We start from the raw sequence: 110678 nt of genomic DNA, 5'->3' as shown, positions 1-110678 counted from the left end.
AGGTGGTAGCCGCGCGTCACCGCGCCGGCCAGCGGTCCCGACAGCGGCACGTGGAACGGGTTGGCCGCCCCCTGCACGCCGCCGAGGTCGACGGCGAAGCCGCGGTCGTGGTGCTCGTAGGGGCGCCGTTCGCCGAGGCCGTGGTGCGCGGCCACGTTGCGCGCCGCCGTCTTGCCCTGCCGCCAGGCGTGCTGGGCGGTCATGGGCGTGAACTCCCCCGGCTTGGTGAGGTCGGGCACCGCCGCGGCGTCGCCGCAGGCGAAGACCTCCGGGTGGCCGGGCACGTTCAGGTAGCGGTCGACGACCAGCCGGCCGCGTTCGGTGGGCAGGCCCATGTCGGCGACGAGCGGGTCGGGCCGGACGCCGACGCACCAGATCAGGCTGCGGGTGTCGACGCTCTCGCCGTCGTCGAGCAGCACCCCGCCGCGCCTCGCCTCCTTCACCGAGGTGCCGGTGCGGACGTCGACGCCACGGCGGCGCAGCACCGCGTCGGCGGTGCGGGAGAGCCGTTCGTCCAGCTCGGGCAGCACCCGGGGCGCGATGTCGAGCAGCATCCAGCGGGGCGTGACCCGCCGGCCGCGGGTGCGGCGGGTGACGGCGTCGGCGAACAGCGTGCCGTGCGCGGCCACCTCCGTGCCCGTGTAGCCGGCGCCGACCACGACGAACGTGGAACGGGCCCGCCGCTCGTCCTCGTCCTCGGTGTGCGCGGCCAGCTCCAGCTGCCGCACGATGTGGTCCCGCAGGTACAGGGCCTCCGGCAGGCCGCGGAAGCCGCGGGCGTGCTCGGCGATACCGGGGATGGGCAGCAGCCGGCTGACGCTGCCGACGCAGAGGATCAGCGTGTCGTAGCCGAGGTCTGCGGTGTTGCCCTCGGGGTCCGTGTAGTGGACGCGTCGCGCGTCGAGGTCGACGCCGTCCGCCTCGCCAAGGACCAGGCGGGCCTGCGGCAGCGTTCCGGTCAGCGAGACGGTGACCCGGCGCGGCTCCAGGATGCCGGCGGCGACCTGCGGCAGCAGCGGCAGGTAGAGAAAGTAGTCGGTGGGATTGAGCAGCACGATCTCGGCGTGCTTGCGCACCGTTCGGGACAGGGACCTGGCGGCCTGGTACCCGGCGAATCCCGCTCCCACGATCACGATCCGGGACCGGCTCATGCGCCACCTCCTTGGGACAGGTACTCGGACACAACGAGGTGCTGCGAGTACCCGCCGCGGGGCGTCTGATGCGCTCAGCGGCCGGGGGCGAGGCGGGCGAGTCCGGCCTCGATGCCGTGTCCCTTGGTGCGCACGACGTCCCGGGCGAGATCGGCGAGCTTGCTGTTGGTGCGCTGGGACTGGCGGCGCAGCACGTCGAAGGCGGTGTCCGCGTCGCAGCCGAGCACGTGCATGAGGATGCCGCACGCCTGGTCGATGACGGGGCGCGAGCGCATCGCGTTGTCGAGCTGGTCGACCTCGGCGAGGGCGCTTTCGTAGGCGCGGTCCCGGGCGAAGGCGCGCGTGGCGAAGTCGCCGATGAGGGAGGCGATGGTGTGGGTCCTGGCGTCCATGAGGCCGGGGCGGAAACCGCAGACGGTGACGGTGACGGTGAGGTCGTGGTGCCGGAACGGCAGGGTGGCGCTGGACCGGACGCCCGCCTGGAGGGCGACGGCGCGGTAGTCGGGCCAGCGCCGCTCGGCCAGCAGGTCACCGGCCGCGGCGGGCTCGCCCGAGCGCACCGCGGCGGGGATGGGGCCAACGCCCGACTCGAACTGCACGCTGATCAGGGGCGCGAGGTCGGGGTGGGTGACGGCGGCGGGGGCCTCCTGGCCGCCGTCGACCCCCGCGGTCGCCGCCGCGCCGCAGGCACCGGGCGCGCACTGGACGGCCTCCTCCGCGAGTCTGGTCAGCGCGCGGGCGGAGACGTCCGTCGGCTGACCTGGCGGGGCGGGTGCGCGTGACAGGGACATAGCCGTCGCCTGCCCCGGGACATCTCACAGAAACGGTGCAGGGTTCGATAATCAGACTGGAATACGGTTACTGTGCCGCCATGGCCCAAGCCGAGGATTACGGCGCCGAGCTGAGCGACTTCCGCAAGCGGGTCGCCGAGCTGCGCGCGACGCGCGCCCTGCCGGACGGCGCGCGGCCGGCCACCCTGGACGCCGCCCTCTTCGAACTGCAATACGTGTCCGATGTCCTGTGGCCGCGCCACGAGCAACTGGTCGCCGCCCAGCGGCAGACCGCGCGGCCCGCCGACCCCAAGGAGCTGCAATTGCTTCGTGCGGTCTTCCAGCGGTTGCCGCTGCCGGTCCTGCTGCTCGACGGGGACAGCGTGGTCAACCGACTGAACTTTGCCGCCAGTCAACTGTTCGGTTTGCGCGCCGGTTATGCGGCGGGCCGGTCGATCACCGCCTCCTTCAATCACGAGGGCCGCGCCGCCTTCCGCGGGCAGGTCGCGGCCGTCGCCCGGCACGAGGGCAGCCGGAGCCTCGCGGTGGAGCTGATGCACGGCCTCTCCGGCGAGACGGAACGCCCCGGCCGGCTGTGGGTCACGCTGACCGCCGTCCGCCCGCCGGGGCACCGGCGTACGGCCGTGCTCGCCGTGTGCCAGCCGTTGGCCGGGCCGGCCGGACGGCCACCGGCGCCCGTCTCCCCCGCCGTGCCCGCCCAGCGTCCGGACCCGGCCGAGGTCAGCAGCCAGGTGGCCCTGATGGACCTGCTGGACGATATGACCGCCGCACTGCTCGACGAGGGCCGCCACGGCGCCTCGCCGCTGGAACGGGCTGCCCGGGTGCTGCACGGCCGCTTCGCGGACTGGGTGATCGCCGACCGGGCCGAGCCGGGCGGCGGGCCGCTGCGCCGGGCCGCCGTGCTCGCGCCCGAGGAGGCCCCGGACGGCGGCGGCGCCGCGGCGATCGCCGCGCAGGACCCGTCGGACGCACCGCTGATACTCGAGGCGGCCAGGGCGGGCGCCTCGGCCCTTCAGATCCGGCCGGAGGACATGTTCGCACTCGGCGAGAGCGGCGACGGGCTGCCGGTGCTCGCGCTCACCGAGACCGCGTCGCTGCTGTGCGTTCCGCTGCGCCTGCCCTCGGGGGCGGTCCTCGGTGTGCTCACTCTGCTGAGGGCGGCCGGTCGCCCGGCGTTCGAGCTTGCCGAGGCGAGCGCGATGGAGCGGATGTCGCGGCATATCGCGCTGGCTCTGCGCGCCGCTTGATCGCATACGGCAGCGCTCCCCACAGCGCGCCACACAGCAGGAGCGCGCCGCAGGCGGTGACGACGCCCTCGGCCCGGCCGAGAACCACGTCCACGACCAGCAGCAGGGCCCCGGTCAGGGCGAGGGCCAGCACGCCGAGCCCGACGGTGGCGAGAACCGAGGAGACCTCGACGATCTGGCGCTTCGCGCCGCGCCGGAACAGCCGCCGGTGCAGGGCGGCGGGCGCCGTGAACAGAACGGTCGCGGTCATCGCCAGCAGCAGCGTGCAGATGTAGGTACCGCGCTGGAAGCCGTCGAGGTCGTCGAAACGTTCGCTGAACGCCAGGGTCAGCAGAAACGCGAACAGGATCTGCACACCGGTCTGCGTGACCCGAAGCTCCTGGAGCAGCTCGACGAAGTTGCGGTCGTCGCGCTCCGGCGGCGTCTCGTTCCGCGGCCTGGCTCTCGGCATGGCGTCATCCTGCACTGCCTGCCTCCACCTCTTCACGCAGGCGCGTGCAGGTGCGGTTCAGCAGCCGGGAGACGTGCATCTGCGACACGCCGATGTGCTCGGCGATGCGGCTCTGCGTCATGCCGCGGAAGAACCGCAGGTAGAGGATCTGCCGCTCGCGCTCGGGCAGCGCCCGCAGCCGCCCGCGCAGCGACTCGCGGTCCACGACGCGGTCGTAGCCGGGCTCGGTGCGGCCGAGGGTGTCGATCAGCGCGTAGCCGCCCTCGGGGGCGCCGGACAGCTCGGCGTCCAGGGACAGGACCGCGAAGCTGTGCAGCGCTTCGAGGCCGGCCTTGGCCTCGTCCTTCGTCATGTTGGCGTGCCGGGCGATCTCCGCGGCGTCGGGGCGGCGGCCGTCGAGGGTGTGGCTCAGCTCCTGGCTCGCGACCCGGACCCGGTTGCGCAACTCCTGCACGCGGCGCGGCACGTGCATGCTCCACAGATGGTCGCGGAAGTGCCGCTTGATCTCGCCGACGATGGTGGGCACCGCGTAGCTCTCGAAGGCGGTGCCCAGGTCCGGGTCGTAGCGCCGCACGGCCTTGACCAGGCCGAGGCGGGCGACCTGCTCCAGGTCCTCCAGGTTTTCCCCGCGGTTGCGGTACTGCCGCGCGAGGCGGGCCGCCATCGGCATCCAGGCGCGGACGATCTCGTTCCGCAGGCTGTCGCGCTCCGGGCCGCACTCCATGGTGGCGAGCCTGCGGAAGGCGGCGGCGGTGTCGGGGGCGTCGTGGTGCGAGTGCCGGCGGCGGGACCTGGTGGGGACGTGTGTGGCGGGCATCGGTATCGCTCCCTCTCCGGTGGACTTCTGGTCACCGCGGGAGCGAACGGACCACTGGCCGCACGCGTGGGGCGGCGAAAGCCGCTCCCGCGGGCGTGCCTGCAGTCCGAAGCACACAGGTCGCATGCCCGGCCGTCCCTGGCGCAAACGGGGAAGGCCGGCCCGCCTCGTTCTGCCGGGGAACAGCCCAGGAACAGGGCGTCCTCGCGGTGGCACACGCGTCCCACACACAACTTCTCTTGCGCGACCCCTGTACGCGGGGGGCGTGGAGGGGACAGGTTCTTACCGAGGCGTCCGCGGTGTGGCGGACGCTCGTGACCTGGGAGGTGGATCGTGACAGCCAGGACCGACGTGGAGAAGGCGCTGCTTGGGCACGCGACGTACCGCAGTCTCGGAGAGCAGCGGCTCACACCCGCCGAAGAAAAATTCGAACGGGCCCGCAGAACCTCGGGTTTGTGGCTCGCGCCGCTGGTGGCGGCGATCTTCCTCGCGCTGCCGCTCGACATGGCGCCGAGTCAGCAGACGCTCGCGGGCATCCTGCTCGGCGTCGTGGTGCTGTGGGTGACCGAGCCGGTGCCGATCCCGGTGGGCGGGCTGATCGGCGTGGGCGCCATCGTGCTGTTCGGGGTGGTGCCCGCGGACGACGCGCTGGCGCCCTTCGGCTCCACCACGATCTTCACGTTCATCGGCGCGTTCATCCTCGCGCAGGCGATGCTCAAACACGGTCTCGCCCGCCGCTTCGCGTTCCGAATTCTGGCACTTCCCGGGGTGGGCCGGTCGACGTTCGGCGTGATCACCGCCTTCGGCGCGATCACCTGTGTGCTGTCCGCGTTCGTGTCCAACACCGCGACCGTGGCGATGCTGCTGCCGACGGCGCTCGGCATCCTGACGGTCATCGCCAAACTGCTCCAGGACCGCGGCCTCGTGGCGGAGGACTTCGACCCGACGCGGCTGCGGGTCGGCGCGGCGCTGGTGCTGATGCTGGCGTACGGCGCGTCCGTGGGCGGCCTGCTCACGCCGGTCGGCTCGCCGCCGAACCTGATCGGCCGGGGCCTGATCGAGGAGACGACGGGCGAACGGATCTCGTTCGCCCAGTGGATGGGCATGGCACTGCCGATCTGTGCGCTGATGTTCGTCGTACTCGCCGTCGTCCTGCTGCTGCTGAACAAGCCGGAGATCCGGCGCATCGACGGGGTCGAGGAGTACGTCGCGCAGCAGCGCAGCGAGCTGGGCCCGCTGTCGCGGGCGGAGTGGAACACGCTGATCGCGTTCGGCATCACCGTGGTGCTGTGGATCACGCCCGGCGTGATCGCGCTGGTCGCGGGCACCGACTCCTCGGTGTACGAGACGATCAGCGGCCGTCTGGACGAGGGCATCGTGGCGGTGCTCGGCGCCGCGCTGCTGTTCCTGCTGCCGACGCACTGGGGGCGCCGGGAGGCCACGCTGAACTGGTCGGACGCGGCCCGCATCGACTGGGGCACGATCCTGCTGTTCGGCACCGGCATCATCTTCGGCTCGCTGCTGGCGTCGACCGGTCTCGCGGAGACGATCGGCACCGAGGCGAACGACTGGCTGGGCCTGTCCAGCGTCTTCGCGATCACGGCCTTCGCGGTGGTGCTGGCCATTCTGGTGTCGGAGACCACGAGCAATACGGCATCCGCGGCGGTGGTGGTGCCGATCATCCTGCCCATCGCGGTGGCGGCGGACGTCGATCCGTTCGTCCCGGCGCTCGCGGCGACGTTCGCGGCCTCGTTCGGCTTCATGCTGCCGGTGTCGACCCCGCAGAACGCCATCGCCTACGGCTCGGGCGTGGTGCCGATCACCACGATGATCAGGTCCGGTTTCGGATTCGACATCCTGGGTGCCGTGGTGATCATCCTGGGCCTGCCGCTGATGGTGGAGCTGGTCGGCGTCGGCTAGCGACCGGGGCCGCCAGGGGGCGGGAGCGGCGCGGGGGGAGCCGGACCCGGCCGCGCCCGCCCCCTCAATCCTCCCCGTACACCACGTGCTTGACCTGCGTGTACGCCTCTAATCCGGCCTGCGCGGCGCCGCCGTCCCGCGGGTGCTCGTTGACGCCGACACAGCCCGCCCTGATTCCGCGCACGGTGCGGCGCGCCCGGCCCAGGTCGCGGGTCCACACCGAGGCGGCGGGCCCCGCGGGCACGTCGTTGGCCAGCAGGACCGCCTCCTCCTCGGCGTCGAAGGGCAGCACGGCCAGCACGGGGCCCGGCACCGCCGCGCGGGCGATCTCGCTGTCCGCGGCGGCGCCGGTCACCAGCGTGGGCCGGTAGTAGGCGCCGGCGGCGAGGCCGCCGCCCGGCGCGGAGCCGCCGGTGACGATCCGGGCGTGGCGGCGGGCCCGCTCGACCAGCGCGGCGACCCGGTGCCGGCGGCTGAAGGACGCGAGCGGACCCAGCTCGGTGGCCTCGTCCCCCGGCGGCCCGATGCGGACGGCGGCGAACCGTTCGGCGACACCGGCGACGAAGTCCGCCAGCAGCGAGCGGTGCACCAGGGCGCGGGTGGCAGCCGAGCCGTCCTGCCCGCTGTTGAGCAGCCCGGCGGCCACCGCGCCCGGCACCGCGGCGGCGAGGTCGGCGTCCTCGTGCACGACGAAGGGCGCCGCCCCGCCCGGTTCGAGGCGGAGGTGCGGCAGCCCGCCCGCGGCGCCCGCCGCCACCTCCCGCGCGGCCGCGCGGGAGCCGGTGAACGCCACCGCGGCCACCTCGGGATGCCGCACCAGGGACGCGCCCGCGACGCGACCGCTGCCGGTGACGACGTTGACCACCCCGTCGGGCAGCCCGGCCTCCGTCAGCAGCCGCGCCAGCAGCAGGGCGGTCAGCGGCGCCGCGGCCGGGGGCTTGACGACCACCGCGTTGCCCGCGGCGACGGCGGGCAGGACCACGGCCGCGGCCGTCCGCAGCGGGTGGCTGCGCGGCGCCAGGCACGCCACCACGCCGACCGGCTCGCGCCTGGCGGTTCCGCCCGCGCCGCCGGCCGCCTGCCGGGCGGCGGCGGCGCTCAGCGCGGCGGCGCCCAGGGCGGCCGGAACGTCCCACCGGCGGCTGAGCCCGATCGGCTTGCCCGTCTGGCGGGTCTCCGCCCGCCCGAACTCCTCGGCGCGGTCCTCCAGCAGGGCGGCGGCCCGGGCCAGGACCGCGGCCCTGGCCGCCGGGGCGGTGTCCGCCCAGGCGGGGAACGCACCCGCCGCCGCGGCCACCGCCCGGTCCACGTCGGCGGGCCCCGCGGCCTCGGCCGTTCGAAGGACCTCGCCGGTCGAGGGGTCGACGACGGCGGCGGTCTCCCCCGCGGTGCCCGTGCTCAGGGCTCCGCCGATGTACTGATGCATGCAAGGCCGATCGTTGGTCCCGGGACTCCGTGAAGGGCTACGGACGGAAACGGTAGGGGCTGGGTGCGCCGCTTCTCCAGCCGGGAGCCCGGATCGCCGCGGAGCCGGCCGGCGGTAAAGGTAGGGGGAGGGAACACGGCAGCGCCGCCGCGCGGGGCGAGCCGCACGCAGGACGAGGTGGAGGAACGCCATGGACGCCCGGCAGCTGGAGTACTTCCTCGCGGTCGTCGAGCACGGCGGGTTCAGCCGGGCCGCGGCGGCCCTGCACATCGCCCAGCCCTCACTCTCCCAGGCGATCGCGGGCCTGGAGGCCGATCTGGGTCTGCCCCTCTTCCACCGGGTCGGCCGCGGCGTGGTGCTCAGCGAGGCGGGCGCGGAACTGCTGGAGCCGAGCCGCCAGGTGCTGCGCGATCTGGCGGCGGTGCGGGACACCGCGGCGGCCCTTTCCGGCCTGGCCCGGGGCACCGTGGAGGTCGCCACCATGCCCTCGCCCGGCGTGGAGCCGCTGGCCACGCTGATCCGCCGGTGCGCGGAACGCCACCCGGATCTGACGGTGAGCGCCCGGGCCGCGTTCACCCCGGAGGACGTGGTGCGGATGGTGCGGACCGGTGCCTGTGAGCTGGGCCTGCTCGGCTCGGACGGGCCGGTCACCGCCGCCGGCCTCGACGTACTGCGCGTGGAGGAGCAGCCGTTCGTGGTCGTGGCGGCGCCGGGCGGCGCGTTCCTCGACGGCCGCCCCGTCGCCCCCGGTGATCTGGCGGGGCACCGGCTCGTGGCCTCGCGCCCCGGCAGCCTCATGCGCCGCATCGTCGACGACATCGTGGCGGGCACCGAGGCGACGATCGCCACCGTCGTCGACCACCGCACCTCGCTGCTGCCCCTGGTGCTATCCGGCACCGGCATCGCCGTGCTGCCCGCGGCCTGGGCGGCGCTGGCGCGCAGTTGCGGCGCGGCCGTCGCGCCCATCGAGCCCACCGCGCACCTGCGGATCGCGCTGATCGGCCGCAAGGGCCATCTCACGCCGGCCGCCCGCGCGTTCCGGCAGCTCGCGGAGGAGTACGCGGCCAGGCCCACCCGCCGTCCGCGGGCCCCGCGTTGAGCCCGGCGGCCGCGGGGGCGACCGCCGGGCGGTGACGGCCCGCGCCGCTCCGGGGAGACGACGGTGCGGACCGGGGCGCGGTCCGACCGGAACGCGCTTGTGGTGCGGGTACCCACGCGCCGCGCGTCAAGTCCACAAGGGGCGCGAGGAGATGACTGTGCGCCCGCCGAATAAAGCGCATTGGGCAATGCGCTACTCTGCCGACGGGGAAGCCCGGAAGCACGACGAGGGGCGCATATGGGCAGGGCGAAGCAGGCCGCGGGCACCGGCGGCAGGAGGCGGATCACGCAGGCCGACGTGGCCCGGCACGCAGGGGTGTCCACCGGCATCGTGTCCTCCGTGGTGAACGGCCGCGACTACGGCTCGATCCGCGTCAGCGAGGCGACCAGGGACCGGGTGTGGCGGTCGGTGCGGGATCTCGGCTACGTGCCGAACATCGCGGCGAGGAACCTGGCCCGCGGCAGCAACCGGCTGATCGGGGTGTTCGCCTACCGCCCGCTGCTGACGGCCGCGGACGGTGACCCGGGCCGCGCGTTCCTCGCCGGCATCGAGGAGGAGGCCGGGCGCGCCGGATACAACCTGCTGCTCTTCACCGCCGCGCAGGATGCCGCCGCCGGCCGTTCCGTCTACGCGGACGGGGTCAACAGCCTGCAGCTCGCGGACGGTTCCGTGCTGATCACCACGGAGGCGCCCGGCCGCGAGGCGGAAGCGAACGAAGCGGACGCAGGCGAAGCCGAAGCGGGCGAGGCGGACGCGGGCGAGGCGGACGCGGGCGAAGCGGACGCAGGCGAAGCCGAAGCGGGCGAGGCGGACGCGGGCGAGGCGGACGCGGGCGAAGCGGACGCGGGCGAGGCGCGGGCCGCCGCGGAGACCGCCGCGCTCGCCGCGGAGGAGTACCCGTTCGTCCTGGTCGGCGACGCCTTGGCGGCGGACCCCGCGCTCTCCTGCGCCGGCGCGGACCACGCCGGCGCGACCGCCGACGCGGTCCGCGCCCTCGCCGCGCGCGGTCACCGCCGCATCGCCCTGGTGCGGCACGGGCACCCGGGACGCGTGTCCGGCCTGCGGGGCGCCGGGTTCCGGCAGGCGCGCGCCGCGCTCGGGCTCACCGCGGCGGAGGCGCCCGTCGTGGCCCTCGGCGGCGGAACGGGGGACGGCGCGGCGGACCGCGGCCTCCAGGACGCCGCCGGCCTCGCGGCCTGGGCGGCGGCGGGCGGTGCCACGGCGCTGCTGGCCGAGGAGCCCGCGACGGCGGCGGGGCTGCGCGGGGCGGCGGGCTCGGGCGCCTTCGCGGTGGTGGACCTCGGCGGCGGGCGTGCGCCCGGGCTGCCCGCCGTGGACGTACCGCGCCACGAGTTGGGCCGCGAGGCCGTCCGGCTGCTGCTGCGCCTGCTGGACCGGACCGGCGGCGGGCCGCTGCGCAGCACGCTGAGCTGCACCCTGCGCGGCGCGGACGCCCTCGCCCCGCCGCCCGGCGCGGCCTGACCTGCGCCGGGCGGCGGGCGGCGGGCGGCGGGCGGGGCTCAGCCGGCGCCGAGCAGCGGCGCGGACGGGTCCCAGCCGAGCGGTAGCGGCTCGGGCGCGGTGACGGCGACACCGTCCGGCGCGGGGACGCCCAGGTCGCGGACGTCACGGTGCTCCGCGGCGTCCGTGATCGCGGCCATGACCTTCAGCACGTGCAGGCCCAGGGCGCCGGACGCGCGGTGCGGTTCGCCGAACCGCAGCGCCCGCGCCATCTCCAGCACGCCGAGGCCGCGGCCGGCCGTCGCGCCGTCCACCGGCAGCTCGCGCCACTCGTCCTCGCCGTTCGCGAGCAGCCGCAGCGGCCCGCGGAACGTGTTCGGATCGGGCACGGCGAGCGTGCCCTCGCTGCCGGTGACCTCGAACTGGATGCGCCGCAGCGAGGAGTCGAAACTGAAGACGCTGTGCGCGGCGGGCCCGGAGGCGAAGTCGAGCAGCGCGCCGACGTGCGTGGGCACGTCCACGGGGAACGTCTCCCCCGCTTTCGGCCCGGAACCGGTCGTCCTGCGGGCGCGCCCCTTGCCCGCGGTCGCCGTCACCCGGGAAACCGGCCCGAGGAGCGCCACCAGCGCGGTGAGGTAGTAGGGGCCGATGTCGAACAGCGGGCCCGCGCCCGGCTGGTAGAAGAAGGCGGGGTCCGGGTGCCAGGACTCGGGCCCGAGGCTCAGCAACGCCGTCGAGGCCGCGACCGGTGTGCCGATGGTGCCCGCGCGCACGGCGCGCACCGCCGACTGGATACCGGCGCCGAGGAACGTGTCGGGCGCGTTCCCGACGAGCAGACCGCGTTCCGCGGCCTCGGAGAGCAGCTTCTCGCCCGCCGTCGGCACGGTGGCCAGCGGCTTCTCGCCGTAGACGTGCTTGCCCGCGCGCAGCGCCGCCGTCGCGACCTCCGCGTGGGCGGCCGGAACGGTCAGGTTGACGACGATCTCCACCTCGGGCAGGGCGAGCACCGTGTCGAGGTCGCCCGCCACGGGCACGCCGTGCTCGCGCGCCGCCGCGGCGGCGCGATCGGTGTCCAGGTCCGCGACGCCGAGCACGCGCACGTCGGGGAAGGAGCCGAGCGTGCGCAGGTACTCGCCGCTGATGACGCCCGCGCCGACGACGGCGACACCGACGGGGCCGGTGCTCATACCGCCTCCAGCTGGGCCAGGTAGCCGCGGCTGTCGGCGAGCGCGTCGAAGAAGTCGGTGGCGCAGGTGTCGAGTTCGACGATGCGCAGCGCATCGGGCGCCGCGGCCAGCAGCTCAGGAACGGGCATGGCGCCCGCGCCGACCGCCAGGTGAGGTTCGTCCCGGTCGATGGGTCCGTCCTTGATGTGCAGCGCCCCCACCCGGTCGCCGAGGCGGCGCAGCAGGGCGGGCACGTCGGCGCCGCCGACGGCCGCCCAGTAGGTGTCGATCTCCAGCACGATGCCGGGCGCGAGCTGGTCGGCGAGCAGCTCGATCGCGTGCCGCCCGTCGATGACCGGCTCGATCTCCCACCAGTGGTTGTGGTAGCCCAGCCGGATGCCGCGGGCCGCGGCCCGCTCGGCGAGGCCGTTGAGCAGGGCCGCGGTACGTGCCAGGCCGTCGCGGGTGGTGAACTCCTCGGCGGGGATGCCGGCGGGCACGATGGCCAGGTCGGTGCCGAGCGTTTCGATGGCGTCGAGGACCGGCTCGGGGTCACCCTTCACCAACTGCCCGGCGTGGATGGCGATGACGCGCAGGCCCAGGCCATCGGCGACGCGCCGGAAGCCCTCGGGGTCGGCGGTCGGGTCGAAGGGCTCCACGGCGGTGAACCCGATGTCGGCGATCCGGCGGAGCGCCGCGTCCCTGTCGGCGGCAAGTGCGTCACGGACCGTGTAGAGCTGAACGCCCAAGGGTGGTGCCATGCTTGTGCTGCCTTCCAAGATGTCCTGTCGTGCGGGCCACAGAGAAGATAATGCGCTTTATTGGGACTGGCAACAGCCTTGGAACGCCCTTCCCTCACGGCGTGAACTTCAAGCCTGCCGCGCGACGGGCGAGGGAGCTCCCGAGCCTCCGGTACCGTTTTCCGAAAAGCTTCCAGGTCGAGTCCGGAAGTTTTCGGCGCTTGTAGCCGATCAGGCATCAGCCTCCTTGCACGTCAGGGCAGTTCGGAAGCGCGCGCCTGAAATCCGGACGCGGGCACGGCAGGCATCCATACGGTGCCGAAAGCGCCAACTACCGGAAGGCATACCGCTTTTCCGCTGCTCAGTGGCGGTGCGCGGCGCAAGGACCGCCCGGCTCGTTCCCCAACTGAGCAGGTCACCAGGGCAGCAAGGCCACCGGGACACCGCGGCACCCATCCGAGAATTACCGGAAAGAAGCGTTGACGACCCCTCAGCCGCGGCGCATACTCCCCAGCGATCGTTGCCGATCGCCGGGCCCTCGCGGGCACTGAGCCACGGCGGCAGGTCATCACATCCGGGCGGTGCGTCCGCACAGCCAGGTCCCTGGGAAAAGGGGTTGCAATGAACAGTCAGTCCTCGCGCGAACACAGCGGACACAGACCCTCGGTCTGGCGAGTGCGCGCCCGGCGCGCGCTCGCGGCCTGTGCGGTGGGCGTCATGGCCGCGGGCGGGCTCGTGGCGCTGTCCGGCACGGCACACGCCGCCAGCACCCTGGGCGAAGCGGCGGCCGAGCGCGGCCGGTACTTCGGCACCGCGGTCGCGGCCAACCACCTCGGCGAGTCCGACTACACCGGCACGCTCAACCGCGAGTTCAACAGCGTCACCCCCGAGAACGAGATGAAGTGGGACGCCCTCGAACCCTCCCGCGGCAACTTCACCTTCGGCAACGCCGACCGCATCGTCGACCACGCGCAGAGCCGGGGCATGGACGTCCGCGGCCACACCCTGGTCTGGCACTCCCAGCTGCCCGGCTGGGTGAGCGGGCTCGGCACCAACGACCTGCGCTCGGCCATGAACAACCACATCACGCGGGTGATGCAGCACTGGAGCGGCGAGATCCACTCCTGGGACGTCGTCAACGAGGCGTTCCAGGACGGCAACAGCGGCGCCCGGCGGTCCTCCCCGTTCCAGGACCGGCTGGGCAACGGCTTCATCGAGGAGGCGTTCCGCACCGCAAGGGCCGCCGACCCGAACGCCAAGCTCTGCTACAACGACTACAACACGGACGGCATCAACGCGAAGAGCAACGCGGTCTACAACATGGTCCGGGACTTCACGCAGCGCGGGGTGCCGATCGACTGCGTGGGCTTCCAGTCGCACTTCAACGCCCAGTCACCGGTGCCCTCCGACTTCCAGCAGAACCTCCAGCGCTTCGCCGATCTCGGCGTCGACGTGCAGATCACCGAACTGGACATCGAGGGCTCCGGCACCGCGCAGGCCAACAACTACCGCAACGTCGTGAACGCCTGCCTCGCCGTCTCCCGCTGCACCGGCATCACGGTGTGGGGCGTGACCGACAAGTACTCCTGGCGCAGCGGCGGCACCCCGCTGCTCTTCGACGGCAACTACAACAAGAAGCCCGCGTACGACGCGGTCCTGACGGCGCTCGGCGGCTCCGGCGGGGAGGACCCGGGCCCGGGGCCCGGCCCCGGGGCCTGTTCGGTGACGTACGAGCAGACCGACCGCTGGGGTGACCGCTTCAACGGCAGGGTCACGGTGCGGGCGGGCAGTTCGGCGATCAGCACCTGGTCGGTGAACGTCACGGTGCGGTCCCCGCAGAAGATCTCCGCGACCTGGAACGGCAGTCCGACCTGGGATTCCAGCGGCAACGTGATGACGATGCGGCCAAGCGGCAACGGCAGCGTCCAGGCCGGCGGGTCGACGAGCTTCGGCTTCACGGTCATGGCGAACGGGGAGTGGTCGCCCCCGGCACTCGGCTCCTGCACGGCCGGCTGACCTCCCCCAGACTTCTCCCCCGGACTTCTCCCCCGGACTTCTCCCCCAGACTTCTCCCCCAGACTTCGTCTGGGAGGTGCCCCCAAGGAGGTGCCCCCAAGGAGGTGCCCCCAAGGAGGTGCCCCCAGGGAGGTGCCCCGAGGGAGGTGCCCCCAGCCCCTGGCCGCGGGCCGGGCCGGACCGCCGCGGTCCGGGCCGGTCCGCTCCGTCCGACAGGATCGACCGGACGGGGCTCTAGGATGCCGGGCATGGTGGACGAGACGGATCTGCGCCATCTGCGGCGCTGTGTGGAGCTTGCGGCCGAGGCGCTGGCGGCCGGGGACGAGCCGTTCGGCTCGGTGCTCGTCGATGGGGACGGAGCCGTGCTGGGCGAGGATCACAACCGGGTGGCCTCGGGAGACCGCACGCGGCACCCGGAATTCGCGCTGGCGCGCTGGTCGGCCGCCCACCTCACGCCCGCGGAGCGGGCGGCGGCCACCGTGTACACCTCGGGAGAGCACTGCCCGATGTGCGCCGCGGCCCACGGCTGGGTCGGGCTCGGCCGCATCGTCTACGCCGCCTCGTCCGAGCAACTGACCACGTGGCTACGGGAGTTCGGAGTGCCAGCCGCTCCGGTGGCACCGCTCGCGATCGGCGAGGTGGTGCCCGGGGCGCGAGTGGCGGGGCCGGTGCCGGCGCTGGCGGACGAAGTGCGGGCGCTGCACCGACGCTTTCACTCGGGCTCCTGAGCGGGCGCCCGCCGCAATTTCCGCGCCGCCGCAACGAACGGCAATTCTTCCTACCACCGTACGATTAACTCTTCCGGAGTATCTTCGGCTTTTATTCTCTACTCGACAATAGTGTGGGTATAACCGAAAGGCGTATCCAGCGCAGGCGCGGCCGGTTTCGCGAGTGCACCGCGGAAAAGCGCGAAGGACGGTCGCCGCCACCGCCCCTCCGAGTGCCTATAATTCGGGAGGCACCGTGGCCACACCGACAGACTCACGCACCTCATTACTCGCCTTTTTCGGCGATCCACTCAATCCCGGAGTCAGGACCAGGGTTTTTGTTTACTGGCCGACCGGCAGCCGGGGGCAGACCGCGGAATTCCGATGTGCTGCCTGTCCCGGCGGAGAAGATCAGACGTACCCACTGACCGCGGTGGACGACCGCTTCTGGTCGGGCGACTTCGACGTACGCGCGGACGCCCCACTGGCCGACGCCGTGCTCCGGGTCACCGCGCATCTCGACTCGGGGGACCAGACCGAGTGCGTGCCCATCACGATCAAAGCACCCCACTGCCTCATTCCAGGACCGCCGGGGCCGCCGGGACCCTGCGGTCCGCCGGGGCCGCCAGGGCCCTGCGGCCCGCAGGGCCCGCCCGGCGCGAACGGCCCCTGCGGGCCTCCCGGACTGCCGGGCCCGTGCGGCCCGCCGGGCTGCGAGGGTCCGGAAGGCGCCCCGGGGCCCGCGGGCCCGCCAGGGCCCGAGGGGCAGCGGGGGCCGCAGGGCGCGCGCGGCGTTCAGGGTGACCCCGGCCCCTGCGGTCCGCGCGGCCCCGAGGGGCCCGACGGCGCGTCGGGACCCGAGGGCCCCGAGGGGCCGCCGGGGCGCAACGGCAAGGACGGCAAACACGGCTGCGACGGCAGGGACGGGCAGGACGGCGTCGACGGCGTCGACGGCCGGGACGGACAGGACGGCGCACCCGGACAGGACGGGAGGGACGGCAAGGACGGTCCGGCGGGACCGCGCGGACTCCAGGGCCCCAGGGGCGACCTGGGTCCGCCGGGCGCGCGTGGGCCCCGCGGCCCCAAGGGCGACCCGGGGCCGCCCCCCGACCGTGACTGCCTGCGCAGGATGATCCTGGAGGTCCTGCGCGAGTTCGGCTTCTGCGCCGTGCCCGACTGAAGAGGCCACGCCGGTCCGGCCGCACCGGCCGGATCGGCGTACCACCCCGCGCACGGGCGCTCGCGCCATCAGATGAACGCGCCCCGCCCCTCCGACCGCGCGTTCGCCGCGTTCGCCGCGTTCGCCGCGTTCGCCGTATGCGGATTCCTCTGCGGTTCACCCGGCGACGCATCGTCGATCTGTCGCTGTCTTTCCCTTCATTCCGCGCCGGGGCGCAAATCCGTATGTGCGCCGGATGCGGAACTCGCGGAGGCGCACATTCCCGAAACAGTCCGCCGGGGAGGCGGAGGTCGCCCTAGAACTTTCGGGACCGACCGACTCGTTGCCATTCGATGTCGAGTGGACCGATATCGGCAGCGCTCCCCCGGGCTGTCAGACGGTCTGCACGGTCTGGTAGGCGGACAGCAGCCGGTGCGCCGTGGCGGCGGGCCCGTCCACGACCACCGCCGCGTCCCGGGTGCATCCCTGCGCGGACTCCCGCCCGAGGTCGATCGCGAAGTCGTCGACCGTTCCGACCACCACATCGGCCCGGTAGGCCGCGGCCCGCGCGTCCGCGGAGTCCTTCGCGGACAGCCGGCGGACGACGGTTCCCTCGGACTCCCCCAGCATCGCCAGTTGCTCGGCGTGCACCCGGGCGCTGCCCTCCTCGTGGGTGATCAGGTGCAGGTGCGGGTGCTCCTGGCGCAGGAGCTTGAGGGCCAACCACCGCATGACGATCCGATTGTGCTCTTCACGCTGTGCTCTGCTCCGGAACATCCCGCTCGCCACCACCGTCCACTGGGCCGGACCGGCACGGTAACGGCCCCGTCCGCGAGGGGTCCCGACCGCCGCGGCGGTGCGGGCTCAGGGCCCGGTGACGGGGTGCCCCAGCCGGTCCAGCCGGTCAAGACCGTCAAGACCGTCGAACTGCGCGGCCTGGATGCCGTACAGCTCCCGGAAGCGCCCGCCGGGGCGCGCCAGCAGCTCCTGCGGACTGCCGGACTCGACGAGCCTGCCGTGGTGCAGGACGTGCACGAGGTCGGCGTGCCGCACCGAGGCCATGCGGTGGGTGATCAGGATGACGGTCTGTCCGGCGTCGGCCAGATCGCGGATCTGGTCGAACACCCGCTGCTCCTCCTTGGCGTCGAGGGCGGCCGTCGGCTCGTCGACGATCAGGACGGGCGCGTCGCGGTAGTGGGCGCGGGCGATGCCGAGCCGCTGCCACTGGCCGCCGCTGAGCTGGTGGCCGCCCTGGTAGCCGCGGGCCAGGAGGGTGTCCCAGCCGCTGGGCAGCGAGTCGACGACGGTGTCCGCACCGGCGTTGCGGGCCGCGTCCGCGAGCCGGTCCTCCTCGATGGGGGCGGAGGGCGCGCCGATCGCGATGTTGACGCGCGCGGTGAACCGCCAGCGGTTGAAATCCTGCGCGACCATCGCGATCCGCTCGAACACCTGGTGCCGGTCGGCCAGCGTGGTCGGCACGCCGCCCCAGCAGACGCGGCCTGACTCCGGAAGGTAGAGCCCCGCGAGCAGCTTGACCAGGGTGCTCTTGCCCGACCCGTTCTCCCCGACCAGGGCGGTGATGCGGCCGGCGGGAACGGTGAGGGTGACGTCGGTGAGCGCGGGCTCTCCTTCGGTGCCCGGGTAGCGGAACGTCACATTCTCGAAGGTGATCCGGCCGGGGCGCAGCGGGACCGGGGCGCCGCCGGTGGGGATGGCCCAGTCGGCGGCCCGCGCGCAGAGCAGGTCCAGATCGGCGACGAACAGGCTCTCGTCGTAGAGATTGTTGATGGAGCGGACCATTCCGCCGAGGCTGGCGGACCCGGTGCGGATGGCGAGGACGGCGGTCCCGGCCACGGACATGGCCATCACCCCCGTCCATACCAGGGAGCCGAGCGCCAGATACGTGGCGGCACCGGCCAGGCCCGTCCAGACCGAGGCCCAGAGACCGGTGCGGGCGTCGAGCCGGGCCAGCCGCGTCTGCTCGGCCTCGGAGCTGGCCGACATGTTGCGGAAGTGCTTCAGCAGGAACGGGCCGACCTGGTGGACCCGGATCTCGGCCGCGGTCTCGGTGGCGGTCAGCTCACTGCTCAGCACGCGCCCGGCGCGGGCGTGCTGCACCCACGTGCGGAAGGAGCGGTAGCGGCGGCGGGTGGTGACCAGGGTGCTCCACATGCTGGGCACCGTCATCAGGGCGAGCAGCGGCAGCAGCACCGGGTGCAGCACGGTCAGGACGCCGGCCGCGGCGACGAGCGAGAGCAGCGCGTTGACGACGCTGATGCAGTAGTCGATCATGCGGCGTGCCGAAGTGGCCCCGTACTGGGCGGTGTCCAGCAGCCGGTGGAACTGGTCGTCCTCGATCGCGGCCAGCTCCACGCGGGAGGCGCGGGCCAGGTAGCGCTCGGTCGCGACGCGCTCCACCTTCGGCTCCAGGCGTCCGGAACCGTAGGTGGAGGCGGCGCGCAGCAGGGCGGCGACCAGTGCGGTGACCGCGACCACGGCGAGGGCGGGCAGCGCCTCGCGCAGCCGCCCGGCCGGGTCGCCGCCGGCGAGCAGCGCGGCCAGCACGGTGTTGACCGCGACCAGGCCCACGGCCTGCGCGGCGCCGCGGCCGATCTCGGCCGCGGCGACCAGGCGCAGCGCGCGCCGGTCCGCCTGGTCGGCCAGGCGGATGGTGGTCCGGATCAGCCGTGGCAGCGTGGCGACCATCGACCACAGGCTGAGCCGGGTGAAGGCGCCGTCGTGGCTGCTCCACCCCGTGTCGTACAGCAACGGGCCGCCGAACAGCAGCTGTTCCGAGTCGGAAATACCGTGCGCGGGCCGCTCGGCCCCCGGCTCCTTGTTCTTCACGCCCACCCCTCGTCTCCCGCGCTCCCGCAGGGCACCCATCAGAGCGCAATCGGGCGACTACGGACAGCGCCCCCCGCGGGTTTTCGGACAAACTGCCGTCGGGGGTTTGGCGGCCCGCTTCGTATGGAGGCGCAGGTGTTCGAGAAGGGCCGGTCGTCGGCGGGACACGCCGCACCGGCCCCGCCCGCCGACCCACGGCGCACGTCGCGGACTTCGCCGAACGTGTCCTGATAACGCCGGGCAGAAACGATGCGCCATGCGGCTCGCCTTCCCCACCGGGGTGAACCCGCCGAGCCGCGCGTTGACGGCCGGGCGTTCAGGCGCCGTCCGCCGCGAGCCCGTCGTACAGGTCCGGCCTGCGGTCGCGCAGGAACGGGCGGGTGCGGCGGGTGCGTGCCGCGTGCTCCGGGTCGATCTCGGCGAGCACCACCTCCTCGCCGTCCTGCCCCGCCTCGGCCAGGATCTCGCCGTCCGGGCCGTAGATCGCGCTGGTCCCGAAGTACCGCTTGACGCCCTCCTGCCCCGTGCGGTTGGCGCACACGACGTACAGGCCGTTGAACACGGCCTGGGCCCGCAGCTCCAGTTGGAAGACCTCCCGCATCGGGGCGCTCGCGGAGGCCACCGGAACGCACATGAGGCTCGCGCCGCCGAGCGCGACCAGCCGCCCCAGCTCGGGGAAGTGCCGCTCGTAGCAGATGATGGTGCCCAGGGCGACGTCCTCGGTGCGGGTCACCACCGGAGGGCTGCCGCCCGGCCGGAAGTAGTACTTCTCGGGGAAGCCGTTGGAGAACGGCAGGTGCGACTTGCGGTAGACGGCGGCGAGTTCGCCGTTGACGAAGGTGCAGGCGGTGTTGTGGTGGACGCCCGGCACGTCCGCGGCCTCGAAGACCGAGGAGACCACGGTGATGCCGTACTCGGCCGACACCTCGCGTGCCACGGCGTTGGAGGGGCCTTCGAGCGGTTCGGCGTGCGCGAAGTACTCCGGATCGGGCTCGGGCTGGACGAACGGGACGGCGTACAGCTCGGGGAGCAGCACGACGCGGGCGCCGCGCCGGGCGGCCTCGGTGAGCAGGGCGCGGGCGCGGCGCCGGTTGGCCGCCGCGTCGGGGCCCGCGGTGAGCTGGACGGCGGCGGCCTTCACGACGCCGCTCCGGTCAGGCTGCGCAGGGTGCGTTCCTTGTCCCCCAGGGTGGAGATGACGGGGCAGCGCACGCCCGCTTCGCGGTAGGCCAGCAGCTTCTCGTAGGCGTCCTTGGTGGTGCCGCAGGCGGTGACGCGCTGCACCAGCGAGTTGGGCACGTGCACCATGGCGCGGCGGACGTCGCCCGGGGTGGCGGGCCAGCGGGCGGTGGCCTGGATGCGTTCGACCAGCTCGGGCTCGACGCCGCAGTGCTCGGCGATGTGCGGCTGCTGCATGAGGTAGAGCGTCAGGAACGCCTTGCAGGCGTCGATGGCCTCCTGCGGATCGTCGTCGTTGACGCTGCACGCGACGATCTGCGTGATGTCGATGCCTTCGGCGCCGTCGGTGCGGCGGGCGACGCCCTCGGCGATCCGGGCGCGGGCCATGTCCATGTAGTCGGGCGGCAGCAGGAAGTCCAGGTGCACGCCGTCGCAGATCTCGCCCGCCAGCCGCAGCATCTTGGGGCCGACGGCGCCGAGGTAGACGGGCATGGGGACCGGCTTGTTCTCCCGGTACATGCTGTCGAAGCGCACCCCGCGCATCTGCACGAACTCACCTTCGTGCTCGACGACTTCGTTGCGGAAGAAGGTGCGGAGCACGCCGATGTACTCGCGCATGGCGGCCAGCGGGCGCACCAGGGGCTCGCCGACCTTGGTGGCCAGCGGCTCCCACCAGGCGCCGATGCCGAGGATGATCCGGCCCGGGGCGACCTCGTCGAGGGTCTTGAACGTGACGGCCATCAGGGCGGCGTTCCGGCTCTTGTTGTTGACGACGCCGGTGCCGATGCGGATGTCGCGGGTGCGGGAGGCGATGATCGCGGCGGGCACGATGCCGTCCCGGGCGAGCCGGCCTTCGGCGACCCAGACGGATTCGAAGCCGTGCCGGTCGGCGTACTCGGCCTGCCAGTAGGTCTGTTCGAGGCTGAGCCGCTCCCCGACGTGGATGCCGAGGGGGATGTCCATTCAGGTGCTCCTTGCGGTGGTGGTGCGGTGCAGGTACCGGCCGCGGCCCGGACGGCCGAGCAGGGTGCCCTCGGAGACGACGAGGTCGCCGCGGGACAGGACGTGCACGGCCCGGCCGGTGACCTCCATGCCCTCGTAGAGGCTGTAGTCGGGCCGGGAGTGGGCGGTGTCCGCGGACAGCACGTGGTGCGCGTCCGGGTCCCAGACGACGAGGTCGGCGTCGGCGCCGGCGGCGATGGTGCCCTTGCGGGGGTGGAGCCCGAAGAGCTTGGCCGGCCGGGTGGCGGTGATCTCCACGAAGCGGCTCAACGCGAGCCGCCCAGCGGCCACCCCGTGGTGGTACAGGAGGGCCAGCCGCTCCTCGACGCCGGGCACCCCGTTCGGCGTGCCGGGGAACCACCCGGGCTCGCGCAGCTTCTGCGGCGGCAGGTCGGGCGGCTGGCCGAGGCAGAACCCGGCGTGGTCGGTGCCGACGGTGGACAGGCCGCCGGCCGCGAGGTGCGTCCACAGGGCGTCCTGGTTGGCGCGTTCGCGGATCGGCGGGGAGCAGATCCAGCCCGCGGCGCGTTCGCCGAGCCCCGCGTAGTCCTCGTACGCGGCGACGAGGTACTGCGGGCAGGTCTCGCCCCAGGCGGGCCGGCCGGCGGCGCGGGCGCGGGCCAGTTCGTCCGCGGCGCGCGCGCTGGAGACGTGGACCACGAACAGCGGGCTGCCCGCGGCCTCGGCGAGGGTGAGTGCGCGGTGCACGGCCTCGGCCTCGGCGGCGTGCGGGTGGGCGGCGTGGTGGTGGTGCTCGGCGACGTGGCCCGCGTCGACCAGGCGCCGGGTCTCGTGGGCGACGAGGTGCCCGTTCTCGGCGTGGACCATGGGCAGCGCGCCGTGTTCGGCGGCCAGCGTCATGTCCGCCAGCAGCTGGGCGTCGTCGACCATCTGCGTGCCGGGGTAGGCCATGAAGAACTTCCAGCTGCTGACGCCCTCGTCGAGCAGCCGCAGCAGGTCGTCCTTGATCTCCGGCTGCTGGTCGCGGGGCGGCACGATGGCGTGCAGCCCGAAGTCGACGACGCAGCGGGCGCGGGCGTCCTCGCGCCGCCGGAGGAACGTTTCGTACAGGGTGCGATCCGGCTCCTTCTTCACGAAGTCGATGACGGTGGTGGTGCCGCCGTGGGCGGCGGCGACCGTGCCGGAGGTGAAGTCGTCGGCGGTGCGGGTGGTGAAGCCGTCGATGGGATATTCGAGATGGGTGTGGGCGTCGACGCCGCCGGGCAGCAGCAGCGCGCCGCCCGCGTCGATGGTGTCGTCGGCCGCCCAGTCGGCACCGTCGCCGACGGCGGCGACGATGCCGTCGCGGATCAGGACGTCCGCGCGGAAGACGGCCTCCGCGGTGACGACGGTGCCGCCGCGGACGAGGGTGGTGCGCGTGGCGGGGTGGGGCATGGGCGGGCCTCCCGTTCAGGCCGCGTAGTGGGTGTCGGCGATGCCGAGCACCTCGTCGAGGACGGACAGCGCCAGGTCGATCTCGTCCGCGGTGACGACGAGCGGCGGGGTCAGCCGCAGTACGGAGGAGAACGAGCTGAGGTACAGGCCGCGTTCGAGGGCGGCGGAGATCAGTTCGGCCATGGGCCGGTTGGCCTCGCCCTTGGCGTTGAACGGGACCAGCGGCTCGCGGGTGTCGCGGTCGCGGACCAGCTCGATGCCGTGGAACAGGCCGCGCCCGCGGTGGTCGCCGAGGCTGGGGTGGCGGGCGGCCAGCTCGGCGAGCCCGGCGCCGAGCTGCTCGCCACGCTCGCGGGCGTTCTCCACCAGGTTCTCCTCCCGCATGATGCGCACGGAGGCGACGCCGGTGGCGCAGGCCAGGGGGTGGCCGGAGTAGGTGAGGCCGCCCCAGAACATGTGGTCCTGGAGCCAGTCGGCGACCCGGCCGCCGACGGTCATGGCGCCGAGCGGCACGTATCCGGAGTTGAGGCCCTTGGCGGTGGTGAGGATGTCGGGCGCGACGTCCCAGTGGTCGCAGGCGAACCACGCGCCGGTGCGCCCGAATCCGGCCATCACCTCGTCGAGGATCAGCAGGATGCCGTGCCGGTCGCACACCTCGCGGATCGAGGCGAGGTAGCCGTCCGGCGGATAGATCAGGCCGTTGGTGCCGGTGACGGTCTCCAGGACGACGGCGGCGACGGTGGCGGGGCCCTCGTACTGGAGGATCTCCTCCAGGTGCGGCCCGCCGGTGCACACGGGGCACGGGTCGGGGTGGCCGGCCGGGCAGCGGTAGGTGTAGGGGTCGAACATGCGGACCACCCCGGGCGTGCCTGGCTCGGCGGCCCAGCGGCGCGGGTCGCCGGTGAGGGAGATCGCGCCGGCCGTCGCTCCGTGGTAGGAGCGGTAGCGGGCGACGATCTTGGGACGCCCTGTGACGTGCCTGGCGAGCCGGACCGCGTTCTCGTTGGCGGCGGCGCCGCCGGTGGTGAAGAACGTCATGCCGAGGTCGCCCGGGGTCAGTTCGGCCATCAGCTCGGCGAGTTCGGCGCGGGACTGCTCGGCGAAGCCGGGGCCTATGTAGCACAGCCGGTCGGCCTGTTCCTTGATGGCGGCGATCAGCCCGGGGTGCTGGTGGCCGAGGTTGAGGTTGACCAGCTGGGACTGGAAGTCGAGGTAGCGCCTGCCGTCGTGGTCCCAGAACCAGGAGCCGCTGCCGCCCGCGACCGGCCGGGCGTGGACGTTGCCCTGGACGGACCAGGAGTGGATGACGTGGGCCCGGTCGGCGGCGGCGATCCGCTCCGCGGTCCAGTCCTCGCGTGCGGGCGCGGTCATGCCGCGGCCGTCTCGGAGCCGAAGGGGGCGAGTCTGGCCAGCGGGCGGCCCGCGTTGGCGGCGAGGCAGGCCACGACGATCTCGCGGGGGCGGGGCGCGTCGGGCACGACGAGGGTGACGGTCTGGTGGTGCGAGCGCGTCTTGGCGTTGAGCTTGTGCTTGAGCGGCACGTCGAGCGGCGCGCCGGTCAGGCCCGTCTTCTCCCCGGCGGGCAGCAGTTCGGTGCCGCCGCAGGCCCGGCGGAACGGGTCGCCGAAGCGGAGGTTGTGGATCAGCGCGGAGCCGTGTTCCAGCTCGCCTTCGATGCCGACGAGGGCGGCCTTGCCGTACGCCTCGACCTCCTCACCGAGCAGGTCGACGCAGGGCGGGCCGACGAGCGTGCCGAGTTCTTCGCCGACCTCGTTGGCGAGGGTGACCAGGTCCTCGACGTAGCCGGGCGGGTAGGGGTTGTCGAAGACGGCGGCGACGATGGCCACGCGGTGGACGCGGGGCAGCGCGCGGCCGGCCTCCATGCGGGTTTCCTCGACATGACGCACGATCTTGCGAACGGCGAGTGTCACGGTCGGCTCCTTCTGTGCGGTGCTGGGCGTGCGGGTGCTGCGGGTACTGCGGGTGCTGCGGGTGCTTCTTATGGTTCGGAGGTTTGTTGCGGTGCGGGTGGGGCGTTCGGGGGCGGGCACGTCCGGTACGCCTCGGGGCGGCGGTCGTGCAGCGGGCGGTTGAACGGGTTGGTGCGGCGGGCCTCGCGGGTGCCGACGGGGTCGACGTGGGCGTGGATCAGGGCCTCGGTGTCCCGGGGCGCTGGCCCCGCGAGCGGGCGGCCGGTGTGGTCGGTGACGATGCTGGAGCCGATGAACCGCTGTCCGCGTTCGACGCCGGTGCGGCTGGCCGCGGCGATGTACAGCTGGTTGCTGTGGGCGCCGGTGACGCACAGCAGGTTGGCCATCGGGGGCCCCGGCACCTGGTCGGGAACGGGCACCCAGTCGCTGACCGCGCAGACCAGATCGGCCCCGGCCAGGGCCAGGCTGCGCAGGCTCTCGGGGAACCACGCGTCGTAGCAGATCAGCAGCCCGATGCGGCCGAGCGGGGTGTCGGCGACGGGAAAGCCGAGGTCGCCGGGGGCGTACAGCTCGCGTTCCGCGTTCCACAGGTGGACCTTGCGGTAGGTGAGGGCGCGCCCGGCGGGGCCGACCAGGACGGCGCTGTTGAACACGCGCCCGTCCGGGGCCCGTTCGACGACGCCGCCCGCGATCCACAGGCCGAGGCGCGCGGCGAGCCGGTGCCAGGCGGTCACGGCGGGGCCACCGTCGAGCGGCTCGGCGTACGCGGCGGCCTCGGCCGCGTCGCGGAAGACGTAGCCGCTGGTCACGGCCTCCGGCAGCACCACAAGGCGCGCGCCCGCGTCCGCGGCGGCGCGGATCGCGTCGCAGGTGCGGGCGATATTGCCCGCGGTATCGCCGAGTACGGGGTCGAGCTGGGCGCAGGCCACCCGGTACCCGGTGCCGCCCGCGGGCGGCGTCACGGGGCACCCGCCAGGTCGGTGGCGCTGAGCAGCCGGCCGATCTCGTCGGCGGCGGCCCGCACCCGGGCGATGAGGGCCGGCAGGCGTTCGGGGGTGAAGCGGAACGTCGGGCCGCCGACCCACACCGCGTACGGCACGCGGCCCGCGACGCGGACCGGCGCCGCGACCGAGGCCGCGCCGGGCGCTATCTCGTCGGCGGTGTGGGCGTAGCCGGCGTCCCGCACCTCCCGGAGCGTGGCCAGGAAGCCGGGCAGGAACGCGGTGCCGCCGGGCGCGCTGCGCTCCAGTTCGGGTCCGTAGGTGTCGGTGACGGCCCGCGGTTCGAGGGCGGCGAGGAGCACCTTGCCGGTGGAGGTGCACCACACGGGCTGGGTGCGGGGCACGGCGCGGGTGGTCTGGCCGATGAGGTGGGGGCCCGCGGCCTGGGTGACGACCTGGACGTGCGGCGGGAGCAGCACGTCGAACCCGGCCGTCTCCTCGGCCTCCGCGGCGAGTTCGGTGACGACGGCGCGCATCCGCGGATAGCTGCCGTTCTCGTCGAGGAGGCCGCCGACGACGGAGAGCAGGCCGAGGGAGACCTGGTAGCGGCGGGTGACGGGGTCGAGGGACACCCAGTTCTCCTGCTCCAGCACCGAAAGCACGCGGTAGCACGTGGACTTGGGCAGCCCGGCGGCGCGGGCCACGCTGCTCAGCCCGACGCCGCCCGGGTGGGCCGCGACGGCGCGCAGCACCGTGATGGTGCGGCGTACCAGTCCTTGTTCCGTCATGTCCGTGTCCCTCGCCTCGATTTGTCCTGCTGGTCGCGTGCCCCGTGCCCGGCGACCCGCGCCGCTACCTGCCGCCCGGGGTGACGGTGATCCGTTCGGGGTCCCAGGTCTCGCCGGTGGTGTCGGCGCCGGTCTCGCCGAGCAGCGCGAGGGCGTCGCGGGTGAGATCGCCGCGGTGTGCGCTCTCGGGCGGTTCCGACTCAAGCACACCGGCGTCGAGGGCGATCTCGATGGTCTGGTCCCAGGTTTCGGCGTCGAGGGTGCCGATGCCGTTCGCCGCGGGCCAGATCAGCTTGTTGACCTCGTTGAGCATCCAGCGCTGGTGGCCCTCGCCCAGCGCGCTGCCGTGGGCGAGAACGGTGTCGGCGCAGGCGTCGAAGTCATCGCGGCAGGCGATCCAGCCGCGGTAGGTGGCGGCCAGGAACCGGGTGGCGACGTCCTGGTGGTCCGGGTCCTCCAGCCAGTCGCCGCGGGCGTAGACACCGTCCTCCAGGGAGGCGTAGCCCTCGTCCTGGAGGTTGATGACGTGGAAGTCCTCCGGGCGGTACAGCTCGCCCGTCTCCGGGTTCTCCGTTTCGAGGAGCTGGGCGTACTCGTTGTAGGTCTTGGCCTGCGCGGAGTCGACCTCCCCGTTCAGGAGCAGCGACATGTCGAACGGCTGCTGGACGACGTCCAAGTCGCGTTCCGGGTCGATCCCGGCGTCGCGCAGCGCGGCGTACAGGACGAGTTCGTTGCCGCTGCCCCAGCTGCCGAGGCGCGTGCCCGCGAGGTCGTCGAGTCCTCCGATGCCGCTTTCCGCCCGCGAGACCTGGAGGTAGGCGCCGCGCTGGAAGACCTGGCCGATGTTGACCAGGTCGGCGCCCTGTTCGCGGGTGGCCATGGTCTTGGTGACGTGGCTGACGGCGAACTCGGCGTTGCCCGCGGCCAGTACCTGCTGCGGCACGACGTTGGTGCCGCCCTCCTGGATCTGCACCTCAAGGCACTGGTCGGCGTAGAAGCCGCTGTCCAGGGCGTGGTAGTACCCGGCGAACTGGGCCTGGGCGACCCACTGGAGGACGACGCGGACGCTGTCCGTCTCCTCGCAGTCGCTGTTGGCCGCGACGGAGCCAAGGCCGCTGGACTGGCCGCTCATCGGGACGCAGCCGGCCATCAGGAGCGCGCCGAACGCGGCTGCGAGGGCCGGCGCGCGGCGGGGGGCGGAGCGTGGCATGGTCGTTCCTCCTGGTGGTGCCGTTGCGTTCGGGGGTCAGGTGTCGCCGTCGTGGCGGTGCCGCTGCCAGGGCACGAGGCGGCTCTCGCAGCCGGCGACGACCGCGAACAGGGCCAGGCCCATGACGCTGGCGGCCAGGACCCCGGCCCAGGTCTCGGCGAAGCGGGAGAGGGCCGCCTGGTTGGCGATGTAGACGCCGAGGGCCTGGCTGGGGCCGCCGAAGTACTCGGAGACGATGACGCCGATGACGGAGGCCGCGGCGCCCAGGCGCAGCCCGTTGAAGAAGAACGGCAGGGAACGGGGCAGCCGCACCAGCAGCAGGGTGTGGCGGGGGCGGGCCGCCAGCGCGGACATCAGCTCCAGGTGCAGGGTGTCGACGTCGCGCAGCCCCCGGGTGGTGTTGACCAGGACGGGGAAGAAGACCATCAGTCCGGCGACGCACGCCTTGGACCAGATGCTGGTGACGCCGAGCCAGTTGTTGGCGATGGGCGCCAGGGCCACGACGGGCGCGCAGTTGAGGATGACGGCGACGGTCAGCAGCGGCCCCGAGATGCGGCCGAGGCGGGTGAGCAGCAGCGCGCCGAGCAGACCCGAGACGCCGCCGAGCGCCATGCCGAGGAGGACCGCGGCCAGGGTGACGCGGGCGTCGCGGAGGATGGTGGGCAGTTCGTCGAGGAGCGCGCCGAAGATGTCGGTCGGCGAGGGCAGGATGAACGACTGCACGCCGGTGGCGGTGACCAGCAGCTGCCAGAGCAGGACGACGGCCGCGCCGACGGCGAGGGCCGGGGCCCCGGCGGCGAGGGCGCCGCGCAGCCGGGCGGGCGGGGCGGGCCGGGCGGGCCCGGCGGGCTGGGCGGTGCTCATGCGGGCTCCTCGGCCATGACGGCGTGCAGGGCCTTGCGCACCTCGGTGACGGTCTCGAAGTAGGCCGGCGAGGTGCGGTCTTCGACGGTCCTCGGCTGCGGCAGGCCGACCTCGATGCGGCGGGTGATGCGGCCGGGCCGCGGCGACATGATGACGATGTCGGTGGACAGGAAGACGGCCTCGGAGACGCTGTGCGTGACGAAGACGACGGTGGTGCCGGTGTCCCGCCAGATGCGGAGCAGTTCGCCCTGGAGGTATTCCCGCGTCATCTCGTCGAGGGCGCCGAGCGGCTCGTCCATCAGCAGCAGTTGGGGGCGGCAGGCCAGGGCGCGGGCGATGGCGACGCGCTGCTGCATGCCGCCGGAGAGCTGCCAGGGGAAGCGGTCGGCGACATCGCCGAGGCGGACGAGGTCCAGCATGGCCTCGGCCTGCGCCCTGCGCTCCGCCCGGGACACGCCGCCGACCTGGAGCGGGAGTTCGACGTTGCGCCTGACGGTGCGCCAGTCCAGCAGTCCGGCCTGCTGGAAGACGAGGCCGTAGTCCCGGGCGAGGCGCGCCTCGCGCGCGCTCCTGCCGCCGACGGTGACGGTGCCCGTGGTGGGCGCGGTGAGGTCGGCGATGATGCGCAGCAGGGTGCTCTTGCCGCAGCCGCTGGGACCGAGCAGGGAGACGAACGCGCCGGGGCGCACGTCGAGTCCGATGCGTTCCAGGGCGGCGACGGACTGGCCGCCGGAGGCGGGGAAGACCTTGTGGACGTCGGTGAGCGAGATGGCGGGTGCGTCGTCGGTGGCTGTCATGGCGGCGGTACCTCGCGGGGTGGTGGTGGCGGGGGCGGTCATCCGGCCGTGCTCCGGTTCCGCAGGGACAGCGACTCCCCCACGCGCAGGACCTGGACCAGGACGATGCCGGTGACGGCGGCGACCAGGACGGCCGCGTAGAGGTTCTCCGGTGCGCTGGAGTAGTAGTACGAGCTGGTGAGGATGGCGCGGCCGATGCCGCCGCCGGTGCCGGCGGACAGCTCGCCGACGATGGCGCCGACGACGCTGGCGGTGGCGGCGAGCCGCAGCCCGGCGAAGAGGAAGGGCAGGGCCGCGGGGAAGCGCAGCAGCAGCAGGGTGCGCACCCGGCCGGCGGCCAGCGCGTGCATGAGTTCGCGGTGCACCGGCTGCGGGGAGTTGAGCCCGCGCAGCACGCTGACGGTCACCGGGAAGAACGCCAGGTAGGCGGAGAGCACGGTGACGGCGACCCAGCTGGGCATGCCGGCCTTGCCGCCCCAGATGACGACCATCGGGGCGACGGCGACCAGCGGCACGGTCTGGGAGGCGATCAGCCAGGGCATCACGCCGCGGGACGCGAAACGGGACTCGCGCAGGCCGACGGCGAGCAGGAGCCCCGCGGCCGAGCCGATGGCCAGGCCGAGCAGCGCCTCGCGGAAGGTGATGGTGGCCTCGTTGAACAGGTAGACGGCCAGCGAGGTGTCGGTGCCGCGTCTGGCCGGCTCGGTCAGCGCGCCGACGATGTCGGCGATATGCGGCATGGCCTGGTCGTCGGCGGCAATGGGCAGGTCGAGGCCGGTGCCGGGTATCCGGCCGCCGGTGGCGTCGCCGAGCGCCTTGTAGCCCTCCCAGAGCGCGGCCAGCGCGAGGAGCACCAGCGCCGTCCACAGGAAGGCGCGCGCCGTGCGCAGTGCCGCCGCTCCGATACCCGATCCCATGTCTCACCTCCCGGACAACGACCAGCCACGCAGGCTGGTTTACTCAGTGAACCGATGGACCGCCAAGAGGACCGGCGGGGTTTCACTCTCCGCCCACGGCGAGCGGGGGTCAATGACGGTGACGAAAAATCTTGTTACGGCCTGGTGTCCCGACCGGACCGCCCCGCCGGCGCCCGGCCGGCTGCGCCCCCGGCGTCGGCCACCGGCCCCCACGGGAACGTTCGCGGATGCGATTCTTCGGCGGCGGGCCGAGGCCGGGACCGTGGACGGCGCTGTTCGTGGCCCGCCGTTCCGTATTACCGTCGGCGGATGCTGACAACGGGCGCGCCTGCGCACAACTGGGCAGGGAACATCACCTACGGGGCGGCACGGGTGCACCGCCCGGCCTCACTCGACGAGCTGCGGCGCATCGTTTCCGCGGCCTCGCAGGTGCGGACACTCGGCACCGGCCACTCGTTCAACCGCATCGCGGACACCCCGGGCGACCTGGTCCGCGCGGATGGGCTGCCGCGCCGCGCCGAGATCGACAGGGAGCGCGGGACGGTGACCGTCAGTGCCGGGCTCCGGTACACGGAAGTGGCGGAGGAGCTGCACGCCGTCGGATTCGCGCTGGCGAATCTGGCCTCCCTCCCGCACATCACGGTGGCCGGCTCCGTCGCGACCGGCACGCACGGCTCAGGGGACGGCCTCCAGAGCCTGGCCTCGGCCGTCGCCGGGCTCGAACTGGTCGGACCGCAGGGCGACTTGGTGACGCTGAGTAGGAATGCCGACCCGGACCACTTCCCCGGCGCCGTGGTCTCGCTCGGCGCGCTCGGCGTGGTGACCGCCCTGACCCTCGACATCGAGCCGGCCTTCGAGGTGGCGCAGTGGGTTCACGTCGACGTGCCGCTCGACGCGCTGGCCGGCCGCTTCGACGAGATCACCGGCGCCGCCTACAGCGTCAGCACGTTCACCGACTGGCACAGCGGCCGGGGCACCGTATGGCTGAAGCGGCGCACCGACCGGCAGGGCGGCGGCGACGAGGCCGCGGACTGGCTGGGCGGCCGTCCCGCCGCGGCGCCCTGGCACCCGATCCCGGGCATGCCGGCGGAGTTCTGCACCCGGCAGCTGGGCGAGCCGGGGCCGTGGCACGAACGGCTGCCGCACTTCCGTCCCGAGTTCACCCCGAGCCGCGGCGAGGAGCTCCAGTCGGAGCTGTTCCTGCCGCGCGCCGCGGCGCCCGCCGCGTTCGCCGCGCTCCGCGGCCTCGGCGCGGAGCTGGCGCCGGTGCTCCAGGTCTCGGAGGTCCGCACCGTGGCGCGGGACGAGCTGTGGCTGAGCCCGGCGCAGGGCCGCGACACGGTGGCCGTCCACTTCACCTGGCTCAAGGACACCGAGGCCGTCCTGCCGGTGGTGGCCGCGGTGGAGGAGCGCCTGCTGCCGCTCGGCGCGCGGCCGCACTGGGGCAAGGTCACGGCCGCGGCGCCCGCGGACGTCGCGGCCCGCTTCCCGCGGCTGCCCGACTTCCGCCGCCTGGTCCTCGACCACGACCCCGCGGGCCGGTTCCGCAACGACTTCGTGGCGCGGCTGCTCGGGTTGTAAGGGGCCGCAAGCGGTCGTGAGGGGCCGGGGAATCGTGCGCACCGCGCGGCGGAGACCGGCCACGCCCGCGGCAAGCGCGTCATCCGCGTGACCGGCTCCACCGGGTGAAGAGCCCGGCCGTCAGGCCGTGCCGCACACCCCGCCGCTGAGCGTGAACTCCGTCGGCGCGGCGTTCCCCGCCCCCTTCTCCGCGGTGAACCCGAGCGCCACGGAGCCACCGGCCGGGATCGATGCCGTGTACGGGGCGGGCGTGACGGTCACCGAGCCACCGCTCTGCGCGGCGGTGCCGCCCCACATGTTGGTGATCCGCTGCCCGTCGGCGAACGCGAAGGCGAGCGTCCAGTCGCTGATCGCCGCGGTGCCGGTATTGCCGATGACGATGTCGCCCTGGAAGCCGTTGGACCACTCCCCCACCACCTGGTAGCGGACCGAGCAGTCCGAGGGCGTCCCGCCGCCGGTCCCGGTGGTCACGCCCACGGTCGCGGAACGGTCCGAACGGTTGCCCGCCGCGTCCCTGGCGTACACGGCGAAGGTGTAGTCGGTGCCGGGGCTCAGCCCGCTCACCGCCGCCGCGTTGGCCGCGGTGCTCGCCACGGCGGTCTCACCGCCACCGCTCACGCGCACCACGTCGTAACCGGTGACGCCGACGTTGTCGGTGGCCGCGGGCCACGACAGCCGGACCGAGGTCGCCGTGACCTCCGAGGCCACCGGCCGGCCCGGGGCCGTCGGCGCCTCGTCGTCGTCCCCGCCCTGGCCGCCGTAGACCGCCGCCTCGCGCGAGGTCTGCGCGATGCCGTTGGCGCCGTTGAAGAGCCGCTGCCCCCAGGAGGTCAGCCGCGACGGATCGAAGGAGGTGACCATGTCGAGGTACTCCACGCCCCCGCCGTTGCCGCTCCAGGACCAGCCGAGGTAGCCGAGCCCGAGGGACTGCGCGGTGGCCAGGATCGTGTCCTCGTCCGGGTTGCCGTCCGAGTGGTTGTGCCCGAACTCGCCGACGAGGATGGGCAGTCCCGCGCTCACGAACGCGTTGAGGTAGTCCCTGATCTCGGCCGCCGTGTCGTACACGCCGTACATGTGGACCGAGAAGATGACGTTGCGGTCGGGGTCGGCGTCGAAGACCGACCTGGCGTTGGCGCGCATCGTTCCGGACCAGTCCTGGCCCCAGTTCGGCGCGTCCACCATGATCGTGTGGTCGAACCCGGCGTTCCTGAGCTTCAGGACCGCCGCCCTGGTGTCCGCGGTCCAGCCGGCCGTATTGCTGTTCCCGTACGGCTCGTTCCCGATGTTGAGGATGACGTACTGCTCCTGGCCGGCGAGTGCGCTTTGAATCCCGATCCAGTAGTCCGCCGCCTGGTCCAGGCTCGCCGCCGCGCCCTCTTCGCCGTAGCCGGTCGTGTCGTGGACCTCCAGCACGCAGATGAGGCGGTTCTGCTTGCAGAGGCCGATGATGCGGGAGACGTCGGAGGCGTCGTTGCGGGTCCACCGGTGGCCGCTGCTCAGCACCACGCGGACCGTGTTGGCGCCGAGCGCCTTGATATGCGCCAGCGAATCCGTCTCGCCGGTGAACCAGGTGTGCGCGTGGTTCACGCCGCGCATCACGAAGTCGTTGCCGTTCGCCTCAAGCAGCCGGCCGGCGTCGATCCTGAATCCGGTCGCGGCCGGGGCGACCTGATCCGCCTGCGCGGACCGCGCGGCCTGCGCGGACTGCCCGAAGCCGAGCAGCGCAGTGAGCACGCTCAGCAGCGCGGCAAGGGCGACACCGGCGCGGGGTCTGAGTCCGCCGTGCGGACGGGTTTCTCTCATGGCGGCTCCATGGGTCGGGAGGAAGGGCGGGTTCCTGGCGATGGGAGCGACGGGAGCGATGGGAGCGCTCCCAACAGCGTTCTCATCAATGCACCGTGCCGTGGACTCGTCAAGAGATGCGGCCCCGTCAAGGGGTTCCGTCCCCCCGCCACCGGGCGGGCGCCGCGGGCGCCCGCGGCGGCGTTCAGGGCGCTTCGACGACGCGCACGTGCCCGGGGGCGAAGGCGGTGACCGCGGCCTGGAGCCGCGAGCGGTCGAGGCGCCAGCCGTGGACGGCGCGACTGAGCGCGACCACGTCGGCCGGGACGTTCGGGACGTTGGGGACGTTGGGGAGGTCCGGGGCGCGCGGGGCCCGGGGCGCCGGGCCACGGATGCCGCGCACGCGGAGGGCGGGGCCTGCCGGGCCCGGCGCCTCCGCGTCGGCTCTGACGCGGATGCCGATGTACCGCACGGTGGCCCCCGTGGGCAGCCGGCGCGTCCAGAGCACGATGGCCTCGATGTCCGGCCATGGCACATGCGTCGGGTGAACGCGGCCGAAGCGCAGCGGGCCGCCCCCCAGCGTGACCCCCTCGGGGTCGACGCACAGCGCGGGGCCGCGCGAGCCCGCCATGCCGGAGAATACGACGAAGACGACTGCCCCGACCGCGCCGATCACCAGGGCCAGCCACAGGACGAGCCCGCCGAGGCAGGCGAACGCCACGACGGCCAGACCGCACAGCGCGAGACCGGACGAGGCCGCGTGCCAACCGAAACGTGCCAGGTAGATGTCGCGTTCGGATAAGGATTCCACGGGGCACATCATGGCATCGGGGCCCCGGGAGCCCTTCGAATGGCACCCACCGCAAACCGGGACTAGCCTGACTCAATGGACGACAAGGACATTCTTGCCCGTGTCGGTGAGCTCGTGGCCGAGGAGCGCGCTCTGCGGGAGCGTGCCGTCGGCCACGGGCTCCAGGAGGCCGAGGAAGTACGGCTCGGCGACGTCGAGGTGGGTCTCGACCAGTGCTGGGACCTGTTGCGCCAGCGCCGCGCGCGCAGCGAGTTCGGGGACGACCCGGACGCGGCGGCCCTGCGGCCGGCCCCCGAGGTGGAGGGCTACGAGAGCTGAGCCACCGCACGCCCGGTGCGGGCGCTTCTCCGAGGCGTGCACTCCCCGTCGTCCTGCTGGTGGGCGCACGTCGAGCCGTTCCCACGCGCCGCGCGAGCCCCGGCCCGTCCGCGATGAGGGATACCGGCGAACGATCGACGCCCGGCCCGATGTCCCCCCGCCGCGCGGAATGAACGTGTGAGAGAGCACGTCTACTCAAAGGCGTGCAGGGTGTCCTCGCCGTCGGTCCACCAGACGCCGAGCCTTTGGCGGACCAGGAGCCAGCCGTCCGGGCCCCGGCGGAATTCCCAGTCGTAGGGGCCGCCCATGGCGTAGGGCGAAGAAGTGCTCCCGGATGCGGTGACGGCGACGAACCACATGTAGCCGATGCCAGTTGCCCGGTCGCCCGCCACCTCGAAGTCCAGGTTGAGGATGTGATGCTGCATGCTCGGGTAGGGCGACTCCGCCTCCGCCACCTTCGCCAGGACCGCCTCCCTCCCGTGGATCTCCCCCCATGGCCCGAACTCGAGCACCGCGTCCTCGGCCCAACACCCGATCCAGGTCCGCCAGTCCTTGCGGTCCAGCGCCCGCCACCCGCGGATCATCAGGGTGCGCAGCGCCTCCTTGTCCTCCAGCGCCCGGAGTCTGCGGATCAGGCTGTCGTCCTCGGCAGCAGTGTGTGACATATCAGTTCCTTCCGTCGCGGGTCTCCCCCGGCCGAGTCTGGATGTGCTCAGGACCGCCGACCAGGACGCGTGCTGCCGGGGTACACCGGACCCCGGCGGCCCACCGCCCCGCGCCGTAGCCTCGGGACATGACCGGCAACCGCCCGGGGCGTTCCCGCGCACACGCCCCCGGACCCCCTGGGTCCGCGTACCCGGCGCGCTCGGCGGGCGCGTGGCAACCAGTTCGCCCCGTCCACGGACGTCGTCATGGGTGCCGTGGCGCCTGAGGTAGCCTGCTGAGCGCCGCGGAGGGTGATCTGCGCGGGGCCGGCCGGCTCGGGAGCCGGCCGGGCAGGTGAGTCGGGGAGAGTACGGGTGGCGCTTCAGCGGATCTCGGCGCGCAATGCCCGGTTCCAGCAGTGGCAGGCGCAGTTGACCAACCGCACCAAGCGGCAGCGCGCCGGGGAGTTCCTTATCCAGGGGGTGCGGCCGATCTCGCAGGCGGCCGAGCGCGGCTGGCCGATCCGGACGCTGATCTTCGACGCGGGACGGCCGCTGACCCGCTGGGCGGCGGCGCTCCTGCAAGAGGTGCCGGCCGAGAAGGTGGCCATGGCCCCCGAGCTGCTCGCCGAGTTGGGCGGCAAGGACGAGGGCGTGCCCGAGCTGGTCGCGGTGGCCGGGATGCCGCCCGACGACCTGGCCCGCATCCCGGTCGGCCCCGCCTTCCTCGGCGTGGCCTTCGACCGCCCGACCAGCCCGGGCAACATCGGAACGATCGTCCGTTCCGCCGACTCCTTCGGCGCGGACGGGCTGGTCGTCACGGGGCACGCCGCCGACGTCTACGACCCCAAGTCGGTACGGGCGAGCACCGGTTCGCTGTTCGCGCTGCCGGTGGTGCGCGCGCCGGGCCACCGGGAGGTCGAGACCTGGCTCGCACGGGCGCGGGCCGCCGGACGGCCGGTGACGGTGGTCGGCACGGACGAGCAGGGCGAGGCGGACATCGCGCACTTCGACCTGACCGGCCCGGTGCTGCTCGCGGTGGGCAACGAGACCGCGGGCCTGAGCGCCGGCTGGCGCGAGCTGTGCGACGCGCTGGTGCGGATTCCGATGACGGGAACGGCGAGTTCGCTGAACGCGGCGAACGCGGCGAGCATCGTGCTGTACGAGGCCGCCAGGCAGCGGGCCGCGAAAACCGGGTGACGCGGGGGTCCGGGGCCGTACAGCATCGGCGCATGGCAAGGATTCACGACATCGTCGTCGACTGTGCGCACCCGGCCTCCCTGGCACGGTTCTGGGCCGCCGCCCTGGACGGCTACGCGGTGGCGCCGTACGACGAGGCCGAGTTGGCCCGCCTGCGGCGGCTCGGCTTCGCCGGTCCCGAGGAGGACCCGACGGTGCTGGTGGAACCCGCGCACGGCGGTCCGCGGCTGTTCTTCCAGCTGGTCCCGGAGCCGAAGCCGGGAAAGAACCGGTTGCACCTGGACCTGTCCGCGCCGGACGCCGAGACGGAGATCACCCGGCTGACCGGACTCGGCGCACGCGTGGTCGAACGCCACCCGGAGTGGACGGTCATGATCGACCCCGAGGGCAACGAATTCTGCCTGGCCGAACGCTGACTTCCGGAGGCCAGCAGCTCAGAGCATGCGGAAGCCCCGCCCCACATGTGATGGAGCAACGCACGGGCGGAGCGCCGCGAGAGCTTCAGCGGCGCTCAGCGCGTCCGATCAGGGTTCCGATGTGGCCCGGCTCGGGAGCCGCCAGGACACGGACGTGAGCGTCGGTGAGCCCCGCACCGGACAGGAACCCTTCCCACACTTCCGGCGTGTAGCTGTAGCGGTAGGTGAACATGGCCGGTCCGGCGAATCCTCCCTTATACATTCCTTGCGGCCCGTAGGCGCCGGGAATCGCTGGGGGCTGTGAGAACACGAACACGCCACCGGGATTGAGCCGTTTCGCGATCAGCGGGAAAAGCCGTACAGGGTCAGCGAACCAGGCGGCCCATAGGTGGTGGGGTCGCTTTCCAAATGCCGTGATGATTTCCGCGCAGATGAACTCGACGCCGAGCGGCCCCCACTTTTCGGCAGTTTGCTCGACCATCACCGGAGAGAGATCAACCCCCGTTGCCTTGACGCCCTGTTGAGCTAGGTGTGCGAGTGCGCGACCGGCTCCACATCCGACTTCGAGAACACTGTTCGGCTTCCCCAGGAGTTCGACCCCCGGCCCGTGGTCGCCGTACTGCGTCCACCGGAAAACAGCCTCAGCGTCAGTGACAGTCTCCTGGGTACTTTCCGCATAGGTGTCCCACAGTTCGCGCTTGTGGTCGTAGTTGTGCTGTGCGGGCACGGCATTACCTCTCACGTGGGGCGTGCCCCCGCCCGGATGCGCTGGACGGGGCACGCACTCTGGCGGTTACTAGTGACTGTCGGGAACCTTGTTGTCACACGGGGAGCAGTCGGCGCCGTCCATGGCCCACAGCTCCTCGTCCGGCGCGAAGCCCTGCTCTCGGATGACATCGGCCGTCCGGATGACCAGCCCGTCGTTCCGCCGTTCGATCCACGGTGCGTGGTGCTTGTACTTCCCGCCGTTGCAGACCTCGCAGAACGCGAAGTAAACCGGAGTGTCGAGGATCAGCGTGTGCACGCCGATATCGACGATCTTTCCTACACCGATGTGGATTTCGGGACATTCCATGGCCGTGATCGTGTACGCGATGGCGTCGGCCATGATCCGCTCGGCCATGTCTCGAACCATGATGTGGTCACGCATCATGAGGCGGATTTCCCGCTCCCGCAGCGAGATATTCCGGTCAGCTTTTCCAGCCCACGCCGGCACAGACTTGCACGCACCTCGATGGATCATGCGCGGCGGGGCGTGAAGAGCATGACCCAGTGGTCGCTCTCGGGGTCGTGCAGCATCTCGCTATCGAAAGTGAGCAAACCTCTAGTCGGATGGTTGACGCGCTTCATCGCGGACCTCCATGTTCCGATCTCTCCTTTCTCCCAGTGGCGGATGAATTCGGGACTGCTCGTCGACAGCTCGCGAAACAAAGAACGAAGATACTCATCTTCCGAGTAGAGACTGAGTGCTTTGCGAAGTTCGGCGGCGGCCACTCGGGCTAGTTGCCCCGCTCCCTCGTTCCCGAGTACCTCGCGGAGTCCCGCCGACGTAAAGGCTTGGTAGACGATGTTGTGGCCATAGGGTCCGTCGCCGAAGATTGGCCCAAACAGATCCGCTGCGGCAACGTTGAACGCCAGCATGTCGAGCCGGCCGTCGTGAATGGTGACGGGCATGGTGTCGTCCAGGCTGTCGAGCAGTTGTTGAAGCCCCGGTCGGATTTTCGCGGCGGGTGCTCGCGACTGCGGAGATCGCTCGTCGGCGAGTCGGAACAGGTGATCGCGTTCGGCGTTCGAGAGCCGGAATGCCCGCGCCAGTGCGGTGAGGATCTCCCGCGAGGGGCGGGACGCGCGACCCTGTTCGAGCCGGGTGTAGTACTCGACCGAGATGCCCGCGAGGTCGGCGAGCTCCTGGCGTCGCAGGCCCGGTACACGTCTATGGGACAGAGGGGACGCCCCAGACCGATCTCGGGGTGTCATCTCCGAGCGATGATGACGTAGATACTCGCCCAGACCTGACCGCTCATCTCCCACCATTACTTCATTTTCCCTCCATCCCGTGGTAGGCGCCAGGCCGGGTGCGTGGCCCTGCGGATACCAGGCTCGACGAAGTCTCCCTGGTCGTCGAACCCTCCGTCAGTGTCGATGGCGACGGAGAACGCAAACGTCGACGCACACCAGCACTCGCACGATCTCATCCAGGAGGCCCACCCATGGCCGCAGCGAACCGAACCCTGATCATGACCGGGGCCACTCGAGGGATCGGCCTGGAGGCCGCGCGAGACGTCCTCAGACGCAGCCCCGATACCCACCTCGTGGTTCTTGGGCGAGGCTCCTCTGCCGCCGAGGTGCTGCCGAGCCTGCGAGAGATCTCTCCACACGTCTCGCCTGTCGACATCGATCTGTCGAGCAAGGCGAGCGTCGCCGCTGCTGGTGCACACCTGGAAGACCTCCTTGACTCCGGCGAGTTGCCTCCGCTGCGGAACCTCGTCTTCAACGCGGGTGTCCACCTCTCCAACGCGTTGGAGACCACGGTCGACGGATACGAGCGGACCTTTGCCGTGAACGTCATGTCCACCCACCAGCTTCTCAGGCAACTACACCCCCACATTCAGGCGCCGGCACGCATCGTCGTCACGGTCAGCGACGCCCACTTCGGTGATCTCCGGCACACCGGGGGGACCATGCCCGCACCCCGGTGGGCCATCCCGGAGATCTCCCGACCCGGAGCATTTGACCGTTCCGGAAATGTCCGAGCTGGCCGTCGTGCCTACGTGACGAGCAAACTCGGCGGCGTGTACCTGGTCCACGAATGGTCCCGCCGATTGCCCGATGGCATCGACATCGTCTCCTACAACCCCAGCCTCGTGGTCGGAACGGGGCTCGCGCGCGAAACCGGTGGAGCTTTTCCCTTCCTGATGAGGAGAATCATCCCGCTGCTCACGGTCACGCCCCTCGTGGATACCCCGGTCCCCGCGGGCAAGAAACTCGCCGACGCCATCCTCAGCGTCACCCCCGCCGCGACCGGCGCCTACATCCACCGGAAGAAGGCCACGGCGTCATCCACAGAGTCCTACGACACCGACCGCGAGCGCGCTCTCTGGAACTGGCTGGAGCAGGTCCCACGGACAACCAACTGAGCTGAGCGCCCGTAACGCGCTCCGCGACGGACTGCGCCTCCATCTGTGCGGCGAAAGCCAACAGGGTGGCGATCAGATCGCCAACGACGTTGCTCATGTCGAGTTCGAGCCGTGCGCCGCCCGGCCCTTCCGCGAACACCACCCGCTTACCGTACTTACGCGCCCATCCCACCAGCGCGGATATGTCGGCCAGGGACCGTACGGCACGGTCAAGGCGCCACCAGACGATCACGTCGAAGTCGTCGGGACGCTCGAACGGCATCGTCTTGGACGCCGACACGTCCAGGTCCTCAGCCTCGCCCACGATCGCCGCCCCAACGACGCGGCGGCCCTCTCGTTCGCCTCACGCTGCCGACCGGGCGAGGTGGTCTCGTCGGTCGCGACGCTCAGACGGATGGCGGACAGAACACGGGGCTGCGAACCTGTCTCCATGCGCTTCGGGGAGCGCACAGGATGCTTGGCCGCGCTGACCTGCGTTGATGCTGCCACTTCCGGACCTCACAGAACATGTAGTTCCATGCGATCGGAGACCCCGAGGGCAACGAATTCTGCCTGGCCGAACGCTGACTTCCGGGGGCCGGCAGCTCAGAGCAATGCTGTACGGAGGCCAAGGAAGTCCGGACCGGCAGCGATGGTGATGCCCTGGACTCCGGCACCACACTGGAGCCATGACTGAACACCAGCGTTCCCAGACGCCGGTCGTGCCTGTCGCCTTGGTGACCGGTGCCGCGCACGGGATCGGGCTCGAAGTCGCGAGGCAGCTCGCTCAGTTGGGGATCGATGTCCTGGTCGGAGCGCGCGACCCCGACAAGGCCGAGGCTGCCGTGCGGGGGGTAGAAGGGGTCAACGCGCTGCCGGTGGCGCTCGACATCACCGACCAGGCGTCGGTGGATCTGGCGCTGCGGGCCGTCGAGGCGACGAAAGGACGGCTCGACATCCTCGTCAACAACGCCGCGGCGCACCCGCAGCGGAACGAGACAGTGACGGGCGCCGACCTGCGATCGGCCATGAGCGTGGTCGAGGTGGACCTCTTCGGCACGTGGCGTATGACGATCAGTGCTCTCAAGCTGCTACGGCGCGCGCCCGGAGCGCGAGTGGTCAACGTCAGCTCGGGTGCGGGCTCCCACTCGGACAGCCGCTACGGGCTGGCTGCCGCCGGCGGGCGCTACGCCGGCCACGCCATCGGAAAGGCAGCGGTGAACGCCCTGACCGCCGCCCTCGCGGCAGAGCTTGCCGATACCGCGATCGTGGTCAATGCGGTATGTCCCGATGTCACGGCCACCGTGCCCGGCGCGGAGGCGCTGGGAGCGCGGCCGGTCGAGGAGAGCGCGCCGGGGGTCGTGTGGGCGGCGACGCTGCCCGACGACGGCCCGCGGGGCGGGTTCCACCGGGACGGCAAGCCTCTGGGATGGTGACGTTGTCGGAGGACTACCTCGCGGACGTCTTCCGCCACGTCGAGATCCGGGGCGTGATCTCGGGTGGGTTCGCCGCGAGCGCGCCATGGGTGTGCTGCGGTGAAGTCACCGACGCCGTGAAGATCGTCGCGGTGCTACGCGGGCGCGCTCACCTGCATACCGACGGCGCAGCCCCGACGCACCTGAGGGAAGGCGACGTCGCCATTCTCAGCCACCGCTCCCGGCTCGCGCTCCGCGGCGGTTCACCGCTGGGGGCAGCGCGAGAGATCCCCCCGCCGGTGGGGTGGTCCCGGTCCCTCCTCGACACCGCTGAGCAGGCGGATACGGTCGTCGGCGGACACGTCCAGCTCGGTCCTACCGGACGCGAGTTGCTGTACCCGGGGCTGCTTCCTGTCAACCACATCCACGGCGCGGCCCCTGCGGCACGCCGACTGCGCGCGGTTCTGGGTCTCCTGCTCGAAGAAGCCTCGGGCAGCGAGGCCGGCTCCGGGTTCGCCGTGGCGCAGTATGCGCAGCTCCTCGTGCTCGAATCGCTGCGCGCGTCCGCCGGCCGGACCGATCTTCCTCCGGGATGGCTCCGGCTTCTCGCGGACGAGCAGTTGCGCCCCGCTGTGCGGCTCATGCACAACGACCCGGGCCGGTCCTGGCAGTTGGAGCAACTGGCGCGAGCGGCCACGATGTCCAGGACAAGGTTCGCGGAGAGCTTCCGGCGAACGAGCGGGGTCACCCCCTTCGCCTATCTCCATCGCTGGCGCATCGTCCTGGCCGAACATGCCCTCCGGCACAGCAACACCAGTGTCACCGTGCTCTCCGCGCGGCTCGGCTACGCCTCGCCCAGCTCGTTCAGCACCGCCTTCCGGCGAACCGCGGGCGTGCCGCCCTCGGTCTACCGGCGAGCACACGCCGCGCCGATGTCCTGAGAGCTGAACGGGCGGGGGCCTGCCGCCGCACCGCATCGGCTGGCGCGCACGGATTTCCTCCTAGCGGCTCCTAGCGGTGTTGCGGCGGCTTGCGCGGGCCGCCGTCCTGGTGCGGCCGCAGGGTGTAGAGGGCGAAGTCGTCGTCGGCATGGCGGATGTCGCGGGTGTGGTGGAAGCCGAGGCGTTCCATCACGGCGCGGGAGCGGGCGTTGCGGGTCTCGGTGAAGGAGACCAGTTCGGTCGCGCCGAGTTCTCCGAAGGCGCAGGCCACACCCTCGCGGCCGATTTCGCTCGCGTAGCCGCGGCCCCACAGGGCCTCGCGGACCGCCCAGCCGATCTCCAGGCGGCGGGCGCCGTCGACCTCGGCCAAGGAGAGGCCGCCGCGCCCGATCAGCTCGCCGGTGCCGCGGTCGTAGGCCAGCCATTTGTGGATGCCCTCGGTGCGCCAGGCCCGCCCCATGGCTGCCGCGGCGGCGCGCGCGTCCTCGGTCGACCAGGCGCCGTACCAGCGGGCGATGCCGGGGTCCTGGTGCAGGCGGTACAGGTCGTTCTCCCGCTCGGGGCCGATGGGTTCGAGGCGGAGGCGCGCCGTGCGGCGGGTGCGGTGGGTGCGGTGGGTGCCGGTCACGGGGGCATCGTGGCCCCGCGCCGGGAGGCGTGTCGAACGGTTATGCCGCCGGGGTCAGTCCTCGGCGACCACGCGGATGCCGCGCACCGAGGGGTCGGCCGCGTCGGGCACGACCATGCCGGCCTCGACGCCGGTGCGCAGGTAGCGCAGCACGTCGTCGGTGAGCCGTTCGCCGGGCAGCGCGGCGGGAATGCCCGGCGGGTAGGGCGTGAGCATTTCGGCCGTGACGCGCCCCGCGGCCTTGTCGGACGGCACCTGCTCGGCCCGGCCGAAGAAGGCGTCCCGCGGCAGCATCACCTGGTCGAGGCGCAGGTGCGCCGGGTCGGGTACGTCGACGCGGGGTGCGGGGCGCAGGGTGCCGGCGCGGGCCGCGAGGTCGCGGAGGGCGTCCAGCAGCGCGGCGGCGCTCGCCTCGTCGTCGGCGTGCGTGAGCTGGACGCTGGCACGGCGGTGGTCGGAAACGTGCAGGTTGATGCGGTGGTGCTCGCGCAGCCAGTCCGCGGCGCGGTAGCCGCTGGTCCCGAGTCCGCCGACATCGATGATGACCTGGAGCGGGTCGAGGTCGGCGGCCCGCCCCGGGGCGCAGAAGTCCGCCCGCCCGTGGACGTGAAGGCCGTCGATGTCCTCGATCTGCCGCCTGACGCGCGCGGCGCGGTCCAGCGCGTCGTCGTACAGCGCACGGCCGTGCTGGACCATCTGCCGCCGCCAGCCGTCCAGCGCCGCGTAGAGGAGGACAGAGGGGCTGGTGGTGCCGAGCAGGTCCGCCCTGGCCTTGAGGACGGCCGGGGCGATGAGGTCGCCGCCGAGGTGGAAGACGGAGCCCTGTTCGAGGCCGGAGCCCATCTTGTGGACGGAGGTCACGCACACGTCGGCCCCGGCGTCCATGGCCCAGGTCGGGAGGCCGGGGTGGAAGGGCAGGTGTGCCCCCCCACGCCTCGTCGACGATCAGCGGGCGGCCCCTGGCGTGGCAGACGGCGGCCACGGCGGCGAGGTCGGTGCAGGTGCCGTAGGGCGTGGGCGAGGTCACGAGGGCGCCGCGCGCGTCCGGGTGTGCGGCGAACGCGGCCTCGAACGTCTCGGGGGCGGGCGGGTGCGCGAGGTGCAGGTCCGGGTCCCACCGCGGGTCCACCCAGATCGGCCGGACGCCGGAGAGGATGAGCCCCGAGACGACCGATTTGTGGGCGTCCCTGCCGATCACCAGCTTCTCGTGCGGGCCCGCGACGGACAGCATGGCCGCCTTGACCGACAGCGAGCTGCCGCAGGTGGAGAAGAAGGTGTGCTCGGCGCTCACCGCGTCCGCCATCAGCCGCTGGGCCTCGTCGAGGACACCGTGCGAGGAGGTTCTGTCGTCGAGCCCGGCGATGGCGAGCACGTCGGAACGGAAGACCGCGTCGCCGAGCACCGCGCGGACCCGGGGGTCGGCGCCGCGGCCCTGCTTGTGCCCGGGCGGCGTGAAGGGGAGCTGCCCGCCGTCGTGGTAGGCGGCCAGGGCCTCGAGTACCGGTGCGCGTGCGTGGTCCATACGGGCCTCCTTGCCGCCAGGGTGGCTGCAAAACGGTCGCCGGTCTCCCGGCGGGCGGCGGGCGGCTGGCGGCGTCCCGTGGCGGCGGAGTCGGTTTCAGCGCCGCGGGCTCACGCCCGCCACGGCCAGCCGGAACAGCCCTGCCGCCCGGGCGGCGGGGTCGGGGTGGTGCTCCGTGCCCAGGGCGATGCCGACGATCAGCGTGATCAGGTCCGTGATGGTGACGTCCGCGGCCACCGCGCCATCCCGCGCGGCGCGGCGCAGCAGCGGGCCCGCGGCCTCTTCGAGCGCCGCCGAGCAGCTGTTCTCGTGGATCGGCTCCGACTCGGCGCCGTCGTAGGCCAGCGCGGCGGCCAGCCCCCGGGCGGAGACGCAGTAGGCGACGACGTCGTTCAGCCAGTCCAGCAGCGCCTGCCGGCTGTCGCCCGCGCCGGTCAGGTGGTGGGCGCGGACGCACAGGGCCTCGATCCGTTTCCGGGAGACCGCCTCCAGCAGTGCGCGGCGGGTGGGGAAGTGCCTGCGCACGGTCGCCGAGCCGACGCCCACGGTGCGGGCGATCTGTTCCAGGGAAGCGCCGGGCCCGTGGGCGGCGACCTCTGCCTCGGCCACGGCGAGAATCCGCGCGTAGTTGCGCCGGGCGTCGGCGCGCTGGCGTTCGGGCATGGCCGTCACCTCCGGGTTCGCCAAATGGCGGGGTCCGCCGTATCGTATCGGAAACATAAACGGCGGGCCCCGCCGTTTACGAGTTTCCCGAGAACCCGAGAACCCGAGAACCCGAGGAGCATCATGTCCGCAGATTCCGCGCCCGTCCTGGTCACCGGCGCCACCGGCAGGCAGGGCGGCTCGGTCGCCCGCGCCCTGCTCGCGGCGGGCGTTCCCGTCCGCGCCCTGGTACGCGACCCGGCCACCGACCGGGCCGGGGCCGTCGAGGCGCTGGGCGCCGAACTGGTCACCGGCGACCTTCACGACCGCGATTCCGTGGTCCGGGCCGCCCGGGGCGCCCGCGCCGTCTTCTCCGTGCAGATGCCCGCCATGACGGCGGAGGGCTTCGATTTCGAGGGCGAGGTGACCCAGGGCATCAACCTCGTCGAGGGCGCGAAGGCGGCCGGAGTGCCGCAGTTCGTGCACACGTCCGTGACCGGCGCCGGCCAGCACACCGAAACTCCCGGCTGGGCCGAGGGACGCTGGACCGTGGAGCCGTCCTTCAACGCCAAGAGCGCGATCCAGGACCGGGTCCGCGCGGCCGGCTTCCCCCGCTGGACGCTGCTCAAGCCGGGCTTCTTCATGGAGAACTTCCTCCCCTCGATGGCGTTCCTCTTCCCGCGCGGCATCGAGGGCGGCCTGGTGAGCATCCTGCACCCCGGGACCCGGCTGTCCCTGATCGCGACACAGGACATCGGCGGGGCCGCCGCCGCGGCCATCGCCGCGCCGGAACGGTTCCACGGGGTCGAGCTGGAGCTGGCCGGGGAGCACCTGTCGATGACGGAGATCGCCGAGGTCCTCTCCCGTGCCCTGGGCACGCACGTGTCCGCGCCGGACATGACCGAGGAGGAGGCCCTGGCCGCCGGAATGCCGCCGATGGGCACCGCCCACGCGTGGCTGAACGTGGCCGGCCAGCCGGCCCGCCCGCGGTACGCGAGGGACCTCGGCATCCCGCTCACCAGCTTCGACGCATGGGCGCACGAACACCTGCGGGAACACACGCGGGAACGCGTGCGGTCCCACACACCCGCGAACCGCCCCACCGCCTCCTGACCCGCGGCCTCGTGCCGGAGCCCCTAATATCGAACGTGTGAGCGAACTACCGTCCGACCTGCCCCGCCTGCACGCTCTCGCCACCTGGCTGGAGCGCCAGCTCAGCGCGGTCCGGGAGGCCATCGACGAGGCCGAGGAACGGGCGGGGCCGCGCTGGTGGGTGCAGTGGATGCGCACCGCGGCGGGCGAGCCGCGGCGCGGTGTGCTCCACCGCGCGGGCTGCTGGTGCCCCGGTGCGCCGGATCTGCACCTGGCCGACGCGCGGCGCGTGGTGGCCGAGCACGGCAGCCGGATCGAGACCTGCCTGGTGTGCCGGGCGGACGTGCGCCCCACCGCACCGCGGCCCGGCGGGGAGCCATGACCCCGGCCGCCCCACGGCGCGCGGAGCCTCCGCCCCGGGGGCACGGTGCGCGGGCGGCCGGGTCGAGGAGGGCTACGCCTCCAGGCTTCTGGCGATGGCGCGCAGGCCGATCGCCAGTTCGCGGCTGCCGGGCGTCCGTTCCGGATCGACGAGCATCTGCTGCGTCAGCCCGGCGACGAGGGCCATGTGCACCGAGCCGACCGCGCGTGCGGTCTCCTCGTCGTCCGCCATCTCCTCGCCGTGCAGCTGGGCGGCGAGCCGCGGTCGCGCCCGTTCCATGGCGTCGGCGATCTGCTGCCGGATCTCCGGGGCGCGCTCCGCCTGGGCGAACGCCTCGGTGGTCGCCACCAGCAGCGGACGCTCGTCCTTCATGGAGGCGATGATCCGCGACCACAGCGCCTCGATGCGGTCGGAGTCCTCACCCGGCCCGGCCGCGGCGGGCATGGCGCGCTCGCCCCACTCGAAGACGGCCTCCAGCAGCGCGGCGTTGAGCAGCGCCTCCTTGGACCCGTAGTGGTAATTGATCGCGCCGAGCGGCGCGTTGGCCGCCGCCGCGAGGTCCCGCGAGGTGGTCCTCGCGTAACCCCGCTCCTCCAGGCAGCGCTTCGCCCCGGCCATCAGCCGTTCCCGGTGTCCCATCCCCCCAGCCTAGATGAACGCCCGTTCCGGACAGGCGTTCAGCCGGTCCGCCCCTCCCCGACCAGGCGGTCGAGCAGACCGACGTACGCGGCGGACTTGGCCGCCGCGGGCGCCGCCGAGCCCTCCACCGAGTACGCGCCCCCGAGGCGGCTCCGCAGGGCCGCGACGAGATCCGGATGAGTGCGCCGCACCAGCCCGCCCGCGAGGACGACGACCGTGCCCCGCGGCACTCCGGCGCGGCCGATCGCGGTGGCGAGCAGGTCCACCACGCGCCGCTTGTCCGCCGCGTCGAGGCGGCGCGGCAGGTACTGACCGCCGATGCGGGCGTTGAGGCACCCCGGCGCGCGGCAGCCGTCGCAGACGGCCTCGCCGAAGCCGGTCTGGTGGCTGAGCGGGACGTCGACGACCTCGCCGCCGGTGATCAGCGAGCCGCCGAGGCCCGTTCCGATCCCCGCGTAGAGCAGGCTGCCGGGCCGTTCCGCCCGCAGCAGCCATTCGCCGAGCGCGGCGGCGTCGGCGTCGTTCATCGACACGTCGGGACGGCGCGGGTAGCCGAGTTCGCGCCACGCCTCGACGTCGTCCCAGCCCAGCTGCGTGGCCCCCCGCACGCGCCCGTCGACCACGAGACCGGGAGCGGCCAGACCGAAAGGACCGGGGTCCGCGGCCGGCCGGGGGCCTTCGGCGAACTCCACCGTTCCGCCCGCGAACACGGTGCTCTGCACGGACGACCCACCGACTTCGACGGCGTGCACGGGCGGCCCCGGCGCGTCGCGCGTGGCCAGGGCGCGGGCGAGGTGTGGCGGCAGCGTCAGTGGTGGCAGCGTCATTCTCACCGTTCCCGTCGGTCGCGGGCCCCGGCCCGCACGCCTCGCCGCCGCCGGGCCGGTGGCGGCGGCGAGGCGCGGGCGCCCCCGCCCGGTCTCACCGGATCTGACGGCCGGAGATGGCCCGGGCGATCACCAGGCGCTGGATCTCGCTCGTGCCCTCGAAGATGGTGTAGATCTTCGCATCGCGGTACATGCGCTCCACCGGGTGTTCCCTGCTGTAGCCGGCGCCGCCGAGGATCTGGACGGCCTTCTCCGTGGCCGTGACGGCGAGTTCGCCCGCGCGGAGCTTGGCCATCGAGCCTTCGCCCGCGGTGAACTCCCGTTCGCCGCGCGCCATCCACGCCGCGCGCCAGATCAGCAGGCGGACGGCGTCGATCTCGGTGCGCAGATCGGCGAGCGCGAAGGCGATGGCCTGGTTCTCGACGATGGGGCGGCCGAAGGCGACGCGTTCGCCCGCGTACTCGAGCGCGTACTCGTAGGCGGCGCGCGCGATGCCCAGGGCCTGGGCGCCGACGGTGGGGCGGGACACCTCGAAGGTGGCCATGGCGGCCTGCCCCTTGGCCCGGCCGCCCTCGCGGGCCCTGGCCAGCCGCCGTTCCAGGCGTTCCCTGCCGCCGAGCAGGCAGTGCCCCGGCACGCGCACGTCGTCGAGGAAGACGTCGGCGGTGTGCGAGGCGCGCAGGCCGAGCTTCTTGATCTTGCGGTTGCCTTCGAGGCCCGGGGTGCCGGGCGGCACGACGAACGCGGCCTGGCCGCGCGACCCGAGCCCCGGCTCGACGGAGGCGACGACGACATGCACGTCGGCGATGCCGCCGTTGGTGATCCACGCCTTCTGCCCGCCGAGCACCCACTCGTCCTTGGCCTCGTCGTAACGGGCGCGGGTGCGCATGGCGGAGACGTCGGAGCCGGCCTCGGGCTCGGAGACGCAGAACGCGGCCACCTTCGGCTGCCGGGCGTCGCCGAAGCACTGCGGCACCCACTCCGCGAGCTGGTCGGGGGTGCCCGCGGCGAAGATGCCGGCGACGGCGAGCGAGGTGCCGAACAGCGCCATGCCGATGCCCGCGTCGCCCCAGAACAGCTCTTCGTTGGCGAGTTGCAGGGTGAGCCCGGAGGGGTCGCCGAACATCTCGGCCAGCGACTCGAAGCCGTACAAGCCGATCTTGGCGGCCTCCTGGATGACGGGCCAGGGGGTCTCCTCGCGTTCGTCCCACTCCGCCGCCGCGGGGCGCACCACGTCGGCGGCGAAGCCGTGCACCCAGTCGCGGACGTCGCGCTGGTCCTCGGTGAGGTCGAGGGAGAATCCGCTCACGAGGAGATCACTCAGCCCTTCGGGATGTCGAACAGGCGGGTGAGGCCGGAGGCGAGCCCGACGTCGCCTGCGACCTTGAGCTTGCGGGTCATGAACATCGTGACCGGACTTCCGTTGCCGGAGACCAGTTTGAGGAACTCCACGTCGCCCATGGTCAGCGTCGCGCGCGGCGCGGCGTCCGAACGGCCCGCGCGGACGGCGCAGGTGCCGTCGGCGATCTCCGTCTCGTACACGACCACCGGCTCGCCGGTGATCTCCCAGCGGATGACGGCGTTCAGCGATCCGGCGCTCTCGGGGCGGAACTGGCGCTCCATGCGGCCGAACACCTCGGCCAGGACGCGGGTGCGCAGCTCCCCCCGCATCAGTCCGGCCAGCTCCTTGGCGGAAAGCTTCCTGACCAGGGCGGCGAACTCCTCGGGGGTGACGCTGCCGAAGTCGAGACCGGCCAGGTCGGGCGTGGGTTCTGCCATCAGACTTCCTTACCCTGAAGTAAACTTACTAAAGAGTAAGATTAGGCGCGGCGTAGGTAGGCTGGCAAGGGTGACCGACAAACGGAGACGGCGGCTGCCCCGGAGCGTGCGCGAGCAGGAGATCATCGACGCGGCGCTCGGCGTCTTCTCCAAACGCGGCTACCGCGCCGCCGTGGTGGACGAGATCGCCGACCTCGCCGGGATCTCCAAGCCGATGGTGTACCTGTATCTCGGCTCCAAGGAGGGCCTGTTCATCGCGTGCGTCCGCCGCGAGTCGCAGCGCCTGGCAGCGGCGTTCCGGGAGGCGGCGCAGGCCGGTGACTCCCCCGAGCAGCGGCTGTGGGCGGGGCTCGGCGCGTTCTTCGCCTTCGTGGCCGAGCACCGCGACAGCTGGGTGGTGCTGCACCGGCAGGCCCCCGAGCAGGGCGAGGCCATCGCGCAGGAGATCGCGGATGCCCGCCGTTCGGTGATGGCGGAGGTCAACGGGCTGGTGCGGGACGGCATCACCAAGGGCGGCGAGGCGGACCGGCTCGGCGAGCAGGAGGCCGACTTCGTCGCCCACGCCCTGGTGGGCGCGGCGGATTCGCTGACGGACTGGATGGAGCGCCACCCCGGCGAGCCGCCGGAGCGGGTCACGGTCCGCCTGATGAACGTGATGTGGGTGGGCATGCGCAATGTGCTGGTCGGCGAGGTGTGGGTGCCGCCGCAGCACGACGCCTGACCGCGAGCGGGCTCAGGACGCCTCGACGTGGCCCCGCAGGTACGGGCGTTCGGCCGGGCCACCGGCGGCGGGGCGCAGCGCGAAGCCGAGCGCCGGGCTCGACTCCCACAGCAGGAACGTCACATCCGCGGGCAGTGCGAGGGGCTTGTGGAACGCCGTCTCGGCGGTGTAGGCGCCGGGGAACGCGTCCGGCCGCGCCCGCAGGGCCGCCGCGAGACAGCGCGCCGCCGTCCACATGCCGTGCGCGATGGCGCGCCGGTAGCCGAACGGGCGGGCCGTCAGCGGGTGGAGGTGGATCGGGTTCCGGTCCCCTGACACCGCCGCGTAGCGGCGGCCGGTGTCCGCGGGCACCGTCCACCGTTCGGCCCGCGGCTCCGCGCCCCGCGCGGCGTGCTCCGGGGCCGCGCCCCCGGGCCCGGCTCCGTCCACGGGCCCGGCTCCGTCCACGGGGTGGCGGCGCAGGTAGGTGGCGGCGGAACGCCACACCGGGGCGTCCGCCGTGTCCACGGCCTCGGTCAGCACGTCGAACGCGGTGCCCCTGGGGTGCGGCTCGGGCCGCCCCGCCGCCACGCGGTAGGTGAGCGGCTCCCGCGGGGCGAGGGGCCGCAGCTGCTCGACGCGGTTGGCGATGTGCACCAGGCCCGGCAGCCGGAACGGGAAGTCCCGCCGCGACATCAGCGACATGGCCAGGGGGAACGCCAGCACCTGCGGATAGGTGACGGGCAGCGGGTCGGTGCCCTCGAAGCCGCAGATCCGCGCATAGCGGGCCAGGCGGCCGGGGTCCGGGGCGACGCCCCGCCGTTCGAGCCGCCGTTCCGGCAGGGGGCCGCTGCCGCGCCGGGGCAGCAGCAGGGCGCGCGCGTAGGAGGCGAGCATGCGCCTCACGCCCCCATCAGGGCCTGGCCGCACACCCGCAGCACCTGGCCGGTGACGGCGCCCGTGCCGGGCGAGGCGAAGTAGGCGACGGCCTCGGCGACGTCGACGGGCAGGCCGCCCTGCCCCAGGCTGTTCAGGCGGCGGCCCGCCTGCCGGACGAGCGGCGGCACCGCGGCGGTCATGCGCGTCTCGATGAAGCCCGGCGCGACGGCGTTCACGGTGATGCCGCGGGCGGCGACGGCCGGGGCGAAGGCGCGGACGAGCCCGGTCACCCCGGCCTTGCTCGCGGCGTAGTTGGTCTGCCCGGCGTTGCCCGCGAGTCCGCTGATGGAGGAGGTGGCGACGATCCGGCCGCCGTCGCGCACCGCCGGGAGCAGCCCCTCGGTCAGCCGCTCGACGGCCGCGAGGTTGACGTCGAGGACCGTGTGCCAGCGGTCGGCGTCCATACGGCCGAGCGTCTTGTCGCGGGTGACCCCCGCGTTGTGCACCAGGATGTCGAGGCCGCCGCCGTGCTCCTCGCCGAGGTGGGCGGCGATGCGCGGGACGGCGTCGTCCGCGGTCACGTCGAGGGCGAGCGCGGTGCCGCCGAGGCGGTCGGCGAGCGCGTGCAGTTCGTCCCGCTGCCCCGGCACGTCCAGGCACAGCACCCGGGCGCCGTCGCGGTGCAGCGTCTCGGCGACGGCCGCGCCGATGCCGCGGGCGGCGCCGGTGACGAGCGCGGTGCGGCCGTCCAGCGGGCGGTCCCAGTCGGCGGGGACCTCGGCGGGGACTTTGGCGGGGACTTCCGCGGCCAGACGCAGGGGCTGCCCCGAGACGTAGGCGGAACGCGCGGAGAGCACGAAGCGGACGGTGGACTCCATCGCCTCCTCGGCGCCCGGCGCGATCAGGAGCAGGTGCGCGGTCGCGCCGTGCCGCAGCTCCTTGCCGAGGGAGCGGACGAACCCTTCCAGGGCCTGCTGGGCGGCGGCCGCGCCCGGGGTGGCGGCCGACTCGGGCGGGGAGCCGAGGACGAGCACCCGGCCGTTCGGCAGGAGGCTGCGGATGCGCGGGTGGAAGAAGGCGTGCACGGCGGCGAGTTGGCCGGTGGCCGTGATGCCGGTGGCGTCGAGGAGGAGCGCGCCAGGACGGCCGGGATGCTCCTGCACCGTGGCACCGCAGCGGTCGAGGACGGCTCGCAACGACTTGACGGCGCGCGGGTCCGCGGCGTGGCCGAGGACGACGGGCCCGCGGGCGACGGGCTGTCCGGGCCGGTACCGCCCGAGCCGCGCCGGGCGGGGCAGGCCGAGTCGCGCGGCCACCCGGCCGCCGACGCGGCTGGTGGCGAAGGAGAGATACCTGTCGGCCATTGATTTCCTCCCTACTCCAGGGTAAGTCTACTGAGAAGTTAAGTGAGTCGGCCGGCCCCTCACAAGCCGGCCACCCACGAGCCGGCACCGTCAGAAAGCGAGACCGCCATGACAGCGGCCGGGCGACCGGTGGCCATCGTCGGTGGCAACCGCATCCCCTTCGCCCGCTCCGACGGGCCGTACGCCACCGCCTCGAACCAGGACATGCTCGCCGCGGCACTGGACGGCCTCGTCGAGCGGTACGGGCTCCACGGGGCCCTGCTGGGCGAGTTCGTCGCGGGCGCGGTGCTCAAGCACAGCAGGGATTTCAACCTCGCGCGGGAAACCGTGCTCGGCAGCGCCCTGGACCGCCGCACCCCCGCCTACGACGTGCAGCAGGCGTGCGGCACCGGACTTGAGGCCGTCATCCTCGTCGCCAACAAGATCGCCCTCGGGCAGATCGACTGCGGCATCGCGGGCGGCGTGGACACCGCGAGCGACGTGCCGCTCGCGCTGAACGACACGCTGCGCCGCACCCTGCTGCGGGCCAGGAGGGAACGTTCCCTCCCCCGCCGCCTGCGGGCCCTGGCCACGTTGCGCCCGCGGCACCTCGTGCCGGAGATCCCGCGCAACGCCGAGCCGCGCACCGGTCTCTCCATGGGCGAGCACGCGGCGCGCACCGCGGCCGAGTGGGGCATCTCCCGCGCGGCGCAGGACCGGTTCGCCGCCGCGGGACACCGCAAATTGGCCGCGGCCTGGGAACGCGGTTTCTTCGACGACCTGGTGACCCCGTTCCGCGGCCTGGCCCGCGACCAGGCCCTGCGCCCCGACAGCAGCGAGGAACAACTGGCGCGGCTGCGCCCGGTGTTCGGCACCGACCGCGACGATGCCACCATGACGGCCGGCAATTCGACCCCGCTGACCGACGGCGCCGCGACCGTGCTGCTGGCCAGCGAGGAGTGGGCGGCGGCGCGCGGACTCCCGGTACGGGCGCGCCTCACGCACGCGCGCACCGCCGCCGTGGACTTCACCGGCGGGCCCGACGGGCTGCTGACCGCCCCCGTGCACGCCGTGCCGCGGCTGCTCGCCGACGCGGGCCTCGCGCCTGGCGACCTCGACCTGTACGAGATCCACGAGGCGTTCGCCTCCCAGGTGCTCGCGACGCTCGCCGCCTGGGAGGACCCCGGCTTCTGCGCCCGCCGCCTCCATCTCGCCGCACCACTCGGGCCGCTGGACCCGGACCGGCTCAACGTCGCCGGTTCCTCGCTCGCCACCGGCCATCCGTTCGCCGCCACCGGCGGCCGCGTCGTCGCCACCCTCGCCAAGCTGCTGCACGAGCGCGCCACCGAGCGCGCCACCGAGCGCGCCGCCGGGCCCGCCGCCGGGCCCGGCGGCGGGGAGCCCGTGCGCGGGCTGGTGTCGGTCTGTGCCGCGGGCGGGCTCGGCGTGACCGCCATCCTCGAAAGCCGGCAAGGGAGCTGACGCATGGGAGCACAGCGGGATCTGAAACGCGCGCGCCGCCGCCGCGGCCCCGGCCACGGCGCGCCGCCGGAACTGGTCCGCGAGAACGGCACGGTGCGCGAGGTGCGCGTGCCGCCGCTGGTCGATCCGCCGGTGTCGGGCAGCACCGCCGACATCCCGTTCACCAACGCCGCCGAGGCGCCGGGCGCCGTCGTCATCCGGCGCCGCACCGGCGGCCGGTGGACGCCGGTCACCGCGGCGGAGTTCGCCCACGCGGTACGGGCCACCGCCAAGGGCCTCATCGCCGCCGGCCTCGCGCCGGGCGGCCGGGTCGCGCTGATGGCCCGCACCTCCTACGAATGGACGGTGCTCGACTTCGCCATCTGGGCGGCGGGCGGCCAGAGCGTTCCCGTGTACGCGACGTCGTCGGCCGCGCAGATCGGGTGGATTCTGCGCGACTCGGGCGCCGCCTTCGCCGTCGTGGAGACCGCGGAGCACGCCGCGGCCACGCGCGCGGCGGCCGAGGAGCCCGGCGCGGGGCCGCGGCCCCGGCTGTGGGTCATCGACGAGGGCGCGCTCGACGAACTGGCCGCCCTCGGCCGGGACGTGCCCGATACGGAGGTGACCGCGCGCCGCGCCGCCCTCGGCCCCGGCAGCACCGCCACCCTCGTGTACACCTCCGGCACGACGGGCCGCCCGCGGGGCTGCGTCATCACCCACGGCAACCTGCACGCCGAGGCGGCCAACCTGGTCCAGATGCTGAAACCGGTCTTCGAGGAGGTCACCGGACTGAAGCCGGCCACCCTGGTGTTCCTGCCGCTGGCCCACGTCCTCGGCCGCACCATCCAGATCGCGTGCCTGTCCGCGCGCATCGAGATCGGGCACTGCCCCAGCGTCAAACCCGACGAGCTGCGGCCCGAACTGGCCTCCTTCCGGCCCACGTTCCTCGTCGGCGTGCCCTACCTCTTCGAGAAGATCCACGACACCGGGCGGGCCACGGCGGAACGGCTCGGCCGCGGCGCCTCCTTCGCGCGTGCCGACCGCATCGGCGTGGCCTACGGCGAGGCCGCGCTCGCCGCCTACCGGGGCACGGGGCCGGGTCCTGGCGCCGGGCTGCGGCTGGCGAAGGGCCTGTACGACCTGCTGGTCTACCGCAGGGTCCGCAAGGCGCTCGGCGGCCGGGTCCGCTACGCCATCAGCGGCGGTTCGCGCCTCGACCGGCGGCTGAACCTCTTCTTCTTCGGCTGCGGCATCGTCGTGTACGAGGGGTATGGCCTCACCGAGACCACCTCGGCCGCCACGCTCGTCCCGCCGCTGGCGCCGCGGCCGGGCACCGTCGGCCTGCCCGTGCCCGGCACCGCGGTGCGCATCGCCGACGACGGCGAAGTCCTGATCCGCGGCGGCGTCGTCGCGGGCGCCTACTGGAACGACCCGGCCGCGACGGCCGCGGCCCGCGACGGCGAGTGGTTCGCGACCGGGGACCTCGGCGGCCTCGACGAGGACGGCTACCTGACCATCACCGGGCGGAAGAAGGACATCCTGGTCACCAGCGGGGGCAAGAATGTTTCCCCGGCCGTGCTGGAGGACCGGCTGCGCAGCCGTCCGCCGGTGGGCCAGTGCATGGTGGTCGGCGACGGACGGCCGTTCGTCGCCGCCCTCGTCACCCTCGAACGCGACGCGCTGGACCACTGGTTGGCCGTGCGCAAACGCCCGCGGGACACCCCGGTTTCCGAGCTGTGCGCCGACCCGGAGCTGCGGGCCGACGTGCAGCGCGCCGTGGACTACGCCAACGAGGCCGTCTCACGCGCCGAGTCGATCCGCGCGTTCACCATCGTGCCGGGCGAGTTCACCGAGGAGAACGGACTGCTCACCCCCTCCCTGAAGGTGAAACGCGCGGCCGTGGCCGACGCCTACGCACGGGAGGTCGCCCGGCTGTACGGAGACTGACCGCGGGGTGACTGTCAGTGGCGGGGGTTACGGTCACAGCATGAACTCACACAGTGTCACCGACTCGTCCTCCTGGCCGCCGGTCGACGTGTCCTGGACCAGAATCGACACCTGGCTGGCGCGGCACGCACCGGCGAGTGCGGCACTGCTGCGCCCGCCCGCGCGGCAGGCGGACATCGAGGCGGCCGAGCGGCGGCTCGGCCTGGCATTCACACCCGATCTGGTGGCGTCGCTGCGGTGCCACGACGGCACGGAGGAGCACGCGGGCGCACCGGTCCTCGGCTCCTACGGGCCGTTCGCGAGCCTCGACCACCTGGTGCGCGACGCCGAGTTACTGCGATCGGTCGACGCGGACCTGCCCCCGGCCCCGGGGATGCGCGGCCTGGACGAGGAGCTGGCCGCGTTCTGGCGCCGCGAGTGGCTGCTGATCACCCGCGGTATCGGATGGGAAGCGCAGGACGGCCTCTTCCTGACCCTGCGGGACGGCGAGTACCACGGCCGCATCGGACGCTATTTCAACGAGGACGCGCCGTCTTTCACCTCGTGGATGTCGCTACGGCACCTGCTGGCCGCCTTCGCCGACAGCCTGGAGCGGCGCCTGCCCATCGGCCGCAAGATGCCGGTCACCCACGAAGGCCGGTTGCTGTGGGACGACGAGACGCGGGTGATACCGCACCCGCGCTCCCCGCTCGCGCTGGCTGGCGCCGACGGGGAGCCGTCCGAGCCCGAGCCGCCCGCGGCGCCAGCGCAGCCGCGGCACCGGCCGGGGCCCGTACTGCGCGTGACGGTCGGCCGGCCCGGGACGGTACCTCCGCCGGTGCCGCGGACTCTGGTATTCGCGGCGAGACTGGGCCCGGCCGCCTTGCTCGAACGCATGGGCGCCGTGCCGGACACGGTGCGCGAGCGCTCTCGCGGGCAGGCGGCCCATGCCGCCGCCGGCTCCTGGGCCGCCGCACGGCCGATGGTGCGGGTGGGCTCCTGCGGTGACTGGACGTTCGCCCTGGAGGAGCCGCCCGACCACGAGACGGGACAGTGCCGCAGGCCGGAGGTGCTGCGGCGGGTCTCCGCCGGCACGCGGGCCGTCGCCCTGTGGAGGCAGGGCGGTGAAGTCCGGCTCACCGTCTGGGAGGACGGGGCCCCGGCAGCAGGCGGGGAGACCGCGCGCTCGCCGCGCACCGACTACCAGCGACTCGCCGACGGCCGGCTGATCCAGCGCGCCGGGATCGACCCCTGGCCCGCCGCCGGCACGGCCCACGCCGAGCTGCTCGGCTCCCTCCGGGACCGCTTCGGCATCGTCTTCGACCAGGAGGAGGCTTTCGACGCGCCGCTGCTGAGCGGACTGCTGCTCCCGGTGCTGTCCGACCTGCCCGAGCGCGCGAGCCGCCCTGTGCGGGACGTCCGGGGCTTCGACCTCGGCGCCCTGATCGCTGACACGGACCGCCCGCGGCTGCGCGCCGCCCTACTGGCCCAACTGCGCCGCCTGGCCGCGGAAACGGGCCTCGACACCCATCCGGAGGTCCCGCCCGCACTCGCCCTGCTGGACAGCGGTCAGGCCGTCCCGGTGACGGACGACGACCCGCTGGGGATACGGTTACGGACGCTTGACGCGGAGGCGAGGGCCGCGGGCGGGAGGCTCCGGGACCGGCGCGCGGCGGTGCCGGAGGGGATCACCGCGGAGGACCGCACCGCGTGGTCCCACCGGTCGATAGCCGGGGCCGCGCTGCGCCGCTTCGCGCTGCTTCCCGTCGAGGCCGCCGCCGCGCCCGTGCTGTCGGCCCGGCTGACCGCCGCGTGGCGCACCGAGCTGGCGGAGGACCTGCGCTCGGTTCACTCGACGACGGCGGCCTCCTGGCCCCGGTCCTAGCCGAGGCCGCACGCCGGCTCCGCCGGGGCCGCGTCCTCGGCCGCGTCCTGGACACAGCGGAAGCCGCCGTGACCGGTCGAGGAGTCAGGTGTGTTGTGCGAACGGGCTGCCACCCGGTAGCGGTTGCAGTAGGAGGCGTGGCACAGGTAGGAGCCGCCGCGAATGGCCTTCTGCCCGGGGGCGAACCAGTCGGCGCACCACTCCCAGACGTTCCCCGACATGTTGAACAGTCCGAAGCCGTTCGGCCCGTACGCGTCGGCCGCCACGGTGCCCGGGTGCGGCCTGGCGGGGGTGCCGCGGAAACGCCGCGGGAAGTCGCCCTGCCAGATGTTGCACATCTCCCGGCCGCCCGGGGCCAGTTCGTCGCCCCAGGGGTAGCGCAGGCCCTCGGTGCCGCCGCGGGCGGCGTACTCCCATTCGGCCTCGGTGGGCAGCCGCGCGCCCGCCCAGGCGCAGTACGCCAACGCGTCGTCGTGGGATACGTGCACCACGGGGTGGGAGGCGCGGTCGCCGAGGTCGGAGCCGGGGCCCTCGGGGGCCCGCCAGTGGGCGCCCGCGACGCCGAACCACCAGGGGGCCTGCGGCACCCGGCCCAGGACGTGCCGCCGCGCGCCGGGAGCGAGCAGCAGATGGAAGACGAAGGAGCTGCCGAGGCGTTCGGCGTCGGTGACGTAGCCGGTGGCGTCGGCGAAGGCCGCGAACGCCGCGTTGGTGACGGCGGTGGTGTCAATGCGGAACGGCGCGACCCGCACCTGGCGCACCGGGCCCTCGGCATCGGCGTGGTAGCCCTCGGCGAAGTGGTCGCCCATGAGGAACATGCCGCCGGGCAGCGTGACCTGTGCGCGCGCCGGACGGCCACCCGGCGCGGGCCCGGGCGTGCGCCGCGCGGACGCCGCCGCGGCCACGCCCTCGCGGGCGGGGCCACAGCAGGCGCTCATGAGGCCACCGCCGTGCCCGCGGGTGCGGCGGCCAGCACGGGGCGGGTGCAGGCGTGGGCCGGCCGGTCGCAGACGTCGGCGGCGGGCCCGGTCCCCACGATCCGGCCGCGGTGCATCGCGGCGATGCGGTGGCTGACCTGGCGCACGACGGCGAGGCCGTGAGCGATGAACACCATGGCCAGGCCGAGGCGTTCCTGGGGGTCGGTCAGCAGGTTGACCACCAGGGCCTGACTCGCCGGCGATGCCGGGGGCGCGTTCAACGGCGTACTCCCTTGTTCAGGGCTTCGGCGATGAGGGTGAAGCCGAGAGTGAGCGTAACGACGAGCAGCAGGGCGGCGCCGACGGTGAGTTCGACGGTGGTGCGAAAGCCGTTCCCTATCAGCTCGACGACATCGCCGCCGTAACCGGACTTGTTGAGCGTCACCCCGTGCACGTCGGCGCGGGCGATCTGGGCGGGGGGCGGCGGCCCACTCGCGGAGCCGGTCGGCATGGCGGGTTTTGGTCCGAAATCCATGCTGGCGCGAAAGTGTGCTCCACGCTCTCCAGAGTGCAGAACTAAGGAGCAGATCAACTGGGTTGCCTCCGCAAGGGAGGCGACCTGAGGCACTTTGTTCGAAGCTGTGCGGCTTCGTTGCATTTCGGTAACGGTGTAACGGCAGACTTTTCTCGGCATTGACCGTACTTCCGCGAGGCCGAAGAATCCCGGCGCCGGGCGACCTCGCCCAAGCCCCCGAAGGAGGGGGCGCCCACGAAGGGAAGCGTTCATGGATCGGGACGTGAAATGGCGGCGGGTCCGCACAGCGACAGTGGGATTCGCGGTGAGCGGCCTGCTGGCAGCGGGTTGCGGTGGCTCGGGCGACAGTGATGGTGACGGCGGCGGAGGCGAGTCCGACACCCTGGTGATATTCAGCGGTGCCGGTGACTTCCAGGCGAACTTCAACCCGTACTCGCCGACGAAGCTCGAAGGTGCGGGCACCATCTACGAATCGCTTTTCTTCCTGAACACCGCGCGTCAAGAGGACCCGGTCCCGCTGCTGGGCACCGAGTACACCTGGAACGAGGACGGGACCGAGCTGTCGATCTCCCTGCGCGAAGGGGTGACCTGGACGGACGGTGAGGACTTCACGGCGGACGACGTGAAGTTCACCTTCGACATGCTGCGGGAGAACCCGGCCATCAACAGCGTCGGCTTCGACGGCGAGACCACGGTCGTCGACCCGGCCCACGTCACGGTCGCCTTCGACGAGCCGGCCTTCATGGACGCCGCCAACCTGCTGGGCAAGATCTGGATCGTGCCCGAGCACATCTGGTCCGGCGTCGAGGACCCCTCGACCGACACCATGGCCGAACCGGTCGGCACGGGCCCGTTCACCCTTGGCGAGTTCAGGGCACAGACGTTCACCATGACCGCCAACCCGGACTACTGGGACGGCGAGCCGGCGGTGCAGACGATCCGGTCGAGGGCCCTGTCCGGGAACCAGGCGGGCGCCGACTCGCTGACCGCCGGCCAGATCGACTGGCTGAGCAGCCCGGTGCCCAACCTCGACAACGTCGAGCAGGCGTACCCGGGTTACTCGGCCACCATCGCGAACACGTATCCGATCGTGCTCGGTACCTGCTCCAGCGTGGAGCTCGGCTGCGAGGGTCCCCAGACCGATCCGGCCGTGCGGCAGGCGATCTACTACGCGATGAACCGCGACCAGCTCAACCAGCTCGCCTACCAGGGGGTCGCCGCCCCGATCTCCCCCGGCTTCGGCCTGCCCGACCGCGACTACGTCTCCGGCGGCCTGGAGAACGGAACGGCCCCGATGGAGCCGGATATCGCGCGCGCCACGCAGATCCTGGAGGAGGCCGGCTGGGAACGCGACGGTGACGGCATCTACGCCAAGGACGGCGAGCAGCTGGAGCTGGGGGTGCGGGTCGTCTCCGGCTGGACGGACTACATCACGACCGTCAACACCATCGCCGAGCAGCTGCAGGAAGCCGGCATCGCGCTGACCCCCCAGCAGTCCTCCTGGAACGAGTGGTCCGACGCCCGTGGCCGCGGCGACTACCAGCTGATCATCGACTCGCTCACCCCCGGCCCGACGGCCGACCCCTACTGGCTGTACGCCAACTTCTTCTCCGGGGCGAACGCCGTCCCGGTCGGCGAGACGGCCAACATCAACTGGGGCCGGTACGGCAACCCGGACGTGGACGCGGCGATCGATGAGCTGCGCCTCATCAACCCGGACGACGCGGCGGCGCGGGAGCCCCACTTCGACACCATCCAGACCACGCTCGAACAGGACATGCCCTACATCCCCGTCCTGCTGAACAGCACCGTCAGCATCTGGAACACGGACAGGTTCACCGGCTGGCCGACCGAGGACGACCTGTACGCCTTCCCCGCCATCTGGTCGAGCCCGGACAGCGCACAGGTGTTCAAGAACATTCGCCCGGCCGGCGGGGAGTGACTCAACGGGTCGGGGCATCTTCCGGCAAGGCTTGGCGACACCGGCTCAACCGAGCGGCGATGTCCGTAGGCTGCCGGTTGCCCTCGGCCTGAGCGCGGTCGACGAGCTGGTCGATCAACCGCCCCGGCGCACCATGGCGCAACCTCCGTCTGAAAGACCCCGGCTTCACAGACGGTTTGATCGCAGCCGAAAGGATCGCTCCTGTCGAAAGATACGACGCGGCGCAGCCCCGGTGGCCCACCGGGCACATCGGGCCGCCGGGGTCCAGGATGTGGTGCCCGAATTGCACGACGTCCTCCTCCGCGATCTCCAGGACGCGACCATTCAGGCAAAGGGCATATCCGATACCGGGGCCGACCGCGACTATGGCGAAATCGGAGAGCCCGCGGGTCAGGCCGAACCAGTGCTGACCGTAAGCGAGTGCGAAAACGTCGTTGCGGACCACGCACGGGATGCCCATGGCGTCGTCCAGAACGGACTTCAAGGGAACCTGCCACCAGTCCAGCCAGGGCGCGTCGAACAGTGCCGGCTCCGCCGTGTGGTCGCCGCCCGAAGAATTCCCGCCCATCGTGAAACCCGCGGCGACGGGCGATTCGCTTTCCCGTGCCAGCCGGTCCATCAGATCCCTGGCCTGCGCGGCGACTCCCTCGGGGGTCCGGACGCCGAGTGGCTCGGCGTGCTCTGCGACCACCTCGGCCCGCAGATCGGTGACGACTCCGTGCATCAAGTCCGACGTCACCTACACCCGGAAGAAGTGGAAATTCCTCGCGACGATGTCCAGCGGAAGGCTGGGGCGGCCGTTGATCGAGTCGTAGAGGACTCCCCGTTCCACCAGGAGCCCGGACCGCACGAGGGGCTTCGTCAGACGGGTCGGACTGCCGGTCGACAGCCCCGGCCGACGGGCGAGTTCGGTCCGTGACCGCGGGCCGGTGACCAGCAGCTCCCTGATAACAGGTCGGGCGGCACGGGATACCGCGTCCCATGCCTTGATCGTCAGCTGGCTGCCGCTCCGTCCGAACGCTGGGTACACAGGCGCAGCGTACAAGCACTCGATCTTCGGTGTTGTACTCGTGATATTGCCGCCTCCAGCCGGGACTGAGTGCCAGGCCGGGCACCGTGGGGCACCCGTCGGTGAGGCTGAGGCGGTACTGGATGTGGCGCAAGCCGCGCCGGACGGCCGCGCTGACCGGAGTGCCCCCACAAGCGGCCGGCGCGCCCCCGACGGCTGGTGGAGGAGACTGATCCACCGGGGGCGAATCCGCGAGAACGACGTGGATGCGTGGCTGGGCCGCCGCGGCCTCGTGTCAATCGGTCAGCCGACGGTCAGAGATGACCCGCCGCAGGGGCTTCCCGTCGGGTTGTCCGGGTACGCCGCATCGGCGTCAAGGGGCGCGCACGCCTCCCCGGCGAACGAGGGGCACTCGCCGGCCGCCCGGCACGCAGTGCATCTGGAACGGCACGCGGAATTCGCCGCACTGATCCGCCGCCGGGCCGCTGCCGCCACCGCTACTGCTGCCACCGCTACTGCCACCGCTACTGCTGAAAACTTTTCATAGAGCGGGAGCACACCAGGCTCGCCCAGGTCACCGAACCACTGCCACCCCCGCACGGATCACGCCGGTGACGGAGTATTGACCCATGCCAGGCCCGTCATTACTTTCTTCCGGAACCATTCTGAAAATTATCGGCCACCCCTTCCTCCGGGCGGAGAATGACCTTGACGAGCCGTCGTTCCTTCCTCAGTCTGCTCCCCCTGACCGTCGCCGCCACCGCGGTGCCCACCGCCGCCCACGCCGCACCCGCCGTCCCCACCCTCACCGCCGCCCCGGCCACCGGTGGCCGGGGGGCACGCGGCACCTTCGTGTCCACGTCCTGGCGGCCCGGCAGCCTCGCGCTCGTCGCGAACGGCAAAGCCGCGCCCGTCCTGGTGAGTTCGCGGGACCACCCCGGCGTGCTCCGCGTCGCCGACGACCTCGCGGCCGACATCGCACGCGTCACCGGCGTCGCGCCCGACCTCATGCGCGATGAGGTCACCGGCCGCCACGACGAGGTCGTCATCGTCGGCACCATCGGCCGGAGCCCTCTCGTCGACGGCCTGATCGAGGCCGGCAAGCTGGACGTCGACGGCATAGCCGGCCGCTGGGAGACCACCAGGCAGCAGGTCGTCGCCCACCCGCTGCCCGGCGTGCGCCGCGCGTTCGTCATCGCGGGCAGCGACCAGCGCGGCACCATCTTCGGCGCCTACGAGGCGTCCCGCCAGATGGGCGTCTCCCCCTGGTACTGGTGGGACGACGTGCCCGCCCCCACCCACACGGAGCTGTACGCCCTGCCGGGCCGCCACACCCAGGGCACCCCGGCCGTGAAGTACCGCGGCTTCTTCATCAACGACGAGAACCCGGCACTCGGCACCTGGGCCCCCGCGTTCTTCGGCCCCGGTCACGCGCCCGGCTTCCCCAACGGCTTCAACAGCGCCTTCTTCGCGAAGGTCTTCGAGGTCATGCTGCGCCTGAAGGCCAACTACCTGTGGCCCGCCGTCTGGGGCCGCGCCTTCGCCGAGGACGACCCGGACAACCACGCCACCGCAACCGCGTACGGCATCGTGATGGGCACCTCGCACGAGGCCCCGATGATGCGCGGCATCGAGGAGTGGAACCGGCACGCCGTCCCGGCCGTGCGCGACGAGGACGGGAACGTCGTCACCCCGGGCACCGACCCCTACGGCGGCACCGGCGAGTGGAGCTTCCGCCGCAACGGCGAGGCGATCAAGCAGTACTGGGCCGACGGCGTCCGCCGCATGGTCGAGCAGGACTTCGAGGGCGTGGTCACCCTCGGCATGCGCGGCAACGGCGACGTCAGCCTGCCCGACGGCGACGGCATCGACCTGATGCGGTCCATCCTGGAGAGCCAGCGCGCCATCCTCGCCGAGGTCACCGGCGCGGACGACCTCACCGCCATCCCGCAGGTGCAGACCCTGTACAAGGAGGTGCAGCGCTACTGGGACCAGGGCCTCAGGCCCCCGGACGACGTCACCGTCATCTTCTGCGACGACAACTGGGGCAACATGCGCAAGGTCCCCGAACGGCGCCTCGCCGAACGCGCCGGCGGCTACGGCCTGTACTACCACTTCGACTACGTCGGCGGCGGGCGCAACTACAAGTGGGTCGACACCGTCAACCTGGCCTCCACCTGGGAACAGCTGCACCTGTCCTACCGCTCGGGCATCGACCGGCTGTGGGTCGTCAACGTCGGCGACCTGAAGGCCGAGGAGATGCCGCTCCAGTTCTTCCTCGACTACGCCTGGGACCCGGAACGCTGGACCATCGACCGGCTCGCCGAGTGGGAACGGCAGTACGCGGAGCAGAGCTTCGGCCCGCGGCACGCCGAGGCCATCGCCGAGGTGCTGCACACCTACGGCGTGCTCCAGGCCCGCCGCAAGCCGGAACTGCTCAACCGCCGCATCACCCTCGACCCGGCCAAGGACCCGGCCACCGACTCCTCCGCCGTGGTGTACGACGACCGGGCCACGCCGTTCAGCATCGAGCACTACCGCGAACTCGACCGCGTCACCGAGGCGTGGGAGCGCCTCGACGCCGAGACGCAGCGCATCGGGGACGAGCTGGACGCGGCCCACCAGGACGCCTACTACCAGCTGGTGCAGTACCAGGTGGAGGCCACCGCCAACCTCTACGCGCTGCGGCACGCGGAGTTCACCTCGCTGCACTACGCCGCGCAGGGCCGCGCCGCGGCCAACCAGATGGCCGACGCGACCGACGCGAGGTTCGCCGACGACCAGGCGATGTCGGACTACTACAACAACACGCTGGCCGACGGGAAGTGGGCCGGCTTCCAGACGCAGCCCAAGATCGGCTACGGCGACATCGAACGGTACGGGCCCGACGCGCCGTGGCAGCAGCCGCAGACACCGGACCACGTGGCGCTGCCCGACGAGGTGTTCCCCCCGGTGCGCCGCGTCGAGCTGCCCGAGGGCCCGGAGATGGGAGTCGCCATCGACGGCTCCGCCCTCTGGTGGCCCGCGGCGGACACCCCCGCGCGGCTGCCGTCGTTCAGTCCCTTCCAGAGCCAGCCCGCGCAGTACATCGAGGTGTTCAACCGCGGGGCGGCACCGTTCGCGTACCGCATCGAACCGGCGGAGACCTGGGTGACCGTCACCGAGAGCTCCGGCACCGTCGAGACGCAGGTGCGTGCCGAGGTCGCCGTGGACTTCACCGCCGCCCCGCACGGCACCACCACGGTGCCGATCACGGTGACGGGACCGGACGGCGTGCGCGTCGAGGTGCTCGCCGTGGTCGAGAACCCCGACGTGCCGCGGCGGCGCCTGGCCGGCTTCATCGAGGCGAACGGCTACGTGTCGATCGAGGCCGCGCACCACTCCCGGGCGGTGAACACCTCGGGCGTGCGCTGGCAGCGCATCCCGGACATCGGCCGGACGGGCGACGGCATGACACCGTTCCCCGTCACCGCGGCCCGCCGGACCCCTGGCGGCCGGGGGCCGCGCCTGGAGTACGAGCTGACGCTGTTCACCACCGGCGAGGTGCGGGTGTACGCCTACCTCTCGCCGCGGAACAACGTGCTGCCCACCGACGGGCTCTCCTACGCCGTGTCGTTCGACGAGGCCGGGCCGCAGACCGTGAACGTCACCGAGGTGACCGGCGCGGACGACACCGCGATGAACAAGCAGTGGGAACGCAACACGTCCGACAACGTCAACCTGACGGTCACCACCCACACGGTCGCAGAACCGGGCCGCCACGTACTGAAGTTCTGGATGGTCGACCCGACGGTCGTGCTCCAGAAACTCGTGGTGGACACCGGCGGCCTCAACCCCAGCTACCTCGGCCCCCCGGAAAGCACCCGCGCCCGCGACTGACCCCGGCCGGCCCTTGGCCCACCGCGCGCAGCCCGGTGGGCCAAGGGTCTTGTGGCTCTTACCGCTTCACGTTCGCCACTGCTTCTCGCCGACCCCGGCGCCCCTGGCCACGCTGGTCCGCGTCGCCGGGTCGAGGTGACGGGGTGGAGGAGAGATTTCAGGCCGGGAAGGGCCTGGCCGGACTCGACGAGCACCAACTCCGCCGCTTCACTTCGTGGTCTCGCTGGGTGACCCTGGCCATGCTCGCCCACGCCTTCCTCACCGTCGTCCGCGCCGACGAACACGTCCGCCATCCCTCCCCGGACGGACTGATCCCTCTCACCTGCTACGAGATCCAGAAACTGTTCACGACGCTCGTCGCCCGGCCCATGCACGACGCGGCCCACCCGCTCGGCTGGTCCGCCTGGCGACGCCGCCACCAGGCCCGGGCCCAGACCGGCCACTACCGCCGACAAGCTGCGAACCAGGCATGAAGATCCGTCACTGAGCACGCTGGTCGGCCACTACCCGTGCTTCGCAGTTAGCCGCGATCTGCGAGCGATGAGTTTGCACCATCCAGGCGGTCTAGCTCATCGACAGACCTATCACAGCCTCATCCGGAGAAAGCATGATCACTCACCCGACTGACACCGCTGCCGTCGGTTCCCTCAAGGTGCCCGGCGCACGCCTGCACTACGAAGTGCGCGGCGAGGGTCCTCTCATCGTGCTGGCCGGTGCCCCGATGGACGCTGCGGCCTTCGCCCCGCTGGCCGAACTGCTCGCTACCGACCACACCGTGCTCACCACCGACCCACGCGGCATCAACCGCAGCAAGCTCGACGACCCCGACCAGGACTCGACACCCCAACTGCGTGCCGACGACCTATCCCGGCTGATCGCCCACGTCGACGCGGGACCAGCCATCGCAGTGGGCTCCAGCGGCGGCGCGGTCAGCGTGCTGGCCCTCACCCAGACCCATCCCGACCAGGTGCACACCATCGTCGCCCACGAGCCACCGCTGATCGAGCTCCTGAAGGACCGAGAGCAACTGCGCACCGGCACTCAGGACCTCATCGCCACCTACCTCGCCGGCGACGTGACGGGGGCATGGAAGAAGTTCTTCGCCCAGGCCAACATCACGATGCCCGAGCCCTTGATAGAGCAGATGTTCGGCGGGGAGCGCGAGCCGCAGCAAGTGGCGGACGAGCGTCGCTGGTTCGCGCACGAGATGCGTGCTTCCACCTACTGGCAGCCTGACCCGGCAGCCCTGCGCACGGCGGCCACCCGCATCCTGGTGGGCATCGGCGTCGACTCCGCCGGACAGCTCTGCGACCGCACCTCCCGCGCGCTCGCTCAGTCGCTTGGCACCGAGCCGACGACGTTCCCTGGCGGCCACACCGGATTTGTCGAGACCCCCGACGTCTTCGCCACCCACCTGCGCATGGTCATACGCGAGGATTGAACCACAGGAACACGCACCGAGCACGGCCTGAACTACCCGGTTCAGACCGTGCTCGGTGCGCCTTGCGAAGGAAAACAGGATGATCACCGAAGTGGCCGACTGGAACGTTGCTGTACACGGACGTCAACGAACAGCCGTGGACTGGTCGTGGCCCGCGCGGGAGGGTAAGCGGTCGGTGTGCGGGTCAGCTCAGGTGCCGGAGGAAGAAGGCGGCCGCTTCGCCGGCCACCCGGGCGCGGACGGGCTCGCCGACCGGTTCGGCCTCGAAGAAATCCTCGTGGCGCACATCGGAGCCGGCGGACCGGCCGACCGCGGTGGGGATGTGCGCCAGATACGGGCGGGTGTCGTCGTCGAACGGAGTGATCGTGTCCGCCCCGCCCCACCGGATCTCCACCGGGACCCGGACGGCCCTCAGGCTCTGCGGTGCCAGGAGAGAGCCCAGGGCGGGGGCCACCTGGAAGACGGCCCTTATCCGGGAGTCGGACACGTCCGCTCCCGCGCCGCCGAGCGCGGCCCGCAGCTCGTCCGCCGGTACCTTCTCGCCCAGCGCCCCGAGCAGATCGGGGAACTCCGGCAGCGCGGGCAAGGACGCCTGCCCCGCCAGCACTGCCGCCATGACCCGCGGCGCGACCCTCGCCCCGGCCAGCGCCGCCACGGTGTAACCGCCGAGGGAGAAGCCCGCCGCCCCCACCGGGCCCAAGGGCCGCTCACCGGCCAGCACGTCGAGGACGAACGAGACGTCTCTGGCCCGCTCCCATACGAAGGCGAAGCCCTCCGGCTCGTAGCCGTCGACGAAATTGTTGCCGTGGTGGTCCAGGGCGACCACCCGCAGACCGGCTTCCGCCAGCGGGCGGGCCAGCCAGCCCATGGCGCTTCCGGAGCCTCCCGTGCCATGGGAGACGACGACCAGCGGAGCTGGGGCGGCCGGCGGACGCTGTGGTTCCCACAGATACAGCCGAACGGGACGCGGGCGGGCCGGATCACGGAATGCGTGGCGGGATGCGTCGTGCAGGAGACGTATCCGCGGCTGTGTCCGCGGCTGTGTCCGCGGTGAGGGTGGCATGGCCGCATCCTACGAAGAAGGCCGCCGCCGTATACGCGCCGGATATGGGCATGATGGCGTTATGGGACGGATGACCGAGCGCCGCCGCGTGGTGCGGATCAGGGACGGCGTGCTCAGCGAGCGGGCCGACACGCTGGTCGGCGAGGAGCCGCTGGAGATCCGCGTCGCCGGCCGGCAGGTCGCGGTCACGATGCGGACGCCGGGCGACGACTTCGCCCTGGCCGCGGGCTTCCTGGTCAGCGAGGGCGTGTTCGCGTCCGCGCAGGAGCTGGCCCGCATCGCCTACTGCGCGGGCGCGACCGAGGACGGCGCCAACACGTACAACGTGGTCGACGTGCGGCCCGCCGAGGGTGTCGAGCTGTCAGGACTCGCGCTCGACCGGCTGGCGCGCAACGTCTACACCACCTCCTCCTGCGGGCTGTGCGGAAAGGCCAGCCTGGACGCGGTGCACACCACGGCCCGCTGGCCGCTGCCGCTGACCGGCGGCCCGCGTCTGACGCCGGAGGTGCTGAGCGCCCTGCCGGATCGGCTGCGCGCCGCCCAGCGGGTCTTCCGCAGCACCGGCGGGCTGCACGCGGCGGGGCTGTTCACGGCGAACGGCGGCCTGATCGACGTGCGGGAGGACGTGGGCCGGCACAACGCGGTGGACAAGGTCGTCGGCCGCGCCCTGACCCGCGGCGCGCTGCCGCTCACCGAAACGGTGCTGATGGTGTCGGGGCGCGCGTCGTTCGAGCTGGTGCAGAAGGCGGTGATGGCGGGCATCCCCGTGCTGGCCGCGGTGTCGGCGCCCTCCTCGCTCGCGGTGGACCTCGCGGCGGAGTCCGGGGTGACGCTCGTCGGCTTTCTGCGCGGCACCTCGATGAACGTCTACGCCGGGGCGGAACGGCTGGCGCTGTCCGTCCCCTCCGGGCCCTCCGGGTCATCCGACCAGCGTTTGGCCAGGTAGGCGCAGACAATCAGCTGCATCTGGTGGAACATCATCAGGGGCAGCACCGCGAGCGCGGCCTGCCCCTGGAATATCACGCTCGCCATCGGCAGCCCCGCGGCCAGCGACTTCTGGGAGCCCGCCAGCACCACCACGATCCGGTCCTCGCGCGGCAGGCGCAGGCGCCGCGCCACCCACGCGGTCAGCAGCAGCAGCGCCGCGAGCAGCAGGACCTCGACGCCGAACAGCGCCAGCAGCCGCCGCCAGCTCGCCTCCTGCCAGACACCGGCGTTCATGCCCTGGCTGAACGCCGCGTAGACCACCACCAGAATCGAGCCTCGGTCCACCAGCGACAGGACGCGGCGGTGCCGCCGGACGAAGCCGCCGATCCACCGGCGCAGCAGCTGGCCGAGGAGGAACGGCAGCAGCAGCTGCCCGCAGATCGCCAGCAGCGAGTCCGAGGAGAATCCGCCGCTGCTGCCGATCAGCACGGCGGCGAGCAGCGGCGTCAGCAGCACGCCGAGCACGCTGGAGAACGAACCGGCGGCGATGGCCGCGGGAACGTTCCCGCGGGCGAGTGAGGTCATCGCGATCGAGGACTGCACGGTGGAGGGCACCAGGCACAGGAACAGCAGCCCGTCGTACAGATCGTCGGTGATCAGCCACGGCACGAGGCCGCGGGCGGCCAGGCCGAACAGCGGAAAGACCGCGAACGTGGCGGCGAGCACCGCCAGGTGCAGCCGCCACCGGCGCAGCCCGTCCAGCGCCTCGCGCGTGGACAGCCGGGCGCCGTAGAGGAAGAACAGCAGGCCGATGAAGCCCGTGGCCGCGCCGTCCACGGCCCCCGCCGCCGGGCCCGAGGCCGGCAGCAGGGCGGCGAGCCCCACCGTGCCGAGCAGCAGCACGATGTAGGGGTCGAGGAAACGGGTCAGTCTGCGCACGACGGACATTGTCCCCCGGCTCCTCGTGGGTGCGGTGCGGGGGCCGATCATGGACGATGGGAAGCGGAAGATGTCGGATCGAATCGACCAAGGACTGATGTACCCGTGAGCAGCGTCCCTCATGTGACCCTCAACAACGGCGTGAAGATGCCGCAGCTGGGCTTCGGCGTCTGGCAGGTGCCGGACGCCGAAGCCGAGGTCGCGGTCGGCCAGGCCCTCGACGCCGGGTACCGCAGTATCGACACCGCCGCCGTGTACCGGAACGAGGAGGGCACGGGCCGCGCGCTCGCCGCCTCGGGGCTGCCCCGCGAGGAGTTGTTCGTCACCACCAAGCTGTGGAACAGCGCCAAGGAGACCTGGACCAGGGACGCGGTGCTGCGCGAGTTCGACGCCTCGCTCGCGCGGCTCGGCCTGGACTACGTGGACCTGTACCTCGTGCACTGGCCGCGGCCGATGCGCGACGACTACCTGACGATCCTGCGCACGTTCGACGAGATCCACCGCACCGGCCGGGCGCGCGCCATCGGCGTCTCCAACTTCAAGCCGCCGCACCTGCGCCGCGTCGTCGAGGAGACCGGGGTGGTGCCCTCCGTCAACCAGATCGAGCTGCACCCCTACCTTCAGCAGGCCGAGACCGCGACGCTCGACGCCGAGCTGGGCACCGTCACCGAGGCGTGGTCGCCGCTCGGTTCGGGCAAGGGTCTGCTCGACGACCCGGCGCTGGCGGCGATCGCGGACAAGCACGGCCGCACCCCCGCCCAGGTGGTGCTGCGCTGGCACCTCACGACCGGCCACGTCGCCATTCCCAAGTCCGTGACGCCCTCGCGGATCAGGGAGAATCTCGACGTGTTCGGCTTCGATCTCGACGCCGATGACATGGCGGCCATCGACGCCCTGGACGCCGGGGTCAGGACCGGGTCCGACCCCGACACCTTCGACTGGAACTGACCCGGGCGCCGCCCGGGCGCCCCGACGTCAGCGTTTCGTTCTTTTTCCCCGCTTCCCACGGCCCCGTCCGCGGGCGTCGAATGGGAGCGTGACCAACGCAAGGACGCACCGCGCACACGCCGCGCTCGCCGCGCTCGGCGGAATCCTGGCGGCGGCGGCCGGACTCGCCGCGGGCGAGCTGGCCGCCGCCGCGGTGCGGCCGGAGGCCGCGCCGGTCGCCGCCGTCGGGGAGGCCGCCATCGCCCTGGCCCCCGTGCCGGTCACCAATTGGGCGATCGACACCTTCGGCACGAACGACAAGCCGGTGCTCGAAGCCGGCATCGTCGTGGTGCTCGTGCTGTTCGCCGCGGGCCTCGGCCTGCTGGCGCGGCGGCACCGCGCCGCGGGGCCGGCCGGCGCGGCGGCGTTCGGCGCCGTGGGCGCCCTGGCCGCGGTGACGGGCCCCGGCGCCCGGTCGTCCGACGCCTGGCCCTCGGTCGCCGCGGCCGTGGCCGCGGCCGGGGTGCTCGCCCTGCTGGCCGGGCGGCTGCGGGCGGCGCCCGCGCCGCGGAGCGACGGCGCGGCGGTCGCGGAGCCGGCGGCGCCCGCCGGCCGGCGCCGCTTCCTGACGGCCGCCGCCGCGACCGCCGCCGCCTCGGCGGGCGCCGGGCTGCTCGGCCGCACGCTGCACTCCGCCGATTCGGCCGCCGCCGCTGCCTCCCGGAGCGCGCTGGCCCTGCCCGCGGCCGACGCCGCCGCGCCGCCCGTACCGCCCGGCGCGCGGCTGAACGTTCCCGGCCTGGCCCCGTTCATCACCCCGAACGACCGCTTCTACCGCATCGACACCGCGCTGCGCGTCCCGCGCGTGGACGCGGAGCGGTGGCGGCTGCGGATTCACGGGGCGGGCGTGCCGCGCCCGGTGACGTGGACGCTGGCCGACCTGTTCACGCGGGAGGTCGTCGAACGCGACATCACCCTCGCCTGCGTGTCCAACCCGGTGGGCGGCACCTTCGTCGGCAACGCCCGCTGGCTGGGCGTCCGGCTCGACGGGGTGCTGCGCGAGGCGGGCGTCCGGCCGCCGTCCCGGGGCGGCCCGGCCGACCAGCTGGTGGCGCACTCCGTGGACGGGATGACGCTCGGCAGTCCGCTGGAGACGGTGATGGACGGCAGGGACGCGCTGCTCGCCTTCGGCATGAACGGCGAACCGCTGCCGTTCGCACACGGTTTCCCGGTGCGGATGGTGGTGCCGGGCCTCTACGGCTACGTGTCGGCCTGCAAGTGGCTGACGGAGCTGGAGCTGACCACGTTCGACGCGTTCTCCGCGTACTGGACGGACCGCGGCTGGGCCGAACGGGGGCCGGTGAAGACGCAGTCCCGCATCGACACCCCCCGCGGCTCCGCGCCGCCGCGCGCGGGCCTGGTGCCGGTGGCGGGCGTGGCCTGGGCCCAGCACACCGGCATCGACCGCGTGGAGGTCCGGGTGGACGACGGGCCTTGGCAGGAGGCGGAGCTGGCCGAGGAGGACACGGCCGACACCTGGCGCCAGTGGCGCTTCGACTGGCGGGCCGAGCCGGGCGAGTACCGCCTCCAGGTCAGGGCCACGGACCGCGGCGGGCGGACGCAGCCGGCCGAGGAGTCGGGGACCGCGCCCGACGGCGCGACGGGCCGGCACACCGTGACCGTCCGGGTGGTCGACGCGTGAGGGCGGGCGGGTCGGCGCGCGGGTCGGCGCGCGGTCTCAGCTCGCGCCGTGTGCCGGAGCGAGATCCTCGATGCGGCGGGCGAGCCGCACGTCCAGCTCGGTGACCTTGCCGCCCACGCTGTGGGTGTGCACCGCGACGCCGAGCCGGTTGTAGGTGAGCGCCAGATCGGCGTGGTGGTCCAGCTCCTCCTGCACGGTCGCGATGTGCACGAGCAGCGCGACGGCGGGCAGGTGGCCGGCCAGGCCGTAGCTGCGCACCAGCCGGTCGTCCTCCAGGGTCCAGCCGGGCAGCCCGGCGAGCGCCTGCTCGATCTCCTGCCCGGTCAACGGCCGCGGTGCCATGACGTGCTCCCTCCGTACGGCGAGGTGTACCAGCCTAGGCCCTGCCCCGCGGATCTCCCCGGGTCCGCGAGAACGGCAGGACACGGCCTAGCGGGGCCGGGAAGGCGCGTGGGCCGGTTGGCCGGGGGTGGGGCGGAGCGTTGCCTCCCGCTGCCAGCGCAGCAGTTCGCGGTGCACCGCCTCCGCGCCCACAAGGCCGGGGGCCGGGGCGGACAGCGCCAGCGGGGACATCAGGAAGGCGCGGCTCTGCTCCCCGCCGAGGCCGCCGTGGCAGCCGATCTGGTCCTCGAAGGCGTGCACGTCGCCGGTGTCCTTATCCACCGAGGAGTTGACCATGATGTCGGCGGCGTGCGCGAAGCCCGCGGTGCGGCGCACGGCCGCGGCGGCCCGTGGCCCGAAGGGCGCCAGCGGGTCGTGGCCGACGATCTCGCCGGTGGCGAGCCGGTGTTCGGCGCCGCCCGCGCCGAGGGCGACGGGCCCGTGCCGTTCGTCGTGGACGAGCAGGAAGCCGATGCCCGGGTGTTCGGCGAGCGTGCGCAGCAGCGCGGGGCAGCGGCGTTCGATGGTCAGGCGCCCGGCCCGTCCTGGCACGTCGGGCAGGGAGATCAGGCCGAGGTTGCCGGAGGCGAGGACGACGGGCGCGCGCCCGCGCTCCTGCCGGTCGTCCTCCGCGGGCCGCGGCCGGGCGGGCCGTTCCGGCCGGTGGAGCGCGACGCGGGCGGCGCCGCGGGCCTCGGCGCCGGTCTCCTGGCGGCGCGGGGGCCTGGGCACGGGCCGCCCGCAGCCGATCCTGACCAGCTCCTCCAGTGTGTGCCCGTAGGCGGCCTCGAAGGTCTCGCCGTGGCTCTGCCCGTGGTCGGACAGCAGCACCAGGTGGTAGGGGCGGGGCGCGTGCTCGACGGCGCGGAGGATCGTGGCTACGCAGCGGTCGAGGCGCGCGAGCACCTGCCGGGTGTCGCGGCTGTCGGGACCCGAGTGGTGGGCGACCTCGTCGTAGGCGACGAGGTCGGCGTAGACGGAGGTGCGGCCGTTGAGGACGTCGCCTATGACGGCGGCGGTGACCACGTCGCGCTGGACGACGGTGGCGAAGGCGCGGATGAACGGGTAGAGGCCGCCGCGGCTGACCCGCGGCCCGGTGCCGGTGAACCGGGCGCGCAGGGCCTGCGCGATCTCGCGGACCAGCTCGGCGAGGAAGGAGGCGGCGGTGCGCGCGGCGTGGGCGGGGTCGGAGAAGTACGCGAAGTACCCGGCGCGCGAGCGCTGCCCGCGGCCGCGCCGCGCGGCGACGGACAGCACCAGCGCGGCCTGGCCCGCGCCGCCGGTGAACAGGTTCCCGCGGCTCGCGCCGTCCTGCGCGAGCAGGCCGGCGCTGCCGGTGCGTTCGACGGCGCGGCGCTGGAGTTCCGCGGCGCTCGAGGGGCGGTTGCTGACGATGACCTCGCCGGTGTCCTTCTCGTACCAGCGGAACGCGGGCACGTCCTCGTTGCTGCCGTGGAGGATGGCCAGCTGGGCGGCGCCGGTCTGGCTCGACCAGTCGGTGTGCCAGGGCGTGAGCCGGTGGCTGGTGCCGAGGAGGGCGGCGAGGGCCGGCATCTGGGGGCGTTCGCCCTCGATCGCCGCGCACAGCCGCCGGTGGCCGATGCCGTCGAGCTGGAGGAAGACGATGCCGGGGGTATCGGTGTGCCGGGCCGTGCCCGAGCGGGCGGCCCGGCGGCCGGCCATCCGGCGCAGGCGGCGGGCCTGCGCGTCCGGGTCGCGGACGGCGAGGAAGGTGCTGGTGGCGGAGGCGGCGACGGACATCACGGCCGCCACGACGACGGCGGTCGACGGCCCGGCGGTGCCGCGGCCGTCGGGGATGGCGCTGAGCGCGAGCCACAGCAGGGAGCCGTTGAGCAGGAAGACCAGCAGGCCGAGGGCCAGGGCGGGCACCAGCAGCATCGCGCGGACCAGCCAGGGCCAGACCAGCGCGTTGAGCAGGCCGAAGCACCCGGCGCCGAGTGCGGCGGTGATGCCGATGCGGGTGAAGCTGTCGCCGTCGGCGGACTGGAGGTGGAAGCCGGGCAGCGCCAGCGCGAGCAGCACCATGGTGAGGGTGCTCACCGCCCACACGGCGAGCACGCGCAGCAGGGCCGCACCCGCGTTCCGCCAGGTTGTCACCGGTACCGACCTGCCCTTCTTCCGGTCTGCCATTCTCCACGTCGGCCGCCTGGCATCCTGGGAGGACGGGGAACGGGCCGGGGGGCGGGAGCGGAAGGAGTTCCACGTGCCGGTGGACATCACCTGGTGGGGGCACGCCACCGCGACCGTACTCGACTCCGGGACCTCGGTGCTGACCGATCCGCTGTTCACCCGGAGGTGCGCCCACCTGCGCCGGCGGCGCGGGACGCTGCCCCCGGCGGCCGCCAGGCGCGCGGACGTGGTGCTCGTCTCGCACCTGCACGCCGACCACCTGCACCTGCGTTCCCTCGCGCGCCTCGCCGCGGGCACGCCGCTGCTGCTGCCGCGGGGCGCGCTGCGGGCGGTGCCGGGGCTGCGGCGGCTCGCGGCCCGCCTTGAGGTGTGCGAGGTCACCCCTGGCGACCGGGTGCCGGTGGGCGGTCTCACGGTGCGGGCGGTGCCGGCCGCGCACGACGGGCGGCGGCTGCCGTTCGGGCCGCGGCGGGTGTCGGCGCTCGGCTACGTGGTGGAGGGGGAGGCGCGGACGTACTACGCGGGGGACACGGATCTGTTCGAGGCGATGGCGCGGGAGGCGGGGCCCGTGGACATGGTGCTGCTGCCGGTCGGCGGCTGGGGGCCGCGGCTGGGGAACGGGCATCTGAACGCGGAGCGGGCGGCGGAGGCGCTGACCCGGCTGCGCCCGCGCGGCGCGGTGCCGGTGCACTACGGCACGTACTGGCCGTTCGGGATGGCGGGGGTGCGCCCGCACGAGTTCCACTCCCCCGGTGACGAGTTCGTGCGGCACGCGGCCCGGCTGGCCCCGGCGGTGCGGGTGCACCGGCTGCGGCACGGCGAGAGCGTGCGGCTGGCGGTGGCCGGGTGACGACGGCGGGCGCGGAGTGCGCGCTCGCCGCCTCGCGGGCGGTGTCCCCGGATACGACGCAGCAGGCGATCGGCTACCCGTCGCTTTTCCTGCTGGTGCTGCTGGGGGCGCTGGTGCCGGTGGTGCCGACGGGCGCGGTGGTCAGCTCGGCGGCGGCGGTCGCGTTCCACCACAGCAACGCGGCGGCGTTCTCGCTCGGGGTGTTCGCGGTGGCCGCCGCGGCGGCGTTCCTCGGCGACGCGGTCCTGTACGCGCTGGGCGGGCGCGGGGTGCGGTCGCGGAACGGGTCGCGCTGGCTGGACCGGATACGCGAGCAGGTGGCGCCCGAGCCGCTGGCGCGGGCGCAGGAGCGGCTGGCGCGGCGGGGCGCGACGGTGCTGCTGGTGTCGCGGCTGGTGCCGGCCGGCCGCATACCCGTGATGCTGGCCTGCCTGCTGGCGCGCATGCCCCTGCACCGCTACCTGCGCGGCAATCTGCCCGCGGTGCTCGGCTGGGCGGCGACCTACCAGCTGCTGGGGATGCTGGGCGGCGCGCTGTTCCCGCATCCGTGGCAGGGCGTGGTCGCCGCGGTGACGCTCACGCTGCTGATCGCGGCGGCGCCGGTGGTCCTGCGCCGTCTGCGGCAGGCCCTCGGCCGGCCGGCGGCGGGCCGGCCGCGCCCGGCGCGTGGGCTTCGCGGGCGCGGATGATCTCGGGCAGCCGGGCCGCGATGACGTCGATCATGGTCCGCAGCGGCGCGGTGAGCTCCCGGCCGATGTCCGTGAGGGCGTAGCTGACCCGCACCGGGACGACGGGCTCGACCCGGCGGGTGATCAGCCCGTCCTCGGTCAGGACCCGCAGGTTCTGCGAGAGCATCTTCTCGCTGATGCCGCCGATGCGGTCGCGCAGCTGGTAGAAGCGCAGCGGCTCCTCGCGCAGCGCGACGAGAACGAGCACTCCCCAGCGGCTGGTCACGTGGTCGAGGACCGTGCGCGTCGGGCAGTCGCGCACGAACACGTTGTCGGCACCGTTGACCTGCGGTCCTACGTTCATGACGCGACCTTACCAAAAGGTATGCCCTTACCAGAGGTTAGCCGCATGTCCTAGGGTGAGCCCATGAGCGAGATCACGGTGGAGGTCTGGTCGGACCTCGTCTGCCCCTGGTGCTATATCGGCAAGCGGCGTCTGGAGCGGGCGCTCGCCGACTTCGAGGGCCGGGACGAGGTGCGGGTGGTGTGGCGCAGCTACCAGTTGGACCCGGAGGCGCCCGACACGGCGGACCTGACGCTGCCCGCCCACCTGACCGAGCGGCAGGGCCTGCCCCCCGAGCAGGTCGCGGAGATGCTGGGGCGGGTCAGCGGGATAGCCGAGGGCGACGGGCTCGCCTACCGGCTGGCGGAGGCCAGACCGGCGAACACCTTCGACGCGCACCGTCTGGTCCACCACGCCGCGGGCCTCGGCCTCGGTGCCGCCGTTCAGGAACGGCTGCTGGCCGCCTACGCGCAGGAGGGCATCGCGCTCGCGGGACACGAGACCCTGGCGCGGCTGGCCGCGGAGGCCGGCTGCGACGAGGCGGCGGCGCGGCGCGCGCTGGCGGACGGGGACCACGCCGACGCCGTGCGCGAGGACATCGCGACCGCCCGGCAGCTCGGCATCACCGGCGTCCCCGCCTTCGTCCTCGACCGCACCTTCCTGGTCTCGGGCGCACAGCCGGCGGAGGCGTTCGGCCGGGTCCTGCGCGAGCTGCACGCGCGCGGCGCGGCGTAGGCCGACAGGACTTCCGGGCTCAGGGCCCTTCCGGCGAGCGGGGCGCGGCCAGCAGCCGCGAGCCGCCGACCGGGAGGTCCCACAGGTCGGCCGCCGGGCGGCCGGCGGCCTGCCAGGCGGCCCGCACCCGGGCCAGCGGCTCGGTCGGCGGCTCGGCGGAGAGCAGGAACGTCGCCCAGTGCATCGGCGCCATCCGCGCCGCCCCCAGGTCCCCGCAGGCGCGCACCGCCTCCTCCGGGTCGGTGTGGACGGGGCGCTGGAGCCACGGCGGGTCGTAGGCGCCGATGGGCAGCAGAGCCAGGTCGATGCCGGGACAGCGGGCGCCGATCTCGGTGAACCAGTCCCCGTAGCCGGTGTCCCCCGCGAAGTACAGCCGCCGCCCGGCGGCGTCGGTCAGCACCCAACCGCCCCACAGCGAACGGCAGGTGTCGGTCAGCGTGCGCTTGGACCAGTGGTGTGCGGGCACGAAGTCGAAGCGCACGGGACCGCCGGGGGCGGGCAGTTCGGCCGCCTCCCACCAGTCGAGTTCGGTGACGCGGCGGAACCCGCGGCGCCGGCACCAGCCGCCGAGCCCGGCGGGCACGAACAGCGGGGTGCGGCGCGGCAGCCGTCTCAGCGTGGGCGCGTCGAGGTGGTCGTAGTGGTTGTGCGAGATGACGACGGCGTCGACGGGCGGCAGGTCCTCCCAGGCGACGCCGACGGGGGTGATGCGGGCGGGGGTGGCCAGAATGCGGCGCGACCACACCGGGTCGGTGAGCACGGTCAGACCGCCGACGCCGATGACCCAGCTCGCGTGGCCCGCCCAGGTCAGGGACAGCTCCCGCGGGCCGGGCCGCGGCAGCGGCGCCGGGGCGAACGGGAGGCCCGCGGTGTCGGCCAGCGCGGCGGCGCCCGGCCGCAGCGACCCGCTGCGCGAAGCGCGGATCAGCGTGACCAGGCCGGGCAGCGGCGTGGTGAGGCGGTCGGCGAAGCTCCGGGGCCACGACCTGCGTTCGAACAGCGGGCGCGGCGCGGCGGGCGGTGCGGCCGCGGGGTGCCCGGTGCCGTCCGTGCGTTCCCTCCGCTCCCTCCGCTCCGTCATCGCGGCTCCCTTCCACCGCCCCCGGGCGCTCGCCCCTGGCTCTCCTCGCTCTCCCAGCCGAGCACGCGCCGCGCGGTCGCACCTCCGTGCGGTACGCGCGATTGGGCCGATGCGGTGACACGTCCGCATACCGGAACGATGTTGCCCGCCATACGAGACACAGGGCAGGGTGTGCGGCATGCCGGAGTCCGTATACGTCCATGGTCACCACGAGTCGGTGCTGCGTTCCCACCGCTGGCGCACCGCGGAGAACTCCGCGGCCCACCTGCTGCCGCGGCTGCGCCCCGGCCTCTCCCTCCTCGATATCGGCTGCGGCCCCGGAACGCTGACGGCCGACCTGGCCGAGCGGGTCGCGCCCGGCCACGTCACCGCCGTCGACCACGAGCCGTCGATCCTGCCCGCGGCGCGGGCGGAGGCAGCGGGCCGCGGGCTGACGGGGATCACCTTCGCGACGGCGGACGCGCACGCCCTGGACTTCGATGACGACTCCTTCGACGTGGTGCACGCCCATCAGGTGCTCCAGCACCTGACCGATCCGGTGGGCGCACTGCGGGAGATGCGCCGCGTGTGCCGCCCGGACGGGGTGGTGGCGGTGCGGGACGCCGACTATGCCGCGATGACGTGGTATCCGCGGGTGCCGGGCCTCGCGGAGTGGCTGGCACTGTACCGGCGGCTCGCCCTGTCCGGGGGCGGGGAGCCGGACGCCGGCCGGCGCCTCGCGTCCTGGGCCGGCCGGGCAGGCTTCTCCGAGGTCAGCGCGACGGCCTCGGTGTGGTGCTTCGCCACCCCCGAGGACCGCACCTGGTGGTCGGACAGCTGGGCCGAGCGCACCACCTCCTCCACCTACGCACGGCAGGCACTGGCCACCGGGCACGCCACCCCGGCCGACCTCGGCCGGTTGGCGGCGGCATGGCGCGCGTGGGGAGAACGCCCCGACGCCTGGTTCGCCGTACTGCACGGCGAGGCACTGTGCCGCGGCTAGGCAGCGGCGGCGGCCGTGTTGGTGTCGGTGGCGTCGGTGGCGTCGGTGGCGTCGGTGGTGTCGGGGCCGGCGTACGGGTGGGGTGAACACCGGCCTCGCCGCTCGCCGGATGCCGGATGCCGGATGCCGCTCACGACGCGGCGCTGCCCCACAGGTACACACCGAGCGCCGCCAGCAGCAGTGCCGCGCCGCCGAAGGCGGCGCGCAGCGTGTTCCAACGGGTCCACCGCGGCGCGTAGTCGGCCCAGGCGCGGGCGGGCGCGGTGGGGGTCCTCGGGCGAACCGACCGCGGCCAGGGCGTCGTTCATCGGCACGTTGACAGCCGCGGTGGGCAGGAACGCGCCGAGCACGTACACGACCGCGGCGGCGAGGAAGGCGAGGCCGGCGGCACGGTGGTCGAGCAGGAGCAGCAGCGCGCCGGTGAGCGCGGCGGCGATCGGCGCGCCCACGAACGCGCCCAGGAACGCGGGGTTGAGGATCTTGGCGTTGATGCTCTGCATCGCGCGGACCGCCTCCCCTGGGCCGACCGCGTTCAGACCGGGCATCACCGATACCGAGAACGCGAAGAACACACCGGTGACGGCGGCCGCCGCGACGAGGGTCACGGCCGCGGCGAAAACTGCGAGGATCGTCATGCACCCCAGTCAAGCCGCGGCCGCGCCGTGCGGCCAATCGCCGCGCTCCGGGCGGCGGGTGCCTACGGGACGACGACGATCTTCCGGCCGATCCCGGCCGCGAAGCGGTCGAGGGCCTGCGGGTAGTCGTCCAGCGGCAGCCGGTCGCTGATGAACACCTTCGGGTCGAGCACGCCCCCGGCGAACAGGTCGGCGGCGCGCTCGTAGCTGTGCAGCACGGCCATGGAGCCCGTGATGGTGATCTCCTGGTTGTAGATCTTGTAGGGCTCGATGGTCGCGCGCGCCGCGTAGTCGGCCACGCCGAACTGGAGGAACGTGCCGGCCTTCGCGACCCGGCCGAGACCGTCCTGGATGGCCGCCGCATTCCCCGTCGCGTCGATGACGAACTCCCAGCCCTCGGGCCGGTCGAACTCCTCCGGGCTGCCGGCCGCCCGCGAGCAGCCGAGCGACTGCGCGGTGGCCAGCCGCTCGGGGTTGATGTCGACGATGTCCACGCCGCTTGCCCCGGTGCGCTTGGCCAGTTCGAGCATCATCAGGCCCATGGTGCCCGAGCCGTAGATGAGGACGCGGGCGCCCAGCGTCGAACGGATCACGTCGTAGCCGCGGATCGCGCAGGACAGCGGCTCGATGAGCGCCGCGTCCTGCGGGTCGACGTGCTCGGGCAGCTTCACGCAGTTGGCCTCGGGCGCCACCGCGAACTCGGCCGCGCCGCCCGCGACCGACACCCCGATCGCGGCCCACCGCTCGCACATGTTGGCGTGGCCGGAGCGGCAGTAGCGGCATTCGTGGCAGTACAGGGAGGGGTCCACGGCCACCCGGTCGCCCGTGGCGAGCGTGGTGACGTCCCGCCCGGTGGCGACCACCTCGCCGGCGAACTCGTGTCCCGGTACCACCGGTAGCTGGGGGGCGAATTCCCCCTCTCTTATGTGCAGATCGGTCCCGCACAGACCGCAGGCCGCCACCTTGACGACCACCTCGCGCGGCCCGGGGGACGGGTCGGGAACGGTCGTGACGGTGACCGATCCGACGGATTCGATAAGGGCGGCTTTCACTTCACAGCTCCTAGCGACAGACCCTGGACCAGCTTGTCCTGGGCGGCGAACCCCGCGGCGAGCACCGGCAGGGAGATGGCGATCGAGGCGGCGGACAGCTGGGCGATGAACAGGCCCTGGCTGGTGATGAAGCTGGTCAGGAACACCGGCGCGGTCTCGGCCCTGATCCCGGTCAGCACGCGCGCGAAGAGCAGTTCGTTCCAGCTGAAGATGAAACAGATCAGCGCGGTCGCGGCGATGCCGGGCAGCACGATGGGCGCCACGACGCGGCCCAGCACCACGGGTAGCCGCGCGCCGTCCAGTTGGGCGGCCTCGATGACGGAGGACGGCACCTCGGCGAGGAAGGACTGGAGCATCCACACCGCGATCGGCAGGTTCATCGAGGTGTAGAGCAGGACGAGCAGCCACACGTGATCGAGGAAGCCGATGTTCCGCGCGAAGAGGTAGACGGGCAGCAGTCCGGCCACGACCGGGAGCATCTTGGTGGACAGGAAGAAGAACAGCACGTCGCGCCAGCCCCGCACCGGCCGGATCGTCAGCGCGTAGGCGGCGGGCAGCGCGAGCAGCAGGACCAGCGCGGTGGAGGCCAGGGAGGCGGTCGCCGAGTTGATCAGCGGCGGCCAGGGGCCCTCCCAGATGGACGTGCCGAAGAAGTCGCGGTAGTTGTCGAGCGTGAGCGGCGCGGTGAACGCCGGCGGGTTGCTCGCCGCGTCGGGCTCCGAGTGCAGCGACGTCAGCACCATCCAGGCCACGGGCAGGAAGAACGCCAGCCCGGCGACCCACGCGGTCAGCGTCAGCGCGGCCCCCTTCCACCGTCCCGCGCCGGGCGCGGCGGCCCGCGGCCCCGCGGTCCGCCGTGCGGTGCCGGTCTTGGCGCTCCTCAGGTCGGCGGTCGTCATGACCGGCTCCCCTCCTCCCGGAACAGCGAGGACACCACGCGCAGCGCGAAGGTGGCGATGAGCAGCGAGCCGATGACGACCAGCACGCCGGCCGCGGAGGCCACCCCGTAGTCCTGTGCCTGGTAGAACTCCTGGTAGACGACATAGGGCAGGTTGGCGGTGTCGAGACCGCCCGCGGTGATGGTGTACACCGCGTCGAAGTGCTGGACGATGTAGATGGAGCCCAGCAGTCCGCCGAGTTCGAGATAGCGGCGCAGGTGCGGCAGCGTGAGGTGGGTGAAGATCTGCCAGTTGCCCGCCCCGTCGAGGCGGGCCGCCTCCATCAGTTCGGACGAACGGCTCTGGAGGCCCGCCAGGATGATCAGCATCATGAACGGCGTCCACTGCCAGATCAGCGCCATCTCGACGGCGACCAGCGGCATGTCGGATATCCAGTCCGGCTGTGGAGCGGTGAAGCCGAACAAGTCACCGAAGCGCGCCAGCAATCCGTTGAACAGGCCGTACTCCGGGTTGAACAGGACGTGCTTCCACAGCAGCGCGGCGGCGACCGGCACCAGCAGGAACGGGGTGATGGTCATGGTGCGGACCAGGCCGCGCCCGCGGAAGCGCCGGTCGAGGAGCAGCGCGAGTCCGAGCCCGAGCACCAGGCTGACCAGGACCACGGTGGCGGTCAGCACGGCGGTGGTGAGGACGGCCTGGCGCAGGTCGGCGTCGCGCAGCACGGCCTCGTAGTTGCCGAAGCCGGTGAAGGCGCGGTCGTCCGGGTAGAGGGCGTTCCAGTCCCACAGCGAGATCACCAGGGTGGCGGCGAACGGCAGCTGTGTGACGACGATGAGGAAGATCAGCGCGGGCAGCAGCGGGGCTCTGGTCGCCCAGGCTTTGGCCCGCCCCGGATTCTTCGGTGGCACGGCGGCGGCCCGGGGCGCGGCGGGCGGCGCGGATGGGCGGGGGGTCGTGGTGTTCATCGGTTCCTGTGCTCCTCCGCGATCTCCTCCGCCATGTCCTGGGAGGCTTCCAGGGCGTCCTGGACGCTCTGCCGCCCGGCGATGGCCGCGCTGATCTCCTGGGACACGCGGGTGCCGAGATCGGCGAACTCGGGGATGGTGACGAACTGCACGCCCGGCGCGGGCCGTTCCTGCACGCCCGGGTCGAGCGGGTCGGCCTCGCTGATGGCGTCCCGCGTCACCTCCCAGAAGGCGCCGGCCGCTTGCTGGTATTCGGGGTTGTCGTAGGTGGAGGCCCGCTTGCCGGCCGGGACGTTCTCCCAGCCCAGGGTCTCGCCGACCAGCTGCTCGTACTCGGTGCCCGACGCCCAGGAGATGAACTCCCAGGCGGCGTCCGGGTTGGCGGAGGCGCCCTGCACGCCCCACGCCCAGGTGTAGAGCCAGCCGGAACTCTCGGTCTCCTCCACCGGCGCGGGCACGTAGCCGATGCTGCCGCGGACCGGCGAATCGGCCGCTTCCAGGGAGCCCGCGCCCGCGGTGGCGTCGTACCACATGGCGGTGTTGCCCTGGACCATGTTGTTGAGGCACTCGGCGTAGCCGGACTGGGCGGCGCCCGCCTCGCCGTGCTCGCGCACCAGGTCCACGTAGAACTCGGTGGCCTCGACGAACTCCGGCTCGGTGAGCGCGGCTTCCCAGTCGGCGGTGAACCAGGTGCCGCCGAAGGTGTTGACGACCGTGGTCAGCGGGGCGATCACCTCGCCCCAACCGGGCAGGCCGCGCAGACAGATGCCCTTCATGTCTTCCTCGGCCCCGTCGACCTCCGCGGCCAGCGCGGCGACTTCCTCCCACGTGGGGCGGTCCGGCATGGTCAGCCCGTGCTCCTCGAAGACGTCCGTTCGGTACATCAGGAACGAGGACTCGCCGTAGAACGGCTGCGCGTAGACGTGCCCGTCCTCGCCGGTCAGGGAGCGCTGGATGGGCGGCAGGATGTCGGCCGCGTCGTAGTCCGGATCGGAGGAGAGGTATTCGTCCAGCGGCTGGAGCCAGCCGTTGGCGGAGTAGATCGGCGTCTCGTAGTTGCTGATGGTGGCCACGTCGTACTGGCCCGACTGGTTGGCGAAGTCCTGGCCGATCTTGTCCCTGACCTCGTTCTCCGGAAGCACCGTGAAGTTGACCTCGATGCCGGTCTCCTCCGTGAAGTGCTCCGCGGTCAGCTCCTGGAGCTGGGTCATCTGCGGGTTGTTGACCATGAGGACGTTGATGCTGTCGTCGCCTGAGGAGCCGTGGCCTCCGGCTCCGGCACAGGCGGCGAGCAGGGTGCCGGCCGCCGCGCTGGCGACGAGGGCACGCATGGTGCGTCGGCTCTGGCTGCGCATGGTCGAGGCTCCTGGTTTCCGGGCGTGCGAGGCCGCACTGCCCGTGCGGGGGTGTCGGGGAACGGGGGGCGGGGGCCGGTCAGACGCGGATGACCTGCGGCCCCTGGAGGGAGTAGCGGTGTGCCTCCGCGGTGCTGAGACTGGTACTGGCGACGATCACGTCGAGGTCGGGAACGTCCGCGAAGCGGCAGAAGCTCGACGCGCCGAACTTGGTGTGGATGCCGGTGAACACCCGGCGCCTGGACGCCTGCACCGCCTGCCGCTTCACCTCGGCGACGGCCGGGTCGGGGGTGGTCAGGCCGTGCTCGCGCGAGATGCCGTTGGCGCCGATGAAGGCCAGGTCGATCACGAAGCCGGAGAGCATCTTCGCCGTCCAGTGATCCACCGTCGCCATCGTCGCGCCGCGGACCCGGCCGCCGAGCAGCAGCACCGTCCAGTTGTCGGTCGGCGCCAGCGTCGTGGCCACGGTCAGCGAGGCGGTCACCACGGTCAGGGGGCGGTCCCTGGGCAGCGATTCGGCGATGAGCTGCGGGGTGAAGCCCTCGTCGATGAAGATGGTCTCGGCCTCGCCGACCAGCTCGGCGGCGGCGGCCGCGATGCGCCGCTTCTCGGGAACGTTCCGGGTGGCGCGCAGTTCGAGGGTCGTCTCGAAGCCCGCGCTCTCCACGGGGTAGGCCCCGCCGTGGGTCCGCCGCAGTAAACCGTGTGCTTCCAGTACGCGCAGATCGCGGCGCACGGTCTCCTTGGCGACACCCAGGTCGCGGGCGAGCCGGGTGACCTCGACGGCGCCCGAGCGCCGGGCGGCTCCGACGATGGCGCGCTGGCGCTCCTCCGCCGTCATGGCGTGCCTCCTCACAACGGTTCCGGTTGTCTGCTCTTTCTGCCCGGTTGGGCCCGTGGGCAGAGTTCTATCGCGCGAAACCCTCGCTGCACAGGGATACTCCGGGAACGATCACGCCCGGTTATGACCGTTCGATAGGTCGCCGACCGGGCAGACGACCGGTGGACCGGCCCGAACGGACAAGATCGGTGCCCGTTCGCTGCCCGTTTACCGGTCTCGTGTCCGAGCGGTCGGCCGCGGACACGCCGCGGCCCGCAGCGGGCACCGGTCAGGCCGGGCGCATCCGGAACTCGTAGCGCTCCGGCAGCGGGTCACCGGTCAGCTCGGCCCACGTGTCGCTCAGGCACTCGTCGCCCTCCCGCAGATCCGCGACCTCGAACCCTGCGTCGAAGACCGCCCTGGCCGCGGCCGTCTCGCCCTGCGCGAGCAGGATTCGGGCATGGAGCAGCCGGCAGCGGCCCGTCTCCCTGATCCCGGCCGGCAGCCGGTCGAAGACCCGCCGCGCGTCGGCCGTCCGGCCGCCCGCGAGCAGCAGCGGCACGGCCTCCCGGCCGAGCGCGGCCAGGGCGGGCAGCGGCACGCCCACGGTGCCGAGCGCCAGCTCGGCCGCCGCCAGGGCGTGCCCCGCGGCCTGCTCGGCGTGGCCCGCGGCGGCGCGGGCCACGGCCAGGCAGCGCAGCACCCACGGGGTGGGGGCCGCGGCGAGCGCGCGCTGCCAGCTGCGCTCCGCCTGCGCGCGGTCCCCGGCGTGCCACTGGGCCACGCCCAGGTGGTAGTCGGTCAGCGGGCCGCCCGGCGCGCACTCAAGACGTTCCCGCCAGGCCGCGGAGACCGGCCCGGGCCCCGGCGGCTGCGCGGGCCCCGGGCGTTCCTCCGGCAGCCGCCCGGTGTCGAGCAGGTGCAGCCACGGCCGCTGCTCCTCCCCCAGCGCGGCCGGGTCGAACGGAGTGCCGGGCAGCTCGTAGCCGCCGCGTGCGACTTCCAGGGCGCCCCAGCCGGTCGCCGTGTGCAGCATCTCCTTCGGGTCGAGGTCGGCGCAGGGCAGCCAGGCGGCGTAGGCCGCGTCCACCCGCGCCTGCGGCAGGGCGTCCGCCAGCCGCTCCGCGACGTGCGCGCGGGCCGCCGCCCAGTCCGCGCCGTGCACGAGCGCCGGGTCACCGCTCAGCGGCCCGTACGCCTCCAGCCAGCTGACCTCGGCCCCGGCGGGCAGCGGCACGTGCTCCAGCTGGGTGCGGGCGAGGCCCGCCTGGATCTCGGCGTAGCCGGGCGTGCCCTCCTCGGTGAGCCAGCGCTGCCAGCGCCTGCCGCCAGGACCCGCGCCCCACACGAACAGCTTCCGCCCGCTCAGCCGCGCGGTCGAGGTCTGCACCAGGCCCGTGCCGTGCCCGTCCAGCGCGGCGATCCACTTCCTCGCCTCCCCGGGCACCTCGTAGAAGTAGTCGGCCGGGTAGTCGCCGTGCAGCGGGTAGCTGCGGTCCGCCCCGTCCCATTCGGGCACCGGTATGCGGCGCAGCGTCCTGGCGTAGCCGAAGTGCCACGCCTCGTCGGCCGGGGCCAGCACGCGGGTGCCGTGGTCCTCGGGGACGGCGATGTTGGACCACCAGTAGACGGGAACGGGCGCCTCGTGCGGATTGCGGATGCGCACGCCGACGAAGAGGTGGTCCGAGCCGTCCGGCAGCCACAGATCGACCTGGAACGGTGTGTCCCGCAGCCGTTCCCACTCCCACAGCCGCAGCATCCGGCCGCCGCCGGGCGCGGGCACCACGGCGGCGTGCACCGGGGCGCAGGACAGGGTGGTGTGGCCGGTGGCGCCGATGTTCCACTCGATGCCGCCGGAGAACCATGCGCCGTTGAGCGCGAAGTCCGCGGGCTGGAGCACCGGGTTGGTGTACAGCAGGTCCCGGCCGGACGGCTTGTGGTACAGGGAGTGGACCCGGCCGCCGAAGCCGGGCAGCACGGTGGCGCGCAGCCGGTCGTTCTCGATGACGACGGTGTCCAGCTCGGCACGGGCCCTGCGGCGCCCGTAGCCGTCGAGGAGCCGGGTGGGCAGCACGGTGGTCAGCGGGGCGTACCCGACCTGGCGGGCCATGTCCTGCGGCAGCGTGGCGCGCTGCCGTTCGTCGATGCGGTGGGCCTCGTCCCTGGGCAGCAGTGGCGGCAGCGGGTTCTCCGGGCCCACGGGCGCGACGGGCAGGGTCAGTGTGCTGCGTCGGATGGTCGTCGCGGTGCGTGCCATGGTCCCTCCCGTGGCCGGTGGCGTGATGACCATGGAACACGGCGTCGCCCCGGTGAACAACAGGGCAACGCCCGCACCGGCGTTCGGGGTTCAGCGGACGCGGGGCCTCACCTGCGGCGCGCGAGGTACCAGCCGCACAGGGCGCCGATGACTCCGGGGGCGAGCAGCGCGAGCCACAGCGGCATCGTCACCTCGGGAATCAGCAGCCTGACCCTGGTCTGGCGGGTGTTCTCGAAGATGAAGATCAGGGTGAGCAGGGCGACCGCGGCGACGGTGATCCGTCCCGGCGTCCAGAATTCGCTGCCGCGCCTGCTTCTGGTGCTTGAGGTCATGCTTCCAGGATGCGAGCGGCCGCCGCTTTCCGCCCGGCGAGCCGCGCACCGCGGCCGGGCACCGCGGCCGCGCACGGAGAACCCCCCGGGTGGCCCGGGGGGTCCGCGCCGCGCGTCCGTCCGTCCGTGACAGGACGGGACGGTGCTCAGGCGTAGACCTGGGAGACGAAGTCGGCGAGCTGGTCGTCGGTGAGGACCTGTGCGAGGTCGGCCTCGCTGATCATGCCGACCAGGCGCTTGTCGCCGTCGATCACCGGCAGGCGGCGGATCTGGTGGGAGCCCATCTCCGACAGCACCTCGCCGATGTCCGCCTCGCTGCCGATCCAGCGGGGGGTGCCCTGGCACAGCTCGCTCGCCGTGACCTGGGCCGGATCGTGGCCCGCGGCGACGCACTTCACCACGATGTCGCGGTCGGTGATGATGCCGCACAGCCGCTCGTTGGTGTCACTGACGGGCAGCGCGCCCACGTCCAGCTCGCGCATCAGCTGCGCGGCGCGGTCCAGCGTCTCCGTCTCCGGGATCCACTGGGCACCCGGGTTCATGATGTCCGCGGCGGTGGTCATGACGTTCCTCCTCGGGTCGGTCGTTCTGAACGTCCTCACGCCATCGTCTCCCGGGACGCCGGGGTCCGCCATCCGAGTGAGCGACCGGCGGTCCGGCCCTCAGCCGGCGGCGGGAAAGCGTTCCAGATACAGCGCCAGCTCGGCTTCGAGCGCCGTGCGGATGGTCTCCGCGCGGCGGAAGCCATGGCCCTCCCCCGCGAACGTCAGGTAGGTGTGCGGCACGTCGCGGCCCTCGACGGCCGCGAGCAGCGCCTCCGCCTGGGCCGGCGGGCAGATCGGGTCGTCCAGGCCCTGGAGCAGCAGGAACGGCGTGGTGATGCGGTGCGCGTGGTGCACGGGCGAACGCTCCCGGTAGCGTTCGGCCGACTCGTCGGGCGGGCCGATCAGCGAGTCCAGGTAGCGGGACTCGAAGTCGTGGGTCAGCCCCGGGCCCCAGGCGGCGACGTCGAGCACCGGGTAGCTGATGGCCGCGCACGCGTACAGGCCGGCGGTCCCGGGCAGCGCGATGGAGGCGGCGGCGGTCCAGCCCCCGGCGCTGCCGCCGCGGATCGCGAGCCCGGCCGGGTCCGCGGCGCCCTCGGCGACCAGGCTCCGCGCCACGGCGGCGCAGTCCTCGACGTCCACGACGCCCCACTGCCCGCGCAGCCGGTTGCGGTAGGCGCGGCCGTAGCCGGTGGAGCCGCCGTAGTCGACCACGGCGACGCCGATGCCGCGGGAGGTGAAGTAGGAGATCTCCAGGTCGAGGATGCCGGCGGAACGGGACGTCGGGCCGCCGTGCACCCAGATGGCGAACGGCGGCCGGGTGCCGTGAGGACCGGCGGCGTCGGGGTTGTGCGGCGGGTGGACCCGGGCGTGGACCTCGCGGCCGCCAGGGCCGGTGAAGACCCGTTGCCGCGGCTGCGCGTGGTGGGCGGGGCCGACGGGGTCGACGTGCCCCGCGGCGACGGTGCGGCAGTGCCCGGTGGCGGTGTCGAGGCAGACCAGCTCGTATCCGCGGTCGGGCCCCGCGGCGATGCCGGTGACCCGGGTGCCCCGGACGGCGAGGGACGCCTGCCACTCGGTCCAGGGGCCCTGCGCGTCGGCGATGCCGCCGGTGGCCGGGTCGAGCACGGCGAGCACGGCGGTGCCGCGGCCGTGGACGACGGCGATCGTGCCGTCGCCGAGCGGCGCGAACCAGCGGCTGCCGACACGCCACAGGGCGTCGGCGAACTCCTCCTCGCGCGGGCACAGGTTTTCCGCGCGGCCGGTGTCGGGGGCGACGCGGTGCACGTTCCACCAGCCGGTGCGGTCGGTGGCCGCGAGCAGCGTGCCGTCCCGGTCCCACTCGGCCTGCGCGACCGACTCCTCGGGACCTCCGATCAGGGTCCGCACCCCGCTGAAGGCGGGCCGCGGTCCAGGACCGACATCGGCGATCTTCAGCTCGGTGCCGTCCCAGGGCATGCGCGGGTGGTCCCAGGCCAGCCACACCGCCCGGGTGCCGTCGGGGGACAGGCGCGGGCCGGTCACGAAGCGGTGCCGCGGGCCGTCCAGCTCGCGCAGCGCGGCGGGGTCGGCGGCGGCCGAGCCGTCCAGCGGCACCGCGACCGGCAGCCGCCGCACGGCGTCCGGGTCGTCGGCGTCCAGCTCTTCGAGCACGCACCAGACCTCGCCGAACGCCGGGTGGATCACCGGATCGCACCAGCGCAGGCCGCCGGTGCCGTCCCCGGGCGGCGTCAGCGGGCGCGGGGGCGTACCGGCGTCCGGCTCGACGGCGTACAGGCGCTGGTCGGCGAAGTGCGCGAAGACGACCAGCGGCCCCTCCGCGCCGCGGTCCAGGCCCGCCCAGGGCTGGCCGCCGTACTCCATGACGCGGCTGCGGACGTTCCACGGCTGCGGCAGCACCGACTCCGCCGCGGCCGCGCCCGGCCGCAGGCGCATCAGCGCCCGGCGGCCGCCCTCGGCCGGGCGGGGCTCGGTCCACCACAGCTCCTCGCCGACCGAGCCGGCGTACTCCGGCCGGCCGTCGAGCGCGGCCACCAGGTCCGCGCCGATCGGGGAGGGCCACCTGCCGTACGGAACCTGGTCGGTCACCTGTCCTCCTGAAGGGTCAGAGCGCGCGCAGCGCCCGGTCGAGCACGCGGGTACCGAAGTGCAGGGCGTCCACCGGCACCCGTTCGTCGACGCCGTGGAACATGGCCTGGTAGTCGAAGCCCTGCGGCAGCCGCAGGGGCATGAAGCCGTAGCCGGTGACGCCGAGCCGCGAGAACTGCTTGGCGTCGGTGCCGCCCGACATGCAGTAGGGGATGACGTGCGCGCCGGGGTCGAAGTGGCGGAGCGCCTCGCGCATGACGGCGAACGCCGGGCCGTCCACGGGGGCCTGGAGGGGGATCTCGTGGTGCAGGTACTCCCAGTCGACGTCCGCGCCGGTCAGCCGGTCCAGGGTCGTGGTGAACTCCTCCTCGCCGCCGGGCAGGACGCGCCCGTCGACGTGGGCCCCGGCGCGGCCGGGGATGACGTTCACCTTGTAACCGCCGTCCAGCATGGTCGGGTTGGCGCTGTTGCGGACGGTCGGCGCGATCAGCGCCGCGGCGGGGCCCAGGCGCGCGAGCAGGTCGTCCACCCCGGCGGCGAGCGCGGCGGGGTCCTCGGTGTCCAGATCGGGCAGCGGGCGGCCGTAGAGGGCTGCCAGCTCGGTCAGGGCGGCCCTGACCACGGGCGTGAGGCGCACCGGCCAGGTGTGCTCGCCGATGCGGGTGACGGCGGCGGCCAGGCGGGTGACGGCGTTCTCGTGGTTGATCTTGGAGCCGTGTCCTGCGCGGCCGCGCGCGGCGAGGGTCAGCCAGGCGGTGCCGCGTTCCCCGGCGGCCACCGGGTAGAGGCGGCGGCCGTCGCCGGGGTGGAAGGTGAACGCGCCGGACTCGCCGATGGCCTCCGTGCAGCCCTCGAACAGTTCGGGGCGGTGCGCGACGAGGAAACCGGAGCCGTACTGCGCCGTGTCCTCCTCATCGGCGGTGAACGCGAGCACGATGTCGCGCCGGGGCCGCACCCCGGCGCGCGCCCAGGCGCGCACGACCGCCAGGACCATCGCGTCGGAGTCCTTCATGTCGACCGCGCCGCGGCCCCACACGACACCGTCGCGGATCTCGCCGGAGAACGGGTGCACCTGCCACTCCGCCGGGTCGGCCGGAACGACGTCCAGGTGGCCGTGCACGAGCAGCGCGGGCGCGCCGGGGTCGCTGCCCGGCACGCGCGCCACCACGTTGGTGCGGCCCGGGGCCTTCTCCAGCAGCTGCGGGTCGAGGCCGGCCTCGGCCAGGCGGGCCGCGACGTACTCGGCGGCCGCCCGTTCGGTGCCCTCGCCGCCGCCCCGGTTGGTGGTGTCCATGCGGATCAGGTCCGAGGTGAAGCGGACCGCCTCCTCGCACGCCACCGCGTCGATGTGCGGCGGGGCTTCCGGGCCCGCCCCGCCGTGCTCCGCCGTCGTCCGCTCAGCCATACCATTCCTCCACCGCTGCCGATACCAGCGTCGTCACCGCCTTGAAGCAGCGGATTCCCTCGTACATCGTCGGGGCGGTGTACGCCACCCGGCGCGGCCCGGTCTGCGTCACGCCGGGCACGATCGCGGCCGCGCCGGCCAGGTGCTCCGCGTCGAACTCGATCTCGACGGTGCGCTCCCGCGGAGCGGCGGGCGGCCGGCGGACGGCGAGGGCCACGGCCTTCGCCGCGCCGGCGTGGATGTCGGCCGCGGTGCGTGCGGGGGTGCGGCAGACGGCGGCGTAGCGGGAGACGTAGTCCTTCACGGCGACGGCGGGCGCGTCCGGGGCGTAGCCGCGGGCGTCGGCGCAGGTGCGGTCGTCGCCGGTGACCAGGACCACGGGGGTGCCGTACTCGGCGGCGACCAGGGAGTTGAGCAGGCCCTCGCCGGCCCGGACGCCGTCGACGAACACCCCGGTCAGGGAGTTGCCCAGGTAGGTGTGGGCCAGCACGCCCTCGTCGCCCGCGCCGGTGTGGTAGCCGACGAAGGCGATGCCGTCGACGTCGCCGCGCTGGACTCCCTCCACCATGCTCAGGTCCTTGTGCCGCCCGGTCAGCAGCTGCGCACGGTCGTCGAGCTGTTCGAGCAGGAGGTTGCGCATCGTCATATGCGCCTCGTTGACGAGAACTTCGGTCGCGCCGCCGTCGAAGAATCCGGCGATGGCCGCGTTCACGTCGGAGGTGAGCATGGGGCGGCAGCGCTGCCATTCGGGCGTGCCGGGCAGACAGTCGGCGGGCCAGGTGACGCCGGTGGCCCCTTCCATGTCGGCCGAAACGAGAATCCTGGTCATGGGCCGCCACGTTACCCGCGGCGGCCGATCACCAGCCAGATCGACGGCAGGGCCACGGCCGCGCCGTCGGCGCCGCGTTCCGTCGTGGCGAACGGCCGCGTGCCGTCGTCCAGCACGGACAGGCCGGCCGCGGCGAAGAGGGCCGGCAGCTCGCCCTCCGGCAGGGCGCCGGGGCTGATGCCGTGCTCGAAGACCGAGGCGAGCCCCGGCGGCGGTCCTTCCGGCCGCCGCATCAGCCCGGCCAGCTCGGCCTTCGCGGCCTCGGACGGCTCGGTCACGAAGCCGCGTCCGCGCGCGCCGAGCAGCGTGGCCAGCCCCGCGGCCAGGGCGGCCCGCTCCGGGGGCGGCGCCTGGTGCAGAACGCCCCGCAGGTAGACGTGGCAGTCGCCCAGCTCCTCGTGCAGCGCGGCCGCCGCGGCCGGATCGGCGGCGTCCGACTGCCGGAAGCCGGGCCCGGCGGGCCCGGCCGCGCGGCGGGCCCGCGCGACGGCCTCCTCCGACAGGTCGATGCCGAGCACGGGGCCGTCGTGGTGGCGGGCGAGGTAGGCGGTCTGCGTGCCGTTGCCGCAGCCGACGTCGACCAGGGGCAGGCGCTCGGCGAAATGCGGTGCGAAGTGTGGCAGGTGGTCCGCGGCGACCTGGCCGGGCGCCGCATCCCAGAAGACGGTCTCCCTGTCTTCCGGCGCGGCGCGCCAGAAACCGTCCCAGGCATCGACGGATCGTGCGGTTCCGCTCATCGCTTCCTCCTGCCGACCGTGCTGCCGGCCGTGCTGCCGGCCGTGCTCGGATCGGTGCCGGACGGGCCCAGGCTCTGCTCGAACCACACGGTCTTGCCCGGTCCGCTGCGGTGGCTGCCCCAGGCGCGGGCCAGTCGGCTCACGACCGCGAGGCCGCGCCCCGCGTCGTCCCCCGGCCCGGCCTCGCGCAGGGCGGGCAGCGCCGGTGAGCCGTCGGTGACCTCGCACAGCAGCGCGTCGGCGCGCACCAGGCGCAGCCCGATGCCGCCGGGCCCCGCGTGCCTGACGGCGTTGGCGACGATTTCGCCGACGAGCAGCTCCGCGGTGTCGGCCACGGCGTCCAGCCGCCAGCGGCGCAGCTGTGCGCGGACCAGGCGGCGGGCGTGCGGCACCTGGGCGGGCCGCGCCGCCAGCCGCCAGGTGGCGACGTCCTCGGGCGGGATGCCGGCGAGGCGGGCCATCAGCAGCGCCACGTCGTCCTTGCGGTCCTCGGGCGCGGTGGCGGCGGCCAGGGCCCGGATGATGGTGTCGCAGGCGTCGTCCATGGCGGCCGCGGGGTGGGCGGCGGACTCGCACAGGGCGGCGAGGCCGGTGCCGATGTCCTGGCCGCGGACCTCGACGAGGCCGTCGGTGCACATCACGAGCCGGTCGCCGGGGCTGACGGGCACCTCGACGGTGGTGAACGGGACCCGGCCGACGCCGATCGGCGCGCCGGTGGGCAGGTCGAGCAGGCGGCTGGACCCGTCGGACGCGCGGACCAGCACGGGCGGGATGTGCCCGGCGTTGGCGACGCGGAGGACGGAGTGCACCGGGTCGTAGACGGCGTACAGGCAGGTGGCGAGGTAGTGATCGCCGAGCCGCTGGGCCAAGTCGTCAAGCCCGCGCAGCAGTTGGGCGGGCTCGGTGCCGAGCGCGGCCATGGTCTGCACGGCGGTCCGCAGCTGACCCATCATGGCGGCCGAGTTCAGTCCGTGGCCCATGACGTCGCCGACGACGAGGGCGGTGCGGCAGCCGGGCAGCCTGATGGTGTCGAACCAGTCGCCGCCGACGCGGCCGAGCCGGGTGCCCGGCAGGTAGCGGGTGGCGGTGTCGCAGCCGGCCATGCGCGGCTGGACGCGCGGCAGCATGCTGTCCTGGAGGGTCTCGGCGACGTTCTCCTGGAGGGTGTACATGCGGGCGTTGTCGAGCACGAGCCCGGCGCGCGCCGCAAGCTCCGCGCCGGTCACGCGGTCCATGTCGTTGAACTCGGGACGTTCGGCGTGGCGCAGCAGGATCATGAAGCCGAGCACGACCTGACGGGCTTTCAGCGGTACGACCAGCATGGAACGGTGGGTGATCAGCGGGCTGATGTCCCGCTTCTCGAACTGGGCGGCGATCGCGTGGCCCATCTCCTCGGAGATGCGCGGCACGAGCACGGGCTCGCCCGTCGACATGCACCGGAAGAACGGGGTGTGCTCGGGGAACGGCATCGACTCGCCGACCGGGATCACGTCGTCCCACCGGCCCGGCTCGTCCGTGTGGTCGACGGCGACGCGGTGCCACATGGTCCTCGCGTCGGGCGGCCCGTCGGGGAAGCCCTCGCCCGCGACGACCTGCTCGCGCAGGTAGGTACCGGCGACGTCGGTGAACCGCGGCACCACGGCCGCGCTGACCTCGCGGATGGTACGGGTGAGGTCGAGGGAGGAACCGATGCGGCCGCTGACCTCGTTGAGGAACTCCAGGCGTTCGCGGACCGCCGCGTACTCCAGGTCCTGGGCCGGGCCGTCCGCCTCCCGGGCCGTGCCCGTCCCGCCCTCGGCCTCCGGCGGCGGCCGGCGGCGCGGCTCGCGCCGGGGCACGCCCCAGTCGGGGGTGACGGGCAGGCGGGTGTGGCGGCTGATCTCCAGAACGGGATAGCCGAGTTCGAGTATGCGGGCCGCGATACGGCCGGCGTCCCGCGTGCCCATGCCGGGCAGGATGTGCGGCAGCTCCTTGGCCAGCCGGTCCGCCTCGGGGAAGTCCGTGTGCGGGGCGAAGGCGGGAATCAGCCGCTCGCCGCTGCCGAGGCGGGTCGCCTCGACGTGTCCCCCGTCGGCGGCGAGCACCAGAACCCGCGCGGCGCCCGGGCCGTGCAGCGGGTAGACCCACCACAGGACGTCGCGGGCGGCGCAGCCCTCGTCCGGCTCCCTGGTCCAGAAGCGGCCCGCGGTGGGCTGGACCAACTCGGTGGTCTCCGTACCGAAGATGATCTCGACGCGCGACTCGGGGTCCATCGGGCCCACCGCGGCGTCCGTGGCGGCGCGCCACGGCCCCCCGGTTCCCCCGGTTCCCCCGGGTCCGCCGGGTCCGCCGGGTCCGCGATCCGTGTCCCGCGGGACGTCGCGGTCGACGATGCCCGACACGGGCATGATCTCCGCAGCCGGCCGGCCCACGGCCTCCTCCCGGTCGGCACCGAACAGCCGGCGGGCGCCGCGGCTCCAGTGCGAGACCCGGCCGGCCCCGTCGACGACGACCACCGCGAGCGGAATACGGCCGGGCACCGGGGCGGGCTGGTGGGGGCTCCCCTGCTGCGGGCGTTCGGGGTCGGCGGGCACCGTCTCTCCTTCCGGGCGGGGAGCGTTCCCACGGTACGCCGCGGGCGGGCGCGGCGGGAGGAGATGGCCAAGGTGGTCGTGCGCCCGCGCGTTCAGCCGGCGGCCGGCACGGGCGCGCCTGCCGTGCGCGCCGCGAGCTTGCGGAGCGCGCCGGCCCCTTCGCTGCCCTCCGGCGCGCTGTACACGTACATCTGTGCGGTAGGGCCACCGTCGGTGAGGGGCAGGTGCAGCGTCTCGTAGTCCAGCAGGAACCCGCCGACGGCGGGGTGGTGGAACCGCTTGGTGCCGCGTCCGCAGACCAGCACGTCGCCGGTCTCCCACAGCCGGCCGAACGCGGGGCTGCCGGCGGACAGTTCGGCGATGAGCGCGGTCAGCTCCGCGTCGTCGGGGTGACGCCCGGCGGCGTGCCTGAGCACGGCGACCATCTCCCGCGACCGTTCGTCCAAGTCGGGAAAGAAGTCGCGGGCGGCCGGGTCGAGGAACGTGTACCTGCCGTGGTTGCGCCAGCGCGCGTCCCGCTCCGCGACGCGCCCGAACAGCTCGGAGCCCAGCCCGTTCCACGCGACGACGGTCATCCGGTGGTCCATGACGACGGCGGGCAGCCCCGCCATCCCGTCCAGCATCCGCTGGAGCGGGGCGCCGACCCCGGCCCCTGGCCCGCCCGGCGGGGCGGTGCCGCGGGCGCGCGCGCCGGCGAGCGTGGCCAGGTGCTCGCGCTCGGTGGCGTCGAGGCCGAGGGCGCGCGCCAGCGCGCCGAGCACCTCGGCCGAGGGCGCGGTCGCGCGGCCCTGTTCGAGCCGCACGTAGTAGTCGACGCTGATCCCGGCGAGCTGCGCCAGCTCCTCCCGGCGCAGCCCGCGCACCCTGCGGCGGCGCCCGCCCGCGATGCCGATACTCTCCGGCGCCACCCGGGCGCGGCGCGCCCGCAGGAAGGCGCCCAGCTGGTGGCCGTTGTCCTCCATGCGACCCAGTATGCGCCGCCCCCTGCCTGGTCCTGCCGGTACCAGGATCGCGGTTCCTTCGGAAGCGGCGGGTGCTGGCCCGCCCGCGGCGGGTGTGACACAACGGATCACATGAGCGACAACGAGCGGAAGAACGTGCTGATCGTCAGCGTGCACCCGGAGCCGCGTTCGCTGAACGCCTCGCTCACGGCGTTCGCCGCCGAGGAGCTGCACGCGGCCGGGCACCGGGTGCGGCAGTCGGACCTGTACGCGATGAAGTGGAAGGCGGGCGTGGACGCGGACGACTTCCCCGACCACTCCCCCGCGGACCGGCTGGAGGTGATGGCCGTATCCGGGCGGGCGACGGCGGCGGGGCGGCTGTCCCAGGACATCGCGGCGGAGCAGGAGAAGCTGCGGTGGGCCGACGCGGTGATCCTCCAGTTCCCGATGTGGTGGTTCTCGGTGCCCGCGGTCATGAAGGGGTGGATCGACCGGGTGTTCACGTACAACTTCGGCTACGGCGGCAAGGACATGCCCCGTTACGGCGACGGCACCCTGGCAGGACGGCGGGCGATGCTGTCCATGACCATCGGCGCCAGGGAGCAGGCGTTCTCACGGCGCGGCATCCACGGGCCGTTGAACGACGTGCTGTTCCCGCTGCACCACGGGCTGCTGCACTACACGGGGATGGAGGTGCTCCAGCCCTTCGTGGTGTGGCACGCGATCGGCCTCGGCGAGGAGGCGTACGAGGCGGCACAGCGGGAGTACCGGGAGCGGCTGCGGACGCTGTTCACGGCGGAGCCTCTTCCGTTCCGCGCGCTGCGGGACGGCGACTACACCCGCTCCCTCGAACTGCGTCCCGGTCTTGAGGCGCCGGGGACCGACGGCCTCGCGCTGCATCTGCGCCGGGACGGCTGAGCGGACCCTACTTCTCCATCTCGGCAGCGAGGTTGGCCAGGATCTGCGCGTAGATGCCGCTGAGGGCACGGGGCGCGAAGATCCGTTCGAACACGCCGCCGACGCCGCCGACGCCCTGCCAGGCCGTGTGGATGGTGACGCGGGAGCCGCCGTTCTCCGCGCCCACCGTCCACGTGGTCACGAGGGTGGAGTTGCGGTCGGACTCCACCAGCTTGCGGTCCTCGGGCTCGGTGACTTCGAGCAGGCACTCGCGCACGCGCTTGGCGGTGGCGTGGAGCCTGAAGAAGATCACGGTGCCCTCGCCGTCGCCGCCTTCCCTGACCTCGAAGTCGGTGAACTGCTCGGGGAGCAGCTTGGGGTGTACCTCCTGGTAGTCGGCGATGGCGTCGAACACATCGTCCGGTTCCGCCTTGATGTCCCGCCGCGCGACGACCTCGACCAGCGCCATGCGAACCCTCTCCTGCTGTCGTTGGGGCCTGGCGGCCCAGTGTGTCAGTGCCGCGGGGCGGCGCTGCGCGGCGGCTACCCCTTCGCGCCCAGCGAGAAGAGGAAGACCAGGAAGCCGGCGAAGAGGTGGCCGACGAGGCCGTAGATCAGCATGCGGACCCAGAGACCGCGCGGAATGCGGTCCCTGACCCTGCGCTGGGGGGTGCCGCTGCCCTCCGGCATGAGGTGGTGCTCCTTCACGTCTCGTTGTGTGGTGTGCGTCCGGGTGGTGCGTTTCCGTGCGGGGGCGCGTCCCCGCCGAGACACATCCCGGTGGTGGGGCTCTGCGTCAGCGTGTGGACGAACAGCAGCTCGGCGCCCGCCGGAGTGGCCGCGCCGATCCGGTGCGGGGTGAGCGAGTCGAAGTGGGCGCTGTCGCCCTCGTCGAGCAGGTGCTCGGACCGGCCGAGGAACAGCCGCAGCCGGCCGCGCAGCACGTACAGCCACTCCTCGCCCGGATGCACGCGGACGAGGTCGCCCTGCCCGCCGCCGTGGGGCACGTGGACCCGCAGCGCCTGCATCGCCCGCCCCGGCACGCCGGCGCGCCGGTAGCTCCAGCCGCCGGTCTCGCGCGCGGGCACGCGGCCGGCCCGCACGACCGGGTCGGGCGCCGCACCCGTTTCGCCGAGGAGGCCGGAGACCGTCGTACCGTAGGTGCGGGCCAGGCCGAGCAGCATCGGCAGCGAGGGCTGGCGGTGTCCCGTTTCGAGGCGGGAGAGGTGGGCCGGGGACAGGCCGGCCATGGCCGCCGCGGCCTCTAGGGTCAGCCCGGCGCGTCGGCGCTGCTGGCGCAGCCGGCCGGCGACGGCGGGCAGCTCGTCCGCCGCCCCCGGACGTTCGGGATGCATGGCCCGATTGAGCCACAGCTTTTCCCGCCGGGCAATTTTCGGCCGCCATTTTTGCCTGACAGGCAAATTCCACCCGGTGGGCATCGCCCGCCTACGCGAGCACCGCCCCGCTCTGTACCGCCTTGCGGTGGCGCGCGGTCAGGCGGGAGCCGGACTCGCGGCGGGCGGCGCGGCGCAGGAGGGGGACCGCGAGGAGGAACCCGAGGACCGCCCAGGCGGTCAGCACCAGGGCGACCATGGGCAGCTCCCAGGAGCCGGCCGCCTCGGCGGCCCGTGCGGAGTCCGGCAGGAGCGCCGAACGGAGGCCCTGGGCCATCCACTTGAGCGGGAAAACGGCGGCCACCTGCTGGACCGGCACGGGCAGCGAGGTGATCGGGAACAGCGCTCCGGAGGTGAACAGCAGCCCCATCGTGGGCAGCATGATCAACGCCAGCGCCTCACGCGGGTTGGGCAGCACGGCACCCAGGGCCGCGCCCAGCGGCACGACGGCGAGCAGCCCGAGCGCGGTGACCCACAGCAGCGTCAGCCAGTCGCCAGGACCGCGCGGCAGCGGTCCGTCCACCAGCAGCGCCGTGGCCGCCACGAGCAGGCTTAGGCTGCCGACCGCCATGACGACCACCAGCAGGCATTTGGCGATGAGATAGGCCGGTATCCCGCCGGGCGTGGCGCGCAGCCGCAGCAGGGCACCCTCCTCCCGTTCGGTCACAAGCATCTGCGGGAGGCTGATCAGCCCGATCTGGAACAGCAGATAGGCGGCGAAGCCCGCGAGCACCAGGTGGGCCGTCGGGGTATCGGTGCGGGGCACATCGCCGCCGACGTAGGCGGCGATCAGCAGCGCGACGACCACATTGGTGAGCTGGCCGGACATTTCCCTGGGGTTGCGGAGAAGGTGCCGTAGCTCGATGCCGCCGCGGAGCAGGCCGGCCCGCCAGTACGGGCGGGTGGGGCGGCGCGGCTCCTCCGTCCCGCCCGGTGCGTCGTTCACGCCCGCCACGTCCGCCGTGTCCACCGCGTCCACCTTGTCCGTCATGTGTGCCCCCCTCGTCCGGCCGGCGCCGCCCCGTCCGTGCCGTCGTCCGCCCGGTGCACCATGTGCAGGTACGTGTCCTCCAGCGTCGGGCGGCGGACCTCCAGGTCGGCGATCGGTCCTTCCGCGTCCCGGTGGAGCTGCCACACCAGCCGGGAGGGGTCCTTCGTGCGTTCGCGGCGGGCCGTTCCGTCGCCGGCCGTCCAGCGGACCTCGGCCTGTGCGGCGGCCCGCCGGGCCAGGTCCGACGGGGTGCCGCAGACCCGGATTCGGCCGCCGACCAGCATGGCGATCCGGTCGGCGAGCCGCTCGGCCTCCACCAGGTCGTGCGTGGTGAGCAGGACGGTGACGCCTTCCTCGCGGGCCAGCCGTTCGACCAGGACGTGGAACTCGCGCCTGGCCTCCGGATCGAAGCCGGTGGTCGGCTCGTCCAGGAAGAGGAGCTCGGGGCGGCCGACGATGCCGAGCGCGACATCCAGCCGCCGGCGCTGGCCACCGGACAGCCGGTCCACCGGCCGGCCGGCCTGGTCGGTGAGGCCGACCAGGGCCAGCAGCTCGGCCGGGTCGCGCGGGTCGGGGTAGTACGTCGCGAAATGCGTCAGCAGCTCGGCGACCCGCCAGCGGCGGTGGTCGCGCCAGGACTGGAGGACCAGCCCGATGCGCCCGCGCCAGGCGTCGCCGCCCCGCTCCGGGTCCGCGCCAAGGACGCGGACCTCCCCGGCGGAGCGCCGCCGGAAGCCCTCCAGGATCTCGACGGTGGTGGTCTTCCCCGCGCCGTTGGGCCCGAGCAGCGCGAAGACCTCGCCGCGGTGAACGTCCAGGTCGATGCCGCGGAGGACGACGAGGCCGCCGTACGCCATGGTCACGTTCCGCGCCCGGATGACGGGGCGGGCGGCCGGGGCGGAGCGAGTGGCCGGGGCGGGCCCTGGCGCCCTCACGGTCCTGCCTCCGCGTGGTCCTGCCGCCGTTCCGCCGCCCCGGCCAAGGCCGCCGTGGGCCCGGCGCCCTCGACGATCGCCCGGAGCGCCGCCACATGCCCCTCGAAGGCGGTGCGGCCGCGGTCCGTCAGCCGTACCCTCGTGCGCCGCTTGCGGCCGCCGCCCTCCTTGTGGATCTCCAGGTATCCGGCCTCTTCCAGGGTGTGGAGCTGCTTGGAGAGCGCGGAGTCGCTGAGCGAGAGGCTGTCGCGGACGAACGCGAAGTCCGCCCATTCGGCGGTGGCGAGCAGCGCGACCACCGACAGCCGGGTGGCGGGATGGATCAGCTCGTCGAAGCCGGTGGGGGTACTCATCGGCCCGCCCGTTCGCCATGGCCGCGCAACGAGCCGGCCGCCCAGCGGCTCACCGGACCGATGAACAGCAGGAACACGGCCGTCGAGGCCGTGGCCTGGACGAGACCGGCGAGCACCGGCCCCAGCGGCTCGGCCAGGCTGCCGGTGAGCAGGGCCGTCCCGCCGGTGCCCACTCCCCCGGCGGCGTACGTGGCGAGCGTCCTCCGGTTGTAGCGGGAGCGGTGCAGCTGCATCCGGCTCCTGCGGCTCTGGGCCACGGCCAGCACGGTCACCAGCGCGACGTACGCGGCGAGGACCAGACAGACGGCCAACGGGGGCAGGTCCAGACTCATGCCGACCAGGAAGAGCCACATGCTCACGGCCGCGGGGTACGCCGTGCCGGAGGTGCCGGACGCGCACCGCTCGACCTCGTCGTACACCCGCTCCTGCGGCACCCGGATGCGCTGGAGATCCTTCCATGCCTGCTCGGCATCCACCCGTGTGCTCACGGCCATCGCCTTCCCATGACGGTTCAGGACAGTTCAAGGCAGTTCAACTTTCCTACCAGGAAAGCCTACCCCCGACTTTCCCAGGCGGCAAGTCGGGGAAGGCGATCCGGGTTGACAGTCGTGATTCGAACGTGTGTCCTATTTGGGTACGACGGCAGCGAGGAGGGTCCCGATGCGCTGGAACAACCTGAGTGACGACACCCCGGCCGCGGCGCCCGCGCTGTTCGGCACCGACGTCGTGACGCGGACGTTCGACACCCCCGAGTTCCGCGGCATCACCTTCCACGAGGTGCGCGCCCGCTCGATCGTCAACCGCGTGCCCGGCACCTCCCGCATGCCGTTCACCTGGACGGTGAACCCTTACCGCGGCTGCACCCACGCCTGCGTCTACTGCTTCGCCCGCAAGACGCACAGCTACCTCGACCTCGACACGGGCACCGGATTCGACTCGCAGATCGTCGTCAAGGTGAACGCCCCCGACCTGCTGCGCCGCGAGCTGGGCGCGCGGCGCTGGCGCGGCGAGCACATCGCCATGGGGACGAACGTCGACTGCTATCAGAGGGCGGAGGGACGATATCGGCTCATGCCCGGCATCATCGCGGCCCTGCGCGACTACGCGAACCCGTTCTCCATCCTCACCAAGGGCACGCTGATCCTGCGCGACCTCGACCTGCTGAGGCAGGCCGCGGACGTCACGGACGTCGGGATCTCCGTCTCCGTCGGCTTCGTCGACACCGCCCTGTGGCGCACGGTCGAGCCGGGCACCCCCGCGCCGGAGCGGCGCCTGGACGTCGTGCGCGCCCTCGCCGAGCACGGCATCTCCTGCGGCGTGCTGATGGCCCCGGTCATCCCCTACCTGTCCGACGCGCCCGCGCAGCTGCGCGAAACCGTCCGCGCCATCGCGGCGGCCGGTGCGACGTCCGTCACGCCGCTCGCCCTGCACCTGCGGCCAGGCGCGCGCGAGTGGTTCATGCGCTGGCTGGGCGAGCACCACCCGCACCTCGTCCGCCGCTACCAGGTGCTCTACGCCGACGGCGCCTACGCCCCCACCTGGTACCAGCGCCGCATCACCGGCCAGGTCCACGAGCTGGCGGCCGAGTACGGCATGGGCCCCGCCAGGCGCGGTGCGCACCGCACTCCCCGGGACAGCGGGCTCGCGGAGACCGCGCCTGAGCCCGAGCCCACGCAGCTCACCCTGCTGTGACCGCGGCGCCGGGCAGCGGCGTTCAGGGCCCGGCGTTCAGGGCTTGCGGCCGACCGCGCCGAACTGGGCGACGGCCCGGTCCGGTTCGCCCGCCGGCCGCCAGTGCGTGCACGGCACGAGACCCGGCGGCAGCAGCTCGACGCGGTGCAGCAGCCGGGACACCTCCGAGCGGCTGCGGGCGGTGATCGGCGGCCTGGCGTGCGCGTTCCAGAAGCCCATGGCCGCCGCGTTGGCCTCGCCGCCCAGCTCCAGCGTCGGGTGGGTCAGCGCCAGATAGCTGCCCGGTGGCACCGCTTCGAGCAGCCGGTCCACGACGCGCACCGCCTCGTTCGTGTCCAGCACGAAGTTGAGCACCCCCAGCAGCATGACGGCCACCGGCCGGCCGAGGTCGAGCGTCTTGGCGGCGCCGCTCAGCACGGCCTCCGGCTCGCGGACGTCGGCCTCGACATAGTCGGTGACGCCTTCGGGCCCGCCGACGAGCAGGGCCCTGGCGTGGGCCAGCACCAGCGGATCGTTGTCGACGTACACCACGCGCGCGTCCGGTGCGGCGCCCTGCGCGACCTCGTGCGTGTTCTGCACGGTCGGCAGGCCCGTTCCTATGTCGAGGAACTGCCGGACCCCGGCCCGCTCGGCCAGGAACCGCACGGCGCGCACCAGGAACTCCCGGTCCGCGCGGGCCACCTGGGGAATCTGCGGATATATGCCGCGGACCCGGTCGCCCACCTGGCGGTCGACCAGGTAGTGCTCCCGCCCGCCGAGCCAGTAGTCCCAGACCCTGGCGGTGTGTGCGACCTCCGCGTTCACGCTCATCGGAAAGGATGATGGCACGCCACCGCCCCCGGACGGGAGCCAGGCACGTTCCCCTGACCGGCCGGGCGAGCCGCGCAGTTCCTGGCGGCGACCCGATGAGTCGCCCACAGCACGGTGGTGCCGCGCATCGTGAACGTCTCCGACCGCGGTAGCGGGCTGCTGAGGTCCGGGCTCGGGCCGGTCCGAGATCTGGCAAGATCCGATCGTGAGTCAATCTCCGGTGACTTTGCGCAAGCTCGCGCTCAATGACTGGCAAGCGGTGCACTCCTGGGCCAGCAAAGGCCCGGCCGCCGGACCGCAGGTCACAGCGTAGGCCCAGCGTTCGAGGGCCTGATGGCCGGATCGCAGGCCGGTTCGTCAGGGTCGGACTCCGCCGCCGGATGCGGCGGTTCATACTCGGGCTGCTCTCGGACCTGCCCCGGCCGGTGAGCCGACTCCGGATGGGGGACGCGATACCTGTTGAACCGGACCAGTTGTCGCGCACCTGGAGAGCGACCTCGCCACCTGCCCCACGTTCGGGGCAGCGTGGTTCGCTGATCCCGCAGAGCTATTCCCGCTGCTCGTTAGCGAAGCGCGGCCAGCTCGTCGAGAGCGCGATGGCCGCGGTTGACCACCCCTGGAACGACATCGTGGCGCCCGTCACGGATGGGGATCTCTAGCATGTGAAGGATCTGTGCCGCTGCGAGCACCGCCGCCCCCTCCCACCCGACCAGGTCGAGGACTCTCGTCCACAGACGCCTTCGGACCCCGTCCAGCAGCGGATCATCCTGGGAGGTGTACCACACGAGGGTGGTGAGATCAGTCGCCCGCGTGCCGCTACCCGCGTTCCCGATATCCACGACCGCCACCACCGCTCCGTCACGGACCAGGATATTGCTGGGCGTTGAGAGGTCGGCATGGACCATGTCAGGCGCCTCTCGTGGTGGTGGGACGTCGGCACACACGAGCCGCAGGCGCTCGACCAGGGCCGACACCCCGGAGGAATACCCCGAGAGCCTGGCCACGGACTGGCGGAGAAGCGACTGCTCGGGCGTCTCGTCGAAATCCAGCCCGGCGACGGCCGATTCCTGACCGGTGGCGACCCGCCAGGCGTACGACCAGTGGTCGTAGGGCTCGGAGGCCTGGCCGGCCTGGAGTTCGATGATCTCCATCAGCTGCTCGACGAGGGACGGGGTCAGCTCTGGCGCGGGAGCCGCGTCGACGAAGTCCATCAGATGCCATACATGAGTGGCTGTGGCCCCCACTCCGAGCCAGGCCGGGGTGGGATAGCCGCGCCTGCGCATGTGCTCGACCACTCTCTGGGCTCGCAGCGTCTCGTCCAGGTGGTTGGGGTGTGCCTGGGGCACTGCTTTGAGCACTGCGTTTACCCCTCCGGCCAACTGGACGCGCGTGGCACCCCCATTGACGCCTCCGGGTAGGCGACTGAGAAGAGTGACCTCTGCCCCGACCACGCCGGCCACGTCGTCCAGGACCTCGGCCGGCAGCTCTTCGGGATGGGTGCCCTGGTTCATGCTGTCCTCACAAATCCAGTGTGCCTCAGCACACCGGCGCCGTTGGTGGACCGCCCCGGCCTGCTGTCCACCTGCCTGGGACAGCATCTCCCCGTGCCACGAGTCCGATCACGTCGTCTTCGGATGGTCAGGCTCGATTGACCATCCCGGCCAAAGCGTGGCCCGCCGACGCCTCGGCTACAACTTGATTTCGGTGACCGCGACTGGCCGGTGCTCGGCGAACGATCGGTCCGCGGCCGCGGCGATCCGCATCGCGTCGAGAGCGCCGCGTCCCGGGCTCCGATGTGGCCCGCCATCGCGAATGAGGCGGCGACGAACGCATCGACCTCGGCCATATACGCCGTTCCCGGGCGATCTGAGAACGCCGGCCAAGGAACGGTCGGACGACCGCCGGCCCGGGGTCGACCAAGAAACCGGACCAGCCCGACGACCGGCGGGAGGTCAACCTCGCCAGCAATAGCGCCTGCAAGCTGTCCCACCATCGGCCTTTGGCTTCGATCAGCTGCAGGGCCGTGGGCTATCGGGCGCGCCTCCATCTCGAAGGCGGCAGTTCCAAGAGGCGATGGGGCACCTGGTGTCTCAGGCGCCGCGGGTCCCCGGCGCGCCGTATCGGGCGAGCATGGTCAGCACCGCCTGGTCGACCGCGTTGGTGATGGCGGAGTCGTCGGGCTCCCAGCGTGCGAGCAGCATCCGCGGCCAGAACACGTAGTTGGAGATCATCCCGAGGAATTGGGTCGCCGCCATCTCCGCATCGTCAAGCCGTGCCGCGCCAGCGGCGTTCTCCGCCGCCAGGTAGCGGCGGACCGATTCGAAGTAGGGCATCTTGCCGAGCTCGAACTGCGTCTCGCCCAGCTCCGGGAAACGCGGCACCTCGGCGATGACGATGCGGAAGAGGGCGGCCATGCCGGGCTGGGTGAGAAGCATGACGTATCGGCGTCCGATGGTCTCAAGCCCTGCGCGGAGGTTCCCTGGCTCGGGGAGTGGCGCCGCCTCCTCGTCGGTCTTCCAGTATTCGGTGACGATCGCCTCGAACAGGGCCGCCTTGGTGGTGAACTGCCTGAACAGCGTCGCCCTCGACACTCCGGCCGCCTCGGCGATGCGGGCCAGCGAGGTGCCGTCGTAGCCGGAGTCGAGGAACAGCCTCGTCGCTGCCTCGATGATGGACGTCCGCTTCTGCGCTGCCACGCGCCGGTGGTATTCCGAAGGCTGTGCCGTCATGGCCTCCAGTATGCCTTCCACTACGAGGTGAGTCACTTGACTCACCTCTAGTCCCGCCCTTAGCTTGAGATGGGAGGCGAGTCACTCGGCTCACCATTGGCTCAAGCCCGGAAGGAAAAGGAAGCAGCATGAGACGCTTTGAGGGCCAGACCGTCATCGTCACGGGCGGCAGCGGGGGCATGGGCAGCAGTCATGTGCGGGGCTACCACGCCGAGGGGGCGAACGTCGTCATTGCCGGCCGCGACGACGACGCCGGCCGCGATCTCGCTGCTCAGCTCGGTCATCGGGCTCTGCCCGTTCACCTGGATGTCGCCAGCGAGGACGACTGGGCGGCGGCGGTGCGAGAAGTCGAAGGCCGCTTCGGGCCGATCACCATCTTGGTGAACAACGCGGGCGTCCAGAACCCGGCGGCCCCTATAGAGCACACCGAACTCCGCACCTGGGAGCACACCTTCAGCGTCAATGTCACCGGCCAGTTCCTCGGCGTCAGGGCCGTGGCTCCGTCGATGCGCAGGGGCGGCGGCGGCACCATCGTCAACATCGCCTCGACCATGGCCCATGTCGGCACGGCCTTCTACGCCCCCTACACCGCCAGCAAGTGGGCCGTGCGCGGACTGACCAAGACAGCCGCGCTGGAGCTGGGGCGGGACAACATCCGGGTCAACTCCCTCCACCCCGGCGTCGTCTCCACACCGCTGATCAACGAGCCCACCGTCGCAGGCCAGCCGGCCATCGCCGACTTCTACTCACCCGATCCCTTCGCCATCCCCCGCCTCGCCGAACCCTCTGACATCACCCGCCTGTTGCTTTTCATCACCTCCCAGGACGCGTCTTTCGCCACGGGCTCGGAATTCGTCCTGGACGGGGGCCTGCTGCTCGGCCCTGCACTCCAACCCGAAGCCGACATCGCAGCTTGAGCTGGCGTTGCAGTACGGAGCGTGCAGTCGCGGACGCCCATCTTGTTCAAGGCGAAGCGACCTTGCCTCGCGATGATGACGGGCCGGCGAGGCGATGCCAGAGCCGTTCAACGTCGTGATGCACTGTGCCGGACCCGGCGCTGCTGGGCATCGAGTGGGCGGACGGGGGCAACCGTAGGGAAAAGCTGCCGCCCGCGGAGAACGGAGATCCCATGCCGGAGGGACTGCCCATCAGCTCGGCCGCCGACGAGTTCGAGCGGCTGCTCGGGAAGGAGTCGCCGGGCGCGGCGCTGACCCTGGCGTCGGTCCTCGACGCGTTCGAACGGTTCGCCCGCCTCGACTTCGACGTTCCCCACGTGCCGGACGCCGACGGCTGCCTGGTGACACACGGGGTGTCGGAGGGGCTTGAGGGGCCGACGTTCTCCGTGCGCGTGGCGCGGCGTTTCGAAGTGCCGCAGGCCGGCGGGCAGCACGACAGCCACGTGCGCGTGTTCTGCGAGCTGGTCTACGAGGCGGCCGAGGAGTTCGACGAGCTGGGCGGCAGAACGGAGTGGTGGTTCCGCGGCGCGAGCCCGGACAGCTTCGCCGCCTGGTGGGCGGCCACGACGGCCCCCCTCCTCACGGCCGGCCTCGGCGACGCCTCCCCCAGCTCCGTGGAGATAGGCGCCGAAGAGGGGTAGAAGAGGGGTAGGGGTGGCGTCAGCCGAGGTTCACCCGCTGGGCGACCAGCGTCCGCATCAGCGCCGCGGCGGAAACGGCCGCGTCGGCGCAGCAGTTGTTGAACAGCACGTGCACGGCGTCCGCCCGTTCGGCCAGCTGCTCGATGCGCGGCAGCCACGGCAGCAGTTCCTCGCGCACGTAGCGGTGCCGGAAGCGGTCCTCCTTGCTGCCGGTCCCCCACGCGGCACTCCGCCCGTGGAACCGCACCACCGACAGCCCAGGGCACGTCACCTCCGCCACGGGCGGCAGCGAGGACGGCAGCCCCTGCGCGGTGTCCACGGCCCCCAGTGCCATGTCGTGCTCCCGCAGCAGCGCGAGCGTGTCCGCCCGTTGCGGCGGCCTCAGCCAGTCCGCGTGCCGGAACTCGGCGGTGAGCGGCACATCGCCCGCCAGCTCGCGCGCCCGCGCGAGCCGCGCCCGCGCGCCGCGTCCCGGCGCGAACCACGGCGGGAACTGGAGCAGCACGCTGCCGAGACGGCCGGCGCGGCGCAGCGGCTCGATCCCGTCCAGGAACGCCGCCCACGTGTCGCGCACGGCCGCGGGCCCCAGGTCGTTGCCGCGCACCGGCCGCCCCGCGGGCCCCGGCGGGCGCAGCGCGAGCGGCAGCGTCCCGGCCCGGGTCGGGTGGCCGGTCAGCAGCGAGTACGCCTTGACGTCGAACACGAAGCCGTCCGGCGTCCGTTGGGCCCACTGCCGGCTGCGCTGCGCGGTCGGCAGGGCGTAGTAGGTGGCATCGACCTCCACGACCGGGAAGCGCGCCGCGTAGTACCGCAGCCGCCCCTCGGGGCCGCGGTGGCCCGGCGGATACCAGCCGCCCGCCACCAGCGCCCGGTCCGTCCACGAACAGGTGCCGATGAGAATGTCGCCCATGGCCCACGGGTGCCCCGTCCGGAAGGGTCAAACGGCGCACCCCGCGCCGGGAGTCAGCCGCGGCGCGGCCCCGTGCTCTCGCGGAGGATCAGTCGCGGCGCGGCCACCGGGTGCGGCGCGACGGGCTCGCCCTGCTGGAGGAGGCCGTGCAGCAGGGCGAAGCAGGCCCGGCCCAGACCCGCGAAGTCGAGGCGGACGGTGGTCAGACTCGGGGTGAGGAACGCGGCGTGCGGGGCGTCGTCGAACCCGGCGACGCTCACCTCCCCCGGCACGTCCCTGCCCGCCTCGGCGAACGCCCGCAGCAGGCCGAGGGCGAGGGCGTCGTTCCCGCACAGCACGGCCGTCACCGCCGGGTCGCGGGCCAGCTCCCGGCCCGCGGTGTAGCCCTCGGCCGGGCCCCACCCGCCCGCCACCGGCTCCGGTACCGGCGCCCCCGCCGCGGTGAGCGCGGCCCGCCACCCGGCGGCGCGCTGAGCCCCGCCGCCGGTGCGGGTGGTGGAGGGGATGGCGACGT

At 73.1% G+C, this 110678-nt stretch carries 106 protein-coding genes and 3 pseudogenes (2 of these 109 cut by a window edge); 35 read left to right on the top strand and 74 right to left on the bottom strand.

Translation table 11 applies throughout. The features are described 5' to 3' along the window. Window positions 1-1151, bottom strand: partial view of an NAD(P)/FAD-dependent oxidoreductase gene (locus RM779_RS07640; protein WP_311616894.1) — the 5' portion only. It extends 154 nt beyond the left edge of the window; the window shows 1151 of its 1305 coding nt (coding positions 1-1151); its start codon is at window positions 1149-1151; its stop codon lies beyond the left edge, outside the window. Window positions 1152-1225: 74 nt separating this feature from the next. Beyond that, complete coding sequence (locus tag RM779_RS07635) at window positions 1226-1942, bottom strand: ANTAR domain-containing response regulator (protein ID WP_311616893.1); 717 nt, start codon at window positions 1940-1942, stop codon at window positions 1226-1228. Window positions 1943-2022: 80 nt separating this feature from the next. Here RM779_RS07635 and RM779_RS07630 point away from each other — a divergent pair, with 80 nt between their 5' ends. Further along, the gene (locus RM779_RS07630) at window positions 2023-3189 is read left to right on the top strand and encodes a PAS domain-containing protein (protein WP_311616892.1); all 1167 of its coding nucleotides are present in this window, start codon (window positions 2023-2025) and stop codon (window positions 3187-3189) included. On the opposite strand, the gene RM779_RS07625 is transcribed toward RM779_RS07630, so the two are convergent. After that, a complete protein-coding gene (locus RM779_RS07625) occupies window positions 3086-3640 on the bottom strand; it encodes a DUF6328 family protein (protein ID WP_311616891.1) in 555 nt (184 codons plus the stop codon). The genes RM779_RS07630 and RM779_RS07625 overlap by 104 nt on opposite strands. A 4-nt stretch (window positions 3641-3644) precedes the next feature. Next, window positions 3645-4457, bottom strand: coding sequence for a SigB/SigF/SigG family RNA polymerase sigma factor (locus tag RM779_RS07620; protein ID WP_311616890.1), 813 nt, complete (start codon window positions 4455-4457; stop codon window positions 3645-3647). A 333-nt stretch (window positions 4458-4790) separates the two neighbouring features. Here RM779_RS07620 and RM779_RS07615 point away from each other — a divergent pair, with 333 nt between their 5' ends. Beyond that, on the top strand, window positions 4791-6377 hold the full coding sequence (locus tag RM779_RS07615) for an SLC13 family permease (protein WP_311616889.1): 1587 nt from the start codon (window positions 4791-4793) through the stop codon (window positions 6375-6377). A 64-nt stretch (window positions 6378-6441) separates the two neighbouring features. Here the strand turns inward: RM779_RS07615 and RM779_RS07610 are convergent, their stop codons facing one another. Further along, the gene (locus tag RM779_RS07610; protein WP_311616888.1) at window positions 6442-7803 is read right to left on the bottom strand and encodes an aldehyde dehydrogenase family protein; all 1362 of its coding nucleotides are present in this window, start codon (window positions 7801-7803) and stop codon (window positions 6442-6444) included. Between the two features lie 190 nt (window positions 7804-7993). Between RM779_RS07610 and RM779_RS07605 the strand changes: the two genes are divergently transcribed. After that, complete coding sequence (locus tag RM779_RS07605) at window positions 7994-8902, top strand: LysR family transcriptional regulator (RefSeq protein WP_311616887.1); 909 nt, start codon at window positions 7994-7996, stop codon at window positions 8900-8902. A 237-nt stretch (window positions 8903-9139) separates the two neighbouring features. Beyond that, complete coding sequence (locus RM779_RS07600) at window positions 9140-10384, top strand: LacI family DNA-binding transcriptional regulator (protein ID WP_311616886.1); 1245 nt, start codon at window positions 9140-9142, stop codon at window positions 10382-10384. A gap of 38 nt (window positions 10385-10422) precedes the next feature. On the opposite strand, the gene RM779_RS07595 is transcribed toward RM779_RS07600, so the two are convergent. Both RM779_RS07595 and RM779_RS07590 read right to left on the bottom strand, forming a co-directional pair. Next, on the bottom strand, window positions 10423-11550 hold the full coding sequence (locus tag RM779_RS07595) for a Gfo/Idh/MocA family protein (protein WP_311616885.1): 1128 nt from the start codon (window positions 11548-11550) through the stop codon (window positions 10423-10425). Continuing rightward, window positions 11547-12290: a sugar phosphate isomerase/epimerase family protein gene (locus tag RM779_RS07590; RefSeq protein ID WP_311616884.1), complete on the bottom strand. Its 744-nt coding sequence runs from the start codon at window positions 12288-12290 to the stop codon at window positions 11547-11549. Before RM779_RS07590 ends, RM779_RS07595 begins: the two co-directional genes overlap by 4 nt. A gap of 600 nt (window positions 12291-12890) precedes the next feature. On the opposite strand from RM779_RS07590, the gene RM779_RS07585 reads away from it, so the two are divergent. From RM779_RS07585 to RM779_RS07575, 3 genes are all read left to right on the top strand, one after another. Further along, window positions 12891-14285: an endo-1,4-beta-xylanase gene (locus RM779_RS07585; protein WP_311616883.1), complete on the top strand. Its 1395-nt coding sequence runs from the start codon at window positions 12891-12893 to the stop codon at window positions 14283-14285. 248 nt (window positions 14286-14533) lie between these two features. Beyond that, a complete protein-coding gene (locus RM779_RS07580; protein ID WP_311616882.1) occupies window positions 14534-15013 on the top strand; it encodes a nucleoside deaminase in 480 nt (159 codons plus the stop codon). A gap of 412 nt (window positions 15014-15425) precedes the next feature. After that, window positions 15426-16172, top strand: a complete 747-nt coding sequence (locus RM779_RS07575; RefSeq protein WP_311616881.1) for a collagen-like domain-containing protein — start codon at window positions 15426-15428, stop codon at window positions 16170-16172. Between the two features lie 372 nt (window positions 16173-16544). Here RM779_RS07575 and RM779_RS07570 read toward each other — a convergent pair whose 3' ends face one another. The 13 genes from RM779_RS07570 to RM779_RS07510 all read right to left on the bottom strand — a co-directional run bounded on the left by RM779_RS07570 (window position 16545) and on the right by RM779_RS07510 (window position 30022). Next, window positions 16545-16883 (bottom strand): hypothetical protein, encoded by a 339-nt coding sequence (locus RM779_RS07570; protein ID WP_311616880.1) that lies wholly within the window; start codon window positions 16881-16883, stop codon window positions 16545-16547. Between the two features lie 132 nt (window positions 16884-17015). After that, window positions 17016-19037, bottom strand: a complete 2022-nt coding sequence (locus tag RM779_RS07565; protein WP_311616879.1) for an ABC transporter ATP-binding protein — start codon at window positions 19035-19037, stop codon at window positions 17016-17018. Window positions 19038-19314: 277 nt separating this feature from the next. Next, window positions 19315-20139, bottom strand: a complete 825-nt coding sequence (locus tag RM779_RS07560) for a carbon-nitrogen hydrolase family protein (protein ID WP_311616878.1) — start codon at window positions 20137-20139, stop codon at window positions 19315-19317. Beyond that, on the bottom strand, window positions 20136-21140 hold the full coding sequence (locus RM779_RS07555) for an LLM class flavin-dependent oxidoreductase (RefSeq protein WP_311616877.1): 1005 nt from the start codon (window positions 21138-21140) through the stop codon (window positions 20136-20138). The genes RM779_RS07560 and RM779_RS07555 overlap by 4 nt, the downstream gene beginning before the upstream one ends. Beyond that, window positions 21141-22574: a dihydropyrimidinase gene (hydA, locus tag RM779_RS07550; protein ID WP_311616876.1), complete on the bottom strand. Its 1434-nt coding sequence runs from the start codon at window positions 22572-22574 to the stop codon at window positions 21141-21143. It abuts the gene before it with no gap. Window positions 22575-22589: 15 nt separating this feature from the next. After that, window positions 22590-23945 (bottom strand): aminotransferase class III-fold pyridoxal phosphate-dependent enzyme, encoded by a 1356-nt coding sequence (locus RM779_RS07545; RefSeq protein WP_311616875.1) that lies wholly within the window; start codon window positions 23943-23945, stop codon window positions 22590-22592. Continuing rightward, a complete protein-coding gene (locus RM779_RS07540; RefSeq protein WP_311616874.1) occupies window positions 23942-24505 on the bottom strand; it encodes an amino acid synthesis family protein in 564 nt (187 codons plus the stop codon). The genes RM779_RS07545 and RM779_RS07540 overlap by 4 nt, the downstream gene beginning before the upstream one ends. Window positions 24506-24573: 68 nt before the next feature. After that, window positions 24574-25467 (bottom strand): nitrilase-related carbon-nitrogen hydrolase, encoded by an 894-nt coding sequence (locus RM779_RS07535; protein ID WP_311616873.1) that lies wholly within the window; start codon window positions 25465-25467, stop codon window positions 24574-24576. Beyond that, window positions 25464-26234: an IclR family transcriptional regulator gene (locus tag RM779_RS07530; RefSeq protein ID WP_311616872.1), complete on the bottom strand. Its 771-nt coding sequence runs from the start codon at window positions 26232-26234 to the stop codon at window positions 25464-25466. The genes RM779_RS07535 and RM779_RS07530 overlap by 4 nt, the downstream gene beginning before the upstream one ends. A 64-nt stretch (window positions 26235-26298) precedes the next feature. Further along, the gene (locus tag RM779_RS07525) at window positions 26299-27444 is read right to left on the bottom strand and encodes an ABC transporter substrate-binding protein (protein ID WP_311616871.1); all 1146 of its coding nucleotides are present in this window, start codon (window positions 27442-27444) and stop codon (window positions 26299-26301) included. Window positions 27445-27480: 36 nt separating this feature from the next. After that, complete coding sequence (locus tag RM779_RS07520) at window positions 27481-28308, bottom strand: ABC transporter permease (protein ID WP_311616870.1); 828 nt, start codon at window positions 28306-28308, stop codon at window positions 27481-27483. Continuing rightward, on the bottom strand, window positions 28305-29105 hold the full coding sequence (locus RM779_RS07515; RefSeq protein WP_311616869.1) for an ABC transporter ATP-binding protein: 801 nt from the start codon (window positions 29103-29105) through the stop codon (window positions 28305-28307). The genes RM779_RS07520 and RM779_RS07515 overlap by 4 nt, the downstream gene beginning before the upstream one ends. 38 nt (window positions 29106-29143) lie before the next feature. Continuing rightward, a complete protein-coding gene (locus RM779_RS07510) occupies window positions 29144-30022 on the bottom strand; it encodes an ABC transporter permease (protein ID WP_311616868.1) in 879 nt (292 codons plus the stop codon). 309 nt (window positions 30023-30331) lie between these two features. On the opposite strand from RM779_RS07510, the gene RM779_RS07505 reads away from it, so the two are divergent. Further along, a complete protein-coding gene (locus tag RM779_RS07505) occupies window positions 30332-31603 on the top strand; it encodes an FAD-binding protein (RefSeq protein ID WP_311616867.1) in 1272 nt (423 codons plus the stop codon). Between the two features lie 120 nt (window positions 31604-31723). On the opposite strand, the gene RM779_RS07500 is transcribed toward RM779_RS07505, so the two are convergent. Beyond that, on the bottom strand, window positions 31724-33406 hold the full coding sequence (locus RM779_RS07500; protein ID WP_311616866.1) for a cellulase family glycosylhydrolase: 1683 nt from the start codon (window positions 33404-33406) through the stop codon (window positions 31724-31726). 184 nt (window positions 33407-33590) lie between these two features. Further along, a complete protein-coding gene (locus RM779_RS07495) occupies window positions 33591-34196 on the bottom strand; it encodes a hypothetical protein (RefSeq protein WP_311616865.1) in 606 nt (201 codons plus the stop codon). Window positions 34197-34271: 75 nt separating this feature from the next. On the opposite strand from RM779_RS07495, the gene RM779_RS07490 reads away from it, so the two are divergent. Continuing rightward, window positions 34272-34514: a DUF2630 family protein gene (locus RM779_RS07490; protein ID WP_077058011.1), complete on the top strand. Its 243-nt coding sequence runs from the start codon at window positions 34272-34274 to the stop codon at window positions 34512-34514. A gap of 191 nt (window positions 34515-34705) precedes the next feature. Here RM779_RS07490 and RM779_RS07485 read toward each other — a convergent pair whose 3' ends face one another. Then, window positions 34706-35179 carry a nuclear transport factor 2 family protein gene (locus RM779_RS07485; RefSeq protein WP_311616864.1) on the bottom strand — a complete coding sequence of 158 codons (474 nt, stop codon included), beginning with the start codon at window positions 35177-35179 and terminating at the stop codon, window positions 34706-34708. 354 nt (window positions 35180-35533) lie between these two features. On the opposite strand from RM779_RS07485, the gene RM779_RS07480 reads away from it, so the two are divergent. Together RM779_RS07480 and RM779_RS07475 are read left to right on the top strand one after the other, a co-directional pair. Beyond that, on the top strand, window positions 35534-36358 hold the full coding sequence (locus tag RM779_RS07480; RefSeq protein ID WP_311616863.1) for a TrmH family RNA methyltransferase: 825 nt from the start codon (window positions 35534-35536) through the stop codon (window positions 36356-36358). Between the two features lie 32 nt (window positions 36359-36390). Further along, window positions 36391-36774 carry a VOC family protein gene (locus RM779_RS07475; protein WP_311616862.1) on the top strand — a complete coding sequence of 128 codons (384 nt, stop codon included), beginning with the start codon at window positions 36391-36393 and terminating at the stop codon, window positions 36772-36774. Between the two features lie 85 nt (window positions 36775-36859). Here RM779_RS07475 and RM779_RS07470 read toward each other — a convergent pair whose 3' ends face one another. The 3 genes from RM779_RS07470 to RM779_RS07460 form a co-directional block, all read right to left on the bottom strand. After that, window positions 36860-37501, bottom strand: a complete 642-nt coding sequence (locus RM779_RS07470) for a class I SAM-dependent DNA methyltransferase (RefSeq protein WP_311616861.1) — start codon at window positions 37499-37501, stop codon at window positions 36860-36862. Between the two features lie 69 nt (window positions 37502-37570). Continuing rightward, window positions 37571-38017 carry a hypothetical protein gene (locus RM779_RS07465; RefSeq protein ID WP_394813241.1) on the bottom strand — a complete coding sequence of 149 codons (447 nt, stop codon included), beginning with the start codon at window positions 38015-38017 and terminating at the stop codon, window positions 37571-37573. Continuing rightward, window positions 38014-38808, bottom strand: a complete 795-nt coding sequence (locus RM779_RS07460) for a helix-turn-helix domain-containing protein (RefSeq protein WP_311616860.1) — start codon at window positions 38806-38808, stop codon at window positions 38014-38016. The genes RM779_RS07465 and RM779_RS07460 overlap by 4 nt, the downstream gene beginning before the upstream one ends. 176 nt (window positions 38809-38984) lie before the next feature. On the opposite strand from RM779_RS07460, the gene RM779_RS07455 reads away from it, so the two are divergent. Next, entirely contained in the window at window positions 38985-39911 is a 927-nt protein-coding gene (locus RM779_RS07455) for an SDR family NAD(P)-dependent oxidoreductase (protein WP_311616859.1), read from the top strand. Between the two features lie 70 nt (window positions 39912-39981). On the opposite strand, the pseudogene RM779_RS07450 reads toward RM779_RS07455, so the two are convergent. After that, a pseudogene (locus tag RM779_RS07450) lies at window positions 39982-40173 on the bottom strand (recombinase family protein); the annotation flags it as partial. A gap of 406 nt (window positions 40174-40579) precedes the next feature. Between RM779_RS07450 and RM779_RS07445 the strand changes: the two are divergent. Both RM779_RS07445 and RM779_RS07440 read left to right on the top strand, forming a co-directional pair. Continuing rightward, entirely contained in the window at window positions 40580-41326 is a 747-nt protein-coding gene (locus tag RM779_RS07445) for an SDR family NAD(P)-dependent oxidoreductase (RefSeq protein ID WP_311616858.1), read from the top strand. Continuing rightward, window positions 41320-42246, top strand: a complete 927-nt coding sequence (locus tag RM779_RS07440) for a helix-turn-helix transcriptional regulator (protein ID WP_311616857.1) — start codon at window positions 41320-41322, stop codon at window positions 42244-42246. Before RM779_RS07445 ends, RM779_RS07440 begins: the two co-directional genes overlap by 7 nt. Window positions 42247-42316: 70 nt before the next feature. Here RM779_RS07440 and RM779_RS07435 read toward each other — a convergent pair whose 3' ends face one another. The 3 genes and pseudogenes from RM779_RS07435 to RM779_RS07425 form a co-directional block, all read right to left on the bottom strand. Continuing rightward, on the bottom strand, window positions 42317-42874 hold the full coding sequence (locus tag RM779_RS07435; protein WP_311616856.1) for a GNAT family N-acetyltransferase: 558 nt from the start codon (window positions 42872-42874) through the stop codon (window positions 42317-42319). 54 nt (window positions 42875-42928) lie between these two features. Beyond that, window positions 42929-44396, bottom strand: a pseudogene (locus tag RM779_RS07430) (aminotransferase class I/II-fold pyridoxal phosphate-dependent enzyme). Between the two features lie 96 nt (window positions 44397-44492). Beyond that, window positions 44493-45059 carry a TetR/AcrR family transcriptional regulator gene (locus tag RM779_RS07425; protein ID WP_311616855.1) on the bottom strand — a complete coding sequence of 189 codons (567 nt, stop codon included), beginning with the start codon at window positions 45057-45059 and terminating at the stop codon, window positions 44493-44495. Window positions 45060-45182: 123 nt separating this feature from the next. Between RM779_RS07425 and RM779_RS07420 the strand changes: the two genes are divergently transcribed. Further along, the gene (locus RM779_RS07420; RefSeq protein WP_311616854.1) at window positions 45183-46151 is read left to right on the top strand and encodes an NmrA family NAD(P)-binding protein; all 969 of its coding nucleotides are present in this window, start codon (window positions 45183-45185) and stop codon (window positions 46149-46151) included. Between the two features lie 37 nt (window positions 46152-46188). After that, a complete protein-coding gene (locus RM779_RS07415) occupies window positions 46189-46512 on the top strand; it encodes a hypothetical protein (RefSeq protein WP_311616853.1) in 324 nt (107 codons plus the stop codon). Window positions 46513-46584: 72 nt separating this feature from the next. Here RM779_RS07415 and RM779_RS07410 read toward each other — a convergent pair whose 3' ends face one another. The 4 genes from RM779_RS07410 to RM779_RS07395 form a co-directional block, all read right to left on the bottom strand. Next, a complete protein-coding gene (locus RM779_RS07410; RefSeq protein WP_077058020.1) occupies window positions 46585-47151 on the bottom strand; it encodes a TetR family transcriptional regulator in 567 nt (188 codons plus the stop codon). 38 nt (window positions 47152-47189) lie between these two features. After that, window positions 47190-47978, bottom strand: a complete 789-nt coding sequence (locus RM779_RS07405; RefSeq protein ID WP_311616852.1) for a hypothetical protein — start codon at window positions 47976-47978, stop codon at window positions 47190-47192. 94 nt (window positions 47979-48072) lie between these two features. Further along, the gene (locus RM779_RS07400; protein WP_311616851.1) at window positions 48073-49287 is read right to left on the bottom strand and encodes an acyl-CoA dehydrogenase family protein; all 1215 of its coding nucleotides are present in this window, start codon (window positions 49285-49287) and stop codon (window positions 48073-48075) included. 11 nt (window positions 49288-49298) lie between these two features. Continuing rightward, window positions 49299-49757 carry an SCP2 sterol-binding domain-containing protein gene (locus RM779_RS07395; RefSeq protein ID WP_311616850.1) on the bottom strand — a complete coding sequence of 153 codons (459 nt, stop codon included), beginning with the start codon at window positions 49755-49757 and terminating at the stop codon, window positions 49299-49301. A gap of 70 nt (window positions 49758-49827) precedes the next feature. Here RM779_RS07395 and RM779_RS07390 point away from each other — a divergent pair, with 70 nt between their 5' ends. Next, window positions 49828-50478: a TetR/AcrR family transcriptional regulator gene (locus RM779_RS07390; RefSeq protein WP_311616849.1), complete on the top strand. Its 651-nt coding sequence runs from the start codon at window positions 49828-49830 to the stop codon at window positions 50476-50478. Between the two features lie 12 nt (window positions 50479-50490). Here RM779_RS07390 and RM779_RS07385 read toward each other — a convergent pair whose 3' ends face one another. Together RM779_RS07385 and RM779_RS07380 are read right to left on the bottom strand one after the other, a co-directional pair. Continuing rightward, window positions 50491-51354 carry a MaoC family dehydratase gene (locus RM779_RS07385; RefSeq protein ID WP_311616998.1) on the bottom strand — a complete coding sequence of 288 codons (864 nt, stop codon included), beginning with the start codon at window positions 51352-51354 and terminating at the stop codon, window positions 50491-50493. 5 nt (window positions 51355-51359) lie between these two features. Further along, complete coding sequence (locus tag RM779_RS07380) at window positions 51360-52700, bottom strand: 3-oxoacyl-ACP reductase (protein ID WP_311616848.1); 1341 nt, start codon at window positions 52698-52700, stop codon at window positions 51360-51362. Window positions 52701-52808: 108 nt separating this feature from the next. On the opposite strand from RM779_RS07380, the gene RM779_RS07375 reads away from it, so the two are divergent. Genes RM779_RS07375 through RM779_RS07365 form a run of 3 tightly spaced genes read left to right on the top strand, consistent with a single transcriptional unit; the run spans window position 52809 to window position 57951 of the window. After that, a complete protein-coding gene (locus tag RM779_RS07375; RefSeq protein ID WP_311616847.1) occupies window positions 52809-54161 on the top strand; it encodes an acetyl-CoA C-acetyltransferase in 1353 nt (450 codons plus the stop codon). Between the two features lie 3 nt (window positions 54162-54164). Then, window positions 54165-56087 carry an AMP-dependent synthetase/ligase gene (locus RM779_RS07370; RefSeq protein ID WP_311616846.1) on the top strand — a complete coding sequence of 641 codons (1923 nt, stop codon included), beginning with the start codon at window positions 54165-54167 and terminating at the stop codon, window positions 56085-56087. 40 nt (window positions 56088-56127) lie between these two features. Further along, window positions 56128-57951 carry an SMI1/KNR4 family protein gene (locus tag RM779_RS07365; RefSeq protein WP_311616845.1) on the top strand — a complete coding sequence of 608 codons (1824 nt, stop codon included), beginning with the start codon at window positions 56128-56130 and terminating at the stop codon, window positions 57949-57951. Here the strand turns inward: RM779_RS07365 and RM779_RS07360 are convergent. From RM779_RS07360 to RM779_RS07350, 3 genes are read right to left on the bottom strand one after another with little or no spacing between them, the layout of a single operon-like run. After that, a complete protein-coding gene (locus RM779_RS07360; RefSeq protein WP_394813240.1) occupies window positions 57948-58889 on the bottom strand; it encodes a formylglycine-generating enzyme family protein in 942 nt (313 codons plus the stop codon). The two genes, RM779_RS07365 and RM779_RS07360, sit on opposite strands and share 4 nt — an antisense overlap. Then, on the bottom strand, window positions 58886-59149 hold the full coding sequence (locus tag RM779_RS07355) for a hypothetical protein (protein ID WP_311616844.1): 264 nt from the start codon (window positions 59147-59149) through the stop codon (window positions 58886-58888). The genes RM779_RS07360 and RM779_RS07355 overlap by 4 nt, the downstream gene beginning before the upstream one ends. Further along, complete coding sequence (locus tag RM779_RS07350) at window positions 59146-59403, bottom strand: hypothetical protein (RefSeq protein ID WP_311616843.1); 258 nt, start codon at window positions 59401-59403, stop codon at window positions 59146-59148. The genes RM779_RS07355 and RM779_RS07350 overlap by 4 nt, the downstream gene beginning before the upstream one ends. A 250-nt stretch (window positions 59404-59653) precedes the next feature. Here RM779_RS07350 and RM779_RS07345 point away from each other — a divergent pair, with 250 nt between their 5' ends. Further along, a complete protein-coding gene (locus tag RM779_RS07345) occupies window positions 59654-61345 on the top strand; it encodes an ABC transporter substrate-binding protein (protein WP_311616842.1) in 1692 nt (563 codons plus the stop codon). 1 nt (window position 61346) lies between these two features. Here the strand turns inward: RM779_RS07345 and RM779_RS07340 are convergent, their stop codons facing one another. Both RM779_RS07340 and RM779_RS07335 read right to left on the bottom strand, forming a co-directional pair. Next, entirely contained in the window at window positions 61347-62069 is a 723-nt protein-coding gene (locus tag RM779_RS07340) for an ROK family protein (RefSeq protein ID WP_311616841.1), read from the bottom strand. Between the two features lie 15 nt (window positions 62070-62084). Then, complete coding sequence (locus RM779_RS07335; protein WP_311616840.1) at window positions 62085-62375, bottom strand: hypothetical protein; 291 nt, start codon at window positions 62373-62375, stop codon at window positions 62085-62087. 681 nt (window positions 62376-63056) lie between these two features. Here RM779_RS07335 and RM779_RS07330 point away from each other — a divergent pair. The 3 genes and pseudogenes from RM779_RS07330 to RM779_RS07320 all read left to right on the top strand — a co-directional run bounded on the left by RM779_RS07330 (window position 63057) and on the right by RM779_RS07320 (window position 67674). Beyond that, window positions 63057-66233 carry a glycosyl hydrolase 115 family protein gene (locus tag RM779_RS07330; RefSeq protein WP_394813239.1) on the top strand — a complete coding sequence of 1059 codons (3177 nt, stop codon included), beginning with the start codon at window positions 63057-63059 and terminating at the stop codon, window positions 66231-66233. Window positions 66234-66312: 79 nt separating this feature from the next. Next, window positions 66313-66706 (top strand): annotated as a pseudogene (locus RM779_RS07325) (IS701 family transposase); the annotation flags it as partial. Between the two features lie 134 nt (window positions 66707-66840). Beyond that, complete coding sequence (locus RM779_RS07320) at window positions 66841-67674, top strand: alpha/beta fold hydrolase (protein WP_311616838.1); 834 nt, start codon at window positions 66841-66843, stop codon at window positions 67672-67674. 184 nt (window positions 67675-67858) lie between these two features. Here RM779_RS07320 and RM779_RS07315 read toward each other — a convergent pair whose 3' ends face one another. Beyond that, entirely contained in the window at window positions 67859-68623 is a 765-nt protein-coding gene (locus RM779_RS07315; RefSeq protein WP_311616996.1) for an alpha/beta hydrolase family protein, read from the bottom strand. A 175-nt stretch (window positions 68624-68798) separates the two neighbouring features. Here RM779_RS07315 and fdhD point away from each other — a divergent pair, with 175 nt between their 5' ends. Further along, entirely contained in the window at window positions 68799-69683 is an 885-nt protein-coding gene (gene fdhD, locus RM779_RS07310; protein ID WP_311616837.1) for a formate dehydrogenase accessory sulfurtransferase FdhD, read from the top strand. Here fdhD and RM779_RS07305 read toward each other — a convergent pair. After that, window positions 69605-70612 carry a bile acid:sodium symporter family protein gene (locus tag RM779_RS07305; RefSeq protein ID WP_311616836.1) on the bottom strand — a complete coding sequence of 336 codons (1008 nt, stop codon included), beginning with the start codon at window positions 70610-70612 and terminating at the stop codon, window positions 69605-69607. The two genes, fdhD and RM779_RS07305, sit on opposite strands and share 79 nt — an antisense overlap. 96 nt (window positions 70613-70708) lie before the next feature. Here RM779_RS07305 and RM779_RS07300 point away from each other — a divergent pair, with 96 nt between their 5' ends. Together RM779_RS07300 and RM779_RS07295 are read left to right on the top strand one after the other, a co-directional pair. Beyond that, window positions 70709-71551, top strand: coding sequence for an aldo/keto reductase (locus tag RM779_RS07300; protein ID WP_311616835.1), 843 nt, complete (start codon window positions 70709-70711; stop codon window positions 71549-71551). 88 nt (window positions 71552-71639) lie between these two features. Further along, complete coding sequence (locus RM779_RS07295) at window positions 71640-73232, top strand: molybdopterin-dependent oxidoreductase (RefSeq protein ID WP_311616834.1); 1593 nt, start codon at window positions 71640-71642, stop codon at window positions 73230-73232. Between the two features lie 36 nt (window positions 73233-73268). On the opposite strand, the gene RM779_RS07290 is transcribed toward RM779_RS07295, so the two are convergent. Both RM779_RS07290 and RM779_RS07285 read right to left on the bottom strand, forming a co-directional pair. Continuing rightward, window positions 73269-73574: a 4a-hydroxytetrahydrobiopterin dehydratase gene (locus tag RM779_RS07290; protein ID WP_077058044.1), complete on the bottom strand. Its 306-nt coding sequence runs from the start codon at window positions 73572-73574 to the stop codon at window positions 73269-73271. Window positions 73575-73661: 87 nt separating this feature from the next. Beyond that, window positions 73662-75764 (bottom strand): phage holin family protein, encoded by a 2103-nt coding sequence (locus RM779_RS07285; protein ID WP_394813238.1) that lies wholly within the window; start codon window positions 75762-75764, stop codon window positions 73662-73664. Between the two features lie 73 nt (window positions 75765-75837). On the opposite strand from RM779_RS07285, the gene RM779_RS07280 reads away from it, so the two are divergent. Together RM779_RS07280 and RM779_RS07275 are read left to right on the top strand one after the other, a co-directional pair. Then, window positions 75838-76614, top strand: coding sequence for an MBL fold metallo-hydrolase (locus tag RM779_RS07280; RefSeq protein ID WP_311616832.1), 777 nt, complete (start codon window positions 75838-75840; stop codon window positions 76612-76614). Next, the gene (locus RM779_RS07275; protein WP_311616831.1) at window positions 76611-77303 is read left to right on the top strand and encodes a DedA family protein; all 693 of its coding nucleotides are present in this window, start codon (window positions 76611-76613) and stop codon (window positions 77301-77303) included. Before RM779_RS07280 ends, RM779_RS07275 begins: the two co-directional genes overlap by 4 nt. On the opposite strand, the gene RM779_RS07270 is transcribed toward RM779_RS07275, so the two are convergent. Further along, window positions 77191-77646: a winged helix-turn-helix transcriptional regulator gene (locus RM779_RS07270; RefSeq protein WP_311616830.1), complete on the bottom strand. Its 456-nt coding sequence runs from the start codon at window positions 77644-77646 to the stop codon at window positions 77191-77193. The genes RM779_RS07275 and RM779_RS07270 overlap by 113 nt on opposite strands. 63 nt (window positions 77647-77709) lie before the next feature. On the opposite strand from RM779_RS07270, the gene RM779_RS07265 reads away from it, so the two are divergent. Then, entirely contained in the window at window positions 77710-78360 is a 651-nt protein-coding gene (locus RM779_RS07265; RefSeq protein ID WP_311616829.1) for a DsbA family oxidoreductase, read from the top strand. A gap of 19 nt (window positions 78361-78379) precedes the next feature. Here the strand turns inward: RM779_RS07265 and RM779_RS07260 are convergent, their stop codons facing one another. Then, window positions 78380-79441: an MBL fold metallo-hydrolase gene (locus RM779_RS07260; RefSeq protein ID WP_311616828.1), complete on the bottom strand. Its 1062-nt coding sequence runs from the start codon at window positions 79439-79441 to the stop codon at window positions 78380-78382. A gap of 178 nt (window positions 79442-79619) precedes the next feature. Between RM779_RS07260 and RM779_RS07255 the strand changes: the two genes are divergently transcribed. Next, complete coding sequence (locus RM779_RS07255; protein WP_311616827.1) at window positions 79620-80423, top strand: methyltransferase domain-containing protein; 804 nt, start codon at window positions 79620-79622, stop codon at window positions 80421-80423. Here the strand turns inward: RM779_RS07255 and RM779_RS07250 are convergent. The 15 genes from RM779_RS07250 to RM779_RS07180 form a co-directional block, all read right to left on the bottom strand. Then, window positions 80420-81058: an anthrone oxygenase family protein gene (locus tag RM779_RS07250; RefSeq protein ID WP_311616826.1), complete on the bottom strand. Its 639-nt coding sequence runs from the start codon at window positions 81056-81058 to the stop codon at window positions 80420-80422. The genes RM779_RS07255 and RM779_RS07250 overlap by 4 nt on opposite strands. Before the next feature lie 62 nt (window positions 81059-81120). After that, a complete protein-coding gene (locus tag RM779_RS07245; protein ID WP_311616825.1) occupies window positions 81121-82110 on the bottom strand; it encodes a zinc-dependent alcohol dehydrogenase family protein in 990 nt (329 codons plus the stop codon). Then, complete coding sequence (locus tag RM779_RS07240) at window positions 82107-83009, bottom strand: carbohydrate ABC transporter permease (RefSeq protein WP_311616824.1); 903 nt, start codon at window positions 83007-83009, stop codon at window positions 82107-82109. Before RM779_RS07240 ends, RM779_RS07245 begins: the two co-directional genes overlap by 4 nt. Next, window positions 83006-83974 carry a carbohydrate ABC transporter permease gene (locus RM779_RS07235; RefSeq protein ID WP_311616823.1) on the bottom strand — a complete coding sequence of 323 codons (969 nt, stop codon included), beginning with the start codon at window positions 83972-83974 and terminating at the stop codon, window positions 83006-83008. The genes RM779_RS07240 and RM779_RS07235 overlap by 4 nt, the downstream gene beginning before the upstream one ends. Beyond that, window positions 83971-85329, bottom strand: coding sequence for an ABC transporter substrate-binding protein (locus tag RM779_RS07230; protein ID WP_311616822.1), 1359 nt, complete (start codon window positions 85327-85329; stop codon window positions 83971-83973). The genes RM779_RS07235 and RM779_RS07230 overlap by 4 nt, the downstream gene beginning before the upstream one ends. 79 nt (window positions 85330-85408) lie before the next feature. Then, window positions 85409-86170: a DeoR/GlpR family DNA-binding transcription regulator gene (locus tag RM779_RS07225; RefSeq protein ID WP_077058064.1), complete on the bottom strand. Its 762-nt coding sequence runs from the start codon at window positions 86168-86170 to the stop codon at window positions 85409-85411. 268 nt (window positions 86171-86438) lie between these two features. After that, window positions 86439-88406 carry a DUF5107 domain-containing protein gene (locus RM779_RS07220; RefSeq protein ID WP_311616821.1) on the bottom strand — a complete coding sequence of 656 codons (1968 nt, stop codon included), beginning with the start codon at window positions 88404-88406 and terminating at the stop codon, window positions 86439-86441. A gap of 107 nt (window positions 88407-88513) precedes the next feature. After that, window positions 88514-88738, bottom strand: a complete 225-nt coding sequence (locus RM779_RS07215; protein ID WP_311616820.1) for a LapA family protein — start codon at window positions 88736-88738, stop codon at window positions 88514-88516. Window positions 88739-88884: 146 nt separating this feature from the next. Beyond that, a complete protein-coding gene (locus RM779_RS07210) occupies window positions 88885-89301 on the bottom strand; it encodes a CBS domain-containing protein (RefSeq protein ID WP_311616819.1) in 417 nt (138 codons plus the stop codon). 99 nt (window positions 89302-89400) lie between these two features. After that, window positions 89401-91371, bottom strand: a complete 1971-nt coding sequence (locus RM779_RS07205; RefSeq protein ID WP_311616818.1) for a S9 family peptidase — start codon at window positions 91369-91371, stop codon at window positions 89401-89403. 16 nt (window positions 91372-91387) lie between these two features. Further along, window positions 91388-92776, bottom strand: a complete 1389-nt coding sequence (locus RM779_RS07200; protein WP_311616817.1) for a M20/M25/M40 family metallo-hydrolase — start codon at window positions 92774-92776, stop codon at window positions 91388-91390. Beyond that, entirely contained in the window at window positions 92769-93605 is an 837-nt protein-coding gene (locus RM779_RS07195; protein WP_311616816.1) for a M55 family metallopeptidase, read from the bottom strand. The genes RM779_RS07200 and RM779_RS07195 overlap by 8 nt, the downstream gene beginning before the upstream one ends. 11 nt (window positions 93606-93616) lie before the next feature. Next, window positions 93617-94342: a class I SAM-dependent methyltransferase gene (locus RM779_RS07190; protein ID WP_311616815.1), complete on the bottom strand. Its 726-nt coding sequence runs from the start codon at window positions 94340-94342 to the stop codon at window positions 93617-93619. Further along, on the bottom strand, window positions 94339-96915 hold the full coding sequence (locus RM779_RS07185; RefSeq protein WP_311616814.1) for an ATP-binding SpoIIE family protein phosphatase: 2577 nt from the start codon (window positions 96913-96915) through the stop codon (window positions 94339-94341). The genes RM779_RS07190 and RM779_RS07185 overlap by 4 nt, the downstream gene beginning before the upstream one ends. Before the next feature lie 92 nt (window positions 96916-97007). Beyond that, window positions 97008-97877 carry a helix-turn-helix transcriptional regulator gene (locus RM779_RS07180; RefSeq protein WP_311616813.1) on the bottom strand — a complete coding sequence of 290 codons (870 nt, stop codon included), beginning with the start codon at window positions 97875-97877 and terminating at the stop codon, window positions 97008-97010. A 111-nt stretch (window positions 97878-97988) separates the two neighbouring features. On the opposite strand from RM779_RS07180, the gene RM779_RS07175 reads away from it, so the two are divergent. After that, complete coding sequence (locus RM779_RS07175) at window positions 97989-98774, top strand: NAD(P)H-dependent oxidoreductase (protein WP_311616812.1); 786 nt, start codon at window positions 97989-97991, stop codon at window positions 98772-98774. Between the two features lie 7 nt (window positions 98775-98781). Here RM779_RS07175 and RM779_RS07170 read toward each other — a convergent pair whose 3' ends face one another. The 7 genes from RM779_RS07170 to RM779_RS07140 all read right to left on the bottom strand — a co-directional run bounded on the left by RM779_RS07170 (window position 98782) and on the right by RM779_RS07140 (window position 102920). Next, window positions 98782-99222 carry an SRPBCC family protein gene (locus RM779_RS07170; RefSeq protein WP_311616811.1) on the bottom strand — a complete coding sequence of 147 codons (441 nt, stop codon included), beginning with the start codon at window positions 99220-99222 and terminating at the stop codon, window positions 98782-98784. Between the two features lie 74 nt (window positions 99223-99296). After that, window positions 99297-99461, bottom strand: a complete 165-nt coding sequence (locus RM779_RS07165) for a DUF6126 family protein (RefSeq protein ID WP_311616810.1) — start codon at window positions 99459-99461, stop codon at window positions 99297-99299. Further along, the gene (locus RM779_RS07160; protein WP_311616809.1) at window positions 99458-100108 is read right to left on the bottom strand and encodes a helix-turn-helix domain-containing protein; all 651 of its coding nucleotides are present in this window, start codon (window positions 100106-100108) and stop codon (window positions 99458-99460) included. The genes RM779_RS07165 and RM779_RS07160 overlap by 4 nt, the downstream gene beginning before the upstream one ends. 91 nt (window positions 100109-100199) lie before the next feature. Then, window positions 100200-101138, bottom strand: coding sequence for an ABC transporter permease (locus RM779_RS07155; RefSeq protein WP_311616808.1), 939 nt, complete (start codon window positions 101136-101138; stop codon window positions 100200-100202). Further along, window positions 101135-101995, bottom strand: coding sequence for an ABC transporter ATP-binding protein (locus RM779_RS07150; protein WP_311616995.1), 861 nt, complete (start codon window positions 101993-101995; stop codon window positions 101135-101137). Before RM779_RS07150 ends, RM779_RS07155 begins: the two co-directional genes overlap by 4 nt. A gap of 74 nt (window positions 101996-102069) precedes the next feature. Further along, on the bottom strand, window positions 102070-102426 hold the full coding sequence (locus RM779_RS07145) for a transcriptional regulator (RefSeq protein ID WP_311616807.1): 357 nt from the start codon (window positions 102424-102426) through the stop codon (window positions 102070-102072). Continuing rightward, window positions 102423-102920 carry a hypothetical protein gene (locus RM779_RS07140; RefSeq protein WP_311616806.1) on the bottom strand — a complete coding sequence of 166 codons (498 nt, stop codon included), beginning with the start codon at window positions 102918-102920 and terminating at the stop codon, window positions 102423-102425. Before RM779_RS07140 ends, RM779_RS07145 begins: the two co-directional genes overlap by 4 nt. 166 nt (window positions 102921-103086) lie before the next feature. Here RM779_RS07140 and RM779_RS07135 point away from each other — a divergent pair, with 166 nt between their 5' ends. Beyond that, entirely contained in the window at window positions 103087-104118 is a 1032-nt protein-coding gene (locus tag RM779_RS07135) for an Rv2578c family radical SAM protein (RefSeq protein ID WP_311616805.1), read from the top strand. A 36-nt stretch (window positions 104119-104154) separates the two neighbouring features. Here RM779_RS07135 and RM779_RS07130 read toward each other — a convergent pair whose 3' ends face one another. The 3 genes from RM779_RS07130 to RM779_RS07120 form a co-directional block, all read right to left on the bottom strand. Next, window positions 104155-104928: an SAM-dependent methyltransferase gene (locus RM779_RS07130; RefSeq protein ID WP_311616804.1), complete on the bottom strand. Its 774-nt coding sequence runs from the start codon at window positions 104926-104928 to the stop codon at window positions 104155-104157. Between the two features lie 563 nt (window positions 104929-105491). After that, the gene (locus RM779_RS07125) at window positions 105492-106439 is read right to left on the bottom strand and encodes a phosphotransferase family protein (RefSeq protein ID WP_311616803.1); all 948 of its coding nucleotides are present in this window, start codon (window positions 106437-106439) and stop codon (window positions 105492-105494) included. Window positions 106440-107018: 579 nt separating this feature from the next. Continuing rightward, window positions 107019-107657 carry a TetR/AcrR family transcriptional regulator gene (locus RM779_RS07120; RefSeq protein ID WP_311616802.1) on the bottom strand — a complete coding sequence of 213 codons (639 nt, stop codon included), beginning with the start codon at window positions 107655-107657 and terminating at the stop codon, window positions 107019-107021. Window positions 107658-107785: 128 nt separating this feature from the next. Here RM779_RS07120 and RM779_RS07115 point away from each other — a divergent pair, with 128 nt between their 5' ends. Both RM779_RS07115 and RM779_RS07110 read left to right on the top strand, forming a co-directional pair. Further along, window positions 107786-108574, top strand: coding sequence for an SDR family NAD(P)-dependent oxidoreductase (locus RM779_RS07115; protein ID WP_311616801.1), 789 nt, complete (start codon window positions 107786-107788; stop codon window positions 108572-108574). Window positions 108575-108786: 212 nt separating this feature from the next. Continuing rightward, the gene (locus RM779_RS07110) at window positions 108787-109254 is read left to right on the top strand and encodes a hypothetical protein (RefSeq protein WP_311616800.1); all 468 of its coding nucleotides are present in this window, start codon (window positions 108787-108789) and stop codon (window positions 109252-109254) included. A 19-nt stretch (window positions 109255-109273) separates the two neighbouring features. Here the strand turns inward: RM779_RS07110 and RM779_RS07105 are convergent, their stop codons facing one another. Continuing rightward, the gene (locus RM779_RS07105; protein WP_311616799.1) at window positions 109274-110164 is read right to left on the bottom strand and encodes a DUF72 domain-containing protein; all 891 of its coding nucleotides are present in this window, start codon (window positions 110162-110164) and stop codon (window positions 109274-109276) included. Between the two features lie 53 nt (window positions 110165-110217). Further along, a protein-coding gene (locus tag RM779_RS07100) for a LacI family DNA-binding transcriptional regulator (RefSeq protein ID WP_311616798.1) crosses the window boundary here: on the bottom strand, window positions 110218-110678 show its 3' portion. The gene runs 592 nt beyond the window's last position; only the last 461 of its 1053 coding nucleotides appear in the window; the start codon falls outside the window, past its right edge; it ends in the stop codon at window positions 110218-110220.

Source organism: Streptomyces johnsoniae (assembly GCF_031845565.1).
Lineage (GTDB): Bacteria > Actinomycetota > Actinomycetes > Streptomycetales > Streptomycetaceae > Streptomyces > Streptomyces johnsoniae.
Note: the sequence above shows the minus strand (reverse complement) of the source record. Positions and strands in the feature narration are given on the sequence as shown.

Excerpts from the sequence above, each read along its gene's own strand:
- RM779_RS07635 (WP_311616893.1), bottom strand. The coding sequence starts at position 1,942 with ATGTCCCTGTCACGCGCACCCGCCCCGCCAGGTCAGCCGACGGACGTC.
- RM779_RS07630 (WP_311616892.1), top strand. The coding sequence starts at position 2,023 with ATGGCCCAAGCCGAGGATTACGGCGCCGAGCTGAGCGACTTCCGCAAG.
- RM779_RS07625 (WP_311616891.1), bottom strand. The coding sequence starts at position 3,640 with ATGCCGAGAGCCAGGCCGCGGAACGAGACGCCGCCGGAGCGCGACGAC.
- RM779_RS07620 (WP_311616890.1), bottom strand. The coding sequence starts at position 4,457 with ATGCCCGCCACACACGTCCCCACCAGGTCCCGCCGCCGGCACTCGCAC.
- RM779_RS07610 (WP_311616888.1), bottom strand. The coding sequence starts at position 7,803 with ATGCATCAGTACATCGGCGGAGCCCTGAGCACGGGCACCGCGGGGGAG.
- RM779_RS07605 (WP_311616887.1), top strand. The coding sequence starts at position 7,994 with ATGGACGCCCGGCAGCTGGAGTACTTCCTCGCGGTCGTCGAGCACGGC.
- RM779_RS07600 (WP_311616886.1), top strand. The coding sequence starts at position 9,140 with ATGGGCAGGGCGAAGCAGGCCGCGGGCACCGGCGGCAGGAGGCGGATC.
- RM779_RS07595 (WP_311616885.1), bottom strand. The coding sequence starts at position 11,550 with ATGAGCACCGGCCCCGTCGGTGTCGCCGTCGTCGGCGCGGGCGTCATC.
- RM779_RS07590 (WP_311616884.1), bottom strand. The coding sequence starts at position 12,290 with ATGGCACCACCCTTGGGCGTTCAGCTCTACACGGTCCGTGACGCACTT.
- RM779_RS07585 (WP_311616883.1), top strand. The coding sequence starts at position 12,891 with ATGAACAGTCAGTCCTCGCGCGAACACAGCGGACACAGACCCTCGGTC.
- RM779_RS07580 (WP_311616882.1), top strand. The coding sequence starts at position 14,534 with ATGGTGGACGAGACGGATCTGCGCCATCTGCGGCGCTGTGTGGAGCTT.
- RM779_RS07570 (WP_311616880.1), bottom strand. The coding sequence starts at position 16,883 with ATGCGGTGGTTGGCCCTCAAGCTCCTGCGCCAGGAGCACCCGCACCTG.
- RM779_RS07565 (WP_311616879.1), bottom strand. The coding sequence starts at position 19,037 with ATGGGTGCCCTGCGGGAGCGCGGGAGACGAGGGGTGGGCGTGAAGAAC.
- RM779_RS07555 (WP_311616877.1), bottom strand. The coding sequence starts at position 21,140 with ATGGACATCCCCCTCGGCATCCACGTCGGGGAGCGGCTCAGCCTCGAA.
- hydA (WP_311616876.1), bottom strand. The coding sequence starts at position 22,574 with ATGCCCCACCCCGCCACGCGCACCACCCTCGTCCGCGGCGGCACCGTC.
- RM779_RS07545 (WP_311616875.1), bottom strand. The coding sequence starts at position 23,945 with ATGACCGCGCCCGCACGCGAGGACTGGACCGCGGAGCGGATCGCCGCC.
- RM779_RS07530 (WP_311616872.1), bottom strand. The coding sequence starts at position 26,234 with ATGACGGAACAAGGACTGGTACGCCGCACCATCACGGTGCTGCGCGCC.
- RM779_RS07525 (WP_311616871.1), bottom strand. The coding sequence starts at position 27,444 with ATGCCACGCTCCGCCCCCCGCCGCGCGCCGGCCCTCGCAGCCGCGTTC.
- RM779_RS07520 (WP_311616870.1), bottom strand. The coding sequence starts at position 28,308 with ATGAGCACCGCCCAGCCCGCCGGGCCCGCCCGGCCCGCCCCGCCCGCC.
- RM779_RS07515 (WP_311616869.1), bottom strand. The coding sequence starts at position 29,105 with ATGACAGCCACCGACGACGCACCCGCCATCTCGCTCACCGACGTCCAC.
- RM779_RS07510 (WP_311616868.1), bottom strand. The coding sequence starts at position 30,022 with ATGGGATCGGGTATCGGAGCGGCGGCACTGCGCACGGCGCGCGCCTTC.
- RM779_RS07505 (WP_311616867.1), top strand. The coding sequence starts at position 30,332 with ATGCTGACAACGGGCGCGCCTGCGCACAACTGGGCAGGGAACATCACC.
- RM779_RS07500 (WP_311616866.1), bottom strand. The coding sequence starts at position 33,406 with ATGAGAGAAACCCGTCCGCACGGCGGACTCAGACCCCGCGCCGGTGTC.
- RM779_RS07490 (WP_077058011.1), top strand. The coding sequence starts at position 34,272 with ATGGACGACAAGGACATTCTTGCCCGTGTCGGTGAGCTCGTGGCCGAG.
- RM779_RS07485 (WP_311616864.1), bottom strand. The coding sequence starts at position 35,179 with ATGTCACACACTGCTGCCGAGGACGACAGCCTGATCCGCAGACTCCGG.
- RM779_RS07475 (WP_311616862.1), top strand. The coding sequence starts at position 36,391 with ATGGCAAGGATTCACGACATCGTCGTCGACTGTGCGCACCCGGCCTCC.
- RM779_RS07465 (WP_394813241.1), bottom strand. The coding sequence starts at position 38,017 with ATGATCCATCGAGGTGCGTGCAAGTCTGTGCCGGCGTGGGCTGGAAAA.
- RM779_RS07460 (WP_311616860.1), bottom strand. The coding sequence starts at position 38,808 with ATGGTGGGAGATGAGCGGTCAGGTCTGGGCGAGTATCTACGTCATCAT.
- RM779_RS07455 (WP_311616859.1), top strand. The coding sequence starts at position 38,985 with ATGGCCGCAGCGAACCGAACCCTGATCATGACCGGGGCCACTCGAGGG.
- RM779_RS07445 (WP_311616858.1), top strand. The coding sequence starts at position 40,580 with ATGACTGAACACCAGCGTTCCCAGACGCCGGTCGTGCCTGTCGCCTTG.
- RM779_RS07440 (WP_311616857.1), top strand. The coding sequence starts at position 41,320 with ATGGTGACGTTGTCGGAGGACTACCTCGCGGACGTCTTCCGCCACGTC.
- RM779_RS07425 (WP_311616855.1), bottom strand. The coding sequence starts at position 45,059 with ATGCCCGAACGCCAGCGCGCCGACGCCCGGCGCAACTACGCGCGGATT.
- RM779_RS07420 (WP_311616854.1), top strand. The coding sequence starts at position 45,183 with ATGTCCGCAGATTCCGCGCCCGTCCTGGTCACCGGCGCCACCGGCAGG.
- RM779_RS07410 (WP_077058020.1), bottom strand. The coding sequence starts at position 47,151 with ATGGGACACCGGGAACGGCTGATGGCCGGGGCGAAGCGCTGCCTGGAG.
- RM779_RS07405 (WP_311616852.1), bottom strand. The coding sequence starts at position 47,978 with ATGACGCTGCCACCACTGACGCTGCCGCCACACCTCGCCCGCGCCCTG.
- RM779_RS07395 (WP_311616850.1), bottom strand. The coding sequence starts at position 49,757 with ATGGCAGAACCCACGCCCGACCTGGCCGGTCTCGACTTCGGCAGCGTC.
- RM779_RS07385 (WP_311616998.1), bottom strand. The coding sequence starts at position 51,354 with ATGCTCGCCTCCTACGCGCGCGCCCTGCTGCTGCCCCGGCGCGGCAGC.
- RM779_RS07380 (WP_311616848.1), bottom strand. The coding sequence starts at position 52,700 with ATGGCCGACAGGTATCTCTCCTTCGCCACCAGCCGCGTCGGCGGCCGG.
- RM779_RS07375 (WP_311616847.1), top strand. The coding sequence starts at position 52,809 with ATGACAGCGGCCGGGCGACCGGTGGCCATCGTCGGTGGCAACCGCATC.
- RM779_RS07370 (WP_311616846.1), top strand. The coding sequence starts at position 54,165 with ATGGGAGCACAGCGGGATCTGAAACGCGCGCGCCGCCGCCGCGGCCCC.
- RM779_RS07365 (WP_311616845.1), top strand. The coding sequence starts at position 56,128 with ATGAACTCACACAGTGTCACCGACTCGTCCTCCTGGCCGCCGGTCGAC.
- RM779_RS07360 (WP_394813240.1), bottom strand. The coding sequence starts at position 58,889 with ATGAGCGCCTGCTGTGGCCCCGCCCGCGAGGGCGTGGCCGCGGCGGCG.
- RM779_RS07350 (WP_311616843.1), bottom strand. The coding sequence starts at position 59,403 with ATGGATTTCGGACCAAAACCCGCCATGCCGACCGGCTCCGCGAGTGGG.
- RM779_RS07345 (WP_311616842.1), top strand. The coding sequence starts at position 59,654 with ATGGATCGGGACGTGAAATGGCGGCGGGTCCGCACAGCGACAGTGGGA.
- RM779_RS07340 (WP_311616841.1), bottom strand. The coding sequence starts at position 62,069 with ATGCACGGAGTCGTCACCGATCTGCGGGCCGAGGTGGTCGCAGAGCAC.
- RM779_RS07330 (WP_394813239.1), top strand. The coding sequence starts at position 63,057 with ATGACCTTGACGAGCCGTCGTTCCTTCCTCAGTCTGCTCCCCCTGACC.
- RM779_RS07320 (WP_311616838.1), top strand. The coding sequence starts at position 66,841 with ATGATCACTCACCCGACTGACACCGCTGCCGTCGGTTCCCTCAAGGTG.
- fdhD (WP_311616837.1), top strand. The coding sequence starts at position 68,799 with ATGGGACGGATGACCGAGCGCCGCCGCGTGGTGCGGATCAGGGACGGC.
- RM779_RS07305 (WP_311616836.1), bottom strand. The coding sequence starts at position 70,612 with ATGTCCGTCGTGCGCAGACTGACCCGTTTCCTCGACCCCTACATCGTG.
- RM779_RS07290 (WP_077058044.1), bottom strand. The coding sequence starts at position 73,574 with ATGGCACCGCGGCCGTTGACCGGGCAGGAGATCGAGCAGGCGCTCGCC.
- RM779_RS07285 (WP_394813238.1), bottom strand. The coding sequence starts at position 75,764 with ATGGCAGACCGGAAGAAGGGCAGGTCGGTACCGGTGACAACCTGGCGG.
- RM779_RS07270 (WP_311616830.1), bottom strand. The coding sequence starts at position 77,646 with ATGAACGTAGGACCGCAGGTCAACGGTGCCGACAACGTGTTCGTGCGC.
- RM779_RS07265 (WP_311616829.1), top strand. The coding sequence starts at position 77,710 with ATGAGCGAGATCACGGTGGAGGTCTGGTCGGACCTCGTCTGCCCCTGG.
- RM779_RS07260 (WP_311616828.1), bottom strand. The coding sequence starts at position 79,441 with ATGACGGAGCGGAGGGAGCGGAGGGAACGCACGGACGGCACCGGGCAC.
- RM779_RS07255 (WP_311616827.1), top strand. The coding sequence starts at position 79,620 with ATGCCGGAGTCCGTATACGTCCATGGTCACCACGAGTCGGTGCTGCGT.
- RM779_RS07250 (WP_311616826.1), bottom strand. The coding sequence starts at position 81,058 with ATGACGATCCTCGCAGTTTTCGCCGCGGCCGTGACCCTCGTCGCGGCG.
- RM779_RS07240 (WP_311616824.1), bottom strand. The coding sequence starts at position 83,009 with ATGACGACCGCCGACCTGAGGAGCGCCAAGACCGGCACCGCACGGCGG.
- RM779_RS07235 (WP_311616823.1), bottom strand. The coding sequence starts at position 83,974 with ATGAACACCACGACCCCCCGCCCATCCGCGCCGCCCGCCGCGCCCCGG.
- RM779_RS07230 (WP_311616822.1), bottom strand. The coding sequence starts at position 85,329 with ATGCGCAGCCAGAGCCGACGCACCATGCGTGCCCTCGTCGCCAGCGCG.
- RM779_RS07225 (WP_077058064.1), bottom strand. The coding sequence starts at position 86,170 with ATGACGGCGGAGGAGCGCCAGCGCGCCATCGTCGGAGCCGCCCGGCGC.
- RM779_RS07220 (WP_311616821.1), bottom strand. The coding sequence starts at position 88,406 with ATGGCACGCACCGCGACGACCATCCGACGCAGCACACTGACCCTGCCC.
- RM779_RS07215 (WP_311616820.1), bottom strand. The coding sequence starts at position 88,738 with ATGACCTCAAGCACCAGAAGCAGGCGCGGCAGCGAATTCTGGACGCCG.
- RM779_RS07210 (WP_311616819.1), bottom strand. The coding sequence starts at position 89,301 with ATGACCACCGCCGCGGACATCATGAACCCGGGTGCCCAGTGGATCCCG.
- RM779_RS07200 (WP_311616817.1), bottom strand. The coding sequence starts at position 92,776 with ATGGCTGAGCGGACGACGGCGGAGCACGGCGGGGCGGGCCCGGAAGCC.
- RM779_RS07195 (WP_311616816.1), bottom strand. The coding sequence starts at position 93,605 with ATGACCAGGATTCTCGTTTCGGCCGACATGGAAGGGGCCACCGGCGTC.
- RM779_RS07190 (WP_311616815.1), bottom strand. The coding sequence starts at position 94,342 with ATGAGCGGAACCGCACGATCCGTCGATGCCTGGGACGGTTTCTGGCGC.
- RM779_RS07180 (WP_311616813.1), bottom strand. The coding sequence starts at position 97,877 with ATGGAGGACAACGGCCACCAGCTGGGCGCCTTCCTGCGGGCGCGCCGC.
- RM779_RS07175 (WP_311616812.1), top strand. The coding sequence starts at position 97,989 with ATGAGCGACAACGAGCGGAAGAACGTGCTGATCGTCAGCGTGCACCCG.
- RM779_RS07170 (WP_311616811.1), bottom strand. The coding sequence starts at position 99,222 with ATGGCGCTGGTCGAGGTCGTCGCGCGGCGGGACATCAAGGCGGAACCG.
- RM779_RS07160 (WP_311616809.1), bottom strand. The coding sequence starts at position 100,108 with ATGCATCCCGAACGTCCGGGGGCGGCGGACGAGCTGCCCGCCGTCGCC.
- RM779_RS07155 (WP_311616808.1), bottom strand. The coding sequence starts at position 101,138 with ATGACGGACAAGGTGGACGCGGTGGACACGGCGGACGTGGCGGGCGTG.
- RM779_RS07150 (WP_311616995.1), bottom strand. The coding sequence starts at position 101,995 with ATGGCGTACGGCGGCCTCGTCGTCCTCCGCGGCATCGACCTGGACGTT.
- RM779_RS07145 (WP_311616807.1), bottom strand. The coding sequence starts at position 102,426 with ATGAGTACCCCCACCGGCTTCGACGAGCTGATCCATCCCGCCACCCGG.
- RM779_RS07140 (WP_311616806.1), bottom strand. The coding sequence starts at position 102,920 with ATGGCCGTGAGCACACGGGTGGATGCCGAGCAGGCATGGAAGGATCTC.
- RM779_RS07135 (WP_311616805.1), top strand. The coding sequence starts at position 103,087 with ATGCGCTGGAACAACCTGAGTGACGACACCCCGGCCGCGGCGCCCGCG.
- RM779_RS07130 (WP_311616804.1), bottom strand. The coding sequence starts at position 104,928 with ATGAGCGTGAACGCGGAGGTCGCACACACCGCCAGGGTCTGGGACTAC.
- RM779_RS07125 (WP_311616803.1), bottom strand. The coding sequence starts at position 106,439 with ATGAACCAGGGCACCCATCCCGAAGAGCTGCCGGCCGAGGTCCTGGAC.
- RM779_RS07120 (WP_311616802.1), bottom strand. The coding sequence starts at position 107,657 with ATGACGGCACAGCCTTCGGAATACCACCGGCGCGTGGCAGCGCAGAAG.
- RM779_RS07115 (WP_311616801.1), top strand. The coding sequence starts at position 107,786 with ATGAGACGCTTTGAGGGCCAGACCGTCATCGTCACGGGCGGCAGCGGG.
- RM779_RS07110 (WP_311616800.1), top strand. The coding sequence starts at position 108,787 with ATGCCGGAGGGACTGCCCATCAGCTCGGCCGCCGACGAGTTCGAGCGG.
- RM779_RS07105 (WP_311616799.1), bottom strand. The coding sequence starts at position 110,164 with ATGGGCGACATTCTCATCGGCACCTGTTCGTGGACGGACCGGGCGCTG.